The organism is Paracoccus versutus (assembly GCF_029909795.1).
Lineage (GTDB): Bacteria > Pseudomonadota > Alphaproteobacteria > Rhodobacterales > Rhodobacteraceae > Paracoccus > Paracoccus versutus.
Window position 1 is genome coordinate 2007270 of record NZ_CP038197.1, and the last position, 107404, is coordinate 2114673.

Sequence of the window (107404 nt, forward strand, 5' to 3'; positions counted from 1 at the left end):
GGCTGCGGGTGCTCCTGCCGCTGACGGCGCTGGCGATCCTGTCGGTGTTGTTCCTGCTGGGCCGCAAGCCCGACCCCGAGGCGAGCATCCCCTATGCCGACGTAGACCCGCGCGAGCTGGCCGAGCGGCAGGCGGTGACGAGCCCGACCTATGCCGGCGTGACCCGCGACGGCGCGCAGCTGAGCATCTCGGCCGCCGAGGCGCTGCCCGGCGATCGCACCAGCGGCGCCCAGGCGCAGGCGGTGCGCATGACCCTGCGCGCCAGCGACGGGCGGGCGGCGGATGTCAGCGCCGGCGCCGCCTCGATGGCGGACCAGCAGGTCCGGCTGGGCGAGGGGGTGCGCATGACCACCGCCGACGGCTGGGTGCTGACCGCGCCCGAACTGCTGGCCTCGACCACCGAGGGCACGCTGCTCTCGGAGGACGAGGTCAATGTGCTTGCCCCTTTCGGCCGGCTGACGGCGGGGCGGATGGAGTTTCGGCCCTCGGGCGAGGGCAGCGGCGATCACGTTCTTGATTTGAGCGGCGGAGTCCGCTTGATATACCGGCCATGACCCGGCGCCGCCGGCCGCATAGGGGGCCTGCGGGCGCCAGAAAGGAAATCCGATGATCCGGCCCGGACCGCTTTTGCCCGTGATCCTGTCGCTGATGCTGGCGGCGGGCCCGGCGCTGGGACAGGCCGCCGGCTTCGGCCGGGCGCAGGACACCAAGGAGCCGGTCGAGGTCACGGCCGATTCGCTGACCGTGGACCAGAAGACCGGCCAGGCGACCTTTTCCGGCAATGTGCTGATCGGCCAGGGCGCCATGCGGCTGTCGGCGGACAGCGTGACCGTGACCTATGCCCAGGGCGACCAGCGCCGCATCAGCGCGCTGCACGCGCAGGGCAACGTCACCCTGGCCAGCGGCGAGGACGCGGCCGAGGCCCAGGCGGCGGATTACGATGTCGAGACCGGGACCATCGTGCTGACCGGCGACGTGCTGCTGAGCCAGGGCGGCAACCTGCTGGCGGGCGACAAGGTGACGGTGAACCTGGAAAGCGGCACCGCCGACGCCTCGGGCCGGGTGCGCAGCGTCCTGCAGCCGGAGAACTGACGCCATGGCCGAAAAGCAGGGGCTGCGCGTCCGCGGCCTGCGCAAATCCTATCGCAACCGCCCGGTGATCCGCGACGTGGCGCTGGACCTGGACCGGGGCGAGGTGGTGGCGCTTCTGGGGCCGAACGGCTCGGGCAAGACCACCTGCTTCTATTGCGTGGCCGGGCTGGTCGCGCCTGATTCGGGCCAGGTGCTGATCGACGGGCAGGACGCGACGCGGCTGCCGATGTATCGCCGCGCCCAGATGGGCATCGGCTACCTGCCGCAGGAGATGTCGATCTTTCGCGGCCTCACGGTCGAGCAGAACATCATGGCCGTCCTGGAACTGGTCGAGCCGCATGTCCATCAGCGCCGCGAGCGGCTGGAGGAACTGCTGGGCGATTTCTCGATCGGCCATCTGCGCGGCGCCTCGGCCATGGCGCTGTCGGGGGGCGAGCGGCGCCGGGTCGAGATCGCCCGCTGCCTGGCGGCCGATCCGGCCTATCTGCTTCTGGACGAACCATTCGCCGGCGTCGATCCCATCGCCGTGGGCGAGATCCGCGCCTTGGTCCACGACCTGAAAAGCCGCGGCATCGGCGTGCTGATCACCGATCACAACGTCCGCGAAACGCTGGAGATCGTGGACCGCGCCTATATCCTGCACGACGGCCATGTGCTGAAATCCGGCACCACGGCCGAGATCGTCGCCGATCCGCAGGTCCGCCGCGTCTACCTGGGCGAAACCTTCCGCATGAACTGAACGCGAGGACGTGACGATCCCTTGCGCGCAGCCGTTGACACGGCGGCATGGCTGTCACCAAATGAGGATATGGCCAGGCAGGACGCCGGGCCAAAGAAACCCGGACGGTGCCGCCGCGAGGGCTGCGACGACCAGGCCGGGCAACCGAAAGGACGGACCACCATGCGCTATCAGATCAGCGGAAAACAGATCGATGTGGGCGATGCGCTTTCGACTCATGTCAAGACCGAACTCGGTGCCACCGTTGAGAAATATTCGCAACGCCCGACGGATGCGACGGTCATCTTTTCCCGCAACGCGCATGAATTCATCTGCGATGCCGTGGTGCATCTCTCGACCGGGCTGACCGCCCAGGCCAAGGGTGGGGCCACCGACATCTATGCGGCCTTCGAACAGTGCCGCGAACGGATGGACAAGCAATTGCGCCGCTACAAGCGCCGGCTCAAGGATCATTACAAGGACCGGACCCAGCCGGTTGAATTCGAACAGGCGGGGATGTATGTGCTGGCCGCTGGTGAAGATGACGAATGGGAAACGCAGGCCGACGGCGTGCAACCCATGATCATCGCCGAGATGGAGACCCGCGTGCCCACCCTGTCGGTCGGCGAGGCGGTGATGCAGATGGAACTGGCCGGCAGCCCGCTGCTGGTCTTCCGCAACGAGAAACATGGGGGCGTGAACGTGGTTCACCGCCGCGACGACGGCAACGTGGGCTGGATCGACCCCCGCAATCTGGGCTAGACTGACGCAAGAAGGGCAGTCTTGTTGAACCAACGTCCCGGCCGCGCAGCCCGCGGCCGGGCCTTGACAATTTTTTGGGCGACATGCAGATCAGCGACATACTCTCCCCCGCCGCCGTGCGGACGATGAGCCAGACCACCAGCAAGAAACGGTTGTTCCAGGAAATCGCCGAACAGGCGCGGGCGGTCTATGGCGTGGATGCCGCGCAGACGCTGGACGCGCTGCAAGAGCGCGAAAGCCTGGGCCCCACCGGGGTCGGCCATGGCGTCGCGCTGCCCCATGCGCGGCTGCATGGGCTCGACCACGTGGTCGGCCTGTTCCTGCGGCTGGAAAAGCCGCTGGATTTCGACGCGGTGGACCGCCAGCCGGTTGACCTGATCTTTGCGCTGCTCGCGCCCAAGAACTCGGGCGTCGATCACCTCAAGGCGCTGGCGCTGGTCTCGCGCACGCTGCGCGACCAGGACCTGCGCGCCAAGCTGCGCGCGAACGAGGATCCGGTGGCGCTGCACGCCATGCTGGCCGCCGCGCCGGGCATCAAGGCGGCCTGAGGTCGCAGGGCCGCCCGCAAGGGGTGAAATGCGCCCGCATCCGCGCTATACTCCCGCGCGGGAGGAAGACCGAAATGACCAGACATATCGCAGACCGCAGTCACGAAAACAGTTCCGGCCGCACCCAATACTATACGCGGCAGGAACGCGAATCCGGCCTTCATCCGGCCATCGCCGCCCTGCGCATGCGGCCCCGCGTCCGCAGCAGCGAAGAGGCGAATCGCCGCGCCGCCGAATTTGCCCGGATCGAGCGCGGCCATCGGGTCTGATCCCTGGCCCAGCAATGCGAACCGGCCGGGCGCTGCCGCCCGGCCGGTTTTCATTTCGGCCTTCGCCTGGGACGGCGGTCAGGCGCGGACCAGATTTTCGTATTCCTCGGCGATCTTGCGGGTGGTGTCGCCGACCTGGAAATGCCAGTCGCCGATCTGCCCGACCGGGGTCACTTCGGCCGCGGTGCCGGTCAGGAAGCATTCCTGGAAGCTGTCCAGCTCCTCGGGCTTGATGCGGCGCTCATGCACGGCGGTGCCGTTGTCCTTGAGCATCTGGATGACGGTCTGCCGGGTGATGCCGTTCAGGAAGCGGTCGGCTAGGGGCGTATGCACCTCGCCGTCCTTGACGAAGAAGATGTTGGCGCCGGTGGCCTCGGCGACATAGCCCTCCCAGTCCATGAACAGCGCGTCCGAGCAGCCCTTTTCCTCGGCCGCGTGCTTGGACATGGTGCAGATCATGTAAAGCCCGGCGGCCTTGGCGGCGGTGGGGATGGTCTCGGGGCTGGGCCGCTTCCACTTGGCGATGTCGAGCTTCGCGCCCTGCCATTTCGCGTCGCCGTAATAGCTGCCCCATTCCCAGGCGGCGACGGCCATGCGCACCGGGTTGCGGCGCGCCGAAACCCCCATGTCCTCGCCCGAGCCGCGCCACATCACCGCGCGGACATAGGCGTCCTTGAAGCCGTTCGCCTCCAGCACGGCGGTTTTCGCCGCGTCGATCTCTTCTGCGCTATAGGGCGATTGCATGTCCAGCAGCCGCGCCGATTCGATCAGCCGCAGCGAATGCTCGTGGCCCTTGAAGATCTTGCCGCTGTAGCACCGCTCGCCCTCGAACACCGAGCTGGCATAGTGCAGCGCATGGGTCAGGATGTGGACGTTCGCCTCGCGCCACTCCACCAGCTTGCCATCCATCCAGATCTTGCCGTCACGATCGTCATATGCGCCCGCCATTTTTCCCTCCGGCCGGTTCGGTTTGCGGAATGTTGCGCCGTCAGAGCATGTCTGGCAAAGAAAGTTGCGCAACTTGAGGTCTGGGCTATCCATTCATGGTTGGAAAGTCAACAAGTCTGACGTAATAAGGGCCATGCAGTGAAGGGAAGGCCATGCAGAACAAGGTGAATGTCGCGCCGGCAGGCGGGGAAAGCCTGCTGTTTCTGACGGATGATCAGCTTCGCCGCGGGATCGAGGCGATGTTCTTCGCCTATCGCGCCTTTACCGCCGATCCCGACCTGATCCTGGCCGAGCTGGATTACGGCCGCGCCCATCACCGGGCAATTCACTTCATCAACCGCGAGCCGGGCCTGACGGTGACGGCGCTTCTGGACGTGCTGGGCGTGACCAAGCAATCGCTGAACCGGGTGCTGCGCACGCTGATCGAGGAAGGGCTGGTCGAAAGCCGCATCGGCCGCCGCGACCGGCGCGAACGGCAGCTCTACCTGACCGACAAGGGCGCGGCGCTGGAGCGGCGGCTGTCCGAGGCGCAGCGCGCCCGGATGCGCGCCGCCTATCGCGCCGCCGGGCCGCAGGCGGTGGCGGGCTTCCGGCAGGTGCTGGAGGCGATGATGGACCGCGACACGCTGCGCCAGTATCGCGCGCTGAAAGAACTGCCCGAGACGCCATGACCGCCCCCTCCCTCGCCCCCGATCCCCAGCCTGCGGCCCATATCCTGGTCGTGGACGACGACGAACGCATCCGCAGCCTGCTGCGCCGCTTCCTGATGCGCAACGATTTCCTGGTGACGACGGCGCGCGACGCCGCCCATGCCCGGCGCCTGCTCGACGGGCTGGATTTCGACCTGATCGTGCTCGACGTGATGATGCCGGGCGAGGACGGGTTCTCGCTGACCCGCGACCTGCGCAAGCGCATGACCACGCCGATCCTGCTGCTGACCGCCAAGGGCGAGACGGGGGACCGCATCGAGGGTTTCGAAAGCGGTGCCGACGACTACCTGCCCAAGCCCTTCGAGCCGCGCGAACTGCTTCTGCGCATCGCCGCCATCCTGCGCCGCATCCCGGCGGCCGAGGCGAAGGGGCCGAAGTTCCTGTCGCTGGGCCATCTGCGCTACGATGCCGACAAGGGCGAGCTGTGGCAGGGCGATGCGCCGCTGCGCCTGACGGGAACCGAGCAGGCGCTGCTCAGGCGCCTTGCCGACACGCCGCGCCAGCCGGTCAGCCGCAGCGCGCTGATCGAGGATCTGGGCCGCAGCCCGGCCGAGGAGGCGGGCGAGAACTCCGAGCGCGCCATCGATGTGCAGATCACCCGCCTGCGCCGCAAGATCGAGCCGGACCCCAAGGAGCCGCGCTATCTGCAAACCGTGCGCGGCACCGGCTACATGCTGGTGCCCGACTAGGCCACGCCGCGCCCGCCTGCACGGCTGCAATGGGTATTTGGACAACAGAGAAGATCGCGGCGCGGGCCCAGGACTTCTTCGTTGTCCAAATACCCATGCCGAGCGTGCAAGAGGCGCGGCGCATGAGAAAGGGGCCCGAAGGCCCCCAAATCACGCCAGCGCGCCGTGGCAGTGCTTGAACTTCTTGCCCGAGCCGCAGGGACAAGGATCGTTGCGCGAGGGGTTGCCCCAGGTGGTGGGGTCGGTCTCGTCGAAGCCGGCGACCCGGCCCGAGACCTCGCCGCCCTCGGCCTCCTCGTGCTCGGGATGCATCTGCGCCTCGACCGCCGCCTGGCTCTGCTGGTATTCGCGCAGCATCTGCTCGCGCTCGGCATCGGTCAGCGGGCGGATGCGGGCCAGTTGCTGGGTCACGTCGAAGCGCAGCCCGTCCAGCATGGTCTCGAACAGCTGGAACCCTTCGGTCTTGTATTCCGACAGCGGGTCGCGCTGCGCATAGCCGCGGAAGCCCACGACCGAGCGCAGGTGTTCCAGCGTCACCAGATGCTCGCGCCATTTGCTGTCGATCTGTTGCAGCAGCACCTGCTTTTCGATCTGGCGCATGTTTTCCGGGCCGAACTGCTCGGCCTTCTGCGCCATATAGGCGTCGGTGGCCTGCTGGATGCGTTCGCGGATCGCCTCCTGGTCCACGCCGTCCTCGGTGGCCCAGTCGGCGATGGGCAGGTCCATGTTCAGCCTGTCGATCACCGCGTCGTGCAGGCCCTGGACGTCCCATTGCTCGGCATAGGCACGGGGCGGCAGGTGGCGCTCGACCAGGTCGTCGATCACCTGGGCGCGCATGTCGGCGGCGACCTCCTCGACCTCCTCGGTATGCATGATCTCCAGCCGCTGGCTGAAGATCGCCTTGCGCTGGTCGTTCATCACGTCGTCGAATTTCAGCAATTGCTTGCGGATGTCGAAGTTGCGGCCCTCGACCTTGGCCTGTGCGCGTTCCAAGGACTTGTTGACCCAGGGGTGGACGATGGCCTCGCCCTCTTTCATGCCGAGCGTGGACAGCACCTTGTCCAGCCGCTCGGACCCGAAGATGCGCATCAGGTCGTCTTCCAGCGACAGGAAGAACAGCGAGCGGCCGGGGTCGCCCTGCCGGCCCGAGCGGCCGCGCAGCTGGTTGTCGATGCGGCGGCTTTCGTGGCGTTCGGTCGCCAGCACGAAGAGGCCGCCGGCGTCCAGCACCGCCTGTTTCTCGGCGGCATGTTCGGCCTCGATGCGGGCGCGGACCTCGTCGGGGTTCGCCTCGGGATCGGCGGCCAGCGCCTCCATCACCTTCATCTCGACATTGCCGCCCAGCTGGATGTCGGTGCCGCGGCCGGCCATGTTGGTGGCGATGGTCACGGCGCCCAGCTTGCCGGCATCGGCGACGATCTTGGCCTCCTGCTCGTGCTGGCGGGCGTTCAGCACGTTGTGCTGGATGCCCTCCTTGGCCAGCATCTGCGACAGCATCTCGGATTTCTCGATCGAGGTGGTGCCGACCAGGATCGGCTGGCCCTTTTCATGGGCTTCCTGGATCGCGGCGATCACGGCGGCGTATTTCTCGGCCGCGGTGCGATAGACGCGGTCGTGTTCGTCGATGCGCTGCACCGGACGGTTGGTCGGCACCTCGACCACGCCCAGCTTGTAGATCTCGGCGAATTCCTCGGCCTCGGTGGCGGCGGTGCCGGTCATGCCCGAGAGCTTGTCGTAGAGCCGGAAATAGTTCTGGAACGTGACCGAGGCCAGCGTGACGTTTTCCGGCTGGATGGCGACGCCTTCCTTGGCCTCGATGGCCTGGTGCAGCCCGTCCGACAGCCGGCGGCCCTTCATCATCCGGCCGGTGAATTCGTCGATCAGCACCACCTCGTCGTCGCGCACGATATAATGCTGGTCGCGCTGGAACAGCTTGTGCGCGCGCATCGCCTGGTTGACGTGATGCACGATGGTGGTCGATTCCGGGTCGTAGAGCGTCTGCCTCTCGGGCAGGATGCCCGCCGCCTGCAGCCGCTTTTCCAGGAACTCGTTGCCTTCCTCGGTAAAGGTGGCGTTGCGGGTCTTTTCGTCCAGCTTGTAATGCTCGGGCGCCAGTTCCGGCATGAAGCGGTCCAGCGTCTTGTAAAGTTCGCTGCGGTCCTGGCTGGGCCCCGAGATGATCAGCGGCGTGCGCGCCTCGTCGATCAGGATCGAGTCGACCTCGTCCACGATGGCGAAGAAATGCCCGCGCTGGGTCATCTGCTCGATCGAGCCCTTCATGTTGTCGCGCAGGTAGTCGAAGCCCAGCTCGTTGTTGGTGGCATAGGTCACGTCGGCCCGGTAGGCTTCGCGCTTTTCGGCATCGTCCTGGAACGGGTAGACCACGCCGGTGGTCATGCCGAGCTGCGCAAAGACCTTGCCCATCCAATGCGCGTCGCGTTTCGCCAGGTAGTCGTTGACGGTGACGACATGCACGCCCTTGCCGGCCAGCGCGTTCAGATAGGCCGGGAAGGTCGCGACCAGGGTCTTGCCCTCGCCGGTCTTCATCTCGGCGATATTGCCCTGGTGCAGGAAGACGCCGCCCATCAGCTGGGTGTCGAAGGCGCGCAGGCCCAGGGCGCGGCGCGCCGCCTCGCGGCAATTGGCAAAGGCCTCGGGCAGAAGCTTGTCCAGATCCTCGCCCGATTGGGCGCGGCCCTGCAATTCGCGGGTCTTGTCGATCAGCTCCGCGTCCGAGAGGGGGCGAAACTTCTCCTCCAGCGCGTTGATCTGGGCCACCAGCGGGCGGACCGATTTCACCTTGCGGTCGTTGGGCGTGCCAAAGACCAGTTTCGCCAAGTTTCCGATGCCGAGCATATGAACCTTCAAAATCGCGTATCTGGGGGTGCGCGGGACGTTCCGCCCACTTGCCGGCACCATTCGCCTTGCCCTATCACTTGGGCCGGAAAAACGGCGACGGGCGCGCATTTTCGGTTGCGCCGGATGTATGCCCCGGCCGGCCCACTGTCAACGCTTGCGCCCGTTCACCTATGCGTGGACGCGCCGTCCCATGAAGGGGAAACCTATGCTGAAACCGCTTCTTGCCGTCTCCGTGCTGCTTTCGGGGACCGTCTCGGCCCTGCCCGTGCTGGCGCAGGATGCCGATACGGTCGTCGCCACCGTCAATGGCGAGGCGATCACGCTGGGCCAGATGGTCGCCATGCGGCAGGGGCTGGACGCGCAGGCGACCCAGGGCCTGCCGGATACGGCGCTGTGGGACCTGATGCTGGACCAGATGATCCGCCAGACCGCCGTGGCCCAGGCGGCCGAGCCGCTGAGCAAGCGCGACACCGTGGCGCTGGAGATCGAGAAGCGCGCCTATCTGGCCGGCTCGGTGCTGGAAAAGGTGGCTTCGGCCGAGCCGGACGAGGCCGAGCTGAAAGCCGCCTATGACCAGGCCTTCGGCGGCCAGGGCGAGCCGGCCATCGAATACAATGCCGCCCATATCCTGGTGAAGACCAAGGAGGAGGCCGAGGCCATCGCCAAGCAACTGGCCGAAGGCGCCGATTTCGGCGCTTTGGCCGCGGAGAAATCGACCGACAATTCCGGCCCGAACAAGGGCGACCTGGGTTGGTTCCAGCCCGAGCAGATGGTCGAGCCCTTTGCCGAGGCGGTGAAGGCGCTGGAAAAGGGCCAGGTTTCCCAGCCGGTCGAGACCCAGTTCGGCTGGCATGTCATCAAGCTGAACGACACCCGCGAGGTGACGCCCCCCGCCTTCGAAGAGGTCAAGGAACAGCTGGCCGTGCAGGTGCGCCGCGACAAGGTGCAGGCCGAGATCGAAAAGCGCGTGGCCGAGGCCAAGGTCGAAAAGACCGAGGGGCTTGCCCCCGACCTGCTGAACAAGACCGACATCCTGGGAGAGTGAGCCGATGGCCAAGACCGACGACAAGAAGTCCAGGCTTTCCGATGCCGAAAAGCTGAAGACGCTGAAGAAGAAGCTGAAAAAGCTGAAGGCGGCGCTGAAGGAAACCGCCGCCGGCCTCGAGGCGCGGGCGGAGGCGGTGGTCGAGGCCGCGGTAAAGCCGAAAAATCCGGTCTCGCCGCTGGCGCCGGCGCGCTTTCCCGACCTGCCGGTGATCGAAGGGGCCGAGTTCGCCTCGGGCGCCGCGGGGGTGAAATACCAGGGCCGCACCGATGTGATGCTGGTCAGGCTGGCGCCGGGCACCGCCATCGCCGGGGCCTTCACCAAATCCTCGACCCGCGCGGCCAGCGTGCTGGACTGCCAGGCCAAGCTGGCGCTGAAACAGGACACCGGCGCCGGCGCGGCGATCATCGTGAACTCGGGCAATGCCAATGCCTTCACCGGCAGGAACGGGCAAGAGGCGGTGGATGCCGTCACCGGCGGCGTCGCCAAGGCGCTGGGCGTGCCGCGCGAGCGGGTGTTCTCGTCCTCGACCGGGGTGATCGGCGAGCCGCTGCCGGCCGAGCGCATCACCGCGGTGATCGGCGATCTGGCCGCCAACCTGGATGCGGCCGGCGCGGCCGGCGCGGCGCGGGCGATCATGACCACCGACACCTTCCCCAAAGGCGCGGCGGCCAGTTTCGAGGGCGATGGCGGCACCATCAACATCGTCGGCATCGCCAAGGGCTCGGGCATGATCGCGCCCGACATGGCGACGATGCTGGTCTATGTCTTTACCGATGCGCAGATCGCGCCCGCCCTGCTGCAGCGCATGCTGTCGGCGCGGCTGGACCAGACCTTCAACGCCATCACCGTGGACAGCGACACCTCGACCTCGGATGCGCTGATCCTGGCGGCGACCGGCAAGTCCAAAGCGGCGCCGATCACCGACCTGCGCTCGGGCCCGGCGCGGGCCTTCGGTAGGGCGCTGGAGCAGGTGATGCTGGACCTGGCGCAGCAGGTGGTCAAGGACGGCGAGGGGGCGACGAAATTCGTCGAGGTGCAGGTGACGGGCGCCGCCAGCGATGCCGATGCGCATCGCGTGGCCATGGCCATCGCCAATTCGCCGCTGGTCAAGACCGCCATCGCCGGCGAGGATGCGAACTGGGGACGCGTGGTCATGGCCGTCGGCAAGTCCGGGGCCGAGGCCGACCGCGACCGGCTGACCATCCGCTTCGGCGACTTGGTGCTGGCCGAGAACGGCTGGCGTGCGCCCGGCTATGACGAGGCCGCTGCCAGCGCCTACATGAAGCGCGACCACCTGGTCATCGGTGTCGACCTGGGGCTGGGCAAGGGCCGGCGCACGGCCTGGACCTGCGACCTGACGCATCGCTACATCGACATCAACGCCGATTACCGCTCATGAAGACGGTGCTTGTCGCGGCCGTCGCGCTGATCGACGCGGACGGCCGCGTGCTGCTGGCACAGCGCCCCGAGGGCAAGTCCCTCGCGGGCCTGTGGGAGTTTCCGGGCGGCAAGGTCGAGCAGGGCGAGACCCCCGAGGCCGCGTTGATCCGCGAGCTGCACGAGGAGCTGGGGATCGAGACCTGGCGCTCGTGCCTGGCGCCGCTGACCTTTGCCAGCCATGCCTATGAGGACTTCCACCTGCTGATGCCGCTGTTCGCCTGCCGGCGCTGGCAGGGCGTGCCGGTGCCGCAGGAGGGGCAGAAGCTGGCTTGGGCGCGTGCCGCCGAATTGAGCAAATACCCCATGCCGCCGGCGGACTTGCCGCTGATTCCCATCCTGCGCGACTGGATATGAGACATATCGGTCACGCCGGTCCCGGCTTTATCGTCCATCTGCCTGACTCTGCGACATTCCCAGTTAACATTTGACGATTTTGCGACAATCCTAAAATCCTGTAGAGGAGGAGATCGGACATGATTCGCACGATCACGATCGGCAGTTGCATTTCGGTCCAGGGGATCTTTGAAAGGCAGCAGGCGAACGGGAATATCGTGGTCCGAGTAGGCAGCAAGACCTATGAGGGCAAGCCCGTCCTAGCCTGAAGCAAAAGCCAACGTGCCCAGATCGTTGAACGGGGCCCTTCGCGGGGCCCCGTTCTTCTTTTCGCTTGCCCTGTTGCCGGCCTCCGGCGGGGGTATTTGGACAACGGAGAAAGCCGGGGCGCGCCAGGCGGCGGCGCCGCCATGCCGGCAGGGACGGGCTGGCGTTCCTGCCGGGATCCGGGCATGAAAAAGGGCGGACCCGCAGGCCCGCCCCTTTTGTTCCTATCCGCGGGGATCACAGCTGGCGCTGCACTTCCTCGCGCTCGAAGATCTCGATGACGTCGCCCTTGCGGATGTCGTCGTAGTTTTCGAAGGCCATGCCGCATTCCTGGCCGGACTGCACTTCCTTGACCTCGTCCTTGAAGCGCTTGAGCGTCTTCAGCGTGCCTTCATGGATCACCACGTTGTCGCGCAGCAGGCGCACGCCGGCGGAACGCCGCGCCACGCCCTCGGTCACCAGGCAGCCGGCGACATTGCCGACGCCCGAGACGCGGAAGACTTCCTTGATCTCGGCATAGCCGATGAAGTTCTCGCGCACCTCGGCCGAGAGCAGGCCCGAGGCCGCCGCCTTGATGTCGTCCACCAGGTCGTAGATGATCGAGTAATAGCGGATCTCGACCCCCTTCTGGTTGGCGGCGTTCCGCGCCGGGGCATTGGCCCGGACGTTGAAGCCGATGACCGGCGCCTGGCTGGCCTCGGCCAGGCCGACATCCGATTCGGTGATCGCGCCGACGCCGTAATGCAGCACGCGGACGCGCACCTCGTCGTTGCCGATCTTTTCCAGCGCCTGGACGATGGCCTCGGCCGAGCCCTGCACGTCGGCCTTGATGACCACCGGCAGTTCGGCGACGTTCTCGTCCGCCTTGGCCTTGGCCAGCATCTGGTCCAGCGTGATCGCGGCACCGGCGGCGGCGCGCTTGTCCTTGGCGGCCTGGATGCGGTAATCCGCGATCTCGCGCGCCTGGGCCTCGGTCTCGACCACGTTCAGCACGTCGCCGGCCTCGGGGGTGCCGTTCAGGCCCAGCACCTCGACCGGGACCGAGGGGCCGGCGGTGTCGATGCGGTCGCCCTTGTCGTTGATCAGCGCGCGGACCTTGCCCCACTGTTCGCCGACGACGAAGATGTCGCCGCGCTTCAGCGTGCCGTTCTGCACCAGCACGGTCGCGACCGGGCCGCGGCCCACGTCCAGCTTGGCCTCGATCACCGCGCCCTGGGCCGGGCGCTCGGGATTGGCCTTCAGCTCCAGGATCTCGGCCTGCAGCGCGATGGCCTCCAGCAGCTCATCGAGCCCCTTGCCGGTCTTGGCCGAGACTTCGACGTCCTGCACCTCGCCCGACATGGCCTCGACGACCACCTCGTGCTGCAGCAGGTCGGTGCGCACCTTCTGCGGGTTCGCATCCGGCTTGTCGACCTTGTTGATCGCCACGATCATCGGCACGCCCGCGGCCTTGGCGTGGTTGATCGCCTCGACCGTCTGCGGCATCACCGCGTCATCGGCGGCGACCACCAGCACGACGATGTCCGTCACCTGCGCGCCGCGGGCCCGCATCGAGGTGAAGGCCGCGTGGCCGGGCGTGTCGAGGAAGGTCAGCAGCGCCCCGTTCGACGCCTTCACCTGATAGGCGCCGATATGCTGGGTGATGCCGCCCGCCTCGCCCGAGACGACATTGGCATGGCGGATCGCGTCCAGGAGCGAGGTCTTGCCGTGGTCCACGTGGCCCATGATGGTGATGATCGGCGCGCGCGGCTTCAGATCCTCGGGCTTGTCCTCGACCTGGTCGATGACCTGTTCCACGTCGGCATCCGAGACCCGGACGGCGCGGTGGCCGAATTCGTCGATCACCAGCTCGGCGGTATCGGCATCGACCGCCTGGTTGGCGGTGACCATCATGCCCATGCGCATCAGCGACTTGATGACGTCCGGCGTGCGCTCGGCCATGCGGTTCGCCAGCTCGGACACCAGGATGGTTTCCGGCAGCTGCACGTCGCGCACCTGCTTTTCGGCGCGCTGGTTGCCGCCCATGGCCTTTTGCCGGGCCTTTTCCTGCTTGCGCTTCATCGCGGCCAGGCTGCGCTGGCGCCCGCCCTCGCCGTCCAGGGCCTGCGACAGCGACAGCTTGCCGGTGCGGCGGCTGTCGTCGCGGCCCTTGTTGCGGCTGTCGCGGTCGTCGGCCGGGCTGCGGGTATCGCGGTCGCGGTCGGTCTTGCGCGGGCCGGCGGCGCTGACGCCCTTGGTCTCGGCGCGCACGGCGGCGGCCTCGGCGGCGGCGCGGTCGGCGGGGGTCGCCGGGCGCGCTTCCGTCTTGGGCTTGGCGATCTCGGCCTTCTTCTTCTCGCGCAGCTCGGCTTCGCGGGCGCGGCGCGCGTCCTCTTCGGCCTTCAGCCGCAAGGCTTCCTCGCGCTCGCGTTCCTCGCGCTCCTTGGCTTCCAGCTCAAGGCGGCGGCGTTCGCGTTCTTCCTCGCGGGCCTTTTCCTCGGCGACGCGCTGCGCGGCTTCCTCGACCTCGCGGGCCTTGGCGGCCTTCAGCGCGGCCAGGCGCCGCTCCATCTCGGCATCCGAGATGCCGGCGGGACGTTTCGACGGGTCGCCCGACACGGCCGAGGGCGAGCCCGAGCGCCCGCCGCCGGCCGCCGCGCCGGTCTTGCCGGGCACGACCACGCGCTTGCGCTTGGTCTCGACGACCACGTTATGGGTCCGGCCGTGGCTGAAGCTTTGCTTCACATGGCCCGAACGGCCGCCACCAAGACCCAGGGGTTTCTTTCCGTCAGTATCGCTCATCCGATCTTCATTCCTTCCCGGCGGGCGCACCGCCGTCATGCCCGCGCAGACCCGTCAGTCTGCTCGCGTCCCTGATCAACTGGTCGGTCAGGCCCCCCGGCGCAAGCGCGCTGTGTATGACATGATCGCGCCCAAAGGACAAACCCAATTCTGATGCGGTCAGGCAGCCGAACCACCGGCCCCCCGGAGGGGTCCAGAGCTTGCCCTTGCCGCGTTCCGACCCGTCGCTGGCCTGCAAGAGCACCCTGGCCTTGCCGGCCGCCAGCCAGTCCTTGACCTTTTCGAAGCCGGCCACCGCCAGCCCCGCCTTGCGCGCAAGCGACAGCGTGTCCGTCACCCGCCGCGCCAGCCCGGATTCGATGATCGCCAGCAGCTCGGGCGGGGCGGTCACCCGCGCCTTGGCGCCTCGCGAAAACAAGCCCTTGGCGGCTGCCTTGTCCAAAGCCTGCCGGTCGGCCACGACCCAGAAGCCGCGTCCGGGCAGTTTCTCGGCCAGATCCGGCACAACCTCGCCATCGGGGCCCGCGACAAAGCGGATCAGCCCAGCCTTGGGCTGGACTTCGCCCGTGACGATGCAGCGCCGTTCGGGCGTCTCGCGGTCCTTGATACGGCCCCCGCGTGTCATCCGGTTTCCGGGGCGTTACACCCCGGCCTCCTGTTCGTCGCCCTCGGCCTCGGTTTCCTCGGCCGATTCGAACTCGGTCGGATCGACCCAGCCCAGCATCACGCGGGCGGTCATCACCATGGTCTGCGCCTCTTCCAGGCTGATGCCGAAGGGCTCCAGGATGCCGTCGTCCTTGACGCGCTGGCCGTTCTGCGTGGTCCAGCCGCCGGCCAGTTCCCAGTCGGCGCAGGTGGCGAAATCCTCCAGCGTCTTGACGCCGTCCTTGGCCAGGGCCTCGACCATCTGCGGGGTCAGCCCCTCGAACTCGATCAGGCTGTCCTCGACGCCAAGGGCGCGGGCGTTTTCCAGCGCGGCCTTGTTCGCGGCCTCCAGATGCTCGCGGGCGCGGGTCTGCAATTCCTCGGCGGTGCCTTCGTCCACGCCCTCGATCGACAGCAGCTCGTCCAGGTCGACATAGGCCACCTCTTCGAGGTTGGTGAAGCCCTCGGCGACCAGAAGCTGGGCAAAGAACTCGTCCAGGTCCAGCGTGTCCATGAACAGCTTGGTGCGGGCGTTGAACTCGGCCTGCCGGCGCTTGGATTCCTCTTCCTCGGTCAGGATGTCGATGTCGAGGCCCGTCAGCTGGCTTGCCAGCCGCACGTTCTGGCCGCGACGGCCGATGGCGAGGCTCAGCTGCTCGTCCGGGACCACCACCTCGATGCGGGTCGCGTCCTCGTCGAAGACGACCTTCGCCACCTCGGCCGGTTGCAGCGCGTTGACCAGGAAGGTCGCCTGGTCCTCGGACCACGGGATGATGTCGATCTTCTCGCCCTGCAGCTCGCCCACCACGGCCTGCACGCGACTGCCGCGCATGCCGACGCAGGCGCCGACCGGGTCGATCGAGTTGTCGTAAGAGATCACCGCGATCTTGGCGCGCGAGCCGGGATCGCGGGCCACGGCCTTGATCTCGATCACGCCGTCATAGATTTCCGGCACTTCCATCTTGAACAGCTCGGCCATGAACTGCGGATCGGTGCGCGACAGGAAGATCTGCGGGCCGCGGGCCTCGCGGCGCACGTCCTTGACATAGGCGCGGATGCGGTCGTTCGGGCGATAGCTTTCGCGGCCGATCTTTTCGTTGCGGCGCAGGATGGCCTCGCCCCGGCCGACATCCACGATGATGTTGCCGTATTCCTCGCGCTTGACGACGCCGTTGATGATGGTGCCGGCCCGGTCCTTGAACTCTTCGTATTGGCGGTCGCGCTCGGCCTCGCGGACCTTTTGCAGGATGACCTGCTTGGCCGATTGCGCGGCGATGCGGCCCAGGTCGACCGGCGGCACCTGCTCTTCGAACACGTCGCCGGGCTGCGGCTTGCCCGAGAAATCGGTCAGCCGCTGGCCGTCGCGCAGCCAATGGGCGCGGCCGTCCTTCGACGGTTCGAAATAGGCGCGGGCCTGGTCGGCGGTGAACTGGGCCTGATAGTTCTCGACCGCGTCATCCTCGACCACGGTGCGGGCGCGGGTGAAGGTGGCATTGCCGGTCTTGCGGTCGATATGGACGCGGATGTCCATTTCCGAGCCGTAGCGCGACTTCGCCGCGCGGGCCAGGCTGTCCTCCATCGCCTCGATCACCAGATCGGGGTCGATCATCTTTTCCCGTGCAACGGCCTCGGCGGTTTGCAGCAGTTCAAGCTGGTTGGCAGAGGTGATGGCCATTCCTCACTCCTTCGCGGCGGCGTTGTCTTCGCCGGCTTCCGTTTCGATCTCGTCAAAGGCGGTCTCGTCCAGATTGTCGATCTGCACGCCCGCGTCCTTTTTCTGCCGCAGCATCTCGGCGATCAGCTCGTCGGTCAGAACCAGCTTCGCATCGGAAAGCCAGTCGAAGTTCAGCCCGATGGTCTGGACCTCGCCGCCTTCCTCGATGTTCAGCAGCACCTCGTCGCCGCCTTCGCCCTTTTCGACCCCCGTCAGCACGCCCTTGAAGCGCTTGCGGCCGTCGATGGGCTGGTTCGTCTCCAGCCGCGCCTCGTAGCCCTCGAAGGTCTCGAAATCCTTCAGCCGGGTCAGGGGCCGGTCGATGCCGGGGCTCGAGACCTCCAGGTGATAGGCGTCCTCCAGCGGATCCTCGACATCCAGAACCGCGCTGACGGCGGTGGATATGTCGGCGCAGTCGTCGACGTTGATGCCGCCCTCGGGCCGGTCGGCCATGATCTGAAGCGTGGCGGTCTTGCCGCCTTGCAGGCGGATGCGCACAAGTTCGAAACCCAGATCCTCGATGACCGGGGCGATGATCTCGGCCAGACGCCGGTCGATGGCGGTCTTGGCGATGAGGTCGCTCATGCTGATCCCCCAAATACAAAAAACGGGCCTTGGCGGCCCGTGCGTCTTACCGGTGGGCAGGTTGTGGACGCCTGCGCCGCTGTTGAGCCGCATATAGGGCCCCGCGCCAGGGATTGCAAGGAAAACCGGCGCGGCACCTGCCGCCTGCCTCGCAGGGGCCGCAAGCCGGCCGCCGCGTGCCCTTTCGCAAAGAGGTCAGGCCCGCCTTGCCACATCCCGGAAACCGTCCATGACCCGCACCAGCTCGGCGGCGATTCGCGGCTCGCTCAGCGCATGGCCCGAGGCGGGGACCAGCCGCAGGTCCGCCCTGTTCCAGCCCTGGGCCAGTTCCCAGGCGGTCGCCGGCGGGCAGACCATGTCGTAGCGGCCCTGCACGATCACGGCGGGGATATGCTCGATGCGGTGGCGATCGCGCAAAAGCTGGCCCTCGGCCAGGAAGCAGTCATGGGCGAAATAGTGATTCTCCAGCCGGGCGAAGGTGCGGGCATAGTCGGGCGGCGCATGGCCCGGCCCGTTGATCTCCAGGCCCGCCAGGGCGTTTTCCCACACCAGCCAGGGCAGGGCGAAGCGCGTCTCCTGCCCGCGGTCGCCGCTGAACAGGCGCCGGTGATAGGCGGCGATCATGTCGCCGCGCTCGGCCTCGGGGATCGGGGCCTGGAACTCGGTCCAGCGGTCGGGGAAAAAGCGCGCGACGCCGCCGCCATAGAACCAGTCCAGTTCGGCCCGCCGGCCCAGGAAGACGCCGCGCAGCACCAGCGCCTCGACCGGCTCGGGATGGGCCTGGGCATAGGCCAGCGCCAGGGTCGCGCCCCAGCTGCCGCCGAACAGGATCGCCCGCTCGATCCCCAGGCTGCGGCGGATCACCTCGATGTCGGCGATCAGGTGCTGCGTGGTGTTGGCAAGGACCGCGGCATGGGGCTGAGAGCGGCCGCAGCCGCGCTGGTCGAACAGCACGGCCCGGTAATGGGCGGGGTCGAAGAAGCGCCGCATGTAGGGGCTGCAGCCGCCGCCCGGCCCGCCATGCAGCACGATCACCGGCACGCCCTCGGGATTGCCGCTCTGCTCGACATGCAGCCGGTGGCCGTCGCCGACCTCGATCACCCGGCGGTCGAAGGGCTCGACCATCGGATGCAGCCTGCCATGCGACGCCGTGCCGCCGATTTGCCCTGCCAATCTGTCCATGGCACCACTATATAACGCGTCGCGCGCGCCCGCCACATGAAGGACGGCCAGATGACCGAAAGACCAGCCCCCAGCAGCCCGGCCCCCAGCAGCATCGACCCGGCCGAGGTCGCCAAGTTCCAGGCCATGGCGCGGGAATGGTGGGATCCCAACGGCAAGTTCAAGCCGCTGCACATGCTGAACCCGACGCGGCTGGACTATGTCACCGCGCAGATCGCCGGGCAGTTCGGCCGCGACCTTGCCGCGGCCGCGCCCTTCCAGGGGCTGAGCCTGCTCGACATCGGCTGCGGCGGCGGGCTGATGGCCGAGCCGATGGCCCGGCTGGGCGCGGCCGTCACCGGCGCCGACGCGGCCGAGGGCAATATCGCCATCGCCGGCCTGCATGCCGAGGAACAGGGCCTCGCCATCGACTACCGCGCCACCACGGCCGAGGCGCTGGCGGCCGAGGGCCTCCGCTTCGACGTGGTCATGGCGCTGGAGATCGTCGAGCATGTCGCCGACCCCGCGCAGTTCATCGCCACCTGCCGCGAGCTGGTGGCGCCGGGCGGCGTGCTGATCCAGTCCACGCTGAACCGCACCGCCCGCAGCTTCGGCGCCGCCATCGTCGGGGCGGAATGGATCATGCGCTGGCTGCCCAAGGGCACGCATGACTGGCGCCGCTTCATCACCCCCGACGAGCTGGCGCGGATGACCGAGGCGGCGGGGCTGCGGGTGGTGGACCGCTGCGGCATGGTCTTCAACCCGCTGGGCTGGAGCTGGTCGCTGTCGCATCGCGACCTGTCGGTGAACTATGCGATGACCGCCCTGCGCGACGCCTGACTTCTTCGTTCCGCAAATACCCGACGGCAGCGGCGCGGCGGGGCGAGCCCGCGCCGGCCTTCACCGTTCCGAAAATACTCATGCGACCGGGCGACCGGCGGGGTCAGCGCCCGCCGCGCGTTTCGTGACGCAACGTTTCTTCCAGCTGCTTGCGCAGCATGCGCAGGACCGGCAGCGCCGCGCGCACCCGGTCGGCGCCGACATCGCGCACCACGTCGGCGATTCGCGGCATGAAGGCGGCCAGCGCCGCGTCCCGCGCCGCCCGGCCGGCCGGGCTGATGGCGATGAACTTGCGCCGCGCGTCGTCCCAGTCCGGGCGGATATGGATATGCCCCGCCCATTCCAGCCGCGACAGCGTGTTGGTCATGGCGCCGCGGGTGACGTGGAACGCCTCGGCCAGTTCGGCCGGCGTGCGCTCGACATTCAGGTGCGCCAGCAGGTTCAGCACCGAGAAATGCGAGATCTGCATGCCCTTGGGCAGCGCCTTGCCGATCAGGTCGCGCGCCAGCTGGTCGGCGATGAACACCTCGGAAAACAGGCTGGCAGCCAGGGCGTCGGCCGAGGCTTCGGCATGTCCGTGCGGGCTGTCTTGCGTCTTGTGGATCATGGGCCCGCGAAGTTCCGGTCATGCGTCAGGGATGGGATGCGGGACCGTGCCCCGAGAACCGCCGCCGGGTCAAGCGTCACGAAGGTCACGCCGGGCTCGGTGCCGCCGTCGGCCAGCACCTCTCCCCAGGGCCCGACGGCCAGGGAATGCCCGTGGCTGCGGCGCGGCCTGCGGTCCGGCTCGGCATGGCTGGCATGGGTGCCGCATTGCGCGGGCGCCAGCACGAAGCAGCCGGTCTCGATGGCGCGGGCGCGCAGAAGCACCTCCCAATGCGCGGCGCCGGTGGTGTCGTTGAAGGCGGCGGGCACGGTCAGCACCTCGGCCCCCGCCTGGGCCAGCGCGCGGTAAAGCGCGGGAAAGCGCAGGTCGTAGCAGACGGTCATGCCGACGGGCAGGGGCCCCTGGGCCAGCACCGCCCGCCCGCCCGGCCGGAAGGCCGCCGATTCGCGATAGGATTCGCTTTCGGACACGGTCACGTCGAACATGTGCAGCTTGTCATAGCGCGCCCGGATGCTGCCGTCCGGCGCGATCAGGAAGCTGCGATTGGCAAAGCGGCTCTCGCCCGGATCGCCGGTCTTCAGCGACAGCGAACCGATCAGCAGCCAGATGCCCAGCTCGCGCGCATCCTCGCGCAGCGCGGCCAGGGTCTGGTCCTCGGCCTCGGTGCGCAGGACATGCTCCTGCCGCTCGCGGCTGGCGCCCAGCAGGTTGGTCGCCTCGGGCGTCAGCACCCAGCCGGCCCCGCCCTGCGCCGCCTCGCGCACCAGCGCCCGCGTGACCGGCAGGTTGCGCTCGGGATCGTCCGAGACGCTCAGCTGCACCAGCCCCGCGATCAGCGCCTCGCTCATGCCGTCAGGCCCAGCAGGGCGTCCAGCTTGCCTTGGCGGTCCAGCGCATGCAGGTCGTCGCAGCCGCCGACATGGCGGCCGTCGATGAAGATCTGCGGCACGGTCCGGCGGCCGCCGGCGCGCTGGGTCATTGCCGCGCGCAGCTGCGGATCGCGGCTGACATCGGTGTCGTGATAGGCGATGCCCTTCTTGCGCAGCAGCGATTTCGCGGCGATGCAATAGGGGCAGGTGGGGGTGGTATACAGTTCGACCTTGGGCATATGCGCGTCCCGGATTGATGTTCACCCCCATATCTAGGCATCCTTGACCGCCCGCGCCAGAACCACGACCGAGATCGGCCCCGCGCCCGCCGCCGCCAGCGCCTGAGCCGAGGCCGCCAGCGTCGCCCCCGAGGCCATCACGTCGTCGACCAGCAGCACCGCGCGGCCCCGCAGCCGCGGGACCATGTGCGCGGGCACGCCGATCGCCCCGTCCACATTCGCGAAACGGTCGCCGACGCTGCCATGGTCCTGCATCGGCGTATGCCGCAGCCGCCGCAGGGCGCCGGGCAGATGCGCCAGCCCATGCGCGCGGGCGACATGCTGCGACAGCATCTCGGCCTGGTTGTATTTGCGCTTCAGCAGCCGGCGCAGATGCACCGGCACCGGCACCACCACCGCGCCCGGCCGCAGCAGCGGCAGCGCCGCCCGCGCCACCCAGCCGCCAAGTGCGGGCGCCAGGTCCAGCCGGTCGCCATGCTTCAGCATCAGCGCCAGCCTGCGCCCGCTGCCGCGATAGACCAGCGCCGCACGGCCCTGCTGCCAGGGCCGCTGCAGCCCCAGGCAATCGTCGCAGACCAGCAGCCCCGCCGCCGCATCCCCGGCGTCGCCAGCCCCGTCGCCCGGCAGCGGCGTGCCGCAGCGCGCGCAGCAGGTGCCGGTGATGAAATCGGCCTCGCGCCAGCAGGCGGGGCACAGCCCGCCCTCGTCGGCGACGGGCGCGCCGCAGCACAGGCATTGCGGCGGATAGACCAGCCGCAATGCGCCTTTCATCAAGCCGCGAAGCCCCCTATGTTCAGCCCCCATGATGCCCGATCCCACCTCTTCCGTTCCCGGCCTGACCGACCGCCGCGCGCTGGACCGCAACCGCGCCCGCGCCCTGCGCCTGGGGCCGGTCGATTTCCTGCATCGAATCGTCGCCGACGAGATCGAGGATAGGCTGGCAGAGGTTAACAGACGGTTTAGCGCCGTCGCCGTCGTCACCGGCCGGCCGCAGCTCTGGCGCGACGCCATGCCCGGCGCCACGGTCGTCGCCGATACGCCCGCGCTGGCGCTGGAGCCCGGCGCGCATGACCTGGTGATCCATGCCATGGCGCTGCACTGGGCCGAGGATCCTGTGGGCCAGATCGCCCAGGCGGCGCGCGCGCTGCGCCCCGACGGGCTGTTCATCGCCGCCTGTCCCGGCGGGCGCACCCTGCACGAGCTGCGCGACGCGCTGACCCGCGCCGAGGCCGAGGTGACGGGCGGCCTGTCGCCCCGCGTCCTGCCCATGGGCGAGATCCGCGACCTGGGCGGGCTGCTGCCGCGCGCGGGCCTGGCGCTGCCGGTCGCCGACCAGATCACCCAGATCGCCAGCTATCGCAGCCTGTTCCACCTGGGCCGCGACCTGCGCGCCATGGGCGAGGGCAACGCGCTGGCCCAGCGGCTGCGGCGCCCGACGCGACGAGATGTCCTGTTGCGCGCCGCCGCGCTTTATGCCGAAAACCATCCCGACCCGCAGGACGGGACGCGCATCCGGGCCACCTTCGATCTGGTTTTCCTGACCGGATGGGCGCCCGATGCCAGTCAGCAGAAACCGCTTCGGCCCGGCTCGGCCCGGATGCCGCTTGCCGAAGCTCTTGCCAGCACGAGAAAGTCCGAATGACCTTTACCGAGTATGCCCCAGCCGATCATCCGAACATCCCAGCCCGCAAGATCGGCGTGCTGGTCGCCAACCTGGGCACGCCCGATTCGCCCGACTACTGGCCGATGCGGCGCTACCTGAACGAGTTCCTGTCGGACAAGCGGGTGATCGACTATCCCGCCTGGAAGTGGCAGCCGCTGCTGCAAACCGTCATCCTGTCCAAGCGGCCCTTTACCTCGGGCGCGAACTACCGGCTGATCTGGAACAACGAGGCGGACGAAAGCCCGCTGATGACCATCACCAAGCAGCAGGTGGCGGCGCTGCGCGAACGGGCAGCGGCGCTGTGGGGCGACCGGGTCATGGTCGATTTCTGCATGCGCTACGGCAATCCCTCGACCGCGGACGTGGTGGACCGCATGGTCAAGGCGGGCTGCGACCGCATCCTGTTCTTCCCGCTTTATCCGCAATATGCCGGGGCGACCACGGCGACGGCGAACGACCAGTTCTTCCGCGCGCTGATGACGCAGAAATGGCAGCCGGCCTCGCGCACCGTGCCGCCCTATTTCGACCGGCCCGACTATATCGAGGCGCTGGCCGCCTCGGTCGAGCGCGCCCTGGGCGGCCGCCAGCCCCGCAAGCTGGTCGCCAGCTACCACGGCATGCCCAAGCGCTATCTGATGGAGGGCGACCCCTATCATTGCCAATGCCAGAAGACCTCGCGCCTGCTCCGGGAACGGCTGGACTGGGACGAGGGCGTGATCGACACCACCTTCCAGTCGGTCTTCGGGACCGAGGAATGGCTGCGCCCCTATACGGTCGAGCATGTGGCCGAACTGGCGCAGCAGGGCATCACCGAGATCGCGGTGATCTCGCCCGCCTTCTCGGCCGATTGCATCGAGACGCTGGAAGAGATCCAGGGCGAGATCCGCGAGGCGTTCGAACATGCCGGCGGCAAGGAGTTCACCTATATCCCCTGCCTGAACGCCGAGCCTGCGCATATCGACGTGCTGGCGGCGGTCATCGGCGAGAACCTGGCGGGCTGGGTCTGACGGCCCGAGCGGCCGCCATGCCCGTCATGCGGGACGCAGCCGCTGCTGGCGCCGATCACGGGGCGGGCCGCCACGGCCCGTCATTCTACGGGGGTTGCTCCAACGGCGCCCGCTTCCTAGATTGGTGGCGCGAGCAGCGACAATCCCCGCTGCCTATGGAGACTGGATGTCAGAGCTTGTGTGACAAGGCTCTCTGAATCTTCGGAGAGCCGCGTGAATTCAAAGCCGCCGGGCGCATGTGCGCTCGGGGTGTCTTTCACGTCCGTCATGCGAGACTTCCATGAACATTTCACGAAATGAACAACGTGCGCTGCACGTCCTGGCCCTGGGTGGCCGCATCCTGCACGAGCGCGGCGACAGTGCCAGGATCACCTCCGTGACATGCGTCACGCGCGAGGGGATGATCCTTGCCGGCTTCGATCTGGCCGTCTTCAGCCGGTTGCGGCGGAAACGGCTGATCGAATCGCGGTCAGGCAGCCCGTATCGGATATCGAAGCGTGGCCGCTTGTCGGTGCGCGCGCAACTCGACAATCAGGGGGCCTGACATGCTGATCCGCGATGAAACGGCCGGCGACATCCCGGCGATCGGCCGGCTTGTCACCGAAGCCATGCTGATGCTGGCGCAATCCACCGGAACCGAGGCCGGCATCGTCGAGGCGCTGCGGGCGCAGGGCGCGCTTGCCCTTTCGCTTGTGGCCGAGGACGAGGGTGCGGTGGTCGGCTACCTGGCCGCCTCGGCGGCACGGATCGGCACGCAGGACGGCTGGGGCCTGATCGGCCCGCTTGCCGTCTTGCCCTCAAGGCACGGCCAGGGGATCGGCACGGCCCTGATGGCAGAGGCCCTCCGCCGATTGCGAGCGACCGGCCGCGGCGCGGCGCTGGTGGGCGACCCGGCCTATTATGGCCGGTTCGGTTTCCGTGCCTTCCCCGGCCTGCGCGTAGCGGGCTGCCCGCCCGAGGTGGTCCTGGCCCTGCCTTTCGACGGCACCGCGCCTTGCGGAGAGCTGATCCATCATCCGGCATTCGGCCTCGGCCCGCAGGAGTGACCAGGGGGACAGGCTGCATCCTCCGATGGTGCAGCCCGACCCTTTTCCGATCCAAAGGGTCGAAACGAAAAAGGGGCCTCGCGGCCCCTTGCTGTCACCTCTGTCCCGGCCGGGTCAGATCGACGGCATCCCGCCTCGCGGTGAGCCGATCCACCATCCGCCATTCGACCTGGGTGCGCAGGAGTGACCGGGGGACGGGTTGCTTCCTGCGGCGGTGCAGCCAGACCCTTCGCCGATCCAGGCGGTCGAAACGAAAAGGGGGCCTCGCGACCCCTTTGCGGTCGCTCTTGTCGTGGCCGGGTCAGATCGACTGCATCTCGCCTCGCGGAGAGCCGATCCATCATCCGGCATTTGGCTTGGACCCGCAGGAGTGACCAGGGGGTCGGGCTGCATCCTCCGATGGTGCAGCCCGACCCTTTTCCGATCCAAAGGGTCGAAACGAAAAAGGGGCCTCGCGGCCCCCTTGCTGTCGTTCCTGTTCGGCCGGGTCAGATCAGCAGAACCTGGGTGCCGATCTTGGTCAGGTCGTAGAGCTGCTTGATATGCTCGTTGTAAAGGCCGATGCAGCCGTTCGAGGACTTGCGGCCGATCTTGCGCGTGTCATGCGTGCCGTGGATGCGGTAATACTGCCAGCTCAGCCACAGCGCATGGGTGCCCAGCGGGTTGTCCGGCCCCGGCGGCACGAAATCCGGCCATTCGGGGTTGCGCTTCTTCATCTCGGGGGTGGGCGCCCAGCTGGGGCCCTCGACCTTCTTGATGATCTCGGTGCGGCCGGTGCGGGTCAGGTCGGCGCTGACCGGGACAGAGGTCGGGAACAGCTTGTAGACCGACTGGTCCTCGGACCAGTAATGCAGCGCGCGCGAGGTCAGGTCGACCAGGATCGCGCCATTGGTCAGGCTGCTGAAATAGGGCTGCCAGTCCTGCATGCGGAAGCTGGAGATGTTGCGGCGCGAATCCTGCGCGGCGTCGTATTGCACCATGCCCGCATCCGGGGTGGCGCCGCCCGCCGTGCCCTGCAGGGGCTGGCCGGTATAGGGGTCGAAGGATTGCGCAATGGCCGGGGCCGCCAGCCCTGCCGCGCCCATCGCCACCGAGGCGGTCAGAAATTTCCGGCGCGAGACCGGTTTCTTCGGCGTGATCATGTGTCGCTCCTGATATGTGACGGACCGCTTCCTGCGGCCTTCTCTGCCCGAATGTGCGAAAGAGGTCTTGCTGGAACGGGGATTTACGCCCGCCGCAGGCGCCTTGCAATTCAAACAAGCGTCATTGTCGCAACACAGTCGCAGCCTGTTGCGCTCACGCAATCTTGGGTTTGAAGCGGCGGTTGCGCTTTTGTATGGCTGGCGCAAACATCCTTGGGGACAGGACATCATGCTGAAACTTTCCACCCTGGCGCTTGTGTCGGTGCTGGCGCTCGCGGCCTGCCAGCAGCCTCAGCCGCAACTAGGCCCCGACGGGCAGCCGCTGCCGACGGCCTATCGCATCACCCCGCGCGAAGAGGCGCAGATCCCCGGCCGCGTCCTGGGCCAGATCAACGCGCTGCGCGCCAATGTCGCGGCCCCCGCCATGATGCAGAGCCCCGCGCTGGATGCGGCCGCCAAGGTCCATGCCCGCGACATGGCGGCGCAGAACCGGGCCTGGCATTTCGGCTCGGACGGCTCTTCGCCGCTCGAGCGGGTGCGGCGCCAGGGCTACATGGGCCATCTGGTCGGCGAGAACATCTCCGAGACCTACGAGAACGAGATCACCACCCTGAACGCCTGGATGCAGACCCGCGACACCCGCGACGTGATCATGGACCCGCGCGCCACGGAATTCGGCATCGGCTGGTATCAGGAGCCTTCGGGCAAGATCTGGTGGGTGCTGATCACCGGCGGCGCGGCCGGCGCGCCGGTGGCCATGGCCGGCGGCTTTGCCCCCGGCGCCGGCATCTGACCGCGCGGCGCGGCCCTCTGCGGGCCGCGTCATGTCCGCCCGGCCTGCAAGCGGCGCCCGGTCAGGGCCATTGCCGCCCCGCGCCCCGTCGGTGGCGCATGCCGGTTCACGAAGAGAGCCGGAGCAAGGATGCGGCATTCGGTGCCGGGTTCCGCCTTCCCGCCCGGCCTGCAAGCGGCGCCCGGTCAGGGCCATTGCCGCCCCGCGCCCCGTCGGTGGCGCATGCCGGTTCACGAAGAGAGCCGGAGCAAGGATGCGGCATTCGGTGCCGGGTTCCGCCTTCCCGTCCGGCCTGCAAGCGGCGCCCGGTCAGGGCCATTGCCGCCCCGCGCCCCGTCGGTGGCGCATGCCGGTTCGCGAAGAGGGCCGGAGCATGATGCGGCATTCGGTGCCGGGTTCCAGCTTCCCGCCCGGCCTGCAAGCGGCGCCCGGTCAGGGCCATTGCCGCCCCGCGCCCCGTCGGTGGCGCATGCCGGTTCGCGAAGAGGGCCGGAGCATGATGCGGCATTCGGTGCCGGGTTCCAGCTTCCCGTCCGGCCTGCAAGCGGCGCCCGGTCAGGGCCATTGCCGCCCCGCGCCCCGTCGGCGGCGTATGCTGGTTCGCGAAGAGGGCCGGAGCATGATGCGGCATTCGGTGCCGGGTTCCGCCTTCCCGCCCGGCCTGCAAGCGGCGCCCGGTCAGGGCCATTGCCGCCCCGCGCCCCGTCGGTGGCGCATGCCGGTTCGCGAAGAGGGCCGGAGCATGATGCGGCATCCGGTGCCAGCTGCCGCCATGTCCGCCCGGCCTGCAAGCGGCGCCCGGTCAGGGCCATTGCCGCCCCGCGCCCCGTCGGTGGCGCATGCCGGTTCGCGAAGAGGGCCGGAGCATGATGCGGCATCCGGTGCCAGCTGCCGTCATGTCCGCCCGGCCTGCAAGCGGCGCCCGGTCAGGGCCATTGCCGCCCCGCGCCCCGTCGGTGGCGCATGCCGGTTCGCGAAGAGGGCCGGAGCATGATGCGGCATCCGGTGCCAGCTGCCGTCATGTCCGCCCGGCCTGCAAGCGGCGCCCGGTCAGGGCCATTGCCGCGCCGCGCCCCGTCGGTGGCGCATGCCGGTTCACGAAGAGAGCCGGAGCAAGGATGCGGCATCCAGTGCCAGATGCCGTCATGTCCGGCCGGCCGAGGCTGGCCGGAAAATGCCGTCGTGGGACCGATCCTGCAGGGCGCAGCACGTTGGCCGCTTCGGTCCGCCGGACCCCGCGCCCCGGATCGTTATTTGAAGGTAATCTCGTATTCGCCTGCCTCGAAGGCCAGCATTTCGACGTATTTCATCTCGTCGGTGTCCTCGAAGACATAGACATAGACGGTGTCGTTCAGAAGCGTGGCGCGGCAGAAGACCTCCTTGGCCGTCACGCGGGCGGGACAGGTCTCGAGGTCGATGTGGTTCACCGAAGGCTCGAATGCTTCATAGCCGAAATCCTGGGCCTGGGCACCGGCGCCGGCGCCGGCGAAGGTGGCGGCCAGAAGGGCGGGGGCAAGTAGCGATCTCATGGATGATCTCCGCGAATAGGTGAAGAAGCGACTGATAATACCCAAGTGATTCAGTCAATTTTTACCTACAGGCAGGCATCGCCCTTGTGCAACTCGTTATTTTGCCGCGAAGCCTCGGTTCACCCGACCCGCCCGCCCGGCCGGATCGCCCTGCCGGTGCAGGCGGCGCGAAGACCACGGGCGTTGTTCATGGCCGATGCGTCAGCCGCGCCGGCCGGGGCTTGCCGCCTTCCCGGCCTTCGGACATGGCAAGGCCCCGCGCTGATGCGCGGGGCCTGTCTCGTCCTCGGGCGGCGTCAGGGATAGATGAAGATCGGCACGCCCGGCCGCAGCATGGTGAAGATCTCCTCGATCTCCTGGTCGGTGACGGCGATGCAGCCGGCGGTCCAGTCCGGCCGGTTCAGCGCCCGCCCTTCGGGGCCGAGGCCGTGGATGAAGATGTCGCCGCCCGGCCGCTGGCCGCGCGCCGCCGCATTGGCCACGTCCTGCGCCGAAGGATAGGAGATGCCGACCGACAGGTGGTAACGGCTGCGCGGGTTGAAGCGGTCGATGAAATACAGGCCCTCGGGCGTGCGGCCGTCGCCTTCGAATTGCTTGTGGCCAAACGGCTGGTTGCCCAGGTCGATCTTGTAGCTTTTGACGACCTCCTTGCCGCTGACCAGATACATCTTGCGATCGGCCTTCTTGACCACGATCTGCGTGATCGGCGGCCCCTGATAGGTCTTGCTGGGTTGCAGGCTGTCGCCCCCGCCGCAGCTTGCCAAAACGGCTACTGCGACAACCGCGAAAAATGCGCGTATTGCCCGAATCATCACTACCCTCTGTGTGCGCTATGCGCTTCGTTTTGTTATGAAATACCACAGAGATTAAAATTTCGCTAGCGTCGGCGAAACTCCGCCACGGTCTCGACATGCGGCGACCAGCGGAATTGGTCGACCACGAACAGCCGGCACAACCCATAGCCTCCCTCGGCGAGAATCCGCGCATCCCTTGCGAAAGTGACGGGGTCGCAGCTGACCCAGGCGAGCCGCGGCACCTGCGCGCGGGCGATCTCGCGCGCCTGCGCCTCGGCCCCGGCGCGGGGCGGATCGATCACGATTGCGTCATAGGCCAGCTCGTCGGGCATCAGCGGGCGGCGCGCCAGGTCGCGAATCTCGGTCGTGATTCGGCGCAGGCCCGGTGCCTGCCGGGCGGCGGCATCCAGTGCCTGCAACGGCGCGGCCAACCCCTCGACGGCATGGACCTCGGCCGTCTCGGACAGGGGCAGCGAGAAGGTGCCGCAGCCCGCGAACAGGTCCAGCACCCGCCCGGCGTTCCCCACCATGCCGCGCACGGCGGCCAGCAGCGCGGCCTCGCCCTCGGCGGTGGCTTGCAGGAATGCGCCCGGCGGCGGCACCACCCGCGCCCGGCCCATGGCCAGCGCCGGCGGGCGGCGGGTGATCGCCTGCCCGTCCCAGCCCAGCCGCGCCAGGTCGCCCTGGTCGGCCAGCGTCGCGAGGGCCTGGAACAGCGCCGGCTCCATCGGCTTGCCGCCGGAGACGGCCAGGTCCAGCCCCGCCGGAGTCTCGGTCACGGTCAGCGACAGCTCGGCCGAACGCGAGGCGCCGGCCGTCACCAGCTGCCGCAGCATCGGCAGCGCGGACTGGATCGCCGGCCGCAGCACATGGCAATCGGCGATGTCCACGATCACGTCCGAGGCGCGGGCGTGAAAGCCCACGAGCGCGCCCTTCTTCGTGCGCCGCCCCGACAGCACCGCCCGCCGGCGCGAGCGCGGCGGCGAGACATGCACCCCCGCGACCGGCGCCGAAAGCCCCTGCGCCCGCAACGCCTCGGCCACCACGCCGACCTTCCATGCCTTCACGAAATCGTCCGAGCCATGCATCAGCGAACAGCCGCCGCAGGCGCGGTAATGCTGGCAGGGCGGGCGCACCCGCTCGGCCGAAGGCGTCACGATGCGCGGGGCGGCGATGCGGCCGGCCTCGGCCTCGCCCTCGATCTGTTCGCCGGGCAGCACCAGTGCGGCCAGCGCGCGCCGATCGCCGCTGATGGCGACGCCGTCGCCCTTGCGGCCCAGCCGCTCGACGGTCCAGAGTGTCACTCGGCGGCCTCCGCCGCATCGTCCTCGGTGCCCAGGAAGCCGCCCGACTGGCGGTTCCAGTAGCGCGCATAGGTGCCGTCCAGCGCCAGCAGCTCGGCATGAGCGCCCTGTTCGACGATGCGCCCGGCCTCCAGCACGACGATGCGGTCCAGCTCGGCGATGGTCGAGAGCCGGTGGGCGATGGCCAGCACCGTCTTGCCCCGCATGGCGCGGTGCAGCGCGTCCTGGACCTGCGCCTCGACCTCGCTGTCGAGCGCCGAGGTCGCCTCGTCCAGGACCAGGATCGGCGCGTCCTTCAGCAGCGCGCGGGCCAATGCGATGCGCTGGCGCTGGCCGCCAGACAGCTTGACGCCGCGTTCGCCCAGATGCGCGTCATAGCCGGTGCGGCCCATGTGGTCGCGCAGCTTCAGGATGAACTCATGCGCCTCGGCGGCCGTGGCGGCGGCGACGATTTCCTCCTCGGTCGCATCGGGGCGGCCATACAGGATGTTCTCGCGCGCCGAGCGGTTGAACATCGCGGTTTCCTGCGTGACCATGGCGATGTTGCGGCGCAGGCTTTCCTGCGTCACCGCGCGCACGTCGTGGCCGTCCACCCGCACCGCGCCGCTTTCCACGTCGTAGAGCCGCAAAAGCAGCGAGACCATGGTCGATTTCCCCGCCCCCGAGGCGCCGACGATGCCCAGCTTTTCGCCGGGCGCGACATGCAGGTCCAGGTCGCTGATGCCGCCTTCACCGCGGCCATAGGCGAAATCCACATGGTCGAAGTCGATCCGCCCCGCGACCCGGCCCAGGGCGATGGCGTCGGGCGCATCGGTCAGGGCATGGGGCGGGGCCAGGGTCTTCATGCCGTCCTCGACCTCGCCGATGCTGCCCCAGACCCCCATCAGCGCCATGCTGACCCAGCCGGTCATCTGCGCCAGCCGCATGGCGATGGCGCCGGCGGCGGCGATGTCGCCCGCCGTGGCCATGCCCTGCCGCCACAACAGGATGGTGCCGCCGACCAGGATCACCGGCAGCGCGCCGGCGATGGTCATCAGCGACAGGCGAAACCAGGTGCTGACCCGGCCGAAGTCCAGCGCGCGTTCGCGGAAACCGGCCATGGCGCCAAGCGCGGCGCGGTCCTCGTGCTCGGCATGGGCGAAAAGCTTGACGGTCTTGATGTTGGTGATCGTGTCCACGACCTGCCCCGTGACCATGGCCCGCGCCGAGGCCCGGCTGGCCGAGCGCGTGCGGATGCGCGGCAGGAAGAAGCGGATCAGCAGCACGTATGAGCCCAGCCAGACCATCAGCGCCAGCGCGCCCCAGCCGTCGACCGAGACCAGGAAGGCGGCAGAGCCGATCACCGAGGCCAGGGCAAAGGCCACCACGTTGACGAATTCGGTCGCCACGTCGGTCACGGCGCGGGCGGTCTGCATCTGCTTTTGCGCGATGCGGCCGGCAAAGTCGTTGTCAAAGAAGGTCACTGCATGGCCCATGGTCCAGCGATGCAGCCGCGACAGCACCAGCGGCAGGATGTTCGGCCCGATGATGACGCTGGAGCTGGCGGTGGAAAGCCCGAAGATCGCCGGGCGGATCAGCAGGAAGAAGGCGGCAAAGCCCAGGATCAGCCCGCCCTGGTCCGCCCAGATCCGATCCGCGGGGGTCGAGACCACCGCATCCACCACCCAGCCCAGCAGCACGGCCGAGACCACGTCGGCGATGCCCCCCAGCGCCGAGGCCACCGCCGCCAGCGTCAGCCCCGGCCAGGCGCCCGACAGGCACCAGCGGAAGAATGCCAGCAGGCTGCGCGGCGGCGGACCCTCGGCCGGGCGGAAGGCGTCGATCATGCGGGCGAAGAAATCATGCATCAGGCGCGGGCCTCTTGTTGCAGGGCGATCCGCAGCAGCGCCTCGGGCGGCAGGGTGAAATCGCTTTCGACAAAGGCGTCCTCGGCCCGGCGCAGCGCCTCGCCCAGGGCGGGGCCGGACAGTTCGGGCATCAGGTCGCGGGCGGTCAGCGGGAATTTCGCCGCGGCGCCGCGCGCCAGTTCGTGGCACCAGCCAAAGGCCGGCCGGTCGCCGCGGGCGGCACGGATCAGCACCGATTGCGCGGCGTTCGCGCGGCCCAGGCGATAGGCGGCGGCCGGCGCGGGCATGGCCAGCGCCTGCGCGATCCGGTCCTGGGTGCGGGCCTCGTCCCGCGACAGGCGCAGCGCCTCGGCCGGGTTCGGCGCGCCCAAGAGCGCCAGCCGGCGCGGCCAGCAGGGCAGGGCGCCGGTGCCATATTCCCGCTCGACCTCGACCAGGTCGGGCAGGTCGCTGGCATCCGCACCGGGCAGGACCAGCGGCAGCACGCCCGCCTCGGCCATCAGCGCCATGGCGGGGGAAGGGTCGGGGGCGTCGAGCAGCTTGCGCATCTCGTGGCCGATGCGTTCCTTCGAGATGCCGGCAAGCCCCTGGCGCAATTCGCGGCAGGCGGCCAGCGCGTGCAGGTCGGCCTCGCGCCCATACCAGGCCAGCAGGCGAAAGAAGCGCAGGATGCGCAGATAGTCCTCGGCGATGCGCGCGCGCGGGTCGCCGACGAAGCGCAGCCGACGCGCGGCCAGGTCGGGCAGGCCGCCCACCGGGTCCAGCACCTCGCCCGAGGCGGTGGCGTAAAGCGCGTTCATGGTGAAGTCGCGGCGCTGCGCGTCATCCTCGATGCGGTCGGAATAGGCCACGACGGCGCGGCGGCCATCCGTTTCCACGTCGCGGCGGAAACTGGTGACTTCGAAGCCGCGGCCATCGGCGATGATGGTGACGGTGCCATGCTCGATGCCGGTGGGCACACTGCGCAGGCCCGCCGCCTCGGCCAGCCGCACGGTCTCTTCGGGCCGGGCCGAGGTCGAGATGTCCACATCCGCCACCGGCTCGCCCAGAAGCGCGTTTCGGACCGCGCCGCCGACGATCAGCGCCTGCGCGCCCTGGGCCGCCAGCGCGGCCAGTACCTGCCCCAGGGCCGGGTCGTCGAGGAAGGGCGCGGTCAGCCGGGTCATCGGGCAATCCTTGTCGCAAGGGAATGCAGAACGCGGGCGGTGGCGCCCCAGATATAATAGGGGCCCCAGGGGGCGACGTAATAGTCGCGCCGCACCCCGCGCCAGATCCGGCCCTCGACATGGTAGTTCGCCGGGTCGGATACATGGGCGAAGGGGACGGTGAACACCTCCTCGACCTCGCCCATCTCGGGGACGGGGGTGAAGGGACCGTGGACCAGCGCCAGCACCGGGGTCATGGCAAAGCCGGTGATGGTGCGATGCGCCGGCATGGTGCCCAGCACCTCGACGCGGGCCGGGTCGAGGCCCACCTCCTCATGCGCCTCGCGCAGCGCGGCGGCGATCTCGTCGGCATCGCCGGGATCGACCTTGCCGCCGGGCAGGGCGATCTGGCCGGGATGGTGGCGCAGACTGCTGGCGCGCTTGGTCAGGATCAGCCGCCCGTCCACCGCGTCGAAGGCGGCCAGCACGCCGGCCGGGCGCAGCGCCACCTCGCCCGGCGGGGCGCCGCCGAAGTCGAAATCCGACGAGGGCCCCGTCGTTCCCGACAGGGCCCGCGTCAATGTCTCGCGGATCGTTCCCATCAAAGCGCGGCCCGGCTTTCCCCCGCCCCGCCCTTGGGCAGGGGGTTGCCCTCGGCGTCGATCACCGCCTCGAAGCCCAGGCTTTTCGGGTCGAATTCGTAATGCGCGCCGCAGAACTGGCAATCGGCGGTGACGATGCCGTCGTCATTGGTCATGTGGCCGATGTCCTTGGCCGAATAGATCGACAGCGTGCTGCGCACCCGCTCGGCATTGCAGGAGCAGCCGAAGACCAGCGGCTGCGCGGCGAAGGCGGTCGGCTCTTCCTCGTGGAACAGGCGGAAGACCAGGTTGGGCAGCGGCAGGGCCGGGTCGACCAGCTCCATCGCCTCGACCGTGGCCATCAGCGTGGTGGCGCGGTTCCAGTCCTCGGATTGCGCGCCTTGCAGGATGTCGGCGGATTGCAGGTCGCCCTCGGGCCCGGCATGGCTGCCGGCCGGCAGGGTCTGCAGCATGATGCCGCCGGCGCGCCAATGGTCCTGGTGCTGGCCGGGCAGGCGTGCGCGGCCCACCGTCAGCTCGAACCGGGTCGGCAGCTGCTCGGACTGTTCGAAATAGGTCTGGGCGCAGCTGGCAAGCGAGCCGCCGGCCAGCGGGGTCAGGCCCTGGTAGGGGGTCGTGCCCTCGCCCTGGTCGATCAGCACCGCGAAATAGCCCTGGCCCAGCTGGTCGAAGCCGGGCAGGCCGTCTTGCAGGCGCTCGGCGTCGAAGCTGGCCCAGGCGCGCATGCGGGCGGGGGCGCCCTCGGTCTCGGGGGCGTAGTAGTCGGTCGCGATGGTGCGGATGGCGCCGTTGCCGCGCACCTGCAGCGAGAGCTTCCAGCGCAGCTTGATGGTCTGGCCGATCAGCGCGGCCAGGGTGGTGAGTTCCGCCACCATGGCGCTGACCGGGACCGGGTAGTCGTGGCGCGACAGGATGTGTTCGAGCAGGGGCCCGAGGCGCGCGACGCGGCCGCGCATGTCCGAGCGCTCCAGCTGGAAGGGCAGCATGCTGTCGTCCCAGGAAATTTCCTTCGTTTCGGTCATCACAAGTCCTTCGGAATAGGGATGCGCGGGGGCCGGCTGCGGCCTGGCGCCTTGGCCCCAATATAGGCCATGCGGCGGAAAGCCCAAGGGGGAAGCCGGGGGCTTCGCGCCCCCGGACCCCCGCGGGGTATTTGGAAAACGGAGAAATGCGACCTTCAGGCCTGTTGACGGCCGGCCGGCCGGGACGATAACCGGGACCAGGGGCATTGCAGGGAGCCAGACATGACGTTCGACCGCCGCATCAAGATCGCGCCTTCCATCCTTTCCGCGGATTTCGCCAATTTCGGCCAGGAATGCCGCGCCGTCGAGGACCAGGGCGCCGACTGGGTCCATGTCGATGTGATGGACGGGCATTTCGTGCCGAACCTGACCTTCGGCCCCGCCATGTGCAAGGCGATCCGGCCGCATATCCGCGGCGTGATGGACGTGCACCTGATGATCGCCCCGGTCGATCCCTATATCGAGGCCTTCGCCGAGGCGGGCAGCGACATCATCACCGCCCATGTCGAGGCCGGGGCGCATGTCCACCGCACGCTTCAGGCCATTCGCGGCACCGGCGCCAGGGCCGGGCTGGCGCTGAACCCCGGCACCCCGGCGCAAGCCGCGCGGCCGCTGCTGGACGATGTCGACCTGATCTGCGTGATGACGGTGAACCCCGGCTTCGGCGGGCAGAAGTTCATCCACAGCCAGGTCGAGAAGGTGCGCGAATTGCGCGCCATGATCGGCGACCGCCCGGTGCATATCGAGATCGACGGCGGCGTCGATCCCGTGACCGCGCCGCTGGTCGCGGCGGCTGGGGCGGATGTGCTGGTCGCCGGCTCGGCCGTGTTCCGCGGCGGTTCGGTGTCGAACAGCGCGCCCTATGGCGAGAACATCCGTGCCATCCGCGAGGCTGCCGAGGCCGCCCTGCGTTGATCTGGCGCGGCGCCACGGCGCTGGCCGGCGGGGCGCTGGGCCTGGCCGCGCCGCTGGCCGGGGCGGATTGGCGCGAGCGGCTGGCGCTGTCCGGCCCTGAGGCCGCGCCGGGCGGGATCTGGCTGCATGCGGCCAGCGTGGGCGAGCTGAACTCGGTTCAGGTGCTGGCCGAGGCGCTGGCGCGGGACTTTCCCCTGGTGGTGACGACCAACAGCCTGACCGGGCGCGCGCTGGCGCGGCGGCTGGGTTATCCTTGCGCGCTGGCGCCGCTGGACGTGCCGCAGGCCGTCGGGCGCTTTCTGGACCGGCTGCGGCCCGCGGTGCTGGTCACGGTCGAGAACGAGCTTTGGCCCAACCGTTCGGCCATGGCGGCAGCGCGGGGCGTGGCGCAGGTGGTGGTGGGCGCGCGCATCTCGGCTCGCTCGGCGGCGCGCTGGGGCCGGCTGCCGGGGCTGATCGGGCCGATGCTGGCCCGCATCGACGCGCTGTCGGCGCAGGATGCGGACAGCGAGGCGCGGCTTCTGGCGCTGGGGCTGCGGGCGGGCGCGCTGACGCCGCGGCTGAACCTGAAGCTGCTGGCCCCCGCCCAGGTCGAGCCGGGCGAGGACGGGCCGGAGCGCGCGCGCACCGTGCTGGCGGCCTCGACCCATGAGGGCGAGGATGCGCCGATGCTGGACGCCTGGGCCGCGGCGCGCGCGGCGGTGCCGGACCTGCGGCTGATCCTGGCGCCGCGCCATCCCCGGCGCGGCGATGCGGTGGCGGCGCTGATCGCGGCGCGTGGCCTGGATTTCGTCCGCCGCAGCCAGGGCGGCGGGCTTGGCGCGCCGGTGCTGCTGGCCGATACGCTGGGCGAGATGGCGGCATGGTATCGCGCCGCCGGCATCTGCATCACCGGCGGCTCCTTTGCCGATCACGGCGGCCATACGCCATGGGAGCCGGCGGCCTGGCGCTGTGCCATCCTGCACGGGCCGCATGTCGCCAACCATGCCGGCGACTATGCCGACCTGGCGGCGGCGGGCGCGGCGCGGGGCTGCACGGCCGAGGCGCTGCCGCAGCTGCTGGCCGCCCTGGCGCAGGACGGCGCGGGCCAGCGCCGCATGGGCGAGGCGGCGCGGGCGCTGCTTTTGGCGCGGGCCGGCGATCCCGCCACGCTGGTCGCGCGGATCAAGGCGCTGGCGCGGCGCGGCCTTGCATAAGCCCTTGCCCGGCCCGATATTCAAGGGGAAAGGAGTCGCGATGATCCGCTATGCCCTGCGCTGTGAAAAAGGCCATGATTTCGATGGCTGGTTCCGGTCCTCGGACGGGTTCGACGCCCTGCGCGCTGCGGGGCAGGTCACTTGCACGCATTGCGGCTCGGCCCAGGTGGACAAGGCGCTGATGGCGCCGCGCGTGGCGCATGGCCGCGACGATGCCCCCGACCTGCACAACCCCCGCAACGACCATGAGGCGGCGCTGGAAAAGCTGCGCCGCCATGTCGAGGAAACCTCGGATTACGTCGGCATGTCCTTTGCCGCCGAGGCCCGCGCCATGCACGAGGGCCTGGCGCCCGAACGCGCGATCCATGGCGAGGCGAAGCTGGAAGAGGCCCGCAAGCTGCTGGAGGACGGCATTCCCGTCGCGCCCTTGCCCTTTCGCTCGCGGCAGCGGGCGAACTAGGGGTCAGCCCGGCGCGTGTTCGCCGTCGATCAGCACCATGATCCGCCCGCGCGAGCAGCGCTCGACCCGCGCCTCGACGCCATAGACCTGGGCCAGCAGCTGCGGGGTCAGCACCTGTTCCGGTGCGCCTTCGGCATGGGTATGGCCGCCGTGGATCAGCACGATGCGGTCGGCCCATTGCGCCGCCAGCGCCAGGTCGTGCAGCACGGCGACGACGATGCGCCCCTCGCCCGCCAGGCGCCGCAGTTCGGAAAGCAGCCGCACCTGCCGCGCCAGGTCCAGCGCGCTGGTCGGCTCGTCCAGAAGCAGCAGGCGCGGGTCGCGCACGATGGCCTGCGCCAGGCTGACCATCTGCCGCTGCCCGCCCGACAGCGCCGACAGCGGCTCGAGCGCCAGCGCGCCGATGCCCAGCTTGTCCAGCACCGCCATGGCGGCCGCATCGGCCTGGCGCGCGCCCAGGGTCTCGCCCGCCCGCAGCGCCGCGATCACGCTTTCCAGCGCCACCAGCGACGAGCTTGACGGCAGGCTTTGCGGCATGAAGCCGATCAGCCGGGCGCGGTCGCGCATCGGCACATGGGCCAGGTCCTGCCCGTCCAGCAGCACCTGCCCGCCATGGGGCTGCAACTGGGCGATGGCGCGCAGAAGCGTGGATTTTCCGGCCGCGTTCGGCCCGGCCAGCACCGTGACCTCGCCCGGCCGCAGCAGGGGCAGGTCCAGCCCCGCAAGCACGCTGCGCGCGCCGTAGCGCACCGAGATGCCCTGAGCCAGCAGCCCTTGCATCAGCGCCGCCTGCCGCGCAGGATCAGCGCGAAAAAGATCGGCAGCCCGATCAGCGAGGTGACGAGGCCGACCGGCAGCAGCACCCCCGGCACCAGCGTCTTGCTGAGCGTCGAGGCCAGCGACATGACCAGCGCCCCGGTCAGGATGCTGGCGGGCAGGAAGACGCGGTGGTTCTCTCCGACCAGCATGCGGGCGATATGCGGCCCGGCCAGGCCGACGAAGCCGATGACGCCGACCATGGACACGGCCGAGGCGGCAAGCAGGCTGACCCGCAGCAGCGTCCAGCGCCTGAGGCCGGCCACATCGACGCCGAAGCTTTTCGCCTGGTCCTCGCCCAGCCGCAGCGCGGTCAGCTTCCACGCCGCGCGAAAGGAAAACGGCACCGCCACCGCCAGCACCACGCCGATCAGCACCACGCCCGGCCATTGTGCCGAAGCCAGGCTGCCCATGGTCCAGAACACCAGCTGTTGCAGCGCATCGGCCGAGGCGACGAATTGCAGCAAGGACAGCAGCGCGGCGGCGGTGAAGTTCAGCGCCACGCCGAACAGGATCAGCACCTCGGGGCCGCCGCCGCGGATGCGGCCCAACAGTTGCAACAGCCCCAGCGCGCCAAGCGCGAACAGGAAGGCGTTGCCCGAGACGCTCCAGACCGCCGGCAGGCCGGGCAGGGTCAGGCCCAGCACGATCGCCACCGCGGCGCCAAGCGCGGCCGAGGAGGACACGCCCAGCGTGAAGGGCTCGGCCAGGGGGTTTTCCAGCACGGTCTGCATCTCGGCCCCGGCCAGCGCCAGCGCCGCGCCGACCAGCAGCGCCATGCAGGCCACGGGCAGGCGCACGTCCCAGACGATGACCTGGGTGCCCCGCGCCACCTCGCCGCCGGTCAGCGCCCGCAGCGTATCGGCCAGGGGCAGGCCGGCCGGGCCCGTGACCAGGTCCAGCAGCAGCGCCGCCAGTGCGGCAAGGCCCAGCACCGCCACCAGAAGGGCGTTGCGCCGGCCTTGCCGGTGATAGCGCTGCAGCGTCGCGTCGCTCATTGTTCCGGCGTCACCCACCATGTTCCCGGCACGATGACGGGCGAGAAGCGGGCGTTGATCTCGGCCAGGGTCTTGGCGGGATCGACGTCCTGGAACAGGTCGGGATGAAAGGTCTTGGCCAGGTATTCGATCAGCGCGATATGCACGGGCGAATCGTTGAACAGGTGCCAGACGCCGGCCGTGCGCCCCTGCTCTACCGCGCGCAACGAGGCAAAGCCCGGCGCCGCGATCAGCCGCTGAAAGCTGGCCTGCGCGGTCTCGGCATCCACGCCCGAGCCCAGAACCAGCCCGCCCCGCGCCGCCATATGCGTACCGCCGGTGGCGATATAGACGTCCGGGTCGGCGCCGATCAGATATTCCAGGCTGACGTTGCCCAGCACGCCCTTGACGGTATCATGGCCGATGTTCTGCCCGCCGGCCGTGGTGATGAAGTCGTGAAACACCCCGCTGCCCACGGTCGAGCAGCAGTTCTGCGGCGCCGCATGGACGTGGAAGAACACGCGCGGCCGGGCGATCTCGGTGTCGGCCAGCCGGTCGCGGATGCGGGCCAGCCGGCTGTCGTAGAATGCGGCGAATTCCTCGGCGCGTTCCTCGGCGCCGGTCAGCTTGCCCAGGATGCGCAGACTGGGGATCGAGTTTTCCTGCGGATGCGAGAAGAAATCGACATAGGCGACCGGAATGCCCGCCGCCTCGATCTGCTGGCGGGCGACCTCCATGCCGGGGTCGTTCCGGTCGATCAGCGTCAGCACCACCAGGTCGGGATGCAGCGCGATGATCGCCTCGGCCGAGATGTCGCGATTGCCCGAGCCGACCGGGCGGATCTGGTCGATGTCGGGGAATTTCTCGCGGTAGGCCTGCATGGTCGGCTCGTCCAGCGCCTTGTCCAGCCGCCAGCCGGAAACCAGCGCCACCGGATCGTCGTGGATCAGCCCCAGCACCGACAGGTGCCGCCCCTCGCCCAGCACGATATGGCTGGCGGGCTCGGGCAGATGCACCTCGCGCCCCAGGATGTCGGTGGCCACCACATCCGCCGCGGCAGGGCCAAGCCAGGCGATCAGGGCGAATGCGGCAAGCAGCGGGCGGGTCAGGGTCATGGCGGGTCCGTTGGCTCATGCGCCGGGGCGCGCATGCGGGCGCCCCGGCAGGGTCAGCGCCCCTCTTACTCCGTGGCGGGGGTGATGCGCCAGATGCGGTCGCCCGTCTCGTCGTTTTCGCCGCGCGACTTGTTGACCGCCCAGACATTGCCCTTGCCGTCGGCGCGCAGCTGGTTGGGCAGGCTGCCGGCGTCCAGGTTCGCCACGATCTCGCCTTCGGGGCTGACCACGGTGACGGTGCCGGCGCCGCGGTTGGCGACATAGGCCAGGCGGCCCACCGGCTCGAAGGCGACGTTCAGCGGGCCGGCGCCCACGGCGACGTCATGCAGGACTTCGCCGGTCTCGGCCTTGACGATCAGCAGGTTGTCGGTGGCCTGCGAGGCGACGAAGATCAGCCCCTCCTGCGGGTCGTAGGCCACGCCCGAGGCCGCCTTGGCGCCCGGCAGCGCGATCACCTTGACCTCGCCCGAGGCCAGGTCGACCACCGCCGCCTCGGGCGTGGACAGGCTGACCGTGACCAGCTTGCCGCCCGCCTCGTCGATGTCCAGCGCCATGGTCGAGAATTCCTCGCCCCGGATCTGCGACTTGATGGTGATCGGCTCCAAGGGCTCCAGGGTCTTGGTGTCGAAGACCTTGATCTCGGGCGTGCCGGTGGCGCTGGCATAGGCGCGGCCGTTGGCCTCGTCCACCACCACGTCGCGGGCATGGGGGACGGCGCCCGGCTCGAACTGCTTGACCAGCGACAGGTCGGACTGCTTGTAGACCGCGGCCGTGTCCTGGCGGGTATTCGTCACCCAGACATTGCCGTTCGCCTCGTCCACATCGACGCCATAGACCGCGAACAGGCCGCCGTCGCTGCCGTCGGGACGGGCGGGCGCGGCGCCGGGGGTGGCCTCGGCCTCGATCTTCAGCGTCTCGGGGTTGATCTTGACCAGCTTGGCCTCCTTGACCGGCGGGCGGCCGACGGCGCTGGTCACGAAGGCGGCATTCGCGGCCTCGCTGAACTTCACCTGGTAGAGCCCGCGCACCACCGGCTCGCTGGCAACGGCGAATTTCTCGGCCCCCGCGACCGGCACCTCGGGCGAGATCTTCAGCTCGACCACTTCGGCCGAGGCCGGGTTCTCGGTGATGACGACGATGGGCTGCAGGCCGGTCTCGGCCTCGGCGTCGATGTCGAGCGCAAAGCTGAACCCGCCCTCGGCATCGACGGTGATCGGCTCGGCGTTCAGCGCCTTGGTGCCGCGCATCAGCGTGACGGTCTGGCCGGGGATCAGGTTCTGGCCCTCGATCACCGCCTTGCCGCCCTTGAACACCGGGGCGCGATCGACGCCGCCGGCGCTGACGCGGCCGGCGAAATCGACCAGCGGCTTGGTAAAGACGGTTTCGGCCAGAACGGGGCCCGCGATCACCGAAAGCGCAAGCGCCGAGGCCCCCAGCAGGGCGCGAAGGGCGGGGCGCGATGGATATGCCATGAGAAACTCCTTGAAAACAGAACAGGACTCGCTTTGGCTGACCCCGATCAGGGCTGGCTTCGGTCAGCGGGCAACCTATATTCCTGACCGTCCTTGTCAACTAACGTCGGCAAGGATGCAGGGCTTTGTGAACAGGGGGAATTGTCGCATCATGTCGCAGCTTGGACAGGTCGGGCCGGATCACGCCAGGAAGCAGGCCGAACTGCGCATCTTTCAGACCGGGTCGCCGACGCATGCGCTGTCGCAAAAGGTGGTGGCGGTCGGCCCCGGCTACCGGCTGTTTCTGGCGGTGCCCAGGGCGCCGGCGCCGGCCGGGGGCTGGCCGGTGCTTTACATGCTGGACGGCAACGCCGCCTTCGATTTCCTGGCGCCCGAGCATCTGGCGCTGGCCCCCGGACTGATGATCGTCGGCATCGGCTATGACACCGACCGCCAATTCGCGCGCGAGCTGCGGACGCTGGACTTCACCGCGCCCGACGGGCCGGGCGACGGCCTGCGCCCCGACCATGTCCACGAAGGCCGCACGGCCGGCGGCGCGGCGATCTTTCACGACCGGCTGACCGGCCCGCTGCGTGCGGCGGCCGAGGCTGGCCTGCCCGTCGATCCCGCCCGCCGCACGCTTTGGGGCCACAGTTTCGGCGGGCTCTTCACGCTTTACGCGCTGCTGGCGCGGCCGCAGGGCTTTGCCCGCCATGCCGCGATCAGCCCCTCGATCTGGTGGGACGAGGCGCTGATTCGTCGCGTGGCCCGGGAAGCCGCGCCCGCATCCCTGCCGCTGCTGGTGGCGCTGGGGGATCGCGAGAAGCGCTCGGGCAGCGCCGGCCCGCCGCCGGACGGGCCGGCGCCTGCCACGATGCAATTCGTCGCCGACCTGGCCCGCCATCCCGGCCACCGGGCGCAGCTGCATGTCCTGCCGGGGCTGATCCATATCCAGACGCTGGCGGGGTCGTTCCCGCTGGTCCTGCCTTTTGCCTGCGCGGATTAACCGGATCTCAATCCTCTTGTGCTGCTGTGGCGGCAGGCAAGAACGGAGATCGGGATGGTTTTCGCCAGATATGCGCTTGTTCTGCTGGGCCTGGTGCTGTGCGGGCTGGGCGTCGCGCAGGTGCAGCCGGGGGTGCCGGGTCTTTTCCCGCCCCCGTCCGCGCCCCCGGCCATGGCAGTGCCGGGACCGGATGCGGCTGACATCCTGCTGGGCCTGGGCGGGCTGATCGGTGGGCTGGTCTGCGGCCTCATCGCGCTGGCCCTGGCCGGTCCGCAGCCGCCGCCGGACCGCGCGCCGCCCAAGGGCGCGACCGGGACGGCGCCGGCCGGTCAGCCCCCGCCCAGCCTTTTGACCAGACCGGGCGCGATCAGGGCCGTGGCCTCGGCCGAGGTCATCTCGGCATGCAGGAAGGGCAGGTCGATCACCTCCAGCCCCTCGGCATAGGGCTCCCACATCCGGGGCGTCAGCGCCCGGTCCTTGTGGTCGCGGGCGGCGCGGAAATGCGTGATCGTGCCGGCAAGGCGGCGATGATGATGGCCGCGGATCAGCCGGTTGGTGCCCGTCACCGTGCGCACCACCCCGTCCAGCACCTGCGCGGGCAGCGCCCCCAGCGCGCTGTCGCCCCGGCGCAGGAAGGTCACCACCGCCTCGCGCGTGTCCAGCTCGCGATGCGCCTCGGGGTCGTAGCCGGCGATGGCCAGCAGCGCGCGCAGGGCGGCGACGGGGTCCGGCTCGGGCTCGTCGCGCCAGGCGTCGCAGGGATAGCTGTCCAGCATGGCGACCAGGCCGGGCTCGCGGCCCATTGCGGACAGGATCACGGCGATTTCCTGCGCCAGGATGCCGCCGACCGACCAGCCGGCCAGATGGACCTTGCCCCGCGGCGCCAGCGCGGCGATGCGCTGCGCATAATCCTGCGCCAGTTCGGCCAGGCTTTCCGGCATCGCCACCGCCGGGTCCAGGCCCGGATGTTGCAGCCCCCAGACCCGCCGCGCCGGCGCGATGCGCCGCGCCAGCCCGCGATAGCCCCAGGCAAGGCCGCCGGCCGGATGGATCAGGAACAGCGGCGCGGCCTGCGCATCGCCCTCGGCCAGCAGGATCAGCGGGCCCAACCCGTCGTCATGCGGCGCCTGCGCGTCCAGCGCGGCGGCCAGCACCGCCAGGACCGGATGCTCGAAGATCGTGCCCAGGCCGGGGTCGCGGCCGGTTTCGGCCTCCAGCGCCTGTGCCAGCCGCACCGCGGAAAGCGAATCGCCCCCGAGCGCAAAGAAATCCGCCTCGGCCGGGGCGGGTTCGGGCAGGTGCAGGATCTCGGCGAAAAGCCGGGCCAGCAACTGTTCGGTCGCGGTTTCCGCCGCGCGGCCCGAGACGGCGAATTCCGGCGCGGGCAGCGCCTTGCGGTCGAGCTTGCCATTCGACGTGACCGGCAGCGCCTTGAGCGCCACCTCGGCCGAGGGGATCATGTAGGCGGGCAGCCCGGCCGCCAGCCGCTCGGCCAAAAGGCCCGGCCGCCAATCCGCCGTCGGCACCAGATAGGCGACGAGGCGCTTTTCGCCGGCATGATCCTCGCGCGCGATGACCACGCATTCGCGGGCCAGGCCAGATGCCATGATCGCCGCCTCGATCTCGCCCAGTTCGACCCGCAGCCCGCGGATCTTGACCTGGTGGTCCGAGCGGCCGAGATAGACCACCGCCCCGTCCGGCCGCAGCCGGGCCAGGTCGCCGGTGGCGTAAAGCCGCCCCTGGGGCGCGTCGATGAACCGCTCCGCGGTCAGGTCGGGCCGGCCCAGATAGCCGCGCGCCAGCTGCACGCCGCCCAGGTAAAGATGCCCGGCCAGGCCCGGCGGCACCGGGCGCATGCGCTCGTCCAGCACCTCCAGCGCCGTGTTCCAGACCGGCCAGCCGATCGGGATCGGGTTCGCGCGATCCTCGGGTCCGGCGGGCCAGTAGCTCACGTCCACCGCCGCCTCGGTCGGGCCATAGAGGTTGTGCAGCTCGGCCGTGATCCGGGCGTGGAAGCGGTCGCGCTGGTCCGCCGTCAGCTCCTCGCCCGAGCAGAACACCCGGCGCATCGCCAGCCCCTGGGAGGCAGGCGAGGCCAGGAAGGCGGACAGCATCGACGGCACGAAATGACAGGTGGTGATGGCGCGTTCGCGGATCAGGCGGGCGATGGCGGCGGGGTCGCGATGCGCGCCGGGCGGCGCCATGACCAGTTCCGCCCCGGCCATCATCGGCAGGAAGAATTCCCAGACCGAGACGTCGAAGGTCGCCGGGGTCTTTTGCAGGATACGGTCCTGGGCCGTGATGCCGTAATGCGCCTGCATCCACAGCAGGCGGTTGACGATGGCGCGATGCTCGACGGCGACGCCCTTGGGCTCGCCGGTCGAGCCCGAGGTGAAGATGACATAGGCCAGGTCGCCCGGCTGCGGCCCCCCCGTGGGGCGACCCTCGGCCGGCCAGTCGTCCGGCAGCAGCAGGTCGGTGCCGGCCGGGAACAGCCCGGCAAGGTCGGCCGTGGCCAGCACCGCCACCGGCCGGGCCTGCGCCAGGATGCGGGCGATGCGCTCGGCCGGGTGGGCGGGGTCCAGGGGCAGATAGGCCGCGCCGGCGCGCAGGATCGCCAGCAGCGCCACGGGCAGTTCCAGCGACCGTTCCAGCGCCACCGCGACGATGCGGTCGGGGCCGGCGCCAAGGCCTTGCAGCCGCGCGGCCAGGGCGGCGCTGCGGCGGTCCAAGTCGGCAAAGCTCAGGCTCTCGGCGCCAAAGCTGACGGCCGGGGCCTCGGGCGTGGCGGCAAGCTGCGCCTCGATCAGCGCGGTCAGGGTGGTGTCGGGCAGGGGATGGCGCGTCGCCTGGGCGCGCGCCTTCGCCGCGGCGATCTCGGCCGGGCTGGCGGTCGGCACCTCGGCCAGGGTTTCGGCCGCAAGCGCGGCCTCCAGGAAGGCCACCAGCCGGTCGCCATGGCCGCGCACCTCATCGGGCGCATAAAGCGCGGGGTTCGCGTCCACCTCGAAGATCATGCCCGAGGCCGGATCGCCGCGGAAGGTCAGCGTCAGGTCGTCGACCGCGCCCGCCCCCAGGATATGCAGCCGGGTTTGCAGCCCCGGAAATTCCGGTGCCTTGTCAAAGGGCTGCACGTTTACCAGCGGGCCATAGAGCCGCCTGGTGCCGCCGACCAGTCCCAGCTCGCGGCGCAGAAGCTCGCTGCGGTAAAGGCCGCGGCGGCGGCCCTGCGCCATGCGTTTCGACTGCGCGGCCAGCCATTCGGGCAGGGGCGCGTCCTCGTCCAGCCGCAGCCGGTGCGGCAGCACGTTCATCGCCATGCAGGGCAGCTGCGCGATCTTGCGGCCCATCCGCGCCATGAAGGGCAGGCCGATCACCGCCTCGCCCCCGGTCCAGCGCGCCAGGTAGGCGCCGGTCAGCGCATTCAGCACATCGGGCCAGCCCAGCCGGTGCCGGGCGGCATAGCCCGCCAGCCGGTCCAGCAGCGCCTGCGGCAGCAGGCGGGAATCGCGCAGGAAGTCGGCCCCGCTGACCGCGCGGCCCGGTGCCAGCCCCGCGACCTCGGGCAGGCCGGCCAGTTCCGCGTGCCACCAGTCGCGGTCGGCCAGCCGGCGGGGCGAGGCGCGCCAGGCCGCGTCCTCTTCGGTCGCCAGCGACAGCGGGCCAAAGGGCTCGGGCGCCGGCGCCCCGGCCGCCAGCGCGGCGTAATGCGCGGCGATGCGGTTCGTCACCAGCACCATGCCATAGCCGTCGATGGCCAGGTGGTGGATGCGTTCGTAAAGCAGATGCCGCTCGGGACCCAGGACGAACAGCGTCAGCGCCCCGGCCGGCGCGCGGCCCAGGTCCAGCGGTCGCCGGCTGTCGGCGCGCATCTGCGCCAGGGCCTGCGCCTCGGCGTCGGGCTGGGCCGAGAGATCGGCAAAGCCCAGCATCGGCGGCAGGCCGACCCATTGCCGCGGCCCCTGGGGCCCGGCGGCGAAGCGCAGCGCCAGGGCCGGGGTCTCGGCGATGGTGCGCTGCACGGCCTGGGCCAGCGCGTCGCGGTCCAGCGGGCCGGTCAGTTCCAGATATTGCCCGGTGTTCAGGATCGGGTTGCCGGGGTCCAGCGCCTGGACATACCACAGCCCCTCCTGCGCCTCGGTCAAGGGGCAGCCGGTCTCGGTCGGGATGTCCTGATGCGTATCCATGTCAGGCGCGCCGCGGCCGGAACGGGGAAATTCGCAAGAAAAAGGAAGAGCTGACAACCATGTTACCCCAGGCACCGGATTGCGGGCCTTGCCCGTCTGCGGTCATGGCCATAATGTCACTAAGGAATTTAGTCAACTTTGCACCCGGAACCATGCCCCCCAGATCCTTGCCCTTGCGCGATACCGAGCAGCTCTATGGCCAGGTGACGCGCCTGCTGCATTGGAGCATTGCCGCGCTGATGCTGTGGCAGTTCCTCGGCATGGGGCTGCGGGCGGCTTTGGGCCGCACGCCGCTGGTGTCCTTTTTCGTCGGCTCGCATCAGCCGGTGGGCACGGTGCTGTTCCTGCTGATCGTCCTGCGGGTGGTCTGGGCCGTGGCGAACCGCGGCCGCCGGCCGGATCACGGCCCCGGCCTTTGGGGGCTGGCGGCGCGGCTGGGCCATCTGGCGCTGTATCTGGTCATGGTCCTGGTGCCGGTCGCGGCCCTGCTGCGCGCCTATGGCGGCGAGCGGGCCTTTGCCCCCTTCGGCTTCCAGATCTTCCCGGCCCAGCAGCCGCCGGTCGGCTGGATGGTCGGCCTGGGCGAGGCGCTGCATGGCGAGATGGCCTGGCTGCTTCTGGCGCTGATCGCGGGCCATGTCGTCATGGTCGGCGTGCACGAGGGCATGTGGCGCGACGGCACGCTGGCGCGCATGGCCGGGCGCCGGCGGGCGGGCCTCTAGGCCACAATCGCGCGGGGCGCGGCGTAGGACCGCCCTTTTTCGTTGCTTGCGCGCCGGGGCGGTGTCACCATTCCTTCATGATGAATGCGCCCTTCGGTTTCCCGTCCGAGCATGATCGCGTGGCCTTCGACCGGGCCGAACTGGGCGTCATCCTGTCCCTTTACGGCCGGATGGTCGCGGCGGGCGAATGGCGCGACTATGCCATGTCCTTCCTGCGCGACATGGCGGTCTTTTCGATCTTTCGCCGCGCGGCCGAGCATCCGCTCTATCGCATCGAAAAGCGTCCCCGGCTGCGCCAGGCGCAGGGACAATATGCGGTGATCGGCATGGACGGGCGCATCCTCAAGCGCGGGCACGACCTGCCCACCGTGCTGCGCGTGCTGGAACGAAAGCTGATCCGCCCGGTGGACTGACCGGCGCGGCCGCTGGGCGGGCAGTCAAGCTTGCGCGCCCTCCGGCGGGGGGCTGGCGCGGTTGCGCAGGTAGCTTTGCGGCGGGACGCCGAAATGGCTGCGAAAGGCCGCGACGAAGGCGCTGGCGCTGCGATAGCCCAGCGAATGGGCGATGGTGGTGCTGCTTTCGCCGCGCTCCAGCCGGCCTACGGCAGCCAGCAGCCGCACCCGGCTGCGCCAGTCGCGAAAGGACAGGCCCGTCTCGGCCCGGAACAGCCGTTCCAGGGTGCGGGGGCTGGCCCCGGCCTCGGCCGCCAGCAGCGGCAGCGGCCGCGGGTCCGAGGGATGGCGCCCCAGATGCGCCGTCAGCCGCCGCAGCCGCGGATCCTGCCCGCCCGGCAGGTCGAGAGGCGCGGGCGCCGCCGCCGCGATCTCGTCCAGCGCCACCGCGCCCAGCCGGGCCAGGCGACCGGCGTCCCGTTCGGCCGCCATGCGCAGGATCACCTCGCGCAGCAGGGCCGAGATCGGCAGCACCTCGCAGCCCCTCCCCTTGGGCCGCACCGGGCAGGAGGGATCGACGTAAAGGTTGCGCGTCCGCGCCCCGGTGCCGGGACGCGAGACCACGCGCATCTCATGCCGGGTGCCGCCGGGGATCCAGATGCCGAAGCCGGGCGGCACCAGCCAGACCCCGTCCTCGGCGCCAAGCCGCAACAGCCCCTCGGCCGCCCACAAAAGCTGGCCGCGCGGATGGGCATGGGGGGCGACATGCGCGCCCGCCGCAAGGTCGCGCCCATGCGCCAGCACCGGGCGCGCGGGATCCAGGATAAAGGCGGTGCCGCTGGGGTCGAAGCGCAGGATTGGCGGATCATCGACATCTTTTGTCATGATGGCGAACTTACGCAGGGGGCCGGCTTCTGTCTAGGCTGCGCCGTTCCCCTGTTCAGGCGCCGCCATGAAGCTTTCCACCCGTCCCCTTGTCTTTCTTGCCAGCCTGGTCCTGGCCGTCCTGCTGGCCGTCGGGCCGGTGCCGCAGCCGCTGGGCCGCAATGCCGCCGTGGTGCTGGTCACGCTGGCCTTGTGGAGCACCGGGCTGGTGCCGCCCTTCCTGACCTCGCTGATCTTCTTTGCCGCGGTGCTGATCCCCGGCCTTGCACCACCCGAGCTGGTCTTTGCCGGCTTCGGCTCGGCCGCGGTCTGGCTGATCGTGTCGGGATTCGTGATCGGGGCGGCGATCACCGGCTCGGGGCTGGGCGGGCGGATCGCCGGGGTGCTGGCGCCGCTCGCGGGCGGCAGCTACCTGCGGCTGGTGGCGGTGATGACGCTGGCGGCGATGGCGCTGGGTTTCGTCATGCCCTCGTCGGTCGGGCGGGCGGTGGTGCTGGTGCCGGTCGGCATGGCGCTGGCGGAACGGCTGGGGCTGCACAAGGGCTCGAACGGGCGCATCGGCCTGGCGGTGGCGCTGACCCTGGCCTGCAACATGCCCAGCTTTGCCATCCTGCCCTCGAACATTCCCAACATGATCCTGGCCGGCGCGGCCGAGGGGCAGCACGGCGTCACCTTCGGCTACATGTCCTATCTGCTGCTGCATTACCCGGTGCTGGGGATCGCGAAATCGGCGCTGACCGTGGCGCTGATCGTCGCGCTGTTCCCGGACCGGATCGAGGCCGGCAGCGCCGAGGCCACCCCGCGGGCCCCGCTTTCGCCGCAGGAGCGGAGGGTGGCGCTGATCCTGGCCGCCACGCTGGCCCTGTGGATGACGGACCGGCTGCACGGCGTCGGCCCGGCCTGGATCGGGATCGCCACGGCGGCGCTGCTCTTGATGCCGGGGCTGGGCGCGGTGCCGCCCAAGCAGTTCAACGCCTCGGTCGATTTCGGCATGGTGCTGTTCGTCGCCGGGGCGCTGGCCTTGGGGGCGGTGGTCAATGCCTCGGGGCTGGGCAGCGTGCTGGGCGGGGTCTTGCAGGACTGGCTGCCGCTGCACCAGGGCGCGAGCTTCGTCAACTTCCTGTCGCTGACCTCGATGTCGGGGCTGATGGGGCTGGTCACGACCAATCCCGGCGTGCCCACCGTGCTGACGCCCATGGCACCGGACTTGGCCGCCGCGACGGGGCTGTCGCTCAAGGCGGTGCTGATGACCCAGGTGGTCGGCTTTGCCACGGTGATCTTTCCCTATCAGGTCGGGCCGCTGGTGCTGGCCATGCAGCTTTCGAGCGAGAAGCTGGGCCATGTGCTGCGCATCACCGTGCCGCTGGCGGTGCTGACCTTCCTGGTGCTGATGCCGCTGGACTGGCTGTGGTGGCGCCTGCTGGGCTGGCTGTGATCCGGGCGGATGGGTTCAGCCGGCCCGCCTGCGCCGGGCAGCGGCCCGCCACGGCCGCCCGTCGATCGCCGCCAGCTCCAGGCCGATCAGCGCCATGCCGGCGAAATGGCGCGCTTGCAGGGCTTCGCCCAGAAACAGCGTGCCCAGCAGGATGGCGCTGACCGGGATCAGGAACGTCACCAGCAGCAGGTTGGTCGCCCCCGCCGTGGCGAGGATGCGGAAATACAGCACATAGGCCAGGGCCGTCGAAATCCCCGCCACCCCGACCAGCGCCAGGGCGGCCGCCGGGCTGGGCGCCGCCAGCGTCCATGGCCGGTCGACGGCCGCCGCCAGCGGCAGCAGGACCAGGCTGGACGCGATCACCTGCCCGGCGGCGGCGGTCATCGGGGCAATGCCCATCGCGCGGAACCTGCGCCCATGGATGCCGGCCAGGGCATAGGACAGCGCCCCGGCCAGGCAGGCAAGCTGCGCCGCGACCTGCGTGCCGAAGGCGTGCAGTGCATCGGCGCCGATCAGCGCCGCCACGCCGGCAAAGCCGACCAGCACCCCGGCAAGCTTGCCGCCGCTCATGCGTTCGTCGCGGGTCAGGACATGGGCGAGGATCACGGTGAAAAGCGGCGTCGCGGCGTTCAGGATCGAGGCCACGCCCGAGGCGACGTGCTGCTGTCCCCAGACGATCAGCGAAAACGGGATGGCGTTGTTCAGCAGCCCCATGCCCAGGAAGGCCGTCCAGGCTGCGCGGCCGCGCGGCATCCGCTCGCCCCGCAGGCGCAGGACGGCCAGCAGGATCAGCGCGGCCAGCGCCACCCGTGCGGCGACCACGGTCAGCACCGGCAATTCCCGCACTGCGACGGCGTTGAAAAAGAACGACCCGCCCCAGACCGCGGCCAGGGCCAGCAGCAGTCCCCATTCCACGGGCGTCATCGGGCGATTGGCGGCGGGCGGTGCGGGCATGGGTTTCCTTCCTTCCGGCCCCTTCGGCCGGTTTCGGAAAGTCATGGCGCCGTCACCGCCCGGCCGCGATCCGTTTCTTGCGGCCGAAACCCCGCGGGATCAGCCTTCCTCGCCCGGCTTGATCTTTTGCGCCGTGCCCTGGGCAAAGCTGTCCAGCCGGCCGCGCGCCGCGTCCTGGGTGTTGACGATGCCGGCGACCATGGCCTCGGCATAGGCGGCGTCCAGCCCCGACATGTTCTGCATGTGCGAGATGGCCGAGCAGGCGGCGAAATTCGACAAGGGCGTGTTCTGCGCCACCCGGCGGGCGAGGTCGTAGGCCATGGCCTCGCTGTCTGTCACGCGGTATTGCGCCAGCCCGACCTGCACCGCCTCGTCCCCGGAATAGAGCCGGCCGGTCAGCATCATGTCCACCATGCGCGCCTGCCCGATCAGCCGCGGCACGCGGATGGTGGCGCCGCCGCCGGTGAACAACCCGCGCTGGCCCTCGGGCAGGCCGAAATAGGTGGTCTCGTCCATCACCCGGATATGGACCGAGGAGGCCAGCTCCAGCCCGCCGCCGACCACCGCGCCCCTGAGCGCGGCGATGACCGGCACGCCGCCATATTCGATCTTGTTGAAGGCCTCGTGCCAGCGCAGGCAGATGCGCATGAACTCGGCGGGGCTGCGGTCTTCGCGCCCATGTTCGACCAGGTCCAGCCCGGCGCAGAAATGCGGCCCCTCGGCGCGCAGCACCACTGCGCGGGCGCCCGAGGCGGGCAGGGCGGAAAACACCGCGACCAGTTCCTCGATGGTCTCGGCGTTCAGCGCGTTGCGCTTGGCGGCCCGGTTCAGGGTGACGGTGGCGATGCCGTCCCCGTCCATGGCGCAAAGCAGGTTGTTCAGCCGCAGATCCTGCATGGTCTAGCCTTTCGTGATCCAGTGAATGACGACGGGAACCGTGGCGATGCTGGCCGCGGTCGAGATCAGGATGGCGGCCGAGACGCGCTGGACCGCGGTGCCGAAATATTGCGCAAGGATATAGACGTTGCCTGCCACCGGCAGCGCCGCGGCGGCGATCATCACCCCCGCCGCGTAGGGCTCGACCCCGAAGACCGCCAGCGCGGCGATGCCCACCGCCAGGGGATGCAGCACCAGCTTGGCGAAGCTGAGCCAGGCCGCCGGGCCCATGCGCTCGGCCGCACCGCGGCCGGCCAGGCTGGCGCCGATGGCGAAAAGCGCCCCCGGCGTGGCCGAGGCGCCCAAGAGCGCCAGGAACTCGTCCAGCGGCCCCGGCATCGGCAGGTGCAGCCCGGCCCAGGCCAGCCCCGCCAGCATCGAGACGATCATCGGGTTCGAGACGATGCCGCGCAGCAAGGGCCACAGCGTCGAAACCCGCACCCGCCCCTGCCTTGCCGCGGTGACGATCAGGGTGATCAGCGTCGAGAACACCACCATGTCGATGGTCAGCACCATCAGCACCGGGCCGATGGCGCGCTCGCCCAGCAGCACGACCAGCATCGGCACGCCCAGAAAGCCGGTGTTGCCGGTCATCGCCGTATGCGCCTCCATCGCCGCGGCGACGAGCGGCTGGCGCCGCCAGCGCGCCACGGCAAACCCCAGCGCCCAAAGCGCGGCCGAGCCGCAAAGATAGGCCAGCACGAAGGCCGGGTCGAAGAGGCTTGCCACGTCCAGCGTCGCGGCAAAGCGGAACAGCATGGCCGACAGCGCGAAGTAGAAGACGAATTTCGTCAGCCAGCCGGTGGCCTCGGCCGGGAAGAAGCGGGTGCGCCCGGCCAGCCAGCCCGTGCCGATGACCAGAAAGAACGGCAGGGTCTTCAGGAAGATCGCCAGCATCAGTCCGCGGCGATGGCGCAGGCGGGGCCGCGCTCGACGATATATTCGGTCTCGCCGGGGGCGAGTTCACGCCGGGCGATCAGCCGGTGGCCGGATTCGGCGCAGAAATGCGGCACGTCGATCACCGCGGCGGGATCGGTGGCCAGCAGCGTGACCCGCGTGCCCCTGGGCAGCGCCATCAGCCGCTTGCGCAGCCGCAGCACCGGCAGCGGGCACAGAAGGCCGCGCGCGTCGATCTGCACGGTCATGCGGCGGAATCCGCCAGCCGGGCGCGGCACCAGTCGTCGATCTGGTCCGGCCGCAACTCTTCGGCCAGGTCGCCGGCGAAGTCGCGAAAGCCCGGCAGCTGTTCGTCGGGCACATGCACCAGCACCGGGATGCCCGCGGCCAAGGCGCGGGCGATGGTGTCGCGAAAGCCGCGGCCGAAGCATTCCTGCTTGCCGAACTTGTTGACGATCATCAGCTCGGCCCCGCGGTCCAGCACCGATTCGGTGCGGGCGACGGCCTGGGCCAGCGCCCCGCTATCCAGCCGGCAGGCCTGCGAGCCCATGCCCAGCGACTGGGTGATGCGCACCAGCGGGCCGTCGTCGCCCAGGATGCGCAGGTCCATGTCGCAATCGCAGCCGGGGCTGATTTCGGTATTGATCTGCACCGCGCCGGCCAGCCGCATCCCGGCCGCGGCCAGCCGTTCGGCCGTGGCGGTCAGCAGCCGGTCGCCGGCGCCCGGCGTCTGGTCCTGGATGGTGACGAAACCCAGCATGGCGGTCCCTCTTTCAGCGGCCAGAATAGCTCTTGGCGGCGCGGGTGCAATATTGGGTATTTGGGCAACGGAGAAGGGCCTTAGTTCCCCTCGGCCAAGGGGCCGTAGAGGATCAGCGCCGGATGCGGGCTGGGGCCTTCGGTTGCCAGTTGCTCGGCAAGGGCCGCCACGGTCGTGCGGACCAGGCGCTGGTGCGGATGGCCCACCGCCTCGGCCAGCAGGGCCGGGGTGTCCGCGGGCAGGCCGTTTTCGACCAGCAGCGCCGCCATCTTCGGGAAGGTGCGCTGGCCCATGAAGACGACGGTGGTGGCGCGCGGATCGGCCAGGGCGGCCCAGTTCTGGTTCTCGGGCAGGCCGCCGGTCACGTCGGCGCCGGTGACGAATTGCAGCCGGCGCGCGGTCTGGCGGCGGGTCAGCGGCAGGCCGGCCACGGCGGCCGCGGCCATGGCCGAGGGCACGCCCGGCACGATCTGGAACGGGATGCCGTGGCTGCGCAGCGCCGCCAGCTCCTCTTCCAGCCGGCCGAAGATGCCCGAATCGCCGGATTTCAGCCGCACCACATGCTTGCCCGCCTGCGCATGTTCGACCAGCAGGGCGTTGACATGTTCCTGCTTGGCCGAGGGGCGGCCGGCGCGCTTGCCGACCGGGATGCGCTCGGCCTGCGGGCCGGCCTGCTCCAGCACCGGCCCCGAGGCGAGGTCGTCGTAAAGCACCACGTCCGCCTGGGCCAGCAGCCGCGCGGCGCGCAGGGTCAGGAGTTCGGGGTCGCCCGGACCCGAGGAGACGAAGCTGACAAGGCCGATCTGTTCACGCATGTTTTCGCGATGCGGCAAAATCCGCGCCAAGGCAAGGGGCTGCTTGCCGCCCGGCCCGCCATTTGCCATAGAAGGCGCGACCGCGACCTTGGGGACCAAGCCATGTTCCGTGCCCGCCACCTTCTGGGGATCGAGCCGCTCGCCCCCCCCGAGATCACCACGCTTCTCGACCTTGCCGAGACCTATGTCGACCTGAACCGCCGCACGGTGAAGCATTCCGATGCGCTGGCGGGGATGACGCAGATCAACATGTTCTTCGAGGCCTCGACCCGCACGCAATCCAGCTTCGAGCTGGCCGGCAAGCGGCTGGGCGCCGACGTGATGAACATGGCGGTGGCCTTGTCCAGCGTGAAGAAGGGCGAGACGCTGATCGACACCGCGCTGACGCTGAACGCCATGCATCCCGACCTGCTGGTGGTGCGCCATCCGCAATCGGGCGCGGTGGACCTGCTGGCGCAGAAGGTGAATTGCGCGGTGCTGAACGCCGGCGACGGGCGGCACGAGCATCCGACCCAGGCGCTGCTGGACGCGCTGACCATCCGCCGCGCCAAGGGCCGGCTGCACCGGCTGACCGTGGCGATCTGCGGCGACATCGCCCATAGCCGGGTGGCGCGCTCGAACCTGATCCTGCTGGGCAAGATGGAGAACCGGCTGCGGCTGGTCGGCCCGGAGACGCTGATGCCCTCGGGCGCGCGGGACTGGGGCTGCGAGGTCCACGAGGACATGCGCGAGGGGCTGAAGGGCGCCGATGTGGTGATGATGCTGCGCCTGCAAAAAGAGCGGATGGACGGCGGCTTCATCCCTTCGGAACGGGAATATTACCACCGCTGGGGCCTGGATGCCGAAAAGCTGGCCTTGGCGGCGCCCGATGCCATCGTCATGCATCCCGGCCCGATGAACCGCGGGGTCGAGATCGACGGCACCATCGCCGACGACATCAACCGCTCGGTGATCCAGGACCAGGTCGAGATGGGCGTCGCGGTGCGCATGGCGGCGATGGACCTTCTGGCGCGCAACCTGCGCGCCGAGCGCGGCGCCAAGGCGGCGGAGATGATGGCATGATCCTGCACTTCCACAATGCCCGCCTGGTCGACCCCGAGGCGCAATCGGTCGGCGAGGGCTCGCTGACCGTTCGCGACGGCCGGATCGAGGCTCTGGGCGCCGATGCCCCGCAGGGCGCCGAGCTGATCGACTGCGGCGGCAGGTGCCTTGCCCCCGGCTTGATCGACTGGGGCGTCAAGATCGGCGAGCCGGGCGAGCGGCACAAGGAAAGCTTCCGCAGCGCCGGCCGGGCGGCGGCGGCGGGCGGCGTGACCACGGTGATCGCCCGCCCCGACACGCTGCCGCCGATCGACGCGCCGGAATCGCTGGAATTCGCCACCCGCCGCGCCGCCGACGCGCCAGTGAACATCCGCCACATGGCGGCGCTGACCCGCGCCCGCGAGGGGCGCGAGATGGTCGAGATGGGCTTTCTGCAGGACGCGGGCGCCGTCGCCTTCACCGACGGGGTGCGGGTGGTCGCGGACACGCGGCTCCTGTCGCGCTGCATGACCTATGCCCGCGGCCTCGGCGCGCTGATCGTTGGCCATCCGCAGGATCCGGGCCTGTCGAAGGGCGCCGCGGCGACCGGCGGCAAGTTCGCTTCGCTCTACGGCCTGCCCGCGGTCTCGCCCATGGCCGAGGTGATGGGGCTGGACCGCGACCTGGCGCTGGTGGCGATGACCGGCGCCCGCTATCACGCCGACCAGATCACCGTCGCGGCCAGCCTGCCGGCGCTGCGGCGCGCGCGCGAAGGCGGGCTGGACGTCAGTGCCGGCATCTCGATCCACCACCTGACGCTCAACGAATACGACGTGGGCGGCTATCGCACCTTCTTCCGCTTCACCCCGCCCCTGCGTGCCGAGGACGACCGGCTGGCCATGGTCGAGGCGGTGGCCGAGGGGCTGATCGACGTCGTCGCCAGCTTCCACACGCCGCAGGACGAGGAAAGCAAGCGCCTGCCCTTTGCCGAGGCGGCGCCAGGCGCGGTGGGGCTGCAGACGCTGCTGCCGGCGGCGATGCGGCTCTACCACCAGGGCGGGCTGAGCCTGCCGCAGCTGTGGCGGGCGATGTCGCTCAATCCGGCGCGGCGGCTGGGCCTGCCGGGCGGGCGGCTCGCGGCGGGCGCGCCGGCCGACCTGGTGCTGTTCGACCCGGACGCGCCCTTCGTTCTGGACCGCTTCACGCTGCTGTCCAAGTCGAAGAATACCCCCTTCGACGGGGCGCGGATGGAGGGCAGGGTGCTGGGCACCTGGGTCGCCGGCCGCCGCGTCTTCGGAGAGGACGCATGAGCCTGATCCTCTGGGCCGTCATCGGCTACCTGCTGGGCTCGGTGCCCTTCGGCATCGTCATCACCCGCGCGCTGGGGCTGGGCGACCTGCGCCGGATCGGCTCGGGCAATATCGGCGCGACCAACGTGCTGCGCACCGGCAACAAGCCGGCGGCGCTGGCCACGCTGCTCCTGGACAGCGGCAAGGGCGCGATCGCCGTGCTGCTGGCGCGCTGGCTGGCCGGCCCCGACGCGGCGCTGGTCGCGGGTGCTGCGGCCTTCCTGGGCCATCTGTTCCCGGTCTGGCTGGGCTTTCGCGGCGGCAAGGGCGTCGCCACCTTCCTCGGCACGCTGCTGGCGCTGGACTGGCGGCTGGGCCTCGCGGCCTGCGGCATCTGGCTGCTGACGGCGCTGGCCGGCCGGATCTCGTCGCTCTCGGCGCTGGTCGCGGCGGCGCTGACGCCCTTCGTTGCCCTGGGGCTGGACGGGACGCGCATGGCGGCGGTGACGGCTTTCATGGCGGTGCTGATCTTCATCCGCCACCATGCCAACATCGCCCGCATCCTTGCCGGAACCGAGCCCAGGATCGGCCGGAAGCCCTGAATTTCTTCCGTGTGGAAATATCCTGGGGGAACGTCTCATGCGCCCCATCAAGGGGCGCCTGAGGCGTGGGGGCAAAGCCCCCGATCTCAGCGCGTCGGCACCGGCTCCTCGCCGGAATAGTCGTAGAAGCCGCGCCCGGTCTTGCGGCCCAGCCAGCCCGCCTCGACATATTTCACCAGAAGCGGGCAGGGCCGGTATTTCGTATCCGCCAGCCCCTCGTGCAGCACGTTCATGATCGCAAGGCAGGTGTCCAGCCCGATGAAATCCGCCAGTTCCAGCGGCCCCATCGGATGATTGGCCCCCAGCTTCATCGACTGGTCGATGGATTTGACCGAGCCCACGCCCTCGTAGAGCGTATAGACCGCCTCGTTGATCATCGGCATCAGGATGCGGTTGACGATAAAGGCCGGGAAATCCTCGGCACTGGCCGAGGTCTTGCCGATCTTCTCGACCACCTCGACCAGGGCCTTGTAGGTCTCTTCGTTGGTGGCGATGCCGCGGATCAACTCGACCAGCTGCATGACCGGCACGGGGTTCATGAAGTGGAAGCCCATGAAGCGCTCGGGGCGGTCGGTGCGGCTGGCCAGCCGCGTGATCGAGATCGACGAGGTGTTCGAGGTCAGGATGGTCTCGGGCTTCAGATGCGGCAGCAGGTCCTCGAAGATCGCCTGCTTGACGGTCTCGCGTTCGGTTGCGGCCTCGATGATCAGGTCGGTCTTGCCCAGATCGGCCAGGGTCATGGTGGTGGCGATGCGCCGCATCGCCGCGGCCTTGTCCTCGGCCGAGACCTTGCCGCGGCTGACCTGGCGTTCCAGATTGTGGTCGATCTGGGCCAGGGCCTTGTCCAGAGCCTCGCGCGAGATGTCGGTCATCAGCACGTCATAGCCCGCCAGCGCAAAGACATGCGCGATGCCGTTGCCCATCTGCCCGGCGCCGATCACGCCCACCGATTGAATCGCCATGAACCTCATCCTTTCGTCGGTCAGGCCGGACGATAGGCGCAAGCGGGCCGGACGTTCAATGCAAAAACCGCCGGGCCGCGCGGCTGCGCGGCTTTCCAGCCTTGCCGCGGGGATGGACGCCGCGACTCGCACCTGATCCCAAGGATGGCGGCGGGTTGAGCGAGAATTTCATGTTACCCCTTCTGCCTGCCTGGCGGCTTGAACAGGAAAAAGGCAGCGCCTGGCCGGATGCCTGGGCCCGGCGGGGCCTTCGCAAGGATGCTCATACGCCCGGCACGGGTTGCCCGGATGAAACCGAGGGTGTTCTTTCGGGCGCTCATCCCTTGCCGGCGTCGCCAGGGGCTGCGTCGCCGCTTTGGTGGCCTGCGGGCATCTTTTGGTCTTGGCAAGGCGAGCGATCAGCCGGGATATTGCTGGAGCGCTGGATCTCGGTCCATCACCGTAAACAGCGTTCCCGTGGTCGCCGAGCAGCGCATGGAAGAACGAGCGGGCCGTCGCCATTGTCGCTCTGCTTCCAGAGCAATGGGAGTACTTCGGATGCAGCGCATTCTTCGCGGGGTGGGGCGGGGGGCTCTGCCCCCCGCGCCCCTGCGGCCCCTCGATGGGGCCGCTGGGGCGCTCCCCCCGGAGTATTTGCGGAACAGAGAAGTTCAGAGCTTGCCGGTCAGTTCCGGCACCAGGCCGAACAGGTCGCCCACCAACCCGTAGTCGGCGACCTGGAAGATCGGCGCCTCCTCGTCCTTGTTGATCGCAACGATCACCTTCGAATCCTTCATCCCCGCAAGGTGCTGGATCGCCCCCGAGATGCCCACCGCCACGTAGAGCTCAGGGGCGACGACCTTGCCGGTCTGGCCCACCTGCCAGTCGTTCGGCGCATAGCCCGAGTCCACCGCCGCGCGCGAGGCGCCCACCGCGGCGCCGAGCTTGTCGGCAAGCGCCTCGATGATCGCGAAGCTCTCCTTCGAGCCCAGGCCGCGGCCGCCCGAGACCACCCGCTTGGCCGAGGTCAGCTCGGGGCGGTCGCTCTCGGCAACCTCGTCGGCAACCCAGGCCGACAGGCCGGGATCGGCGGCGGCGGCGGTCTCCGCCACGCTGGCCGAACCGCCGATCCCCGCCGCCTCGAAGCTCGCGGTGCGGATGGTGAAGACCTTCCTGGCGTCCTTCGACTTCACGGTCTGGATGGCGTTGCCGGCGTAGATCGGCCGCTCGAACGTATCCGCGTCGATCACCGCCGAGACGTCCGACAGCACCATCACGTCCAGAAGCGCCGCGACGCGCGGCATCACGTTCTTGGCGTCCGTCGTCGCAGGCGCCGCGATGTGGTCGTAATCGCCCGCGAGCGACACGATCAGCGCCGCGGTCGGCTCGGCCAGCCGGTGGCCGTAGAGCGCGTCTTCCGCGACCAGTACCTTGGCGACGCCGGCGATCTTCGCCGCCTCCTCGGCGGCCGCTTTCGCCGAGGCGCCGGCGCAGAGCACCGTGACATCACCCAGGCCCTTGACCGCGCCCACCGCCTTCGCCGTCGCGTCGCGGTTCAGCACCCCGTTCGTCACTTCCCCAAGCAGCAGAACAGCCATCAGATCACCCCCGCTTCCTTCAGCTTGCCGACCAGCTCGTCCACCGAGCCGACCTTGATGCCGGCCTTGCGGCCCTCGGGCTCGCGCACCGAGACCACCTCCAGCCGCGGCGAGACGTCGACGCCGTAATCGGCTGCGGTCTTTTCCTCGAGCGGCTTCTTCTTCGCCTTCATGATGTTCGGAAGGCTGGCGTAGCGCGGCTCGTTCAGCCGCAGGTCGGCGGTGACCACCGCCGGCAGCGCGACCGCGATGGTCTGCAGCCCGCCGTCGACCTCGCGGGTGACTTTCGCTTTGCCCCCGTCGATCTCGAGCTTCGAGGCGAAGGTCGCCTGCGCCCAGCCCAGCAGCGCCGCCAGCATCTGCCCGGTCGCGTTCATGTCGTTGTCGATCGCCTGCTTGCCGGCGATGACCAGCTCGGTGCCTTCCGCCTTGGCCACCGCGGCGAGGATCTTCGCCACCGCCAAGGGCTCGATGTCCTGCTGCACGTCGTCCGTAGCGGTGACGAGAATGGCCCGGTCGGCGCCCATCGCCAAGGCCGTGCGCAGCGTCTCGGCCGCCTGCTTGACGCCGATCGAGACGGCGATGACCTCGGAGGCCACGCCCTTTTCCTTCAGCCGGATCGCCTCCTCGACCGCGATCTCGTCGAACGGGTTCATCGACATCTTCACATTCGCAAGATCGACGCCAGACCCGTCCGCCTTCACACGGGCCTTCACGTTGTAGTCGATCACGCGCTTCACTGGCACGAGGATCTTCATCAGCCTCTCCCCTTTGGTTGCGTCACCTTTTCGGAGGGTTTGTTAGCGGGCCATCGGCGGCAATGACAGGGAAAAAACGACCCTAACGCGTCGTAACATTTCCATTCCGTCATGTTGTCGCTAACGGCTGGCTCCTGGCACCCACAGGATATCCTGCGCGCCGTTTTCATTGGCGACGCGCCCCGCCACGAACAGCCAGTCCGACAGGCGGTTGAGATATTTCACGGCGGCCGGATTCGCATCCTCGGCCGCCGCCAGCGCCACGGCGGCGCGCTCGGCCCGCCGCGCCACGGTGCGCGACAGGTGCAGATGCGCCGCGAGCGCCGAGCCGCCCGGCAGGATGAAGCTGCGCAGGGCCGAAAGCCCGGCGTTCATCGCGTCGATCTCGGCCTCGAGCCGCGCGACCTGGGCGTCGATGATGCGCAGCACCGGATAGGCCGCCTCGGCATCCTCGTCCATGCGCGGGCGCGAGAGGTCCGCGCCGAGGTCGAAAAGGTCGTTCTGGATCACCGCGATGCGCGCCGCGATCTCGCCCGCGGCATGCAGTCGCACCAGGCCCAGCGTGGCATTGAGCTCGTCCACCGTGCCATAGGCCTCGACCCGCAGGGAATGCTTGGGCACGCGCTCGCCGTTCGACAGCGCCGTCTCGCCCTTGTCGCCGGTGCGGGTGTAGATCTTGTTCAGCACGACCATCAGCTGCTCCTGACCCAGAGATAAAGCAGGAAGACCGCGATGGCGATGGCCTGGGCGATGATGCGCCAGCGCATCATGCGGTTGCCGTGCTTGCGGTTGAATTCGCCGCCCTTGGCGAAGCCGCCGATGCCGGTGGCCAGGATCACCACCACGGCAAGGCAGCAGATCGCGAGCAGGTAGAAAAGCGGTTTGTCATGCATGGGCGGGCCCTTTCGGCGCGAAGCCTAGCTGCGGCGCGCGAACCAGTCCAGAGCGCGCGTGGAAAGAAGCCGCCGCCCGATGCCCGAGACATGGGTCGGCGTGGTGACGTAATAGCGCGGCCGCGGGCGCGGGCTTTCCAGCGCCTGGGCGATGCGGGCGCTGACGGCCGCGGGCGGCAGCTCGAAGCGGTCCTTCCTGGCCGCCGGCTCGTAGAGGCGCTTCAAGAGCGTGCGCCGGTATTGCTCGGCCCGCGGGCTGGACCGCCAGTCGATCCAGCGCTCGAAATGCGGGATCGAGTTCTGGCGGATCTTCGTGCCGATGGGGCCGGGCTCGATCAGGATGAAGCGCACCCCGGTATCGGCCATCTCGACGCGCAGCACGTCGGTCAGCCCCTCGAGCGCGAATTTCGTCGCCACATAGGCGCCGCGCCAGGGGATGCCGACCAGGCCCAGGACCGAGCTGATGTTGACCACCCGCCCGCCATGCGCGCGGAAATGCGGGATCAGCCGGCGGGTCAGGTCATGGGTGCCGAAGAGATTGGCCTCGAAGATCGCCCGCAACGCGCCGCGCGGCAGATCCTCGGCGGCGCCGGGGATCGCGAAGGCGGCGTTGTTGACCAGCGCGTCGATCCGCCCCAGCGCCAGCGCCGATTCGGCGCAGCGGGCGACGCTGTCCTCGCAGCCCAGTTCCAGGGGCAGGGTGTCGAAACCCTCGGCGCGGCGGGCCTCGATGTCCTCGGGCTTGCGGCAGGTGGCGATGACGCGCCAGCCGCGCCCGCGCATGTGCCGCGCCGCGTCCAGCCCGATGCCCGAGGAACAGCCGGTGATCAGAACGGTCTTCATGCGCGCCTCCTTGCCGGATGGGGTTCTGCGCCATGGCCGGGCCTTGCGCAAGCCGCGCATTTCCGGCTGGACCGGGGCGGCGCGCGGCCCTATTCAATCGGCCATGTCCGACGATCCGAATGTTCCCGATCCGACCCCGCCCGATCCCAGCGCGGATCAGACCAGCTCCGAGCCGCTGTCGCGCGCCATCGGCGAGCGTTACCTGACCTATGCGCTGTCCACCATCATGAACCGGGCGCTGCCGGATGCGCGCGACGGGCTGAAGCCGGTGCATCGCCGCATCCTTTATGCCATGCGCGAATTGCGGCTTAGCCCGACCGGCGCCTTCCGCAAGTCGGCCAAGATCAGCGGCGACGTGATGGGCAACTATCACCCGCATGGCGATGCCGCGATCTACGACGCCATGGCGCGTCTGGCCCAGCCCTTTGCCATGCGCTATCCGCTGGTCGACGGGCAGGGCAACTTCGGCAATATCGACGGCGACAACCCCGCCGCCAGCCGCTATACCGAGGCCCGGCTGACCGCGGCCGCCGAGGCGCTGATGGAGGGGCTGGCCGAGAACGCGGTCGATTTCCGCCCGAACTACGACGGCACGCTGGAAGAGCCCATCGTGCTGCCCGCCGCCTTCCCGAACCTTTTGTGCAACGGCGCCTCGGGCATCGCGGTCGGCATGGCGACCAACGTGCCGCCGCACAACCTGCACGAGGTGATCGACGCCTGCCTGCATCTGATCAAGGCGCCGGATGCGCGCGACGACACCCTGGTCTCGATCGTGCCGGGACCGGATTTCCCGACCGGCGGCGTGCTGGTCGAATCGCGCGAGACCATCGCCGAGGCCTACCGGACCGGCCGCGGCAGCCTGCGGCTGCGGGCGCGCTGGTCGGTCGAGGATCTGGGCCGCGGCCAGTGGCAGGTCGTCGTCACCGAGATCCCCTACCAGGTGCAGAAATCCAAGCTGATCGAGCGGCTGGCCGAGGTGATCCAGCTGAAGAAGGTGCCGATCTTGGCCGATGTGCGCGACGAATCGGCCGAGGACATCCGCATCGTGCTGGAACCCCGCACCCGCGCCGTGGACCCCGAGCAGCTGATGGCGGCGCTGTTCCGCGTCAGCGACCTGGAAGTGCGCTTCGGGCTGAACATGAACGTGCTGATCGACGGGCGCGTGCCCAAGGTCTGCTCGCTGAAAGAGGTGCTGCGCGCCTTCCTCGACCACCGGCGCGAGGTGCTGGTGCGGCGCTCGAACCACCGGCTGGACAAGATCGCGGCCCGGCTCGAGGTGCTGGAGGGCTACATGATCGCCTTCCTGAACCTCGACCGGGTGATCGAGATCATCCGGCACGAGGACGACCCCAAGGCGGTGATGATCGCCGAGTTCAAGCTGTCCGACGTGCAGGTCGAGGCGATCCTGAACATGCGCCTGCGCGCGCTGCGCCGGCTTGAGGAAATCGAGCTGCGCGCCGAACACGAGAACCTGACCCGCGAGCGCGAGGGCCTGGCCGCCATGCTGGCCGACGAGGGCGCGCAATGGGCGAAGATTGCCGAGGAGCTGCGCGAGACGCGGGCCAAGTTCGGCAAGTCCGCCCCCGGCGGCCAGCGCCGCACCGAGATCGGCGAAGCGGGCGAGGTGGCCGAGATCGACCTGGACGCCATGATCGAGCGCGAGCCGATCACCGTGATCCTGTCGAAGATGGGCTGGATCCGCGCCATGAAGGGCCACCAGCCGCTGGACGCCGAGGTCAAGTTCAAGGATGGCGACGGCCCCTTCATGGCGATCCATGCCGAGACCACCGACAAGCTGATGGTCTTTGCCGCCAACGGCCGCTTCTATACCCTGCTGGCGAACAACCTGCCCGGCGGGCGCGGCATGGGCGAGCCCCTGCGGCTGATGATCGACCTGCCCAACGATGCCGCGGTGATCGACCTCTTTCCCTGGCGCGAGGGCGAGCGCTACCTGGTCGCCTCGAAGGCCGGGGACGGGTTCGTCGTGGCGGCCAGCGACATGCTGGCGCAGACCCGCGCCGGCAAGCAGGTGCTGAACGGCGAGGCGTTGCTCTGCCGCCGCGTGACCGGCGACCATGTCGCGGTGGTGGGGCAGAACCGCAAGCTGCTGGTGTTTCCCCTGTCCGAACTGCCGGAAATGGCCCGCGGCAAGGGCGTGCGCTTGCAGAAATACAAGGACGGCGGACTGTCGGACGCGATCTGCATCACCCTGGCCGAAGGGCTGCGCTGGCAGGAAACCGGCGGCCGGACGCGCAGCGAACCGGACCTGTCCGAATGGCTCGGCAAGCGGGCGGGCGCAGGCTATATGGCGCCGCGCGGCTTTCCGCGCGACAACAGGTTCAACTGAAAAAGGGCGGGTCTGGTCCCGCCCTTTACGCTAGCTGTTCACGCTCGGCGCGGGGGCCGGGCTTTCGGTCGGCGTGGTCGCCGCCGTTTGGTCGCTGGAGACCTTCTTGTGGCCGGGGCAATCCGCAAGCGCGGGAATGGCGGCCATCGAGAAAGCCAGCGCGAGGGCGACGGTCTTGCTGATCATCATCGGCTCCTTCGTGCGGTTCAGGCATGCCGGACAGGCCTGAGCGCAGGCCTCGACACGCTTTCAGCCTGACATGCGGGGGCGATTCGATCAATTCCGCTGCCTCAGTCTTCACGAACCTGTTTGCGGCCGGTAATCATCGGCCGCACCAGATCCTCGCGCTTCCAGTAGCGATAGAACAGGATCACCGCGACATGCAGCAGCACCAGGACCAGGATCAGGTTGGCGCCCAGGTTGTGCCAGCCTACCGCCTTGGACCGCGTGGCCCCGCTGACGTAAGAGGCCAAGGGCCCCACGTTGATATAGTCGTCGGGGTCCGAGATCAGCCCGCTGCTGACCTGCGCCGCCAGCACCGCCAGCATGGCGATCACCGACAGCGCGCCCATCGGGTTGTGCCCCGGCCAATAGCTGGGCTCGCGCAGCATCAGGCCGCGCATATAGCCGGCGACGGCCCCCGGCCCGCGGACGAAATGCGAGAACCGCGCCGGGGCCGGGCCGACGAAGCCCCAGACCAGGCGAAAGACCAGCAGGCCCGCCACGACATAGCCGCACCAGAAATGCAGCGTCATCCTGGCCGGGCCGAACTGGCCCAGGCCCCAGGCCGCGATGACGAAAAAGGCCAGCAGCCAGTGGAATGCGCGCAGCAGCGGATCCCACAGCCGGACCTCGCGCACCGGGCCTTTCATCAGCTCTTTTCGCGATAATTGTCGTGGCAGGCCTTGCAGGCGCCGCCCAGCTTCTGCACCACCGCGCCGACATCCCCCGCGCCGCCCCGGACGGCATCCGAGGCGCCGGTCGCCGCCTCGCCCAGCCCGGCGAACTTGGTGCGGAAATCCTCGGGGTTGGACCAGATGTCGGGCTTGGCCGCGCTGTCCTGGGCCTCGGACGAGCTGCTGCCTTCGATGAACAGGCTCGGCAGGTCGTATTGCACCAGCGCCTCGATATTGGCGGCGGCGCGGCTGGCCGCGGTCTCGTCATAGGCCAGGTCGCCCTTGGCCATGCCCGAAAGCGTGCCCATGTTGATGGCCAGCATCTGGTAAAAGCCGTGGCGGGCCTCGATGGCCTGCTTGACCGGGTCGTCCTGGGCCAGGCTGGCCAGCGGAACCGCAGCAAGGGCGGCGGCAGTGAGAATCAGGCGCATGTCGTCGTTCCTTTCATGTGGCATAGGGCTGCAATCGGGTTCGCGCCGCCTCAGAGTTGCACAGCCCGTCCCGCCTGCCAACGCATCCGGCGATGCCGTTTTCGTGAAAACCCCCTGGTCCGGCGGGGTTTTCCGTTCGCGGAACCGTGGTTTTTTCACCGCCCGACGGTGCCGATGGTCAGGATTTGGGCAAAACCGCTCTCATTGCGGTTGCGCGGAGCTGCGGCGCTTGCGCCCTGCCGCGCGCCGGGTGCAGGCTGAAATGGACGGGGCATTATCCCGTTACCCCGCGCCGCACGGGGTGCTTCATGAGCGACCGCCGTCCATGCCGCGTCTCCTCCCTCCGCGCGGGCATGGGCGGCGGCTTTTTCAGCCCGCCGGGATGCGCAGCTTCAGGCAATGCCGCAGCCGCCCGCAGGGCCGGGCGTCCATGATCCAGCCATCCGGCGCCGCCAGATAGGCGCGGATCGTCGCCGCGACATCGCCGGCATCCGCGGGGCGCAGGTCGTGGAACAGATAGGCGCCGCGCCCCGGCGCCTGCAGCGCCATCAGCACCGGCCGGGCATCGCGGGCCCGCAGCGCGGCGCGGCGCAGGGCGATGTCGGGGCCAAGCGTGCGCAATGCCTCGGCCAGCGCATCGGCATCAGAGCCCGGCGGCAGGGTCAGCGTGACCGGCATCGGTCCAGCAGATAGACGTCCATGATCCAGCCATGCTCGGCCCGCGCGCGGGCGCGGGTTTCCAGGATGCGGCCCGCCACCTCGGGCAGCGGCCCGGAGATCAGGATCTGCTCGCGCATGCCCAGGAATGCGCCCCACCAGATATGCAGCCCCTGGGCATCCAGGCTTTGGAACGAGCATTCCCCGTCCAGCATGACGACCAGCCGGTCCACCGTCTCGGGCCAGCCATGGTCGCGGATCTGGCGGCCGGTGGTGATCAGCACCGGCGCCGCCACCGCGTTCAGCGGAATGGCATGGGCGGCGCAAAGCGCCTGGATCGCGGTGATGCCGGGGATCACCCGCAGGTTCAAGGGCAGGCGCCGCGCCACCCGTTCCGCGATGCGCAGCGTGCTATCGTAAAGCGAGGGGTCGCCCCAGACCAGCAGCGCCGGGCGGATGGCGCCATGGGCGCGGATCACCTGTTCCCAGCGCGCGGCGATGGCGTCGTGCCAGGCCTCGACGCCCTGGCGGTAGCCGTCCGAGACGTCGCGCGCGGGCATGTCGAAGACGGCCAGCGGCGGCGGGCTGACCAGCACCTGCCGGCAAAGCGCCTGGCGCAGCTCGGCCAGGTCGGCCTTGTCCTCGCCCTTCGAGGGGATCAGGATCAGGTCGGCATCGGCCATGGCGGCCACGCCCTCGCGCGTCAGGTGGCCGGGGCTGCCGGTGCCGATGCCGATCAGCGCAAGCTCGATCATGGCGCCTCTCCGATCAGGTGGAAGAAGGTGCCGGTGGCATGGCCGCGGCGCGAGCCGGTCTCGGGCACCGCATCGCCATTGGCGTCAGTGACGCGGGCCAGGGCTGCGTCGGGCTGGGCCAGGATGGTGGCATAGTGGAACTCGTGCCCGGCCAGCGGCTGGCGATAGAGCCCGGCCAAGGGCTCGGCCCGGCGATAGCCCAGGTGCATCCGGCGCCGCTCGTAGCTGGTCTCAAGCCCCAGCAGCCCGGCCATTTCGTGCCGGGTGCCCTGGGCATCGACCAGCCCGGCGCCCATGGCCATGTAGCCGCCGCATTCGCCATGCACCGGCCGCGTTTCGGCAAAGCGGCGCAGCCCCTGGCGAAAGCGGCCGGCCGCGGCCAACCGGCCCGCGTGCAACTCGGGATAGCCGCCGGGCAGCCAGCAGGCCCCGGCGCTGTCGTCCGGCGCCTGGTCGGCCAGCGGCGAAAACGGCAGGATCGTCGCCCCCGCCGCCCGCCAGCCGGCAATGAGATGCGGATAGACAAAGGAAAACGCATCGTCCTGTGCCAGCGCGATGCGTTCGGCCGGCGGCGACAGCGGGCGAAAGGGCTCGGCCGCGATCCCGCCCGTGGCGGCGGCGATGATGGCGTCGAGGTCCAGGTGCCGCGCCGCCGCCTCGCCCGCGGCCGCCAGCAGGGCCTCCAGCGCGGCATGTTCCTGTGCCTGCACCAGGCCCAGGTGCCGCTCGGGCAGCTCGATCCCGGCCTCGCGCGGCAGCACGCCCAGCACCGGGATGGCCAGCGCCTCCAGCGCGTGCCGCATCAAGGCTTCGTGGCGGGGCGAGGCGACGCGGTTCAGCACCACCCCCGCCAGGGCCACGTCGCGGCGCATCTCGCGGAACCCCAGCGCCACGGCGCCGGCGGATTGCGCCTGCCCCTTGCAATCCATGACCAGCACCACCGGCCAGCCGGTCAGCGCGGCGATGTCGGCGCTGGCGCCGTTGCCGCAGCCGCCCGCATGCGCCACGCCGTCGAACAGCCCCATCGAGCCCTCGGCCAGCGCGATATCCGCCCCCCCAGCCGTGCCGATCAGATGCGCGATCTGCGCCCGGCCCATGGCCCAGCTGTCGAGGTTATAGGATTCGCGCCCCGCCGCTGCGCGGTGAAAGGCGGGGTCGATATAGTCCGGCCCGCTCTTGAAGGGCTGCACCACCAGCCCGCGCGCCCGCAAGGCCGCGATCAACCCCAGCGTGACCGTGGTCTTGCCGGACCCCGAGGCGGGGGCGCTGACGACAAGGCCCTTCATTCGGGGAACCTCGGCGCGGTGCCCACGGGGCGGAAGCGGCGGTCGTAATCGCCGGCATAGAGCCGGCTTTCGTCGAAGCCCTCGGCCGCCAGCGCCGGGCCGACCAGGATCAGCGCCGTGCGCTCGCCCGCGCCGATGGCGGGGTCCAGCGTGCCCAGCGTGGCGCGGATGATGCGCTGGTCGGGCCAGCTGGCGCGGAACACCACCGCGACCGGGCAACCCTCGCCGTAATGCGGCACCAGTTCCGCCTGCACGCGGTCCAGCACATGCACCGACAGGTGGATGGCCAGCATGGCGCCGGTGGCGGCGAAATTGGCCAGGGTCTCGCCCGCGGGCATCGATGAGGCGCGGCCCGAGGTCCGGGTCAGCACCACCGATTGCGCGAGGCCGGGCAGGGTCAGTTCCGTCCCCAGCGCCGCAGCGGCGGCGGCGAACGAGGGCACGCCGGGCGTCACGTCATAGGGGATGCCAAGGTCGCGCAGCCGGCGCAATTGCTCGCCCATGGCCGACCAGACCGACAGGTCGCCCGAATGCAGCCGCGCCACGTCATGGCCCGCCCGATGCGCGGCGGCGATCTCGGCGATGATCTGGTCCAGGTCCATGGGCGCGGTGTTCACGATCCGCGCGCCGGGCGGGCAATGGCTCAGCAGCGCCTCGGGCACCAGCGAGCCGGCATAGAGGCAGACCGGGCAGGCGGCGATCAGGTCGCGGCCGCGCAGGGTGATGAGGTCGGCCGCACCGGGGCCGGCGCCGATGAAATGGACGGTCATGCGGGGTCTCCTTCTGCGACGGCGGCGGTGGCCATGCCGTCTTGCGATGTCACGCGCGGCGCGACGATGCGCGCGCCGGGGCCAAGCGCGGCCAGCGCCGCCGCCTCGGCCAGCGAGCCGGTGCCAAGCCGCGCCAGGATGCGCGGCGATTGCGTGGGGGTGGCGATGCCGGCGACCTCGACCGCCAGCAGCGGCAGGCCGGTCCGGGCGGCCAGCGCCCGCATCACCGGCGCCTGCGCCTTGGCCGGGCTGGTCGCCAGCGCATCCGCCGCGCCGGCGCGGGCCAAGGCGTCTTGCAGCGAGGCAAGGCTTGCCGCCTGCCGAAAGCCGATGCCCGCGACCCTCATGGCCAGCTCCATTGCGTGACGCTGCGCGCCGGGGTCCAGCCGCGCATCCGGCCCAGCGGCGCGGCTTCCTCCAGCGCGATGCGGGTCAGGCTGCCGCCGCGCGCGGCGTGAAGGGCGATCAGCAGCGCCTCGGTCTCCAGCGTCACCGCGTTCACCACCAGCCGGGCCGGGGGCAGGGCGTCGATCAGCGTGGCCGAAGCGCCGCCGCCGACGAAGATCGCGTCGGGCGGCGGCAGGCCGGCCAGCGCCTCGGGCGCGCTGCCGTGCAGGGCACGCATCCGGCCGACCAGCCCGAAGCCCTCGATATTCGCGGCGATATTGGCGATGCGGTCGGCGCGGGGCTCGACGGTCACGGCGCGGCCGCCGTTCAGGCACCACTCGACGCTGACCGAGCCCGAGCCGCCGCCGATGTCCCACAGCATCTCGCCCCCCCGCGGGCCAAGCGCCGCCAGCGTCATCGCCCGGACGCTGCGGCGGGTGATCTGGCCGTCATGGGCGAAACTGTCATCGGGCAGGCCGAAGCCGCGCGGCAGGCCGGCGCCCGGCGGCAGGTCCGTCCCGTCCAGCGCCACCGCCACCGGGGCGGCGCAGTCCAGCGCGAAGCCCTGGGCGCGCGCCTGCCGGATGCGTTCGCGCGGGCCGCCAAGCGCCTCCATCACCACCATGCGCGTCGCGCCCAGCCCCTGTGCCACCAGCCACTCCGCCAGGACGGCCGGGGCAGAGCCGTCGCGCAGCAGGCAGATCGCCCGCGCGCCGCGCGCCATCACCGGGCGTAGCCGGGCCAGGGGTGCGGCGTGCAGGCCAAGGCAGGCGACCTCTTCCAGCCGCCATCCCAGCCTTGCCGCGGCCAGCGAAAACGTGCCGGGCGCGGGAAAGGCCCGCCATTCGCCGGGGTCCAGAACGGCGGCGATGCTGCCGCCGGCGCCGTGCCAGAACGGATCGCCCGAGACCAGCGCCGCCACGCCTTGCCCGCGCAGGGCCAGCAGCGGGGCCAGGTCGAAGGGCACCGGCCATTCCCGGCCCCGCGGCCCCGCGATCCCCGCCAGGTCCAGGTGCCGCGGCGCGCCGAAGACGATTTCCGCCCGATCCAGCGCATCGCGGCTTGCAGGCGGCAGGCCGGCAAGGCCATCTTCCTGAATACCGATGATGGAAAGCCAGGGTTCAGGCATGACGCGCATCCTTTTGCTGGGCGGCACCACCGAGGCGGGGGCCATGGCCCGCGCGCTGGCCGAGGCCGGCCTGGATGCGGTCTATTCCTATGCCGGCCGCACCGCCAACCCGGTGGCGCAGCCCCTGCCCACGCGCATCGGCGGCTTCGGCGGGCCCGAGGGGCTGGCCGACTATCTGCGGGCCGAGCGCATCAGCCATGTCATCGACGCCACCCATCCCTTTGCCGAGGGCATGAGCCGCAATGCCGTCGCCGCCTGCTGCGCGACCGGCACGGCGCTGATCGCGCTGGAGCGGCCGCCCTGGGTGGCCGAGCCGGGCGACCGCTGGACCCGCGTCGCCGATTACGAGGCCGCCGCCCGCGCGCTGCCGGGCGACGGCTCGGCGGTGTTCCTGGCCATCGGGCGGCAGAACCTGCAGCCCTTCGTCGGGCTGAACCATGTCTGGATGCTGCGTTTCGCCGAGGTGGCGGCGCATCCCTTGCGCGACGCCACGCTGATCGTCTCGCGCGGGCCGTTCACCGTCGCGGGCGACATCGCGCTGATGCGGCGCCACGCCATCGCCCATGTCGTCGCCAAGAATGCCGGGGGCCAGGCCGCCCAGGCCAAGCTGGCTGCCGCCCGCGCGCTGGGCCTGCCGGTGGTGATGATCGACCGTCCCGTGCTGCCGCTGCGCCGCGTCGTCGCCACGCCGGCCGAGGTGATGGCCTGGCTTCATGGCACGGATCGCGGCGTATAGACCCAGGGGCCGACCCGGCGGGTGGCGCTGTTGCCCAGGATGACGACGGTGCGCATGTCGGCCATCTCGGGGCGGGCCTCGGCCAGGGTGACGGTGCGGATTGCCTCGTCCGGGGTCGAGACGGCGCGGGCGAAGCAGATCAGCCGGTCCGGCCCGCAAGCCTCGCGCAGGATCTCCAGCACGCGGGCGAACCCCTCGGGCCGGGCCTTGGAGCGTGGGTTGTAGAAGGCCATGGCGAAATCCGCCTCGGCCGCCAGGCGCAGGCGCTTTTCGATCAGCGCCCAGGGCTTGAGGTTGTCCGACAGGTTGATGGCGCAGAAGTCATGGCCCAGCGGCGCGCCGATCCGGGCGCTTGCCGCCAGCATGGCGGTGATGCCGGGCAGGATGCGGATCTCGGGGGCGTCCTTGCGCCCCTCCAGCGCCTCGAACAGCGCCGAGGCCATGGCAAAGACCCCCGGATCGCCCGAGGAGACCACCGCGACCCGCTTGCCCTCCGCCGCCAGGTCCAGCGCGAAGCGGGCGCGCTCCAGCTCGACCCGGTTGTCCGAAGGGTGCAGCGCCAGACCCGCGCGCGGGGCGACGCGGGCGACATAGGGGATATAGCCCACGATGTCGGTGGCCTGGGCCAGCGCCGCCCGGACCTCGGGCGTGACGAGATCGTCCGCGCCCGGCCCCAGGCCCGCCACCGCGACCCAGCCGCTCATTCCGCAGCATCCGCCAGAGGGCGGCGGCCGTTGCCATGCACCAGCACGGTGGCGAAATAGGGGCAGGCGTCCAGGTCGGCCTGCGCCAGCGGCGTCACGCGCTGGTTGGGCATGGTGCCGCGCTCGACCAGCCAGGCATCGGCCATGCGGCCGGCCGCGGCCAGCGCGCGGGCGATCTTGGGCAGGTTGCGGCCGGTCTTCATCACCACCACCGCATCGGCGGCGCGCATGTGGCGGGCCAGTTCCGCCTCGGGCAGGGTGCCCATCAGCACCGTCATCGCATCGTCGCCCCAGGTCATCGGCTGGCCGATGGCGTTCCAGCAGCCGGTCATGCCGGGGATGCCGGGGATGATCTCGACCGTGACGATGCCTTGCAGCCGGGCGTGCAGATGCATGAACGAGCCGTAGAACAGCGGGTCGCCCTCGCACAGCACCACCACGTCGCTGTCGGCGGCCAGGGCGGCCAGCCGCACGGTCCAGTCGTCGTAGAAACCCGAAAGCAGCCGGTTGTATTCCGGGCTGTCGAAGGGGATCTCGGTCGTGACCGGATATTCCATCGCATGTTCGACCACGTCCGGGGCCAGCATCTGTGCGACGATGCGGCGGGCCTGGCCGGCACGGCCCTTCTTGCGGAAATAGGCGATCTGCCGCGCGCCGCGGATGGCGCGGTCGGCGCGGACCGAGATCAGGTCGGGATCGCCGGGGCCGAGGCCGGCGCAGATGATCTTTCCGGTTCGGGGGCCCATGGCTATTCCTTTCGGCTGGCGAGCGCGTTGACGGCGGCGACGGTGATGGCCGAGCCGCCCAGCCGCCCGCGCACGATCAGCGCCGGCGCCGGCAGGTCGTCCATCAGCGCGGCCTTGGATTCCGTCGCGCCGACGAAGCCCACCGGGCAGCCGATGATCGCGGCCGGGCGCGGGCAGGCCGGATCGCGGAGCATGTTGAGCAGGTGGAACAGCGCCGTCGGCGCATTGCCGATGGCGACCACGGCGCCATCCAGGTCGTCGCGCCACAGCTCCAGCGCCGCGGCGCTGCGGGTGTTGCCCATCCGGGCGGCGAGGTCCGGCACGCGCGGGTCTTGCAGCGTGCAGATGACCCGGTTTTCGGCGGGCAGGCGGGCGCGGGTGATGCCCTCGCTGACCATGCGCGCGTCGCAGAGGATCGGCGCGCCGCCTTCCAGCGCCTGGCGCGCCGCCGCGGCCATGCCGGGCGAGAATGCCACGTCGCGCTCCAGCCCCACCAGCCCGGCGGCATGGATCATGCGCACGACGACGGGCTCCTCTTCGGCGGTGAAGCGGGCGAGGTCGGCCTCGGCCCGGATGGTGGCGAAGGACTGCGCGTAGATCCGGGCGCCGTCGGTTTCGTATTGGTGCAGCATCGGGGTTCCCTGGGATTTTCGCGGCTATCTCATGCAAGCGGGCATTGGGCAAGGTCAGAGCGGGATGCGATGCGGCGCAAGCCCGCCCTGCGCGGCGGGATCGCGGGTGCCGCCGTCCCGGATCAGGTCGAAGCGGTCGGGCGCGGTGGCGACCAGCGTGACCGAGGCCGCGCCCCGATGCGCGCAGCCCTTGGCGCAGCCGCTGACATGCAGGCTTTGGCCGGGGGCAAGGCGCGGGGCGAGGCTGCGGGCCAGGGCGCGGACATCGGCCAAAGCCTGCGGGCAGCCGGGCGCGCCGGTGCAGGCATGGATGCGCAGGAGCGGGTCGTGGGGGTCGAGGATCGCGCCCTTGATCCGCGGGCGGGCCGCGCCTTCGATCAGCAGCGCGCGCCAGGGGGTCAGGCGCAAGGGGCCGATCGCGGCGGCGGCGGCCAGCTGCGCCGGCGTGATCTGGCCGAAGGCGAAGCCCAGCAGCCAGCCGTTCGGTGCCGGGCCGGGGTCGGGCGGATGGGCGCCGGCGGTTCCGGTGGCGCTGTCGCATGGGTATTTGGGCAACAGAGAAGACGGCAGCGGGGTCGCGCCATGGGGCGGGGCGGGGGCGCGGCGCAGGTGGTCGCGCATCCGCCCGCGGCCGTCCTGCACGCCGCCTTGCATGAACCAATGCGCCAGGGCGATGGCGCGGGTGGCGGCCTGGGCGGTGTTATCGGCCTTGAGCGCCCAGTCGGCGCCGTCCGGCAGGATCAGCCAGCCTGGGCCCTGCGGGCGCAGCCTGATGTCCGCGGGCGTGTCGGCCAGCACCGGCGGGTCGGCATCGACGGCAAAGCCGAACTTGCCGGGCACCTGCGGCGCATCGGGCGCGGTCATCGCCTGGGCGATGGCCTCGGCCAGTTGCCAGGCTGGGCCGCCCATCGGGGCGAAGGGCGACAGGATCACGTTGCGCCGTGCCTCGGATTCCGGGTCGTCATCGATCAGGCCGATGCCGGCCAGGGCGGCGACGGTCGCGGCATGGCCGGAAGGGTCCAGCCCGCGCAGTTGCAGGTTGGCGCGGCTGGTCAGGTCCATCAGCCCGTTGCCGTGCCGCGCCGAGAGTGCCGCGATCAGCCGTGCCTGGTCCGGTTCCAGCCGGCCGTTCCGCGCCCGGATGCGCAGCACCAGCCCGTCGCCCGATTGCATCGGCCGCAGCGCACCGGGGCACCAGCCCTTGACGGCGAAGCTCATGGCGCCAGCTCCGCCAGGACCGAGTTGCGGCGGCTGACCCAGAGGCCCGATTCGAGCAGCCGCGCGAAAAGCGCGCGCATGGCGGCGAGCGCGGCGGGGTTTTCGCGTTCCATGAAGGCCAGGACCTCGGGCCGGCCCAGCGTGGCGTCGTGATAGAGGTCGAAGAGATGGCCGGGCACCACGCCGGCCAGGTTGGCGAAGGCGGCCATGTGGTCCAGCGTCGCCGCGATCTCGGCCGCGCCGCGAAAGCCGTGCCGCATCATGCCGTCGGCCCAGGCCGGATTGGCGGCGCGGGCGCGGGTGACGCGGGCGATTTCCTCGGCCAGGGTCCGGGCCCGCGGCTGGTCCGGGCGGGTGGCGTCGAGGTGGTAGAGCGCCGGCCGCGCGGCGCCGATCCGCGCCATGGCGGCGGCGAAGCCCGCCTCATGCGCGGCATGGTCGCCGGCCAGCAGCAGGTCGGATTCCGGCAGGTCCTGCGCATGGACGAAGGCATCGGCCTGGGCCAAGCGGTCGCGGATCGCCTGCGGCTGGTGGGTGATCCGGCCATCGGCGGCGATGGCATGGGAGGAGGCGGCCAGCCACGCCTCGCCCGCCGCCTGCCGCGCCTGGTCGGTGAAGCTCTCGGCCAGGTCGGCGATGCCGAGGCCGTAAAGGCCGGGCCTGGGGCCGAAGACGCGGGGGGCGCGGTTGCGATAAGGGTTGTCGGCTGGGGTTTCGTCGCGGGCCGCCAGCGCCTCGGCCCCGGTCTCGAAAAGCTGGGCGAGGCCGGGGAAGATGTCGCGAAACAGGCCCGAGACCCGCAGCGTCACGTCGATCCGCGGCCGGCCAAGCTCGGCCAGGGGCAGGATCTCGATGCCCGCGACCCGGCCCGAGGCGCCGTCCCAGCGCGGGCTGAGGCCGGCGAGATGCAGCGCCATGGCAAATTCCTCGCCCGCCGTGCGCATGGTGGCGCTGCCCCAGAGGTCCACGACCAGGCCGCGGGGCCAGTCGCCCTGGTCCTGCAGGTGGCGGCGCAGCAGTTCCTCGGCCAGTTTCACCCCCTGGGCATGGGCATTGCGCGAGGGCACGGCGCGGGGATCGACGGTGAAAAGGTTGCGCCCGGTCGGCAGCACGTCCTGCCGCCCCCGCGCCGGCGAGCCCGAGGGGCCGGGGGCGACCCGCTGGCCGGCCAGCGCGCGCGCCAGCCCTTCGGCTTCGCCCGGAGCGGTGCCATAGACATGCAGCCCGTCGCCGAAGCGGCTGTCCTTGAGATCGCAGAGGAAGCGGTCGATCAGCGGGATCGCCTCGGCCGCCGCGGCGTCGGGGGGCAGGCCCAGGTCGGTTTCCACCCCGGCGGCGCGGGCCTCGTCGCGGATGGCCAGGATCAGCCGGTCGCGGCGGCGCGGGTCCAGCCCGTCGGCGGTGGAATATTCGTCGAGCAGCCGTTCCAGATGCGCGAGGTTCTCGGGCACCGCGGAATCCGCCAGCGGCGGCGGCAGGTGGCCCAGCGTCACGGCGGAAAGCCGGCGCTTGGCCTGCGCGGCCTCGCCCGGATCGTTGACGATGAAGGGATAGATCACCGGCATGTCGGCCAGCAGCGCCTCGGGCCAGCATTCGCCCGACAGGGCAACCGACTTGCCGGGCAGCCATTCCAGCGTGCCATGCGCGCCCATGTGGATCAGCACGTCCGCCTGCGCGCGCAGCCACAGGTAGAAGGCGACATATTCATGGCGCGGGGTGCGCGTCAGGTCGTGGTAGTCGTCGGCGCGGGTCTTTGCCTCGCCGCGTTCGGGTTGCAGGGCGATCAGGTCGGCGCCGTGGCGGAGGGCGGCGAAACGGAAGCCGTCGGGGGGCTCGCCCCATGCGGCGGCGAGGTCGTCGCGCAGGCGTTGCGGCAGGCGGGCCAGCGCTTGCTGGTAGTCCGAGAGCGGCCAGTGGATGCGCTCGGCGGTCAGCCGCCGGCCCAGGTCGTCATGGGGAAGCCCAAGGATCGCGCTGCAGGAGGCCAGCGCGTCCAGTCCGACCGCATGGGCCAGCTGATGCGCCTTGCCGGGATAGGTGGACAGCACCACCGCGCGGCGTGTCGCCTGCCGCAGCCGGTGCCAGGCGGTGATCCGCGCCACCGCCGCGTCGATGCGGTCCGGGTCGGGGGCATGGATCACGCGGGCGAATTGCAGGTCGGGGTCGCGCTCTTGCGGTTCCTTGAAGCTGATCGCGCCCAGGAATATGCGGCCGTCCACCTCGGGCAGCACGACATGCATCGCCAGGTCGGCGGCGGAAAGCCCGCGGTCCTCGGCCGCCCAGAGGGCGCGGGGCGCGGTGGACAGCGCCACCTGGAAGACCGGGCAATCCGTGCCGTCGAAGGGCGTGGCGCCGGCATCGTCGCGGGCGGAAAAGGCGGTCAGGTTCACCACCGCGACAAGGCCGGGCAGGTGCGGCGCCAGCCAGTCGGCAAAGCCCGGCGCCTTCAGCGAGGGCGCAAAGACCCCGGTCGCGGCAAAGCCGGCCGTGCGCAGGGCGCGGATCATCGCATCCACCGGCGCCAGGTCGGCCGCGGTCAGGTAGCTGCGATAGAAGCTGACCAGCACGCCGGGTGCGGGGTCGGGCCGGGGGCGGTCGATGACGCCGCGGTCGGGATCGTAGAAGCCGAAGTCAGGGATCGCGGCCTGCCCCTGGACCGGGGCGGCGGGCAGGCCGGCGGCCCCGGCCAGTTCCGCCAGCGCCATCTGCGCCGCGACCGCGCCGCCCTGGTCGCAAAGCGCCGCCAGCCGATGCAGCAGCGGCAGCGGCAGGGTGGAAAACCGCTCCAGCGTTGGGTCGGGACGCCCGTCCGCCGGCAGGAAGGCCAGGGCGATCCCGCGGCGGCGGGCCAGATCCTGAAGGCTGGCGACGCCGTAATGCCAATAGGGCTCGCCGCCGATCAGCCGGACCAGCACGGCGCGGGCGCCGGAAAGCGTTGCCTCGCAATACTGATCGACCGAGACCGGGTGCCGCAGCGCCGAGAGGTTGCACAGCCGCAGCGAAGGCAGCCGCCCGGCAGCGCGATGCCAGCCCGCCGCGAAAGCGCCGAGGTCGCTGTCGGAATAGGACAGCACGACCAGGTCGGCGGGGCCTTGGCCGGGGTCGGTCGGAACCTCGGTCTCTTCCAGCCCACGGCTTTCGCGGAAGACGACATGCATCGTCAGGCAGCCAGGACCGCCCGGATCGCGGCCTCGTCGATGTCGTCATGCTCGGCGATCACCACCAGGCGCGAGGCGCGGGGGGCGTCGCCCCAGGGCCGGTCGTATTGGTGCCGCACCCGCTCGCCCACCGCCTGCACCAGCAGGCGCATGGGCTTGCCGGCGACGGCGACATGGCCCTTGACCCGCAGGATGTTCTGTTCGCGGGCCAGCCGCTCGATGCGGGCGGCAAGCTCGCCGGGGTCGGCGATCTCGGCCAGCTCGATCACCACCGAGTCGAAATCGTCGTGTTCGTGGTCGTCGGCGCCGTCGTGGTGGCTGGGGCGGGCGGCGAGGTCGTCCTCGGCCGCGGCACCCAGGCCCAGGATCACGCGCGGGTCGATCACCCCGTCGGTCAGCGGCAGGATCGGCAGCTTGCGCGGCGCCTCGGCCTCGATCACGGCGCGGGCGGCGGCCAGCCCCTGCTCGCCGGCCAGGTCGGCCTTGGACAGCAGCACGATGTCGGCGCAGGCGATCTGGTCCTCGAACACCTCGGAGAGGGGCGTCTCGTGGTCGAGGCTGTCGTCGGCGGCGCGCTGCGCCTCGACCGCGGCCTCGTCGGGGGCGAAGCGGCCGGCCGCCACCGCCTCGGCATCGGCGAGCGCGATCACCCCGTCCACGGTGATGCGCGAGCGGATCGCCGGCCAGTCGAAGGCTTTCAGCAAGGGCTTGGGCAGGGCTAGGCCCGAGGTCTCGATCAGGATGTGGTCGGGCTTGACCGGCATCGCCATCAGCCGTTCCAGCGTCGGAATGAAGTCGTCGGCGACGGTGCAGCAGATGCAGCCGTTCGACAGCTCCATGATGTTCTCGGCCGGGCAATTCTCGTCGGCGCAGGACTTCAGGATCTCGCCGTCGACGCCCATGGTGCCGAATTCGTTGACCAGCACCGCCAGCCGCTTGCCCTGCGGCTGCGACATCAGGTGGCGGATCAGCGTGGTCTTGCCGGCGCCCAGAAAGCCGGTGATGACGGTGACGGGGGTCTTGGTCAGGTCGCTCATCTTCTATCCAATCGGGGGAATGCGCGCGAGGCTGCGCTTGCGGAAAATCGTGACGCGCTCGCGCCAGGGCACGATGCCGTCGGGGGCCTGGGCATAGGCGGCGGCGCCCAGCAGGATCTCGGTCGCGTCCTCGGCCGACATGCGGCCGTAGACATAGGTCCAGCGGCCCGGCGCCGACAGCGCGATGGCGGCGCCGTTGGCGCAGGCGGACAGGCATTCGACGGGGACGATGCGCACGCCGTCGGGGGCGCCTTCGGCCGCCAGCGCGTCATGCAGCCGCGCGCCGGGCACGGGCTCGCCCTCGGGGACGGGCTGGCCGGCGCGGCAGGTGATGCAGACATGCAGCGTGACGGTCATGCGCCCTTCATCCCTCAAGGCGGCACGAGGCAGGGGACCAGCGCCCAAGCCCCAGCGGGAACACCCCGTCCGCCGGTCAATCCTTCGCGCGCTGGCAGGTCTCCCGGCTTGCGGATTCGGGCCTGGGCCCACGGCCGCCCCGCCTTCCCGGCGTCTCGCCAGTGGCCTCGGGGCGACCTTTCCGGTCACGGTCGCGGGGGCGGCTGCTTCCAGGCGGTTGCCTGTCGCATTCCCTCTTCGCCTGTCGTAGGACAGGAACCAGCGCCTCTCGTCTGTGCGCGCCCGGTCCCGACTTGTCAAGCGAAGGAGTGCCCGATGCAGACCGACGACAATACCCGCCACGCCGAGAAGATGGCCCGGATCAAGGCCGCCCGCGACCGGATGATGGCCGAGAAGCAGGGCGAGAAGGGCCTGGTCATCGTCCATACCGGCAAGGGCAAGGGCAAGTCGTCCTCGGGCTTCGGCATGATCCTGCGCTGCATCGCCCATGGCATGCCCTGCGCGGTGGTGCAGTTCATCAAGGGCGCCTGGGACACCGGCGAGCGGCGGTTGCTGACCACGCATTTCGGCGACCTGTGCCAGTTCCACGCCATGGGCGAGGGCTTCACCTGGGAAACCCAGGACCGCGAGCGCGACATCGCCGCCGCCCGCGCCGGCTGGGAAAAGGCCAAGGAACTGATCCGCGATCCGCAGATCCGCATGGTCCTGCTGGACGAGATCAACATCGCGCTGCGCTATGACTACCTGGACCTGGACGAGGTGCTGGATTTCCTGCGCAGCGAAAAACCGCCGATGACGCATGTGGTCCTGACCGGGCGCAACGCCAAGCCGGAACTGATCGAGCTTGCCGATCTTGTGTCCGAGATGGAGCAGGTCAAGCATCCCTTCCGCGATGGCATCAAGGCGCAACCGGGGGTGGAGTTCTAGCCTGTTTCCTGTCATCTGCCGCTTGTGCAGGATCAGTGAATTCGAAAGGATGTTCGGACATGTTTGCGAGACAAGGCCTTGTGGCGCTGCTGGCGATCTGCCCCGTCTCGGCGGCCTGGGCCGTGCCTGCCACCGAAGAGGGGGCCGCGCGGCTGCGCGGCGTTTTCCAGACCTATTTCGGCGGCGCCGAGGGCGTGGTCGCCGTCACCCCCCAGGGCGAAAGCTATGAGCTGCGGATCGACCCGGCGCCGCTTCTGGCGCAGGTTCCGGCCGAGCAGGCCCAGGTCAGCGTCTCGGCCCTGACCTATCGGCTGACCGACAATGGCGACGGCAGCTGGGGCGTCAGCGAGGACCAGGTGCTGAGCTGGTCGGTGGTGGTGCCGCGCCTGTTCGAGCAGAAGGGCACGACCAGGGTCGAATCCACCGGCATCTGGGACGAGGGGCTGATGAGTTTCCGCGAACAGACGGCGGTGATGACGGATTACGTCATCGAGTCGGTGCAATATGCGCCCCCGCCGCCGCCCGGCGCCGAAGCCGCGCCCGAACAGCCCCCGGCCGAGCCCGAGATCATCTCGCGCGATCACCAGCGCACGGCGCGGATGGAGATGTCGCTGACCGGCGGGCCCGGCAAGGCCGGCGGCGTCGACCAGGCCATGAACTTCACCGCCGAGGGGCTGGAGCTGTCGCAGGAGATCCTGATGGCTCCGGGCGGCCAGCCGATGACCTTCCAGATCACCGCGCCCGGCTACGAGGGCAGCGGCCAGATCACCGGCGCGCGCACCGAAGGCATGCTGTCCCTGCTCGCCTGGTTCGTCGCCCATCCGTCCGAGGAGCGGATCGAGGGCTCGCAGGACGGGCTGCGCGACAAGCTGGCCGCCGCCATGCCGCTGTGGGACGACCTGTCGATGGACGCGGTCCTGCATGATCTGAAGATCGGCTCTCCGCTGGGCGAATTCGGCCTTGCCTCGACCAAGGTGACGGTCGGCCTGTCCGGCGCCACAGCCGACGGCCGGCTGCACGAACGGGTGGCGCTGTCGGGCGTGACCGTGCCCGAGGGCGTGCTGCCGCCCTGGGTCGAGCCGATCCTGCCGCAAGAGGTGACGCTGGATTTCACCGCCTCGGGCTTCGACCTGGCGGCGCCGGCGAAGATGCTGATCGAGGGCTTCGACCTGACCGCCGAGGAACCCTTCGCGCGGCTGGTGCCCGAACAGCTGCAGGTGGCGCTGCTGCCCGGCGGCACGGCCGACCTGAAGCTTGCGCCGTCGCAGATCAAGGGCGACGGCTACCAGATCGACTATCGCGCGGACATCGCGGCCGGTCCGGGCGCGGCGCCCACCGGCGCGGCGCTGATCTCGGCCACGGGGCTCGACAAGGTCGAGGCGGCGCTGGCCGCGGCCCCGCCCGAAGAGGCCGCCCAGCCGCTGATGATGCTGCGCATGGCCCGCGCCATGGCCAAGCCCGGCGCGAGCGGCGAGAATGTCTGGGACATCCAGATGCCCGAGGGCGGCGGCCCCTTTACCGTCAACGGCCAGCCCATGGGCCCGGCCACCTCGCAGCCCTGAACCAAGCGGCCCCGCCCGATGCGGCGGGGCCTTTCAGCGCCGCTGCCAGCCGGGGGCGGTGTTTTCCTGCCAGCCGGTGCGGTGCAGCAGCGGCGTGTCGTCGGTGAACTCGGGCCAGCCGAGGCAGAGCAGCGCCGAGAACTCCCAGCTTTCGGGCACCGCCAGCAGCGGGCCGATCCGCGCGGGGTCGAGGATCGAGACCATGCCCAGGCCCAGGTTGCGCACCCGTGCCGCGAGCCACAGCGCATGGATCGCCATCGCCGTCGATTGCCGCAGGGTCTGCGGCATGGTGGCGCGGCCAAGGCCGTGGCCCTCGGACGGGTCGATCTCGGTAAAGACGGCCAGCCAGACCGGCGCGCGGTCCAGCCCGGCGAGCTTCAGCGCATCGTATTCCTGCCGCTGCCGGCCCTGGTAGCGGGCGGCGGCCCGGGCATTGCAGCGCAGGAAATCGGCGCGGATCGCGGCGCGCAGATCGGGGCTTTCGACCCGGATCACCCGCCAGGGCCGGGCATTGCCGACCGAGGGCGCCAGTTCCATCGCCGCGCGCAATTCCTCCAGCAGCGGCTCGGGGATCGGGTCGTCGCGGAAATGCCGCACGTCGCGGCGCCAGCGCAGGATGCGGTCCAGCGCGGCCTGGTCCTCGGGGCCGAACCGCATCATCAGGGCGTGGCGCAAATGGCGCTGTCGGGCAGGCCCTCGGCCCCGGCGCGGATGCCGACCGGGCGGTCGGGCACGGTCAGTTCCACGGCGAGCGGCCGGCCCGCCACGGTCAGCGGGCGGTGGTCGTTCGAGTTCAGCTCGACCCGCAGCCGGTCGCCGGCGGCGAGCATGTCGAGGTGATGGGCCGGGCCGTAGAGCCGGGCGATCTTGGCGCCGTTCAGGTAAAGATGCGCATGGCCCTCGCCGCGGCGATCGGCCAGCCCGGCATGTTCGGGGGCGAAGCAGAAGCCCTCGGCCTCGACGAACAGGTTCCAGCCGGCGGTGCTGTCGGGCTCCAGCCGGGCCGAGGCGGTGGCGCTGCCCGCGGGCAGGTCGATGGGCGCGCCGTGGTCATGCGCCGCGGCCTGGGTGCCGTGGCCATGCGCGCCGTGGTCGTGGCCGTCCAGCGTGATGCCGTTGGCGGCGGCGATGACGAAGCCCATGCCGCCGCCGAAGATCAGGCCGATCAGCAGCATCGGGATCGAACGATCCATGTCTTTTCCCCGCTTTCATGAAAGGGCCGGGCGCGACAGGCACGCCCGGCCGAAACGGTTGCGGCCCGGATCAGGCGGCTTGCGGCACCGGCGCGCGCTGGCTTTCGCGCTGCCAGAACCAGCCGGCCAGCAGGCCGAGCAGCGCCCAGGCCATGGCGCCGGCACCCAGGGCGCGCCCGGCGAATTCCGCCGAAAGCTCGGGCGGGACCGGGCCGGCATAGCTGTCGGGCTGCGGCGCGCCGATCACATGCGGCGCCAGGATCAGCACGATGGCCACGCCCCAGGCCGCCCAGCCCTTGCCAAAGGCGACCAGCCACAGCGCCAGCCCGGTGGCGGCGGCGGTGCCCAGCCACCAGATCGCGCGCAGCTGCACATCGGCGGCGGCGACGCCCGGCACTTCCGGCGCCAGGCCGAAGGCGGGGGCAAGCTGCATGGTCAGGTAGCCGGCCAGGCCCCAAAGCAGCCCCTGCCGCGCCGTGACCGCGTTGCCCTGCGCCTCGGACAGCGCCATCAGCGCCACCAGCATCAGCCCGTAGCCGGCATAGACCATCATGGTGAACAGGACCGAAAGCATGTTGCGGGTCCATTCGAAGGGCCCCAAGTCCTGGTGTGCGCTGACGGCCTCGGCACCGAAATGGGCCAGTTGGCCGGATTCATACAGTTCGGCATGCAGCAGCACGGGCTGCACGAACCAAAGCTGCAACAGGGCGGCAATCAGCCCCGTTGCAGCGCCAGCGATCAACCCGCTGGTCAGAATGCGCGAGAACATGTCAGTGGCAGGGGAAGCCGGTCGCGTGACGCACGTCATGGGCGGCGTCATGCAGGGTCTCGGCCTGCACCAGCCCGGACATGAAGATCAGCCCGAAGCCGATCGCGAAGGCGGCGATGGCGGGAAACAGGACCGAGGCACGGCTGGCGCCGGCGGCGGTCATGGGTTTTGCGGTCATCTGCGACCCTTTCCTTTGGTCGTCCAACCCGACGACATTGCGGTTCCATGCATCGGCAGGTCTCCTGGCTTGCGGGTCACGGCAGACGCCCGCCTTCCCGGCCGGATGGCCAGTGGCGCGATGGACGTCCGCTCTCCGCCTACAGTCGCGGGGGCGGCTGCGGATTTGGCCCCCGAGACGCCGAGGACCGCACCGCATTCCCTTTTGGCCCCGGAAAGGGGCACCGATACACGCGCATGTTACCTGCGATGCCGCGGCGGCGGCAAGCGGAATCGGGCGGCCGCTGCGGGCGGGGTCGAAGGCCGGGCGACGGGCCGGCGGGCGGCGCCGTCGCATGGGTATTTGGACAACGGAGAAGATGCCGGGGAATCGCGCGGGGGGCGGGCGGAAGGGGCTTGTCCGAATCAGGGTGCCGGCGGCCAGTCCAGGTCGACCCAGACCAGCCGGTGCGCGGAAGCGGCCAGCGCGGCCTTGGCCAGCGGTCCCTCGGCCGGCCAGAACACGCCCGAGTCCAGCACCTTGAGCGGCCTTGCCGGCAGGACGTAATCGACGCGCAGGTTGCCCGGCGGCTTGTCGTCCGGCCAGTCGCCGGTATCCAGCGCCGGATCGCCCCGGTGGCCGTCGTTCACCCCGCCCTTGGCCGCCGCGCCGCCCGCGCTGCGGGGCAGGGGGTCGGTGACATGGGCCATGATCCGGGCCAGCGCCTCGGGCCGGCCTTCGCTGTCCAGGGGGTCGAGGTTCAGGTTCCCGGCCAGAACGAAGGGGCCGTCGGGCAGGTGATGCAGCCAGAACGCCAGCTCGTCATGGTTGCGTCGCCCGTTCAGATCCTCGGGCCCGTCGAAGACCGGCGGCGTCGCGGACATGGCCAAGAGGTGCAGCGGCCGGCCCGCGACCGTGACCACCGCATCCCAATGCGCGGTCGAGGACAGGCGGCGGATGGCCGCCACCTCCTCGGGCAGCGGCGGCATCAGGTTGTCGGGCAGGTCGCGCCACAGGAAATCCGCGTAATCCTTGACCGGACCGATGGGATGGCGCGACAGGATCGCCATGCCCCCCTGTCCCGAGAAGGTGCCGAAGCCCTGCGCATCGTCGGCCGTGCCCAGCCGCCCGTCGGCGTTCAGGTCGAGCCCGGTCGCCATGCCGGAATTCGGCCGGGCGGCGAAGCGGTGCGGATAGTCCAGCCCGGCCTGCGCCAGCCTGGCGGCAAAGGCGTCCAGCGCGCTGTTCTCGTAATCCCAGTCGAAATGCGTCAGCAGCAGGATGTCGGGCCGGGTTTCCGCCAACACCTGCACCACGGCGTCGATCTGCGCATCCTTGCGGCCGAGGTCGCGCAACAAAAGCCCCGGCCCGTCGCGCGACAGGTCGGGGCTGAAGGTCGCGATCCGCAGCGGATCGGCCTGGGCGGCCAGGCCAAGGGCGGCCAGCAGGGCCGCCCCGGCCAGTGAGCTTACACCCAAGGCCGGCTCTGGGCCATCTGCGCCTCGTAGGCGTCGATGGCGGGGGCCTTTTCCATGGTCAGGCCGATGTCGTCCAGCCCGTTCAGCAGGCAGTGGCGGCGGAACGGGTCCAGCTCGAAGGGGAAGCTCTGCCCGTCCGAGGTGGTCACGGTCATGTTTTCCAGATCCACGGTCATGCGGGCGTTGGCGCCCTTCTTGGCGTCCTCCATCAGCACGTCCACCACCTCTGGCGGCATGACGATGGGCAGGATGCCGTTCTTGAAGCAGTTGTTGTAGAAGATGTCGGCGAAGCTGGTCGAGATCACGCAGCGGATGCCGAAATCCAGCAGCGCCCAGGGCGCGTGTTCGCGCGAGCTGCCGCAGCCGAAGTTGTCGCCGGCGACGATGATCTGGCTGTCGCGCCAGGCCGGCTGGTTCAGCACGAAATCCGGGATCTCGTTGCCCTGGGCGTCATAGCGCATCTCGTCGAACAGGTTCTTGCCCAGACCCGAGCGGTGGATCGTCTTCAGGAACTGTTTCGGGATGATCATGTCGGTGTCGATGTTGACCAGCGGCATGGGTGCCGCGATTCCGGTCAGGGTGGTGAACTTGTCCATGTCGTGATCCTCGCAGAATTGACTTGGGCCGCAGCGGCCCGTTAACCGAGACCCGTCCGGCGCCTTGCGCCATGGAAAGGGCTTCGCTGATGTTTTTCGGGTTTTCCAGCCTTGCGGCCCTGCGCGCCTGCATTGCGCGCGACTGGAGGCCGCAGATCGGAGACCCCGAGATCACCGGCTGGCTGACGGTGCTCTCTTACTTCCTGTGCTTCGTGCTGGCCGTCATGGTGCTGCGCCGCCGTCCGGCCGGCGCGGCGCGAGGGCTGTGGCTGACGATCGCCGGGCTGATGGCCTTCCTGGGGGTGAACAAGCAGCTGGACCTGCAGACCGCGCTGACCGCCACCGGACGCTGCATGGCGCGGGCGCAGGGCTGGTACGACGACCGCCATATGGTGCAGCTGGCCTTCATCGCCGGGCTGGTGCTGGGCGTGGCACTCGCGCTGGCCTGGACGACGAATGCCCTGCGCGGGCACATGCGCCGCAACGGCCCGGCCCTGCTGGGGCTGGCCGTGCTGTGCGGCTTCGTGCTGGTGCGCGCGGTGGGCTTTCATCATGTGGACAGGCTCATCAGCGCCGATTTCGCGAACATCAAATACAACTTCTGGTTCGAGAACGCCGGGCTCTGGCTGATTGCGATCAACGCCTTGATGCTGCTGCGGCGGGGCCGGTAAGGCCCCGCGCCGCTCGCCATCAGACGGTTTCCGCCAGCAGTTCGCGCACGTCGGTCAGGTGGCCCCTGATCCCGGCTGCGGCCGCCATCACCGGCGACATCAGGTGGGTGCGGCCGCCACGGCCCATGCGGCCCTCGAAGTTGCGGTTCGAGGTCGCGGCGCAGCGCTCGCCCGGCGCCAGCTGGTCGGGGTTCATGCCCAGGCACATCGAGCAGCCGGCCAGGCGCCATTCGAAGCCGGCGTCGATGAAGATCTTGTCCAGCCCCTCTTCCTCGGCCTGCATGCGCACCAGGCCCGAGCCCGGCACCACCATGCCGCGCACGCCCGGCGCCAGCCTGTGGCCTTTCAGGATGCCGGCGGCGGCGCGCAGATCCTCGATCCGGCCGTTGGTGCAGGAGCCGATGAAGACCGCGTCGATGCTGATCTCGTTCAGCGGCGTGCCCGGCTTCAGGCCCATGTAGTCCAGGCTGCGGCGCGCGGCCTCGACCTTGCCGCCCTCGAAATCCTCGGGCGCGGGCACCTTGCCGGTGATCGGCAGCACGTCCTCGGGCGAGGTGCCCCAGGTCACGACCGGGGCGATGTCCTCGCCGCGGATGGTGACGACCTTGTCCCAATGCGCGCCCTCGTCCGAGAACAGCGTCTTCCACCAGGCGACGGCGGCCTCCCATGCGGCGCCCTTCGGGGCGTGCGGGCGGCCCTTGACATATTCGAAGGTCTTTTCGTCCGGCGCGATCAGCCCGGCGCGGGCGCCGCCCTCGATCGCCATGTTGCAGACGGTCATGCGGCCTTCCATCGACAGGTCGCGGATCGCCTCGCCGCAATATTCGATGACATAGCCGGTGCCGCCGGCGGTGCCGGTGGCGCCGATCACCGACAGGGTGATGTCCTTGGCGGTCACGCCGGGACGCAGCTTGCCGGTGATCTCCACCTTCATGTTCTTGGATTTCTTCTGGATCAGCGTCTGGGTGGCCAGCACATGCTCGACCTCCGAGGTGCCGATGCCATGCGCCAGCGCGCCGAAGGCGCCATGCGTCGCGGTGTGGCTGTCGCCGCAGACCACGGTCATGCCGGGCAGGGTCCAGCCCTGCTCGGGGCCGACGATATGCACGATGCCCTGGCGGATGTCGTTCATCGGGTAATAGTTCAGCCCGAATTCGCGCGCGTTCTTGTCCAGCTCGGCGACCTGGATGCGGCCCTCGGGGTTCTCGATCCCGTCCACGCGGTCGGGCGTCGTGGGCACGTTGTGGTCCGGCACGGCGATGGTCTGGTCGGGGCGGCGCACCTTGCGCCCGGCCATGCGCAGCCCTTCGAAGGCCTGGGGCGAGGTCACCTCATGCACCAGGTGCCGGTCGATATAGAGGATGCAGGTGCCGTCCTCGGAACGCTCGACCACATGGGCGTCGAAGATCTTGTCGTAGAGGGTGCGGGGCGCGCCCGCGTTCGTGTTGCCGGTCATGGCTGTCTCTTTTCTGGAAGACTAGCTGGGAAAGGGCGGAGGGGGTGCCGCAGCCTGCGGCAGGGCGCGCGCAAGCGCCCGCTCCCGTCAAAGTCGGGCGGTGACGGACAGGCTTTCGCCGTAGAACCGGCCGGGCAGGCGGGCGCGGTCGTGAATGTCGAAATAGACGAATCCTCGCATAGGGGCATTAATAGGGCGATTTCACGTCATATTCAATATCGCCACACGGCCCTGTTAATTCCAAGTTGGGAAATGGTCCCTATCTTGGCGCCGAAAGACACGGGAAAGGGGACCGATCATGCTGATTCGCATCATCCTGCGGGCGATCCCGCTGATCTGCGTGGCCGTTTTCGCGCTGGCGGTGCATTGGGCGGACACGCCGCTGAAGCAGGCGCGGGCGGCGGCGGGTGCCGAAAGCCTGCATCTGGCCTGGGGCGCGGGGCAGGTCAGATGCGCCGATCCCTGGGGAAATCTGCCGGTTTCGGCCTGCCCGCCGGCGGATGCGTCCAGAAATCCGCTGCGCCTGCATTGAGCGGGCGCGATTCCGTGCTACATTGGTAAGGCCCCGGCGCCGGGGGAGATCGGCGTGATGACCGGAGGATGAACCCTGTCCAATACCGTCTCGCCGGCCGCTGCGCCGGCTGCGACCACCGCGGAATCCGGGCTGACGAGCGATCAGCTACTGGACCGCATTCTTGCCTCTCTTGACGACGACAAGGCCGAGGATGTCGTGACCATCGACCTGCGTGGCCGCTCGGCCATGGCCGATCACATGGTGATCGCCTCGGGCCGGAACGCGCGGCAGGTGGCCTCGATCGCCGAAAAGCTGGTCGAGCGCCTGAAGGAACAGACCGGCCGCTCGGCCCGGATCGAGGGCAAGGAGACCGGCGATTGGGTGCTGATCGACACCGACGACGTGATCGTCCATGTCTTCCGCCCCGAGGTCCGCGAGTTCTATCAGCTGGAAAAGATGTGGATGCCCGCCGACGCCCTGCGTTCGGCCACGCTTGAGCGGCTGCGCGCCGAACACGCCGCCATCGAGGCCGGCAAGCACCAGATCTGATCCATGCGCATGGTCATTGCCGCGGTCGGGCGGCTGCGGCAGGGCCCCGAGGCGAAGCTGATCGCCGATTACCTGGACCGTCACGCCAAGGCGGGCCGCGGTCTGGGCCTGCCCCCCGTCACCCTGGCCGAGGTCGACGACCGTCGCGGCGGCGGCATGGCGGCCGAGGCGGCGCTGCTGGCCAGGGCCATCCCCGACGGTGCCGCCCTGGTGGTGCTGGACGAGCGTGGCCAGATGCTGAGTTCCCCCGAATTTGCCGCCCGCATCGCCGGCTGGCGCGACCAGGCGCGCGACATTGCCTTCGTGATCGGCGGCGCCGATGGCATCGACCCCAGCCTGCGCGACCGGGCCGATCTGGCGATCAGCTTCGGCCGCATGGTCTGGCCGCATATGCTGGTCCGCGTCATGCTGGCCGAGCAGATCTATCGCGCCACCACCATCCTGGCCGGCAGTCCCTATCACCGCGAATGACAAGCCGTTCAGATTGCTAGGATTTTAAGAAAACACCCGGCAAAGAGCGGGTGAAATCCGCCGGGAAACGGCTATGATGGGCATATCCAGATCAGTATCTTCGGGTGTGTCATGATTCCAACCGTTCACCAGATCCAAAGCCGGGCCGGTCCCGCCGCCACGCAGGCGGCGCGAGAGGTCGAAATCGTCGGTCCCACCCTTGCCCGCGCCCAGCCCGAGGTGCCCGCGGTCGAGGAATCCGGCGGCGTGGGGCAGGACATGCAGCTTGGCCACCAGGGCATCGACCATTCGCGGCAGGCCGCATCGGCCCAGGCTGTGCAGGGCGGCGGCTCGGCCGCATCCGCGGCCGAGGATGCCGACGGGCCGCAGGATCGCGCGGTGTTTCGGGCCAAGGTGATCCGCTTCCTGACCGCGATCTATGGCGACGATGAATCCTTTCAGCGCGCGCTGAAGCTGGGCACCATCGTGATTCGCGCCGTCGAGGATCAGCCGGAACCCGAGATGCGGCCGGAGCTGTCGCATGCGACTTATCGCCACGGCGCGGCCCAGGCGCAGCAGGCGCGGGCGGCGACGGAACGCCGGGGCGGCGGCCCGCCGCCGAATGTCGCGGCGGGCGATTTCGTGGCCTGGTGGCCGAAATAGCCCTGGCGGAAAGGCCGGGTTAGCCTGCTCGAATCCTGGCCGAGGGGCGGCCGGCGCGCTTTCCGACCGGGATGCGCTCGGCCTGCGGGCCGGCCTGCTCCAGCACCGGCCTTCCCGAGGCGAGGTCGTCGTAAAGCACCACGTCCGCCTGGGCCAGCAGCCGCGCGGCGCGCAGGGTCAGGAGTTCGATGTCGCCCGGACCCGAGGAGACGAAGCTGACAAGGTCGATCTGTTCACGCTGCCCCGGCTGTCCGACATGCTGGCGTCGTGATGCCTGCCCCGGTGCGATGCGATCCGCGGCGACGCTCCGGCGACCTGGGTCCGTAGCGCGTGGCGGCGCCGGGGCGGGAAAGGCTGCCGAACGAAAAAAGCGCCTGAGCGGGAAGGCCCGAACGAAAAGCGGTTGAGCGGGAAAGGTGCCCTACGAAAGATCCGCAGTCATTGTTGTGGCCCTCGGACGAAAGGCCCCCGAAGGATATAAAGGCCCCGAAGGATGGTGCCCTGCACCGGTAAGGGCGCCTGAAAGGAAAGGGCCCGTGACCGGAAAGGTTCGTGACCGAAATGGGCCGAGGCTGTGTGGAAATTCAGTCGAGCATGGCCGGGCATGGAACAATGTTCGCCTGCTGGCATTGCGGAGAGACTTTGTTCTAAGGCGGGCCGCCGTGAATGTATTTCTAAGGAAACTGTTCTTCGTAAATTTTCGGAGTTGGAGTTTTCACACAGCCTCGGCCGCGACCCCCAAAGGCCTGTGACCGAAGTAAAGGCCGCCGGGTCGGAAAGGTGGCCTGAACGGAAAGCGGCCTGAAAGGGCATCCGACCGAAGAAGGGGCCGGCGGAAGAAGGGGCCGACGGAACGAAGCAGCTAGCGGAACGAAGCAGCCAGCGGAACGCGACCGCGCATGATCGGCTGCATGACCGGCCATTCAGCGCCCAAAGCTGCGCGAAGCCGGGTGCCCAGGATCTGGGCCCGGCCGGCGCCTGCCCCGTTTCAGGGGCAGGGCACGACCCAGTTGTCGATGATCTCGACCGCCTCGTCGGCGCTTTCGACGAAGCTGATCAGCTCCAGGTCCTCGGGGCTGATGGTGCCGGCCTCGGCCAGCGCCTGCCAGTTGATGACCTTGTGCCAGAATTCCGGCCCGAACAGGATGAAGGGCACCCGCCTCATCCGGCCGGTCTGGATCAGGGTCAGCGCCTCGAACATCTCGTCCATGGTGCCGAAGCCGCCCGGAAACACCGTGACCGCCTTGGCCCGCATCAGGAAATGCATCTTGCGAATGGCGAAATAGTGGAAGTTGAAGCACAGGTCCGGGGTCACATAGGCATTCGGCGTCTGTTCGTGCGGCAGCACGATGGACAGCCCGATCGAGGCGCCGCCGGCCTCGTGCGCGCCCAGGTTGCCCGCCTCCATCACCCCCGGCCCGCCGCCGGTGCAGATCACGTTCTCGGCACCATAGCTTTTCAGGCTGCGCTCGGTCATCAGCCGGGCAAAGCGCCGCGCCTCGTCATAGTAATGCGACAGCGCCGCCAGGACCGGCGTGCGCGCGCCCTCGCGCCGCTCGGGCGAGGGGATGCGGGCGCCGCCGAACATCACCACGGTCGAGCGGATGCCGCGCGCATCCATGATCATCTGCGGCTTCAGCAACTCAAGCTGCAGCCGCACCGGGCGCAGCTCTTCGCGCAGCAGGAATTCGGTGTCGGTGAAGGCCAGCCGATAGGCCGGCGCGCGGGTCTGGGCCGTGTCGGGCGTGGTCTGCGCCACCGCCACGTCCTGATGGCTGTCGCGGAACGGGTGGCTGCGCTCGTCAAGTTCTGTCATCCAATCCTCTGGCCGAAACCGCCGCATTGCGCGGCCGCACCCCTCGGCTTATAGCCCTTGGGCAAGAGTTTCCACCGTTGAGAGGCCAGACCATGTCGAATGACGCCCTTGAAGCCGCCATCGAATCCGCCTGGGAGATCCGCGACCAGATCACCCCCGCCACCAGGGGCGAGGTCCGCGATGCCGTCGAGGCCACGCTGGAGGCGCTGGACAAGGGCGAGCTGCGCGTCGCCGAAAAGCGCGGCAGCGACTGGCACGTCAACCAATGGGCGAAAAAGGCCGTGCTGCTGGGCTTTCGCCTGAAGGACATGGAGGTCCAGACGGGCGGGCCGCAGGGCGGCACCTGGTGGGACAAGGTGGACAGCAAGTTCGCCCATTGGGGCGAGGCGCAATGGAAGGTCGCCGGTTTCCGTGCGGTGCCGAACTGCGTCGTGCGCCGCTCGGCCTATATCGCCAAGGGCGTGGTGCTGATGCCCAGCTTCGTCAACCTGGGCGCCTATGTCGACGAGGGCACGATGGTCGATACCTGGGCCACGGTCGGTTCCTGCGCGCAGATCGGCAAGAACGTGCACCTGTCGGGCGGCGTCGGCATCGGCGGCGTGCTGGAACCGATGCAGGCCGGCCCCACCATCATCGAGGACAATTGCTTCATCGGCGCGCGGTCCGAGGTGGTCGAGGGCTGCATCGTGCGCGAGGGCTCGGTCCTCGGCATGGGCGTCTTCATCGGCAAGTCCACCAAGATCGTCGACCGCGAGACCGGCGAGGTGATGTATGGCGAGGTTCCGGCGGGTTCGGTGGTCGTCGCCGGCTCGATGCCGTCGAAGAACGGCGTGAACCTCTATTGCGCGGTGATCGTCAAGCGGGTCGATGCGCAGACCCGCTCCAAGACCTCGATCAACGAGCTTCTGCGCGACTGAACCGTTGCGCCCCTGCACCGGGCTCGCCCTTGCGTGAGCCCGGCGTGAAACCCAAGCGCCGCCGCTGCGTTCAACCCGCACGAATGTCCTGAAAGCGGAGTTTCACATGCAGGGTTTGGGTTGGCTGGCCGCGATCATCGTCGGCGGTCTTGCGGGCTGGATCGCCAGCAGCATCATGAAGGCGGATACGGGGATCATCCTCAACGTCATCCTGGGCATTGTCGGCGCCATCGTCGGCAATGCGCTTCTGGGTCTGGTCGGGCTGAACGCCCAGGCCGGCAGCTGGCTGGCGCAGGGGGTCGCCGGGCTGATCGGGGCGGTGATCCTGATCTGGCTCTACCGCGCGGTGGCCGGATAGCGGAACCGGGCGGGGTCTTCCCGCCCCTTCCCGTCAGGCGGTGAAATCCGCCGCCTTCGCGCCGGTGAGGCGGAGCAGGTCGGCCGGCGCGATGGCAAAGACATGGCGCGGCGTGCCCGCCGCCGCCCAGACCAGGTCGAAATCCAGCAGGCGCGGGTCCAGCCAGGCCTCGATCTGCCGCAGATGCCCGACCGGGGCCACGCCGCCGATGGCAAAGCCGGTCTCGGCCCGGATCAGTTCGGCATCGGCCTTGCCCAGCCTTTGCCCGGCCACCTCGGTCGCCTTGGCCGGATCGACGCGATTGCCGCCCGCGGTCAGGAACAGCACGACATGGCCGCTCTCCTCGCCGCGGAAGATGATCGACTTGGCGATCTGGTCCAGCGCGCAGCCGACCGCCGCCGCCGCGCCTGCGGCGGTGCGGGCGCTGTCGTCGGTCTCGTGGATCCGGGCGGCAAGGCCCGCAGCCTCCAGCGCCGATCGCACCCGTCGCAAGCTCTTGCTCATTGTCACCTCCGTCCGTTTCGGGCGATATGACGGCAAATCGCGACGAAGGAAAAGCCATGCAACAGGTCTATACGCTTCTGGTCCAGGTCGGCCGCGCCACCGACGACGGCCTGCCCCAGGGCGCCACCGGCGCGGCGCTGGTCTGCTATGCCGCCGGCACGACCGAGGACGAGGCGGTGCGCGAGACCGTCGCCATCCTGAAGCAGGCCGGCCTTGCGCCGCTGGAAGTCACCGGCCACGGCAGCATCGATGAGCGCCTGGCCGAGGGCCACGAAATCCGCGACGAAGAGCGCGCCCTGATGGACCGCGCGCTGGCCGAGAACGCGGTGATCGTGGCGCAGATGGAGCCGCTCTGGGACGAGCAGGGCTGATCCGCCCCTATCCAGCCGCGCCCGGCTGGGCTAGACTGGCTGCGAGCAGAGCAGGCAGAACAAGAACACGGAACGGACAGGCAGAATGACCAGACGCATCTCGCGCATCGCGACCATGGCCATCCTGATCGGCACGCTGGCCGGCTGCGGCGTGTCGCTGAACCAGGGACCGGGCGCCGCCGGCGGCCATTTCGGCGGGCTGCCCACGGCCGGGGGGCAGGGCTCCGAGGCCGGTTTCCAGAACTGGGTGCAAAGCTTCCGCCCGCGCGCGCTGGCCTCGGGCGTCTCGCCCGCGACCTTCGACCGGGCCATGGCCGGGGCGCATTACCAGCCCAGCATCGTCGCGCTGGACCGCAAGCAGAGCGAATTCACCAAGCCGATCTGGGAATACCTCGACGGCGCCATCGGCACGCGCGGCGCGACCGGCCGCGCCAAGGCCGCGCAATATGCAAGCACGCTTTCGGCCATCGAGGCGCGCTATGGCGTCCCGCGCGAGATCGTGCTGGCCGTCTGGGGCATGGAATCCAATTTCGGCGCCAACCGCGGCAATACGCAGATCGTCCCGGCGCTGGCGACGCTGGCCTATGACGGAAGGCGCGGCGAATTCTTCGCCGGCGAGCTGGTGGCGGCCTTGCTCATCATCCAGTCGGGCGACGTGGACAGCGCCCATATGGTCGGCAGCTGGGCCGGCGCCATGGGGCATACGCAGTTCATGCCCTCGTCCTTCCTCGGCCATGCCGTGGACTTCAACGGCGACGGCCGCCGCGACATCTGGTCGGACGACCCGACCGACGCGCTGGCCTCGACCGCCAGCTACCTGCGCCAGAACGGCTGGCGCCCCGGCCAGCCCTGGGGGACCGAGGTGATCCTGCCGCCGGGCTTCGACTTCAACCAAGCCGGCAAATCGGTGCAGCATTCGGGCAGCCAATGGGCGGCGATGGGCGTGCGCACGATCAGCGGGGCGCCGGTGCCCTCGGGTTCGATCCTGGCGCCGGCCGGGTCGCGGGGCCCGGCCTTCCTGATCACCGAGAACTTCCGCGCCATCCTGAAATACAACGCCTCGGACAGCTACGCCCTCGGCGTGGCCTATCTGGGCGAGGCGATCGCCGGCCGCCGCGGCATCCAGGGCAGCTGGCCGCGCGGCGACCGCACGCTGTCGAACAGCGAAAAGGCCGAGATCCAGCGCCTGCTGATGGCCCGCGGCTTCGACACCGGCGGCGTGGACGGCAAGCTCGGCAGCCAGTCGGCCGAGGCGATCAGGGCCTTCCAGCGCTCGCGCGGCGTGACGCCCGACGGCTATGCCGACACCCGCCTGCTGGCCATGCTGCGCAGCTAAGGCAAAAGGGCGGCCCCGAAAGCCGCCCTTGCGCATTTCTCCGTTGCCCAAATACCCATGCCGCCCGCGCCACCCGGCGCGGCGCGGGCCGTTCAGGCCAGGATCTCGCGGAAATCGCCCAGAACCTGGGCATAGACATCGCGCTTGAAGGGCACGATGCCGTCGATCAGATCGGCCGCCCGCATCCATTGCCAGCGCTCGAACTCGGGATGCGCGGTGGCGATCCGCACCGCCTCATCCTCGCCCAGGAAGCGCATGGCGAACCATTTCTGCTTCTGCCCGCCATAGCGGCCCTTCCAGACCTTGCCCAGCAGCTCGGGCGGCAGGTCATAAGTCACCCAGCCGGGCGTTTCCATCAGCACGTCGACCAGGTCGGTGGTGACGCCGGTCTCCTCGACCAGCTCGCGCAGCGCCGCCTGGCGCGGGGTCTCGCCCTGATCGATGCCGCCCTGCGGCATCTGCCAGGCCGGGCCGGGGTTGTCGATGCGCTGCCCGGCAAAGACCAGCCCCGCCGGGTTGATCAGCACCACCCCCGCGCAGGGGCGATAGGGCAGGCCCGAGGGGCCCAGCAGGTCCGCGCTCATTCCGCCTGCGCCCCCTGGGCCGCATCCTCGCCGGTGACGGCGGGCTTCGCGGCATCGGGCACGGCCTGGGCGTGATAGTCCACCGCCGCCAGGCCCTTGAGGATGTCCACCGCATAGGCCAACTGGTAATCCTCCTCGCGCAGCTTGGCGGTGGCCTCGACCTGCTTGGCCTCTTCCTCGATCTGCTTGCGCTCTTCGTCGCTGATCGAATCGTTGTTCAGCGCGCCGCGCAGGTCGGCTTCCGAGTTCAGGAATTTCGAATCGGTCCGCGGCTGGCCGGCCTCTTCCTCGTCCTGGGGCTTGGGCGCGGGCTGTTCGACGATGATGTCGGGCTGGATGCCCAGCGACTGGATCGACCGGCCCGAGGGCGTGTAGTAGCGCGCCGTGGTCAGCCGGATGGCGCTGTCCGAGGTCACCGGCATCACCGTCTGCACCGAGCCCTTGCCGAAGCTCTTGGTGCCCACGACGATGGCGCGGCGATGGTCCTGCAGCGCGCCGGTGACGATCTCCGAGGCCGAGGCGGAGCCGCCGTTGATCAGCGTCACCATGGGCTTGCCCTGCGCCAGGTCGCCGGGCTTGGCGTTCCAGCGCTCGCTTTCCTCGGGCTTGCGGCCGCGGGTCGAGACGATCTCGCCCTTGTCGAGGAAGGCGTCCGAGACCTCGATGGCCTGGTTCAGCAGCCCGCCCGGATTGTTGCGCAGGTCCAGCACGAAGCCCGTCACCTTGTCGATGCCGCCGGCCTCCTTGATCGCCTTGTCCATCTCGGTCTTCAGGGTCGAGAAGGTCTCGTCGTTGAAGGTGGTGACGCGCAGCACCACGGCATGGCCCTCGATGCGGGTCTTGACCACGGTCAGCTTGATCGTGTCGCGGGTGATGGTCAGGTCGAAGGGCTCCTTCTCGCCCTCGCGCAGGATGGTGATCTTGATCTCGGACCCGACGGGGCCGCGCATCTTCTCGACCGCCTCGTCCAGGTTCATGCCCATCAGCGATTCGCCGTTCACATGGGTGATGTAGTCGCCGGCCTTGACCCCGGCCTCGGCCGCGGGCGTGTCGTCGATGGGCGAGATCACCTTGACCAGCCCGTCCTCCTGCCCGACCTCGATCCCCAGCCCGCCGAAGCTGCCGCGGGTCTGGGTCTGCATGTCGTCGTAATCCTTGGCCGACAGGAACGAGCTGTGCGGGTCGAGCGAGGTCAGCATGCCGTTGATCGCCGCCTCGATCAGCTTCTTGTCGTCCACCTGCTCGACGTAATCGGCGCGCACCCGTTCGAACACGTTGCCGAACAGGTCCAGCTGCTCATAGACCGAGGCGTTCCTGCCCGATTCCTGCGCGACCAGCGGGCCGGCGAATTGGGTGGCGACGGTGATGCCCGCAAGCGTGCCGATCGCCCCTGCCAGAAGATAATGTTTCATTCAGCTCCGTCCTGCCCGGTTGCGTTGCGGCTTGTCCCGTCCGCGGCCTCTCCGACAATGGGATTCATCACGAACCACTCTGCCGGGTCCAGTGTTTCCTTGCCCTTGCGAAGTTCAACATACAGTGTCTCGCTCTGTCCAGCACCGCCCCCGGCCGCGGCATCGGCGACGAATTCGGCGCCGAACTCCTGCGCGGGCGGCTCTTGCCCGCCCATCAGCCCCACCGGCTCTCCTGCCGTCAGGACGTCGCCCGTCTCGCCGAAGACCTGCGCCAGACCGGCGAATATCATCAGATACCCCCGCGCGGGCTCAACGATCATCACATTGCCGTAATCAAGCAGCGGACCGCGATAGCGGATTGTCGCAGGCCAGGGCAACGTGACCAGCGCGGCGGGCGCGGTGGCGATGACCATGCCCGGCCGGCGCACCCCCGCGGCATCGGGCTCGTCATAGCGGCGCAGCACCCGGCCCAGGGCCGGCAGCGGCAGGCTGCCCTGCGCGCCTTCGAAATCGGCCATGGGCGCGCCCACGTCCTGCTCCATCCCGGCGATGCCCGAGGCGAAGGCGTCCAGCGTATCGGCCGATTCCACCAGCGCGGTCAGTTCCCTGGGATCCTCGCCGAAGCGCACCGGCAGGCTGGAGCGGTCCGTCACCGCCGAGGCCAGAAGCCGGCGCGCCTCCTGCACCTGCCCAAGCCCCTGCGCCAGCGTGTTCGCGGCGTTCAGCTGGATGGCGCGCACGGCGCGGATCTCCTCCAGCTTCTGCTGCATGTCGCGGGCCTCGGCCTCCAGCCCCGGCGCGACCGAGGACAGGATCATCCCCGCGCGGGCCGAGGATTCCGGCCCCGAGGGATGCAGCAGCAGCACGGTCTCGGGCGATTTCTGCATCGAGGTCATCACCCCCAGCACCCGGCCCAGCCGCTCGCGGCGGGCGTCGAACTCGGCCCGGATCTCCTGCTCGCGGATGCCGGCACGACGCAAACCCTCGCGCAGCGCGGCCATGCCCTGCTCATAGGCGCGGATCATCCGGGTCAGCGAGGCGACCTGGTCGTCCTCGGTCAGCGCCTCGTCCAGCTGGCCCACGGCGGCGCGCAGCATGTCGGCCGCCTCGGCCGCCTCCTGCGCGGCCAGGTCCAGGGGCGAATCGTCCTGCGCGGGCGTCGCCGGCTGGGCCGGGGCCATCGAGCCGATGGCAAGGGCCACCAGCACCGGCAAGAACAGCCTGGCTCTCATGCCCGCCCGATCAGCGAGGTGCCGGTCATCTCGGGCGGCAGGTCCAGGCCCATCAGGTCCAGCACCGTCGGCGCCACGTCGGCCAGCCGGCCGTTCCGCAGGCTCGCGCCCTCGGGCCCGCCGAAGACGATCACCGGAACCGGGTTGGTGGTGTGGGCGGTATGCGGGCCGCCGGTCTCGGGGTCGATGGTGGTTTCGCAATTGCCGTGGTCGGCGATGACCACCGCGGCGCCGCCGGCCTTTTCCAGCGCCGCCAGCATCATGCCCAGCCCCTTGTCCACCGCCTCGCAGGCGCGGATGGCGGCGGGCAGGCTGCCGGTATGCCCCACCATGTCCGGGTTGGCATAGTTCACCACGATCAGGTCGTAGCCCGCCTCAATGGCCTCGACCAGTTTTGTGCTGACCTCGGGCGCGGCCATCTCGGGCGCCAGGTCATAGGTCGCGACCTTGGGGCTGGCCGGCATGAAACGGTCCTCGCCCGGCTCGGGGGTTTCCTTGCCGCCGTTCAGGAAGAAGGTGACATGGGGATATTTCTCGGTCTCGGCCAGGCGGAACTGACGCAGGCCCTTGGCCGCGACCCAGGCGCCCAGGGTGTTGACCACCTGCCGCTTGGGATAGGCGGCCTGCATGTATTCGTCATGGCTGGCCGAGTAATCGACCATGCCCAGAAGCGCCGCCCATTGCGGCCGCCTGCCGGTGTCGAAGGCGGCGAAATCCGGCTGGCCGATGGCGGCCAGGATCTCGCGCGCGCGGTCGGTGCGGAAATTGAGGCAGAAGAAGCCGTCGCCATCCCGCGCGCCGGCATAGCCCTCGATCACCGTGGGCTGGATGAACTCGTCCGTCTCGTCGCGGGCATAGGCATCGGCCACGGCCTGGGCCGCATCCGGCGCGGGCAGCCCCTCGCCGCGCACCATGGCGCCGTAGGCGCGTGCGACGCGCTCCCAGCGGTTGTCGCGGTCCATGGCGTAATAGCGGCCGATGACGGTGCCGATGCGGGCGGCCTCGGGCAGGGCGCGCTGAAGCTCGGTAACGAAGCCCGCGGCCGAGGTAGGCGCCACGTCGCGGCCGTCGGTGACGGCATGGACCACCACCGGCACGCCCTTGTCGGCCACGGCGCGGGCGGCGGCGATGACGTGCTGGAGATGGCCATGCACGCCGCCGTCCGAGACGACGCCCATCAGATGCGCCGTGCCGCCGCTGGCCTTGAGCTTGCGGATGAATTCACCCAGCGCGGCATTCTCGTAGAAGCTGCCGTCCTCGATCGCCAGGTCGATCTGGCCCAGGTCCATGGCGACGACGCGGCCGGCGCCGATATTGGTATGCCCGACCTCGGAATTGCCCATCTGCCCCTTGGGCAGGCCGACGTCCGGGCCGAAGGTCACCAGCGTCCCATGCGGGCAGTCGCGCATCAGCCGGTCGAAATTCGGCGTCCTGGCCTGGTCGGGTGCGCTTTGTTCGGGGCGCGAGGAAATGCCCCAGCCATCGAGGATGCAAAGGACGACGGGTTTCGGACAGCTCATGCGTCACCTCTTTCGCGGGTCGCGATGCTTCTACGACTGCGGGGCGCGCGGGGCAAGGTCGCCGCGGATCTTGCCGGATTCGTGAAGCGCCCCGCCTTTCGGTGCTGTTGCATGGGTATTTAATGCAACGAAGAAGCCCGCAGCCGGCCCAAGACTTCTTCGTTGTTCAAATACCCATGCGGCCGGGCCGCAGGCGCAAGACATGGCGTCTTAGGCGCGGGCCTCGGCCGCGATCTGGGCGGCGGATTTGCGGCCGCGCTCGGTCGCGGATTTCAGCTGGCCGCAGGCGGCCATGATGTCCTCGCCGCGCGGGGTGCGGATGGGCGAGGCATAGCCGGCCTTGTGGACGATGTCGGCGAAGGCCTCGATCCGCTCCCAGCTGGAGCGGCGATAGGGCGAGCCGGGCCATTCGTTGAACGGGATCAGGTTCACCTTGGCCGGGATGCCGCGGATCAGCCGGACCAGCCGGCGCGCATCCTCGTCGCTGTCGTTCACCCCGTCCAGCATCACATATTCGAAGGTGATGCGTTCCGAGTTCGACAGCCGCGGATAGTCGCGCAGCGCGTTGAGCAGCGTCTCGATGTTCCACTTCTTGTTCACCGGCACCAGCCTGTCGCGGGTCTCGTCGGTGGTGGCGTGGAAGCTGACGGCCAGAAGGCAGCCGATCTCTTCGGCGGTCTTGGCGATTTCGGGGACGATGCCGCTGGTCGACAGCGTGATGCGGCGGCGCGACAGGCTGATGCCCTCGCCATCCATCACCACCTTCATCGCGTCGCGGACATTGTCGAAGTTGTACAGCGGCTCGCCCATGCCCATCAGCACCACGTTCGAGACCAGCCGCGTCTCGTCCTTGGGCGCGCCGGGCTTCGGCCATTCGCCCAGGTCGTCGCGGGCGACCAGCACTTGGCCCACGATCTCGCCCGCGGTCAGGTTGCGCACCAGCTTCTGCGTGCCGGTGTGGCAGAAGGAACAGGTCAGCGTGCAGCCCACCTGGCTGGAGATGCAAAGCGTGCCGCGGTTTTCCTCGGGGATGTAGACGGTCTCGACCTCGTGCCCGCCATTGATGCGCAGCAGGTATTTGCGGGTGCCGTCGGCGCTGATCTGGCGGGTGACGATCTCGGGCAGCGCGATCTCGAATCTCTCGGCCAGCAGGGCGCGGTAGTCCTTGGCCAGGTTGGTCATCTGCGCGAAGTCGCGCACGCCCCAGTGATAGATCCATTGCCAGATCTGGCCCACGCGCATCTTGGCCTGCCGTTCCGGGGTGCCGGCCTCGATCAGCGCCTCGTGCAACTGCGCGCGGGTCAGGCCGACGAGGTTCCGGCGCGCCGTCTCGGGCAGCTTGCGCGGGATGGTCAGCAGATCCTGGGTGATCGGGGCGGCGGGCGTGACTGGCGACGGGGCGTTCATGGTTGGCGGGTCCGGGCGGCGAAAGGGGCAATGGGCCTATATAGGGCAAGGCGGCCCAAAAGAAAACAGGGGCTCGCGCCCCTGTCCGCCGCGGTTCCCGCAGCTGTAGTTTATTTGCAGGCAGCCTGGGCCTTGTTCGTCGCGGCGGTGATGCCCGACAGGCTGAAGGTGTCCTTGGTCACGGTGCCCCGCGCCGAGCGCCCGGTCACCACCGCGGTCGAGCCCGCACGCAGCGCCGAGACCAGCTTGGCGTCGTCGGCCGGCGAGCCGGTCCATGCGCTTTCGCCCTCGGTGAACAGCTTGAAGACATTGCCGCCGATATTCACCTCGACCGCCGAATCGGGCGCGAAGGGATAGCCGCCCGAGAACGAGACCTCGCCCGACTGGCCGGGGCGATAGGCGACGTAAAGCCGGATGTCGCCGCGCGTCACTTCCTTGGGCTTGCCGCTGGAATCCAGGTTCTGGGTGGATTTCGGGGCCGACACTGCCCAGCATTCCTTGGGGCTGGTCGCCGAGAAGACGGTCCAGTCGCCCTCGGTCCCGATCACATTCGTCGAGTCCTGGGCCAGGACCGGCGAAGACGCGGCGATCGCAATTGCGGCGGCTGCCGCTGCGGCGCGCGGCGCGAATTTCAACATGCTCTGGCCTCCTGCCATGGTCCGGTTCGATCCGGCTTGTTGCCGATGATGGTGGTGTTTTCAACCATCTGGCGGCAAGATAATGCGAAAAGGAAGGCGTGAAAAACCCCCGTTTGCGGAAAATCGCGCGATTGTCAGAGGAAAAACAGCCATGACCGCAGCCAGACTCATCGAATTGTGGCGGGGCGGGATGCGCGAAAGCACCCATCTGGGCCATGTGGTGATCGCGGATGCGAACGGCATCGTCGAGGCCTGGGGCAATCCGGGGGCGGTGATCTATCCGCGCTCGTCCTGCAAGATGATCCAGGCGCTGCCGCTGGTCGAAAGCGGCGCGGCCGACCAGGCGGGGCTGGGTAGCGAGCATCTGGCGCTGGCCTGCGCCAGCCACAGCGGCGGGCGCCTCCATACCGAGCGGGTCGCGGCCTGGCTGTCGGGCCTGGGGCTTGATGACAGCGACCTGCGCTGCGGCGCGCATCTGCCGGCCGACCCGGCCGAGCGCAAGCGGCTGGTCTGCTCGGACGAGAGCCCCTGCCAGGTCCACAACAACTGCTCTGGCAAGCATGCCGGCTTCCTGACGCTCAAGCGGCACATGAACGCGGGGCCGGAATATGTCGAGATCGACCACCCCGTGCAGCGCGCCGTGCGCCGCGCCTTCGAGGAGGTGACGGGCGAGGTCGCCACCGGCTGGGGCATCGACGGTTGCTCGGCGCCGAATTTCGCCTGCACGGTCGAGGGGCTGGCCCATGCCATGGCCGGATTTGCGCAACCGGCGGCCGGCAAGCGCGGCCAGGCACAGCGGCGCCTGGTCGAGGCGATGCTGGCCCATCCCGAACTGGTCGCCGGCGAGGGGCGGGCCTGCACCGAGTTGATGCGCGCCATGGACGGCCGTGCCGCGGTCAAGACCGGGGCCGAGGCGGTCTTCGTCGGCATCGTCCCCGAACGCGGGCTGGGGGTCGCGCTGAAGATCGCGGATGGCGGCACCCGCGGCGCCGAGGCCGCGATCACCGCGCTGATGGTGCATCTGGGCCTGTTGGAGGAAGCCCACCCGGTGGTGCAGAAATACCTGACTGCGCCCTTGCGCAACTGGCGCGGGTTGGCGACGGGCGAATTGCGCCGGGCGGAAGGGTTCCCGAGCTGATCCGGCCGCGGCTCCGGCGCGCAGCCTTCCCGAGCAGATCGGGGGCTTTGCCCCCGCGCGTTCCGCGCTCCCCCAGGATATTTCGACACGGAAGAAGCCAGGCGCCGGGCATTGCCTTTTTCCGAGGCCTTTTTCCGGGTTTCTTCCGTGGGCAAATATCCTGCGGGGGAAGCCCGTCGGGCTTGCCCGGCGGGCGTGGGGGCGCAAAGCCCCCATCCTTCAAAGAAGCTGCCAGACCAGCCGCAGCGCCAGCAGGGTCGAGGTCGCGACCAGCAGCGGCTTGATGACCCGCGCGCCGATCCGCATCGCCAGCCTTGCGCCCAGCAGGGCGCCGGCGATCTGCGCCACCGCCATGACGGCGCCGACCAGCCAGAGCGGCTTTCCTACCGCCGCAAAGGCGACCAGCCCGCCCAGGTTCGAGGCGAAGTTCAGCAGTTTCGTATGCGCCGTCGCCTTGAGGATGCCGTAGCCCGCCAGCATGACGAAGCCCAGCATGAAGAACGATCCCGTGCCTGGCCCGACCAGCCCGTCATAGAAGGCGACGAGGGGCACGACCGAGGCGGTGAAGGTGGCTGGGGTGATGCGGCGCATGCGGTCGGTATCGTCCAGTCCCGGCCTGAGGGCGAAGAAGGCGGCGATGCCGATCAGCACCACCGGCAGGCCGTAGCGCAGCGCCTGCGCCGGGATCCAGCTTACCAGCAGCGCGCCGCAGAGCCCCGCCGCGAAGGCGACCGCTGCCGCCCCGCTTTGCCCGCGCAGGTCCACGAGCCCGCTGCGGGCATAGGAGATCGCCGCCGTCGCCGCGCCGAAGACGCCCTGCACCTTGTTCGTCGCCAGCGCCTGCGCCGGGGGCAGGCCGGCCAGCATCAGGGCGGGGACGGTGATCAGCCCGCCTCCGCCGGCGATGGCATCGACGAAGCCGGCGGCGAAGGCGGCGCCGGCCAGCAGCAGCACGAGATCGAGGGAAAGTTCGAACATGCCGCCCCTTTGGGATGCCGCACGGGAAATGTAAAGCCGGCTCGGGCGGCGCGGCGGGATGCGCATTGGGGCATGCAGAAGCCGTTTGTGCCGGCGGCTTGAGTATTCGGGAAACGGTGAAGCCGCTCAGGCGCGGGGATGGGCGGCGCGATAGACCGCCAGCAAATGCGCGTCGTCCACGCCGGTATAGACCTGGGTCGTGGACAGGCTGGCATGGCCCAGCAGTTCCTGGATCGTGCGCAGGTCGCCGCCCGCCGCCAGCAGATGCGTGGCGAAGGAATGGCGCAGCGCATGCGGCGTCGCCGTCGGCGGCAGGCCCAGCACCTGGCGCGTCTGGCGCATCGCGGCCGCGACCAGCGTCGGGTTGAGCCGGCCGCCGCGGGCGCCGCGGAAGAGCGGTTCCTTGGCTTGCAGCGAATAGGGGCAGAGCCGCAGGTACTCGGCGATGGCCTCGCGCGCGATGGGCAGGACCGGCACCTGTCTTTCGCGCCCGCCCTTGCCGCGGATGGTCAGCGCCTCGCGCAGGGGCCAGTCGGCGCCGTTCAGTCCCAGCGCCTCGGAGATGCGCAGCCCGCAGCCCCAGAGCAGCGTCAGCACCGCCGCGTCGCGGGCGGCGATCCAGGCCTCGGGATGGGCGCCGGCGGTGATCTTCAGCACGTCCTGCGCCTGTTGGGGCGCCAGCGGGCGGGGCAGCGAGCGGGTGTATTTCGGGCTGCGCGAGGCCAGCGCCCTGGAGGCGTCGAAGCCGTGCCGGTCGGCCATCCAGCGGATGAAGCTGCGCGTGGCCGAGAGCCTTCGCGCCAGCGAGCGGGCCGAAAGGCCGCGGCCGCGCTCGGCGGCGGCGAAGGCGCGCATGTCGGTCTGCGTCAGCCCGGCCAGCGTTGCCGGCAGGGCGGGCGTGCCGTGATAGCCGCCGAGGAACGAGAGGAAGGCCAGCAGGTCCGCCTGATAGGCGCGGATCGTGTGGTCCGAACGGTCGCGCGTCGCGCGCTCGCTGTCGAGCCAGCGCGCGAGGTTGTCGGCCATGGCCGGGGCCAGCGCCAAAGGCTCGGCCCCGCCGGTCATTTCCTGAGCCAGGAGATCAGCGCCAGCCGGAACGCCTGGCCGAAGAAGCGCAGCAGATCCGTGCCCTGGGCCGGGTTGAAGCGCCCGACATCGGCCGAGCCCATCAGCAGCAGCGCCGGGAAGCGGCCGGGGCCGAGGTCGATGGGCAGAAGCGCCTCGGACCGGATCGGCGCGCGGGCGTCGCCATGGAAGGGCAGGGTCTCGCGCACGACGCCGCGCAGCACGATGTCGTCGCCGCGCGGCATCCGCCGCCCGCCCGAGATCAGCCGCGCCACCGTGCCAGGGGGGACGATCACCAGCGGGCTGCCGTCCTCTGGCTCGGGCACCTCGCCGCCCGATTCCATCACCAGCCGCAGGGTTTCCACCCGCAGGATCGGCGCGACGGCGATGTCGAGGTTTTCCAGGAACTCCTCGAAATCCGTCGGCTCCAGCAGCGACAGCACGGCGCGGTGGATGGTGTTCATCCCCGACTGGTTGTCATAGGCGGCCGAGATCACCGATTCATGCGCCGCCTCGAGCCGGTCGAGCCGCGCCTCGAGCGCCTGCATGGCGCGGCCGCGGATGTCGATGACGTTCTCGCCCACCTCGGCCTCGCGCGCGCCGATCAGCGCGCGCATCAGGTCGCGGTCGGAGAGGATCAGCTCGGGCTGCGCCAGCAGCCGGGCGCGGATGTCCTCGGTCAGTTCGGCCGCAGTCTGCTCGGTCATCAGACGATCTTCTGCCCGGTCTTGGCCCAGTCGGCGTTGAACTGTTCCAGGCCCCGGTCGGTCAGCACGTGATTCGCCATCGCCTTGATGACGGCGGGCGGCGCGGTGATCACGTCGGCGCCGATGCGGGCGGCGTCGGTGATGTGGTTCACCGAGCGGATCGAGGCGGCCAGGATTTCGGTCTGGAAGTCGTAATTGTCATAGATCTCGCGGATCTGGGCGATCAGCTCCATGCCGTCGAAGTTGATGTCGTCGAGCCGGCCGATGAAGGGGCTGATGAAGGTGGCGCCGGCCTTGGCGGCCAGGATC

General features: G+C 69.8%; 115 protein-coding genes, 1 pseudogene and 2 riboswitches (2 of these 118 only partly in view). Of the genes and pseudogenes, 43 read left to right on the plus strand and 73 right to left on the minus strand.

All coding sequences use genetic code 11. The features are described 5' to 3' along the window. The 6 genes from E3U25_RS21180 to E3U25_RS21205 form a co-directional block, all read left to right on the plus strand. Positions 1 to 554 carry the 3' portion of a hypothetical protein gene (locus tag E3U25_RS21180; protein ID WP_036758211.1) on the plus strand. It extends 28 nt beyond the left edge of the window, so 554 of the gene's 582 nt are visible here — the last part of the coding sequence; the start codon falls outside the window, past its left edge; its stop codon occupies positions 552 to 554. Positions 555 to 606: 52 nt separating this feature from the next. After that, on the plus strand, positions 607 to 1092 hold the full coding sequence (gene lptA / locus E3U25_RS21185; RefSeq protein WP_116223123.1) for a lipopolysaccharide transport periplasmic protein LptA: 486 nt from the start codon (positions 607 to 609) through the stop codon (positions 1090 to 1092). Between the two features lie 4 nt (positions 1093 to 1096). Next, positions 1097 to 1831, plus strand: a complete 735-nt coding sequence (gene lptB, locus E3U25_RS21190; RefSeq protein WP_036758209.1) for an LPS export ABC transporter ATP-binding protein — start codon at positions 1097 to 1099, stop codon at positions 1829 to 1831. A 162-nt stretch (positions 1832 to 1993) separates the two neighbouring features. After that, entirely contained in the window at positions 1994 to 2572 is a 579-nt protein-coding gene (hpf, locus tag E3U25_RS21195; RefSeq protein WP_036758230.1) for a ribosome hibernation-promoting factor, HPF/YfiA family, read from the plus strand. An 83-nt stretch (positions 2573 to 2655) separates the two neighbouring features. Continuing rightward, on the plus strand, positions 2656 to 3120 hold the full coding sequence (locus E3U25_RS21200) for a PTS sugar transporter subunit IIA (RefSeq protein ID WP_011748883.1): 465 nt from the start codon (positions 2656 to 2658) through the stop codon (positions 3118 to 3120). A gap of 74 nt (positions 3121 to 3194) precedes the next feature. After that, a complete protein-coding gene (locus tag E3U25_RS21205) occupies positions 3195 to 3389 on the plus strand; it encodes a hypothetical protein (protein ID WP_036758208.1) in 195 nt (64 codons plus the stop codon). Positions 3390 to 3467: 78 nt separating this feature from the next. On the opposite strand, the gene E3U25_RS21210 is transcribed toward E3U25_RS21205, so the two are convergent. Next, a complete protein-coding gene (locus E3U25_RS21210; RefSeq protein WP_036758207.1) occupies positions 3468 to 4337 on the minus strand; it encodes a branched-chain amino acid aminotransferase in 870 nt (289 codons plus the stop codon). A 152-nt stretch (positions 4338 to 4489) separates the two neighbouring features. On the opposite strand from E3U25_RS21210, the gene E3U25_RS21215 reads away from it, so the two are divergent. Both E3U25_RS21215 and E3U25_RS21220 read left to right on the plus strand, forming a co-directional pair. Then, the gene (locus tag E3U25_RS21215; protein ID WP_036758206.1) at positions 4490 to 5008 is read left to right on the plus strand and encodes a MarR family winged helix-turn-helix transcriptional regulator; all 519 of its coding nucleotides are present in this window, start codon (positions 4490 to 4492) and stop codon (positions 5006 to 5008) included. Continuing rightward, positions 5005 to 5736, plus strand: coding sequence for a response regulator (locus tag E3U25_RS21220; RefSeq protein ID WP_052096130.1), 732 nt, complete (start codon positions 5005 to 5007; stop codon positions 5734 to 5736). Before E3U25_RS21215 ends, E3U25_RS21220 begins: the two co-directional genes overlap by 4 nt. A gap of 150 nt (positions 5737 to 5886) precedes the next feature. Here E3U25_RS21220 and secA read toward each other — a convergent pair whose 3' ends face one another. Then, positions 5887 to 8592, minus strand: a complete 2706-nt coding sequence (gene secA, locus E3U25_RS21225) for a preprotein translocase subunit SecA (protein WP_116223122.1) — start codon at positions 8590 to 8592, stop codon at positions 5887 to 5889. A gap of 208 nt (positions 8593 to 8800) precedes the next feature. Between secA and E3U25_RS21230 the strand changes: the two genes are divergently transcribed. The 4 genes from E3U25_RS21230 to E3U25_RS21245 all read left to right on the plus strand — a co-directional run bounded on the left by E3U25_RS21230 (position 8801) and on the right by E3U25_RS21245 (position 11685). Beyond that, positions 8801 to 9640 (plus strand): peptidylprolyl isomerase, encoded by an 840-nt coding sequence (locus tag E3U25_RS21230; RefSeq protein WP_116223121.1) that lies wholly within the window; start codon positions 8801 to 8803, stop codon positions 9638 to 9640. Positions 9641 to 9644: 4 nt separating this feature from the next. Beyond that, a complete protein-coding gene (gene argJ, locus E3U25_RS21235; RefSeq protein WP_116223120.1) occupies positions 9645 to 11042 on the plus strand; it encodes a bifunctional glutamate N-acetyltransferase/amino-acid acetyltransferase ArgJ in 1398 nt (465 codons plus the stop codon). Continuing rightward, the gene (locus tag E3U25_RS21240; protein WP_116223119.1) at positions 11039 to 11437 is read left to right on the plus strand and encodes a (deoxy)nucleoside triphosphate pyrophosphohydrolase; all 399 of its coding nucleotides are present in this window, start codon (positions 11039 to 11041) and stop codon (positions 11435 to 11437) included. The genes argJ and E3U25_RS21240 overlap by 4 nt, the downstream gene beginning before the upstream one ends. 119 nt (positions 11438 to 11556) lie before the next feature. Then, positions 11557 to 11685 carry a hypothetical protein gene (locus E3U25_RS21245; RefSeq protein ID WP_036758202.1) on the plus strand — a complete coding sequence of 43 codons (129 nt, stop codon included), beginning with the start codon at positions 11557 to 11559 and terminating at the stop codon, positions 11683 to 11685. Between the two features lie 235 nt (positions 11686 to 11920). Here the strand turns inward: E3U25_RS21245 and infB are convergent, their stop codons facing one another. The 5 genes from infB to pip form a co-directional block, all read right to left on the minus strand. Next, positions 11921 to 14464, minus strand: a complete 2544-nt coding sequence (gene infB, locus E3U25_RS21250; RefSeq protein WP_072463859.1) for a translation initiation factor IF-2 — start codon at positions 14462 to 14464, stop codon at positions 11921 to 11923. A 7-nt stretch (positions 14465 to 14471) separates the two neighbouring features. Then, positions 14472 to 15089, minus strand: coding sequence for an RNA-binding protein (locus E3U25_RS21255; protein ID WP_036758200.1), 618 nt, complete (start codon positions 15087 to 15089; stop codon positions 14472 to 14474). 15 nt (positions 15090 to 15104) lie between these two features. Beyond that, complete coding sequence (nusA, locus tag E3U25_RS21260) at positions 15105 to 16784, minus strand: transcription termination factor NusA (protein ID WP_036758199.1); 1680 nt, start codon at positions 16782 to 16784, stop codon at positions 15105 to 15107. A gap of 3 nt (positions 16785 to 16787) precedes the next feature. Continuing rightward, positions 16788 to 17408, minus strand: a complete 621-nt coding sequence (gene rimP / locus E3U25_RS21265) for a ribosome maturation factor RimP (protein ID WP_116223118.1) — start codon at positions 17406 to 17408, stop codon at positions 16788 to 16790. 195 nt (positions 17409 to 17603) lie between these two features. Beyond that, entirely contained in the window at positions 17604 to 18590 is a 987-nt protein-coding gene (pip, locus tag E3U25_RS21270; RefSeq protein ID WP_116223117.1) for a prolyl aminopeptidase, read from the minus strand. Between the two features lie 51 nt (positions 18591 to 18641). On the opposite strand from pip, the gene ubiG reads away from it, so the two are divergent. Continuing rightward, entirely contained in the window at positions 18642 to 19409 is a 768-nt protein-coding gene (gene ubiG / locus E3U25_RS21275) for a bifunctional 2-polyprenyl-6-hydroxyphenol methylase/3-demethylubiquinol 3-O-methyltransferase UbiG (protein ID WP_116223292.1), read from the plus strand. Between the two features lie 103 nt (positions 19410 to 19512). Here ubiG and E3U25_RS21280 read toward each other — a convergent pair whose 3' ends face one another. From E3U25_RS21280 to E3U25_RS21295, 4 genes are read right to left on the minus strand one after another with little or no spacing between them, the layout of a single operon-like run. Continuing rightward, positions 19513 to 20016, minus strand: a complete 504-nt coding sequence (locus E3U25_RS21280) for a MarR family winged helix-turn-helix transcriptional regulator (protein WP_052096129.1) — start codon at positions 20014 to 20016, stop codon at positions 19513 to 19515. Next, positions 20013 to 20864, minus strand: a complete 852-nt coding sequence (locus tag E3U25_RS21285; RefSeq protein WP_181180880.1) for a carbon-nitrogen hydrolase family protein — start codon at positions 20862 to 20864, stop codon at positions 20013 to 20015. The genes E3U25_RS21280 and E3U25_RS21285 overlap by 4 nt, the downstream gene beginning before the upstream one ends. Next, entirely contained in the window at positions 20861 to 21124 is a 264-nt protein-coding gene (gene grxC / locus E3U25_RS21290; RefSeq protein WP_036758195.1) for a glutaredoxin 3, read from the minus strand. Before grxC ends, E3U25_RS21285 begins: the two co-directional genes overlap by 4 nt. A 33-nt stretch (positions 21125 to 21157) precedes the next feature. Further along, positions 21158 to 21895, minus strand: a complete 738-nt coding sequence (locus E3U25_RS21295) for a double zinc ribbon domain-containing protein (RefSeq protein WP_114535920.1) — start codon at positions 21893 to 21895, stop codon at positions 21158 to 21160. 31 nt (positions 21896 to 21926) lie between these two features. On the opposite strand from E3U25_RS21295, the gene E3U25_RS21300 reads away from it, so the two are divergent. From E3U25_RS21300 to E3U25_RS21315, 4 genes are all read left to right on the plus strand, one after another. Continuing rightward, positions 21927 to 22766: a methyltransferase domain-containing protein gene (locus tag E3U25_RS21300; protein ID WP_036758192.1), complete on the plus strand. Its 840-nt coding sequence runs from the start codon at positions 21927 to 21929 to the stop codon at positions 22764 to 22766. Next, positions 22763 to 23794: a ferrochelatase gene (gene hemH / locus E3U25_RS21305; RefSeq protein ID WP_116223116.1), complete on the plus strand. Its 1032-nt coding sequence runs from the start codon at positions 22763 to 22765 to the stop codon at positions 23792 to 23794. Before E3U25_RS21300 ends, hemH begins: the two co-directional genes overlap by 4 nt. Positions 23795 to 24074: 280 nt before the next feature. Further along, positions 24075 to 24338: a YjhX family toxin gene (locus E3U25_RS21310; RefSeq protein WP_036758189.1), complete on the plus strand. Its 264-nt coding sequence runs from the start codon at positions 24075 to 24077 to the stop codon at positions 24336 to 24338. A 1-nt stretch (position 24339) separates the two neighbouring features. Further along, positions 24340 to 24840 carry a GNAT family N-acetyltransferase gene (locus E3U25_RS21315; RefSeq protein ID WP_116223115.1) on the plus strand — a complete coding sequence of 167 codons (501 nt, stop codon included), beginning with the start codon at positions 24340 to 24342 and terminating at the stop codon, positions 24838 to 24840. A 488-nt stretch (positions 24841 to 25328) separates the two neighbouring features. On the opposite strand, the gene E3U25_RS21320 is transcribed toward E3U25_RS21315, so the two are convergent. Further along, the gene (locus E3U25_RS21320; protein WP_036758186.1) at positions 25329 to 25982 is read right to left on the minus strand and encodes a L,D-transpeptidase; all 654 of its coding nucleotides are present in this window, start codon (positions 25980 to 25982) and stop codon (positions 25329 to 25331) included. Between the two features lie 229 nt (positions 25983 to 26211). On the opposite strand from E3U25_RS21320, the gene dalA reads away from it, so the two are divergent. Then, positions 26212 to 26775 carry a divisome-associated lipoprotein DalA gene (gene dalA, locus E3U25_RS21325; protein ID WP_036758184.1) on the plus strand — a complete coding sequence of 188 codons (564 nt, stop codon included), beginning with the start codon at positions 26212 to 26214 and terminating at the stop codon, positions 26773 to 26775. A 1250-nt stretch (positions 26776 to 28025) separates the two neighbouring features. Here the strand turns inward: dalA and E3U25_RS21330 are convergent. From E3U25_RS21330 to hslO, 7 genes are all read right to left on the minus strand, one after another. Then, the gene (locus tag E3U25_RS21330) at positions 28026 to 28304 is read right to left on the minus strand and encodes a hypothetical protein (RefSeq protein WP_116223114.1); all 279 of its coding nucleotides are present in this window, start codon (positions 28302 to 28304) and stop codon (positions 28026 to 28028) included. Positions 28305 to 28600: 296 nt separating this feature from the next. Further along, positions 28601 to 29116, minus strand: coding sequence for a L,D-transpeptidase family protein (locus tag E3U25_RS21335; protein WP_036758180.1), 516 nt, complete (start codon positions 29114 to 29116; stop codon positions 28601 to 28603). A gap of 65 nt (positions 29117 to 29181) precedes the next feature. Continuing rightward, positions 29182 to 30402: a class I SAM-dependent RNA methyltransferase gene (locus E3U25_RS21340; RefSeq protein ID WP_116223113.1), complete on the minus strand. Its 1221-nt coding sequence runs from the start codon at positions 30400 to 30402 to the stop codon at positions 29182 to 29184. Further along, positions 30399 to 32249, minus strand: a complete 1851-nt coding sequence (locus E3U25_RS21345; protein WP_036758176.1) for an ABC transporter ATP-binding protein — start codon at positions 32247 to 32249, stop codon at positions 30399 to 30401. The genes E3U25_RS21340 and E3U25_RS21345 overlap by 4 nt, the downstream gene beginning before the upstream one ends. Then, positions 32249 to 33415, minus strand: a complete 1167-nt coding sequence (locus E3U25_RS21350; RefSeq protein WP_116223112.1) for a CCA tRNA nucleotidyltransferase — start codon at positions 33413 to 33415, stop codon at positions 32249 to 32251. Before E3U25_RS21350 ends, E3U25_RS21345 begins: the two co-directional genes overlap by 1 nt. Further along, the gene (locus E3U25_RS21355; protein WP_116223111.1) at positions 33412 to 33996 is read right to left on the minus strand and encodes an NUDIX hydrolase; all 585 of its coding nucleotides are present in this window, start codon (positions 33994 to 33996) and stop codon (positions 33412 to 33414) included. Before E3U25_RS21355 ends, E3U25_RS21350 begins: the two co-directional genes overlap by 4 nt. Beyond that, the gene (hslO, locus tag E3U25_RS21360; protein WP_036758171.1) at positions 33996 to 35018 is read right to left on the minus strand and encodes an Hsp33 family molecular chaperone HslO; all 1023 of its coding nucleotides are present in this window, start codon (positions 35016 to 35018) and stop codon (positions 33996 to 33998) included. Before hslO ends, E3U25_RS21355 begins: the two co-directional genes overlap by 1 nt. A 222-nt stretch (positions 35019 to 35240) precedes the next feature. On the opposite strand from hslO, the gene rpe reads away from it, so the two are divergent. From rpe to E3U25_RS21375, 3 genes are read left to right on the plus strand one after another with little or no spacing between them, the layout of a single operon-like run. After that, the gene (gene rpe, locus E3U25_RS21365) at positions 35241 to 35933 is read left to right on the plus strand and encodes a ribulose-phosphate 3-epimerase (protein ID WP_116223110.1); all 693 of its coding nucleotides are present in this window, start codon (positions 35241 to 35243) and stop codon (positions 35931 to 35933) included. Next, on the plus strand, positions 35930 to 37129 hold the full coding sequence (locus E3U25_RS21370) for a 3-deoxy-D-manno-octulosonic acid transferase (protein WP_072461141.1): 1200 nt from the start codon (positions 35930 to 35932) through the stop codon (positions 37127 to 37129). Before rpe ends, E3U25_RS21370 begins: the two co-directional genes overlap by 4 nt. Positions 37130 to 37169: 40 nt before the next feature. Further along, a complete protein-coding gene (locus tag E3U25_RS21375) occupies positions 37170 to 37589 on the plus strand; it encodes a DUF1178 family protein (protein ID WP_036758165.1) in 420 nt (139 codons plus the stop codon). 3 nt (positions 37590 to 37592) lie between these two features. On the opposite strand, the gene E3U25_RS21380 is transcribed toward E3U25_RS21375, so the two are convergent. The 4 genes from E3U25_RS21380 to E3U25_RS21395 form a co-directional block, all read right to left on the minus strand. Beyond that, positions 37593 to 38369, minus strand: coding sequence for an ABC transporter ATP-binding protein (locus tag E3U25_RS21380; protein ID WP_036758163.1), 777 nt, complete (start codon positions 38367 to 38369; stop codon positions 37593 to 37595). Continuing rightward, positions 38369 to 39403 carry a FecCD family ABC transporter permease gene (locus E3U25_RS21385; protein ID WP_036758161.1) on the minus strand — a complete coding sequence of 345 codons (1035 nt, stop codon included), beginning with the start codon at positions 39401 to 39403 and terminating at the stop codon, positions 38369 to 38371. Before E3U25_RS21385 ends, E3U25_RS21380 begins: the two co-directional genes overlap by 1 nt. Then, positions 39400 to 40497, minus strand: coding sequence for an ABC transporter substrate-binding protein (locus E3U25_RS21390; protein ID WP_116223109.1), 1098 nt, complete (start codon positions 40495 to 40497; stop codon positions 39400 to 39402). The genes E3U25_RS21385 and E3U25_RS21390 overlap by 4 nt, the downstream gene beginning before the upstream one ends. 65 nt (positions 40498 to 40562) lie before the next feature. After that, complete coding sequence (locus tag E3U25_RS21395) at positions 40563 to 41969, minus strand: Vgb family protein (RefSeq protein WP_116223108.1); 1407 nt, start codon at positions 41967 to 41969, stop codon at positions 40563 to 40565. Positions 41970 to 42120: 151 nt separating this feature from the next. On the opposite strand from E3U25_RS21395, the gene E3U25_RS21400 reads away from it, so the two are divergent. Next, a complete protein-coding gene (locus E3U25_RS21400; RefSeq protein WP_116223290.1) occupies positions 42121 to 42954 on the plus strand; it encodes an alpha/beta hydrolase in 834 nt (277 codons plus the stop codon). Positions 42955 to 43008: 54 nt separating this feature from the next. Continuing rightward, on the plus strand, positions 43009 to 43398 hold the full coding sequence (locus E3U25_RS21405; RefSeq protein WP_140848071.1) for a hypothetical protein: 390 nt from the start codon (positions 43009 to 43011) through the stop codon (positions 43396 to 43398). Here E3U25_RS21405 and E3U25_RS21410 read toward each other — a convergent pair. Further along, positions 43284 to 47141: a non-ribosomal peptide synthetase gene (locus E3U25_RS21410; RefSeq protein WP_116223107.1), complete on the minus strand. Its 3858-nt coding sequence runs from the start codon at positions 47139 to 47141 to the stop codon at positions 43284 to 43286. The two genes, E3U25_RS21405 and E3U25_RS21410, sit on opposite strands and share 115 nt — an antisense overlap. A 173-nt stretch (positions 47142 to 47314) precedes the next feature. On the opposite strand from E3U25_RS21410, the gene E3U25_RS21415 reads away from it, so the two are divergent. Beyond that, a complete protein-coding gene (locus tag E3U25_RS21415; protein WP_240540283.1) occupies positions 47315 to 47863 on the plus strand; it encodes a cytochrome b in 549 nt (182 codons plus the stop codon). An 80-nt stretch (positions 47864 to 47943) separates the two neighbouring features. Continuing rightward, positions 47944 to 48276, plus strand: coding sequence for a DUF2794 domain-containing protein (locus E3U25_RS21420; protein ID WP_036760319.1), 333 nt, complete (start codon positions 47944 to 47946; stop codon positions 48274 to 48276). 24 nt (positions 48277 to 48300) lie between these two features. Here E3U25_RS21420 and E3U25_RS21425 read toward each other — a convergent pair whose 3' ends face one another. Further along, positions 48301 to 49140 (minus strand): AraC family transcriptional regulator, encoded by an 840-nt coding sequence (locus E3U25_RS21425; protein WP_116223106.1) that lies wholly within the window; start codon positions 49138 to 49140, stop codon positions 48301 to 48303. Between the two features lie 67 nt (positions 49141 to 49207). Between E3U25_RS21425 and E3U25_RS21430 the strand changes: the two genes are divergently transcribed. Further along, complete coding sequence (locus E3U25_RS21430) at positions 49208 to 50575, plus strand: SLC13 family permease (protein ID WP_116223105.1); 1368 nt, start codon at positions 49208 to 49210, stop codon at positions 50573 to 50575. 15 nt (positions 50576 to 50590) lie between these two features. On the opposite strand, the gene E3U25_RS21435 is transcribed toward E3U25_RS21430, so the two are convergent. The 6 genes from E3U25_RS21435 to cobA form a co-directional block, all read right to left on the minus strand. Next, positions 50591 to 51529, minus strand: a complete 939-nt coding sequence (locus tag E3U25_RS21435) for a DMT family transporter (protein WP_116223104.1) — start codon at positions 51527 to 51529, stop codon at positions 50591 to 50593. Positions 51530 to 51628: 99 nt separating this feature from the next. Beyond that, complete coding sequence (locus E3U25_RS21440; RefSeq protein WP_116223103.1) at positions 51629 to 52426, minus strand: crotonase/enoyl-CoA hydratase family protein; 798 nt, start codon at positions 52424 to 52426, stop codon at positions 51629 to 51631. Positions 52427 to 52429: 3 nt separating this feature from the next. After that, positions 52430 to 53362, minus strand: a complete 933-nt coding sequence (locus E3U25_RS21445) for an AEC family transporter (protein WP_116223102.1) — start codon at positions 53360 to 53362, stop codon at positions 52430 to 52432. Next, a complete protein-coding gene (locus E3U25_RS21450) occupies positions 53362 to 53610 on the minus strand; it encodes a sulfurtransferase TusA family protein (protein ID WP_072461131.1) in 249 nt (82 codons plus the stop codon). The genes E3U25_RS21445 and E3U25_RS21450 overlap by 1 nt, the downstream gene beginning before the upstream one ends. Then, on the minus strand, positions 53607 to 54122 hold the full coding sequence (locus tag E3U25_RS21455) for a DUF2478 domain-containing protein (RefSeq protein WP_036760312.1): 516 nt from the start codon (positions 54120 to 54122) through the stop codon (positions 53607 to 53609). The genes E3U25_RS21450 and E3U25_RS21455 overlap by 4 nt, the downstream gene beginning before the upstream one ends. A gap of 80 nt (positions 54123 to 54202) precedes the next feature. Beyond that, positions 54203 to 54937, minus strand: coding sequence for a uroporphyrinogen-III C-methyltransferase (gene cobA, locus E3U25_RS21460; RefSeq protein ID WP_072461159.1), 735 nt, complete (start codon positions 54935 to 54937; stop codon positions 54203 to 54205). Between the two features lie 102 nt (positions 54938 to 55039). Here cobA and E3U25_RS21465 point away from each other — a divergent pair, with 102 nt between their 5' ends. The 3 genes from E3U25_RS21465 to plsY are packed head-to-tail and all read left to right on the plus strand — an operon-like array spanning position 55040 to position 57848. Next, a complete protein-coding gene (locus tag E3U25_RS21465; protein WP_116223289.1) occupies positions 55040 to 55999 on the plus strand; it encodes an aspartate carbamoyltransferase catalytic subunit in 960 nt (319 codons plus the stop codon). Next, positions 55996 to 57267, plus strand: a complete 1272-nt coding sequence (gene pyrC / locus E3U25_RS21470) for a dihydroorotase (RefSeq protein WP_036760314.1) — start codon at positions 55996 to 55998, stop codon at positions 57265 to 57267. The genes E3U25_RS21465 and pyrC overlap by 4 nt, the downstream gene beginning before the upstream one ends. Next, positions 57264 to 57848 (plus strand): glycerol-3-phosphate 1-O-acyltransferase PlsY, encoded by a 585-nt coding sequence (gene plsY, locus E3U25_RS21475; protein WP_036760315.1) that lies wholly within the window; start codon positions 57264 to 57266, stop codon positions 57846 to 57848. The genes pyrC and plsY overlap by 4 nt, the downstream gene beginning before the upstream one ends. Positions 57849 to 57934: 86 nt before the next feature. Here the strand turns inward: plsY and E3U25_RS21480 are convergent, their stop codons facing one another. The 6 genes from E3U25_RS21480 to E3U25_RS21505 all read right to left on the minus strand — a co-directional run bounded on the left by E3U25_RS21480 (position 57935) and on the right by E3U25_RS21505 (position 62881). After that, on the minus strand, positions 57935 to 58810 hold the full coding sequence (locus E3U25_RS21480) for a 3-hydroxybutyryl-CoA dehydrogenase (RefSeq protein WP_036760325.1): 876 nt from the start codon (positions 58808 to 58810) through the stop codon (positions 57935 to 57937). 650 nt (positions 58811 to 59460) lie between these two features. Beyond that, complete coding sequence (locus E3U25_RS21485) at positions 59461 to 60387, minus strand: electron transfer flavoprotein subunit alpha/FixB family protein (protein WP_116223101.1); 927 nt, start codon at positions 60385 to 60387, stop codon at positions 59461 to 59463. After that, positions 60387 to 61145 carry an electron transfer flavoprotein subunit beta/FixA family protein gene (locus tag E3U25_RS21490; protein WP_116223100.1) on the minus strand — a complete coding sequence of 253 codons (759 nt, stop codon included), beginning with the start codon at positions 61143 to 61145 and terminating at the stop codon, positions 60387 to 60389. Before E3U25_RS21490 ends, E3U25_RS21485 begins: the two co-directional genes overlap by 1 nt. 120 nt (positions 61146 to 61265) lie before the next feature. Then, positions 61266 to 61838, minus strand: coding sequence for a cob(I)yrinic acid a,c-diamide adenosyltransferase (locus E3U25_RS21495; protein ID WP_116223099.1), 573 nt, complete (start codon positions 61836 to 61838; stop codon positions 61266 to 61268). Then, positions 61838 to 62038, minus strand: coding sequence for a twin transmembrane helix small protein (locus E3U25_RS21500; RefSeq protein WP_036752134.1), 201 nt, complete (start codon positions 62036 to 62038; stop codon positions 61838 to 61840). The genes E3U25_RS21495 and E3U25_RS21500 overlap by 1 nt, the downstream gene beginning before the upstream one ends. Positions 62039 to 62062: 24 nt before the next feature. Next, positions 62063 to 62881 (minus strand): SDR family NAD(P)-dependent oxidoreductase, encoded by an 819-nt coding sequence (locus E3U25_RS21505; protein ID WP_114534993.1) that lies wholly within the window; start codon positions 62879 to 62881, stop codon positions 62063 to 62065. Positions 62882 to 62984: 103 nt separating this feature from the next. Between E3U25_RS21505 and parC the strand changes: the two genes are divergently transcribed. Continuing rightward, a complete protein-coding gene (gene parC / locus E3U25_RS21510) occupies positions 62985 to 65228 on the plus strand; it encodes a DNA topoisomerase IV subunit A (RefSeq protein ID WP_116223288.1) in 2244 nt (747 codons plus the stop codon). 30 nt (positions 65229 to 65258) lie between these two features. Here parC and E3U25_RS21515 read toward each other — a convergent pair whose 3' ends face one another. The 9 genes from E3U25_RS21515 to cbiE all read right to left on the minus strand — a co-directional run bounded on the left by E3U25_RS21515 (position 65259) and on the right by cbiE (position 71539). Next, positions 65259 to 65414, minus strand: a complete 156-nt coding sequence (locus E3U25_RS21515; RefSeq protein WP_155984334.1) for a hypothetical protein — start codon at positions 65412 to 65414, stop codon at positions 65259 to 65261. A gap of 104 nt (positions 65415 to 65518) precedes the next feature. Then, a complete protein-coding gene (locus E3U25_RS21520) occupies positions 65519 to 66100 on the minus strand; it encodes a cytochrome b/b6 domain-containing protein (protein ID WP_072461126.1) in 582 nt (193 codons plus the stop codon). After that, on the minus strand, positions 66100 to 66555 hold the full coding sequence (locus E3U25_RS21525) for a c-type cytochrome (protein WP_072461125.1): 456 nt from the start codon (positions 66553 to 66555) through the stop codon (positions 66100 to 66102). Before E3U25_RS21525 ends, E3U25_RS21520 begins: the two co-directional genes overlap by 1 nt. Positions 66556 to 66924: 369 nt before the next feature. Continuing rightward, complete coding sequence (locus tag E3U25_RS21530) at positions 66925 to 67233, minus strand: DUF1636 family protein (protein ID WP_116223098.1); 309 nt, start codon at positions 67231 to 67233, stop codon at positions 66925 to 66927. Beyond that, the gene (cobF, locus tag E3U25_RS21535) at positions 67218 to 67967 is read right to left on the minus strand and encodes a precorrin-6A synthase (deacetylating) (RefSeq protein WP_072461123.1); all 750 of its coding nucleotides are present in this window, start codon (positions 67965 to 67967) and stop codon (positions 67218 to 67220) included. Before cobF ends, E3U25_RS21530 begins: the two co-directional genes overlap by 16 nt. Next, the gene (locus E3U25_RS21540) at positions 67964 to 69253 is read right to left on the minus strand and encodes a cobyrinic acid a,c-diamide synthase CobB (RefSeq protein ID WP_116223097.1); all 1290 of its coding nucleotides are present in this window, start codon (positions 69251 to 69253) and stop codon (positions 67964 to 67966) included. Before E3U25_RS21540 ends, cobF begins: the two co-directional genes overlap by 4 nt. Next, entirely contained in the window at positions 69250 to 70023 is a 774-nt protein-coding gene (gene cobM, locus E3U25_RS21545; protein WP_116223096.1) for a precorrin-4 C(11)-methyltransferase, read from the minus strand. Before cobM ends, E3U25_RS21540 begins: the two co-directional genes overlap by 4 nt. Continuing rightward, positions 70020 to 70370, minus strand: a complete 351-nt coding sequence (locus E3U25_RS21550; protein ID WP_036752152.1) for a cobalamin biosynthesis protein — start codon at positions 70368 to 70370, stop codon at positions 70020 to 70022. Before E3U25_RS21550 ends, cobM begins: the two co-directional genes overlap by 4 nt. Beyond that, positions 70367 to 71539: a precorrin-6y C5,15-methyltransferase (decarboxylating) subunit CbiE gene (gene cbiE / locus E3U25_RS21555; protein ID WP_116223095.1), complete on the minus strand. Its 1173-nt coding sequence runs from the start codon at positions 71537 to 71539 to the stop codon at positions 70367 to 70369. The genes E3U25_RS21550 and cbiE overlap by 4 nt, the downstream gene beginning before the upstream one ends. Between cbiE and E3U25_RS21560 the strand changes: the two genes are divergently transcribed. Beyond that, positions 71538 to 72275, plus strand: a complete 738-nt coding sequence (locus E3U25_RS21560; protein WP_036752106.1) for a cobalt-precorrin-6A reductase — start codon at positions 71538 to 71540, stop codon at positions 72273 to 72275. The two genes, cbiE and E3U25_RS21560, sit on opposite strands and share 2 nt — an antisense overlap. On the opposite strand, the gene cobJ is transcribed toward E3U25_RS21560, so the two are convergent. From cobJ to E3U25_RS21595, 7 genes are read right to left on the minus strand one after another with little or no spacing between them, the layout of a single operon-like run. Continuing rightward, the gene (cobJ, locus tag E3U25_RS21565; RefSeq protein ID WP_116223094.1) at positions 72251 to 72979 is read right to left on the minus strand and encodes a precorrin-3B C(17)-methyltransferase; all 729 of its coding nucleotides are present in this window, start codon (positions 72977 to 72979) and stop codon (positions 72251 to 72253) included. The two genes, E3U25_RS21560 and cobJ, sit on opposite strands and share 25 nt — an antisense overlap. Beyond that, complete coding sequence (locus tag E3U25_RS21570; protein ID WP_116223093.1) at positions 72976 to 73725, minus strand: precorrin-2 C(20)-methyltransferase; 750 nt, start codon at positions 73723 to 73725, stop codon at positions 72976 to 72978. The genes cobJ and E3U25_RS21570 overlap by 4 nt, the downstream gene beginning before the upstream one ends. Before the next feature lie 2 nt (positions 73726 to 73727). After that, positions 73728 to 74357, minus strand: a complete 630-nt coding sequence (locus tag E3U25_RS21575) for a precorrin-8X methylmutase (protein ID WP_116223092.1) — start codon at positions 74355 to 74357, stop codon at positions 73728 to 73730. A gap of 54 nt (positions 74358 to 74411) precedes the next feature. Continuing rightward, positions 74412 to 75575, minus strand: coding sequence for a precorrin-3B synthase (locus E3U25_RS21580; RefSeq protein ID WP_116223091.1), 1164 nt, complete (start codon positions 75573 to 75575; stop codon positions 74412 to 74414). After that, a complete protein-coding gene (gene cobN / locus E3U25_RS21585; protein WP_116223090.1) occupies positions 75572 to 78733 on the minus strand; it encodes a cobaltochelatase subunit CobN in 3162 nt (1053 codons plus the stop codon). Before cobN ends, E3U25_RS21580 begins: the two co-directional genes overlap by 4 nt. A gap of 2 nt (positions 78734 to 78735) precedes the next feature. Beyond that, positions 78736 to 79770: a cobalamin biosynthesis protein CobW gene (gene cobW / locus E3U25_RS21590; protein ID WP_036752088.1), complete on the minus strand. Its 1035-nt coding sequence runs from the start codon at positions 79768 to 79770 to the stop codon at positions 78736 to 78738. A gap of 3 nt (positions 79771 to 79773) precedes the next feature. Then, positions 79774 to 80127 carry a DUF1636 family protein gene (locus E3U25_RS21595; RefSeq protein ID WP_036752083.1) on the minus strand — a complete coding sequence of 118 codons (354 nt, stop codon included), beginning with the start codon at positions 80125 to 80127 and terminating at the stop codon, positions 79774 to 79776. Between the two features lie 76 nt (positions 80128 to 80203). Further along, a riboswitch (cobalamin riboswitch) is annotated at positions 80204 to 80405 on the minus strand. A gap of 37 nt (positions 80406 to 80442) precedes the next feature. Between E3U25_RS21595 and cobO the strand changes: the two genes are divergently transcribed. Together cobO and E3U25_RS21605 are read left to right on the plus strand one after the other, a co-directional pair. Continuing rightward, positions 80443 to 81054 (plus strand): cob(I)yrinic acid a,c-diamide adenosyltransferase, encoded by a 612-nt coding sequence (gene cobO, locus E3U25_RS21600; RefSeq protein WP_114535003.1) that lies wholly within the window; start codon positions 80443 to 80445, stop codon positions 81052 to 81054. 59 nt (positions 81055 to 81113) lie between these two features. Then, positions 81114 to 82616, plus strand: a complete 1503-nt coding sequence (locus E3U25_RS21605) for a hypothetical protein (protein WP_116223089.1) — start codon at positions 81114 to 81116, stop codon at positions 82614 to 82616. A gap of 33 nt (positions 82617 to 82649) precedes the next feature. Here E3U25_RS21605 and bluB read toward each other — a convergent pair whose 3' ends face one another. The 6 genes from bluB to leuD all read right to left on the minus strand — a co-directional run bounded on the left by bluB (position 82650) and on the right by leuD (position 86809). Then, positions 82650 to 83273, minus strand: a complete 624-nt coding sequence (gene bluB / locus E3U25_RS21610) for a 5,6-dimethylbenzimidazole synthase (RefSeq protein WP_114535161.1) — start codon at positions 83271 to 83273, stop codon at positions 82650 to 82652. Between the two features lie 2 nt (positions 83274 to 83275). After that, entirely contained in the window at positions 83276 to 83809 is a 534-nt protein-coding gene (locus E3U25_RS21615) for a hypothetical protein (RefSeq protein WP_116223088.1), read from the minus strand. Between the two features lie 70 nt (positions 83810 to 83879). Continuing rightward, the gene (locus tag E3U25_RS21620) at positions 83880 to 84578 is read right to left on the minus strand and encodes a CbtA family protein (protein ID WP_036752064.1); all 699 of its coding nucleotides are present in this window, start codon (positions 84576 to 84578) and stop codon (positions 83880 to 83882) included. Position 84579: 1 nt separating this feature from the next. Beyond that, positions 84580 to 84756 (minus strand): CbtB domain-containing protein, encoded by a 177-nt coding sequence (locus E3U25_RS21625; RefSeq protein ID WP_024843046.1) that lies wholly within the window; start codon positions 84754 to 84756, stop codon positions 84580 to 84582. 37 nt (positions 84757 to 84793) lie between these two features. Further along, a riboswitch (cobalamin riboswitch) is annotated at positions 84794 to 84999 on the minus strand. 161 nt (positions 85000 to 85160) lie between these two features. Continuing rightward, positions 85161 to 86213: an endonuclease/exonuclease/phosphatase family protein gene (locus tag E3U25_RS21630; RefSeq protein WP_116223087.1), complete on the minus strand. Its 1053-nt coding sequence runs from the start codon at positions 86211 to 86213 to the stop codon at positions 85161 to 85163. Next, a complete protein-coding gene (gene leuD, locus E3U25_RS21635) occupies positions 86204 to 86809 on the minus strand; it encodes a 3-isopropylmalate dehydratase small subunit (RefSeq protein ID WP_114535007.1) in 606 nt (201 codons plus the stop codon). Before leuD ends, E3U25_RS21630 begins: the two co-directional genes overlap by 10 nt. A gap of 89 nt (positions 86810 to 86898) precedes the next feature. On the opposite strand from leuD, the gene E3U25_RS21640 reads away from it, so the two are divergent. Then, positions 86899 to 87480, plus strand: a complete 582-nt coding sequence (locus E3U25_RS21640) for a hypothetical protein (protein WP_052095767.1) — start codon at positions 86899 to 86901, stop codon at positions 87478 to 87480. Between the two features lie 19 nt (positions 87481 to 87499). On the opposite strand, the gene leuC is transcribed toward E3U25_RS21640, so the two are convergent. Beyond that, positions 87500 to 88936 (minus strand): 3-isopropylmalate dehydratase large subunit, encoded by a 1437-nt coding sequence (gene leuC, locus E3U25_RS21645; protein ID WP_036752053.1) that lies wholly within the window; start codon positions 88934 to 88936, stop codon positions 87500 to 87502. Between the two features lie 298 nt (positions 88937 to 89234). Between leuC and E3U25_RS21650 the strand changes: the two genes are divergently transcribed. The 4 genes from E3U25_RS21650 (at position 89235) to E3U25_RS21665 (ending at position 91112) form a co-directional block, all read left to right on the plus strand. Then, positions 89235 to 89468, plus strand: a complete 234-nt coding sequence (locus tag E3U25_RS21650) for a hypothetical protein (protein WP_036752050.1) — start codon at positions 89235 to 89237, stop codon at positions 89466 to 89468. Positions 89469 to 89600: 132 nt separating this feature from the next. After that, complete coding sequence (gene rsfS / locus E3U25_RS21655; RefSeq protein WP_114535008.1) at positions 89601 to 89999, plus strand: ribosome silencing factor; 399 nt, start codon at positions 89601 to 89603, stop codon at positions 89997 to 89999. A gap of 3 nt (positions 90000 to 90002) precedes the next feature. Next, the gene (gene rlmH, locus E3U25_RS21660; protein WP_114535009.1) at positions 90003 to 90470 is read left to right on the plus strand and encodes a 23S rRNA (pseudouridine(1915)-N(3))-methyltransferase RlmH; all 468 of its coding nucleotides are present in this window, start codon (positions 90003 to 90005) and stop codon (positions 90468 to 90470) included. 111 nt (positions 90471 to 90581) lie between these two features. Beyond that, a complete protein-coding gene (locus E3U25_RS21665) occupies positions 90582 to 91112 on the plus strand; it encodes a hypothetical protein (RefSeq protein ID WP_116223086.1) in 531 nt (176 codons plus the stop codon). Between the two features lie 34 nt (positions 91113 to 91146). Here the strand turns inward: E3U25_RS21665 and E3U25_RS21670 are convergent. Together E3U25_RS21670 and E3U25_RS21675 are read right to left on the minus strand one after the other, a co-directional pair. Continuing rightward, a pseudogene (locus tag E3U25_RS21670) lies at positions 91147 to 91341 on the minus strand (SAM-dependent methyltransferase); the annotation flags it as partial. 759 nt (positions 91342 to 92100) lie between these two features. Beyond that, positions 92101 to 92928 carry an LOG family protein gene (locus E3U25_RS21675; protein WP_036752041.1) on the minus strand — a complete coding sequence of 276 codons (828 nt, stop codon included), beginning with the start codon at positions 92926 to 92928 and terminating at the stop codon, positions 92101 to 92103. Between the two features lie 92 nt (positions 92929 to 93020). Here E3U25_RS21675 and dapD point away from each other — a divergent pair, with 92 nt between their 5' ends. Together dapD and E3U25_RS21685 are read left to right on the plus strand one after the other, a co-directional pair. Then, positions 93021 to 93845 carry a 2,3,4,5-tetrahydropyridine-2,6-dicarboxylate N-succinyltransferase gene (gene dapD, locus E3U25_RS21680; protein WP_036752038.1) on the plus strand — a complete coding sequence of 275 codons (825 nt, stop codon included), beginning with the start codon at positions 93021 to 93023 and terminating at the stop codon, positions 93843 to 93845. 106 nt (positions 93846 to 93951) lie between these two features. Next, positions 93952 to 94203, plus strand: a complete 252-nt coding sequence (locus E3U25_RS21685) for a GlsB/YeaQ/YmgE family stress response membrane protein (protein ID WP_024843035.1) — start codon at positions 93952 to 93954, stop codon at positions 94201 to 94203. A 33-nt stretch (positions 94204 to 94236) separates the two neighbouring features. On the opposite strand, the gene E3U25_RS21690 is transcribed toward E3U25_RS21685, so the two are convergent. Continuing rightward, complete coding sequence (locus E3U25_RS21690; RefSeq protein WP_036752035.1) at positions 94237 to 94707, minus strand: YbaK/EbsC family protein; 471 nt, start codon at positions 94705 to 94707, stop codon at positions 94237 to 94239. Positions 94708 to 94763: 56 nt separating this feature from the next. Between E3U25_RS21690 and E3U25_RS21695 the strand changes: the two genes are divergently transcribed. Beyond that, a complete protein-coding gene (locus tag E3U25_RS21695; protein ID WP_116223287.1) occupies positions 94764 to 95078 on the plus strand; it encodes a hypothetical protein in 315 nt (104 codons plus the stop codon). Positions 95079 to 95163: 85 nt separating this feature from the next. Then, positions 95164 to 96414: a lytic murein transglycosylase gene (locus E3U25_RS21700; protein ID WP_116223085.1), complete on the plus strand. Its 1251-nt coding sequence runs from the start codon at positions 95164 to 95166 to the stop codon at positions 96412 to 96414. A 92-nt stretch (positions 96415 to 96506) separates the two neighbouring features. On the opposite strand, the gene E3U25_RS21705 is transcribed toward E3U25_RS21700, so the two are convergent. The 6 genes from E3U25_RS21705 to E3U25_RS21730 all read right to left on the minus strand — a co-directional run bounded on the left by E3U25_RS21705 (position 96507) and on the right by E3U25_RS21730 (position 103207). Beyond that, positions 96507 to 96998, minus strand: a complete 492-nt coding sequence (locus E3U25_RS21705) for an RNA pyrophosphohydrolase (RefSeq protein ID WP_116223084.1) — start codon at positions 96996 to 96998, stop codon at positions 96507 to 96509. After that, a complete protein-coding gene (locus tag E3U25_RS21710) occupies positions 96995 to 98410 on the minus strand; it encodes a S41 family peptidase (RefSeq protein ID WP_072461102.1) in 1416 nt (471 codons plus the stop codon). Before E3U25_RS21710 ends, E3U25_RS21705 begins: the two co-directional genes overlap by 4 nt. Further along, the gene (locus tag E3U25_RS21715; protein ID WP_036752022.1) at positions 98407 to 99642 is read right to left on the minus strand and encodes a murein hydrolase activator EnvC family protein; all 1236 of its coding nucleotides are present in this window, start codon (positions 99640 to 99642) and stop codon (positions 98407 to 98409) included. The genes E3U25_RS21710 and E3U25_RS21715 overlap by 4 nt, the downstream gene beginning before the upstream one ends. Continuing rightward, positions 99639 to 101162, minus strand: coding sequence for a 2,3-bisphosphoglycerate-independent phosphoglycerate mutase (gene gpmI / locus E3U25_RS21720; RefSeq protein WP_116223083.1), 1524 nt, complete (start codon positions 101160 to 101162; stop codon positions 99639 to 99641). The genes E3U25_RS21715 and gpmI overlap by 4 nt, the downstream gene beginning before the upstream one ends. A gap of 210 nt (positions 101163 to 101372) precedes the next feature. Beyond that, entirely contained in the window at positions 101373 to 102569 is a 1197-nt protein-coding gene (rlmN, locus tag E3U25_RS21725) for a dual-specificity RNA methyltransferase RlmN (RefSeq protein WP_072461099.1), read from the minus strand. A 110-nt stretch (positions 102570 to 102679) separates the two neighbouring features. Continuing rightward, positions 102680 to 103207 carry an invasion associated locus B family protein gene (locus tag E3U25_RS21730; RefSeq protein ID WP_036752013.1) on the minus strand — a complete coding sequence of 176 codons (528 nt, stop codon included), beginning with the start codon at positions 103205 to 103207 and terminating at the stop codon, positions 102680 to 102682. Positions 103208 to 103358: 151 nt separating this feature from the next. Here E3U25_RS21730 and E3U25_RS21735 point away from each other — a divergent pair, with 151 nt between their 5' ends. Beyond that, complete coding sequence (locus tag E3U25_RS21735) at positions 103359 to 104345, plus strand: asparaginase (protein ID WP_116223082.1); 987 nt, start codon at positions 103359 to 103361, stop codon at positions 104343 to 104345. A gap of 219 nt (positions 104346 to 104564) precedes the next feature. Here the strand turns inward: E3U25_RS21735 and E3U25_RS21740 are convergent, their stop codons facing one another. The 4 genes from E3U25_RS21740 to fsa form a co-directional block, all read right to left on the minus strand. After that, complete coding sequence (locus E3U25_RS21740; protein ID WP_116223081.1) at positions 104565 to 105323, minus strand: TSUP family transporter; 759 nt, start codon at positions 105321 to 105323, stop codon at positions 104565 to 104567. 126 nt (positions 105324 to 105449) lie between these two features. Further along, positions 105450 to 106388, minus strand: coding sequence for a tyrosine recombinase XerC (locus E3U25_RS21745; protein ID WP_116223080.1), 939 nt, complete (start codon positions 106386 to 106388; stop codon positions 105450 to 105452). Beyond that, the gene (locus E3U25_RS21750) at positions 106385 to 107095 is read right to left on the minus strand and encodes a DUF484 family protein (RefSeq protein ID WP_116223079.1); all 711 of its coding nucleotides are present in this window, start codon (positions 107093 to 107095) and stop codon (positions 106385 to 106387) included. The genes E3U25_RS21745 and E3U25_RS21750 overlap by 4 nt, the downstream gene beginning before the upstream one ends. Continuing rightward, on the minus strand, positions 107095 to 107404 hold the final stretch of the coding sequence (gene fsa, locus E3U25_RS21755; RefSeq protein WP_036751998.1) for a fructose-6-phosphate aldolase. 344 nt of this gene lie beyond the right edge of the window; the window shows 310 of its 654 coding nt (coding positions 345-654); the start codon falls outside the window, past its right edge; the stop codon is at positions 107095 to 107097. Before fsa ends, E3U25_RS21750 begins: the two co-directional genes overlap by 1 nt.

Coding starts and splice junctions, on each gene's coding strand:
- E3U25_RS21690 (WP_036752035.1), bottom strand. CDS start 94,707: ATGAGCAAGAGCTTGCGACGGGTGCGATCGGCGCTGGAGGCTGCGGGC.
- E3U25_RS21350 (WP_116223112.1), bottom strand. CDS start 33,415: ATGACCCGGCTGACCGCGCCCTTCCTCGACGACCCGGCCCTGGGGCAG.
- E3U25_RS21625 (WP_024843046.1), bottom strand. CDS start 84,756: ATGACCGCAAAACCCATGACCGCCGCCGGCGCCAGCCGTGCCTCGGTC.
- E3U25_RS21240 (WP_116223119.1), top strand. CDS start 11,039: ATGAAGACGGTGCTTGTCGCGGCCGTCGCGCTGATCGACGCGGACGGC.
- E3U25_RS21345 (WP_036758176.1), bottom strand. CDS start 32,249: ATGCATGATTTCTTCGCCCGCATGATCGACGCCTTCCGCCCGGCCGAG.
- E3U25_RS21520 (WP_072461126.1), bottom strand. CDS start 66,100: ATGAAAGGCCCGGTGCGCGAGGTCCGGCTGTGGGATCCGCTGCTGCGC.
- E3U25_RS21375 (WP_036758165.1), top strand. CDS start 37,170: ATGATCCGCTATGCCCTGCGCTGTGAAAAAGGCCATGATTTCGATGGC.
- bluB (WP_114535161.1), bottom strand. CDS start 83,273: ATGCGGTTCGGCCCCGAGGACCAGGCCGCGCTGGACCGCATCCTGCGC.
- E3U25_RS21735 (WP_116223082.1), top strand. CDS start 103,359: ATGACCGCAGCCAGACTCATCGAATTGTGGCGGGGCGGGATGCGCGAA.
- E3U25_RS21420 (WP_036760319.1), top strand. CDS start 47,944: ATGAATGCGCCCTTCGGTTTCCCGTCCGAGCATGATCGCGTGGCCTTC.
- E3U25_RS21390 (WP_116223109.1), bottom strand. CDS start 40,497: ATGACCCTGACCCGCCCGCTGCTTGCCGCATTCGCCCTGATCGCCTGG.
- grxC (WP_036758195.1), bottom strand. CDS start 21,124: ATGCCCAAGGTCGAACTGTATACCACCCCCACCTGCCCCTATTGCATC.
- hslO (WP_036758171.1), bottom strand. CDS start 35,018: ATGACCGAAACGAAGGAAATTTCCTGGGACGACAGCATGCTGCCCTTC.
- E3U25_RS21430 (WP_116223105.1), top strand. CDS start 49,208: ATGAAGCTTTCCACCCGTCCCCTTGTCTTTCTTGCCAGCCTGGTCCTG.
- hpf (WP_036758230.1), top strand. CDS start 1,994: ATGCGCTATCAGATCAGCGGAAAACAGATCGATGTGGGCGATGCGCTT.
- E3U25_RS21485 (WP_116223101.1), bottom strand. CDS start 60,387: ATGGCTGTTCTGCTGCTTGGGGAAGTGACGAACGGGGTGCTGAACCGC.
- E3U25_RS21685 (WP_024843035.1), top strand. CDS start 93,952: ATGCAGGGTTTGGGTTGGCTGGCCGCGATCATCGTCGGCGGTCTTGCG.
- hemH (WP_116223116.1), top strand. CDS start 22,763: ATGACCTTTACCGAGTATGCCCCAGCCGATCATCCGAACATCCCAGCC.
- E3U25_RS21355 (WP_116223111.1), bottom strand. CDS start 33,996: ATGGGAACGATCCGCGAGACATTGACGCGGGCCCTGTCGGGAACGACG.
- leuD (WP_114535007.1), bottom strand. CDS start 86,809: ATGGACAAGTTCACCACCCTGACCGGAATCGCGGCACCCATGCCGCTG.
- E3U25_RS21530 (WP_116223098.1), bottom strand. CDS start 67,233: ATGCCGGTCACGCTGACCCTGCCGCCGGGCTCTGATGCCGATGCGCTG.
- E3U25_RS21480 (WP_036760325.1), bottom strand. CDS start 58,810: ATGGCGATTCAATCGGTGGGCGTGATCGGCGCCGGGCAGATGGGCAAC.
- cobN (WP_116223090.1), bottom strand. CDS start 78,733: ATGCATGTCGTCTTCCGCGAAAGCCGTGGGCTGGAAGAGACCGAGGTT.
- E3U25_RS21705 (WP_116223084.1), bottom strand. CDS start 96,998: ATGAGCGCGGACCTGCTGGGCCCCTCGGGCCTGCCCTATCGCCCCTGC.
- parC (WP_116223288.1), top strand. CDS start 62,985: ATGTCCGACGATCCGAATGTTCCCGATCCGACCCCGCCCGATCCCAGC.
- cbiE (WP_116223095.1), bottom strand. CDS start 71,539: ATGCCTGAACCCTGGCTTTCCATCATCGGTATTCAGGAAGATGGCCTT.
- E3U25_RS21595 (WP_036752083.1), bottom strand. CDS start 80,127: ATGACCGTCACGCTGCATGTCTGCATCACCTGCCGCGCCGGCCAGCCC.
- cobJ (WP_116223094.1), bottom strand. CDS start 72,979: ATGAGCGGCTGGGTCGCGGTGGCGGGCCTGGGGCCGGGCGCGGACGAT.
- E3U25_RS21580 (WP_116223091.1), bottom strand. CDS start 75,575: ATGAGCTTCGCCGTCAAGGGCTGGTGCCCCGGTGCGCTGCGGCCGATG.
- leuC (WP_036752053.1), bottom strand. CDS start 88,936: ATGACCGGCAACACGAACGCGGGCGCGCCCCGCACCCTCTACGACAAG.
- E3U25_RS21745 (WP_116223080.1), bottom strand. CDS start 106,388: ATGACCGGCGGGGCCGAGCCTTTGGCGCTGGCCCCGGCCATGGCCGAC.
- pyrC (WP_036760314.1), top strand. CDS start 55,996: ATGATCCTGCACTTCCACAATGCCCGCCTGGTCGACCCCGAGGCGCAA.
- ubiG (WP_116223292.1), top strand. CDS start 18,642: ATGACCGAAAGACCAGCCCCCAGCAGCCCGGCCCCCAGCAGCATCGAC.
- E3U25_RS21615 (WP_116223088.1), bottom strand. CDS start 83,809: ATGGATCGTTCGATCCCGATGCTGCTGATCGGCCTGATCTTCGGCGGC.
- E3U25_RS21650 (WP_036752050.1), top strand. CDS start 89,235: ATGCTGATTCGCATCATCCTGCGGGCGATCCCGCTGATCTGCGTGGCC.
- E3U25_RS21285 (WP_181180880.1), bottom strand. CDS start 20,864: ATGAGCGAGGCGCTGATCGCGGGGCTGGTGCAGCTGAGCGTCTCGGAC.
- E3U25_RS21410 (WP_116223107.1), bottom strand. CDS start 47,141: ATGGATACGCATCAGGACATCCCGACCGAGACCGGCTGCCCCTTGACC.
- rpe (WP_116223110.1), top strand. CDS start 35,241: ATGACGTTCGACCGCCGCATCAAGATCGCGCCTTCCATCCTTTCCGCG.
- E3U25_RS21455 (WP_036760312.1), bottom strand. CDS start 54,122: ATGCTGGGTTTCGTCACCATCCAGGACCAGACGCCGGGCGCCGGCGAC.
- E3U25_RS21425 (WP_116223106.1), bottom strand. CDS start 49,140: ATGACAAAAGATGTCGATGATCCGCCAATCCTGCGCTTCGACCCCAGC.
- rlmN (WP_072461099.1), bottom strand. CDS start 102,569: ATGAACGCCCCGTCGCCAGTCACGCCCGCCGCCCCGATCACCCAGGAT.
- E3U25_RS21490 (WP_116223100.1), bottom strand. CDS start 61,145: ATGAAGATCCTCGTGCCAGTGAAGCGCGTGATCGACTACAACGTGAAG.
- E3U25_RS21640 (WP_052095767.1), top strand. CDS start 86,899: ATGTTTTTCGGGTTTTCCAGCCTTGCGGCCCTGCGCGCCTGCATTGCG.
- E3U25_RS21315 (WP_116223115.1), top strand. CDS start 24,340: ATGCTGATCCGCGATGAAACGGCCGGCGACATCCCGGCGATCGGCCGG.
- dapD (WP_036752038.1), top strand. CDS start 93,021: ATGTCGAATGACGCCCTTGAAGCCGCCATCGAATCCGCCTGGGAGATC.
- dalA (WP_036758184.1), top strand. CDS start 26,212: ATGCTGAAACTTTCCACCCTGGCGCTTGTGTCGGTGCTGGCGCTCGCG.
- E3U25_RS21675 (WP_036752041.1), bottom strand. CDS start 92,928: ATGACAGAACTTGACGAGCGCAGCCACCCGTTCCGCGACAGCCATCAG.
- E3U25_RS21230 (WP_116223121.1), top strand. CDS start 8,801: ATGCTGAAACCGCTTCTTGCCGTCTCCGTGCTGCTTTCGGGGACCGTC.
- nusA (WP_036758199.1), bottom strand. CDS start 16,784: ATGGCCATCACCTCTGCCAACCAGCTTGAACTGCTGCAAACCGCCGAG.
- E3U25_RS21540 (WP_116223097.1), bottom strand. CDS start 69,253: ATGAAGGGCCTTGTCGTCAGCGCCCCCGCCTCGGGGTCCGGCAAGACC.
- E3U25_RS21560 (WP_036752106.1), top strand. CDS start 71,538: ATGACGCGCATCCTTTTGCTGGGCGGCACCACCGAGGCGGGGGCCATG.
- E3U25_RS21740 (WP_116223081.1), bottom strand. CDS start 105,323: ATGTTCGAACTTTCCCTCGATCTCGTGCTGCTGCTGGCCGGCGCCGCC.
- E3U25_RS21245 (WP_036758202.1), top strand. CDS start 11,557: ATGATTCGCACGATCACGATCGGCAGTTGCATTTCGGTCCAGGGGATC.
- E3U25_RS21335 (WP_036758180.1), bottom strand. CDS start 29,116: ATGATTCGGGCAATACGCGCATTTTTCGCGGTTGTCGCAGTAGCCGTT.
- E3U25_RS21220 (WP_052096130.1), top strand. CDS start 5,005: ATGACCGCCCCCTCCCTCGCCCCCGATCCCCAGCCTGCGGCCCATATC.
- E3U25_RS21295 (WP_114535920.1), bottom strand. CDS start 21,895: ATGAAAGGCGCATTGCGGCTGGTCTATCCGCCGCAATGCCTGTGCTGC.
- E3U25_RS21395 (WP_116223108.1), bottom strand. CDS start 41,969: ATGGCATATCCATCGCGCCCCGCCCTTCGCGCCCTGCTGGGGGCCTCG.
- lptA (WP_116223123.1), top strand. CDS start 607: ATGATCCGGCCCGGACCGCTTTTGCCCGTGATCCTGTCGCTGATGCTG.
- plsY (WP_036760315.1), top strand. CDS start 57,264: ATGAGCCTGATCCTCTGGGCCGTCATCGGCTACCTGCTGGGCTCGGTG.
- infB (WP_072463859.1), bottom strand. CDS start 14,464: ATGAGCGATACTGACGGAAAGAAACCCCTGGGTCTTGGTGGCGGCCGT.
- argJ (WP_116223120.1), top strand. CDS start 9,645: ATGGCCAAGACCGACGACAAGAAGTCCAGGCTTTCCGATGCCGAAAAG.
- rimP (WP_116223118.1), bottom strand. CDS start 17,408: ATGAGCGACCTCATCGCCAAGACCGCCATCGACCGGCGTCTGGCCGAG.
- E3U25_RS21605 (WP_116223089.1), top strand. CDS start 81,114: ATGTTTGCGAGACAAGGCCTTGTGGCGCTGCTGGCGATCTGCCCCGTC.
- E3U25_RS21665 (WP_116223086.1), top strand. CDS start 90,582: ATGATTCCAACCGTTCACCAGATCCAAAGCCGGGCCGGTCCCGCCGCC.
- rlmH (WP_114535009.1), top strand. CDS start 90,003: ATGCGCATGGTCATTGCCGCGGTCGGGCGGCTGCGGCAGGGCCCCGAG.
- E3U25_RS21710 (WP_072461102.1), bottom strand. CDS start 98,410: ATGAAACATTATCTTCTGGCAGGGGCGATCGGCACGCTTGCGGGCATC.
- E3U25_RS21200 (WP_011748883.1), top strand. CDS start 2,656: ATGCAGATCAGCGACATACTCTCCCCCGCCGCCGTGCGGACGATGAGC.
- pip (WP_116223117.1), bottom strand. CDS start 18,590: ATGGACAGATTGGCAGGGCAAATCGGCGGCACGGCGTCGCATGGCAGG.
- E3U25_RS21505 (WP_114534993.1), bottom strand. CDS start 62,881: ATGAAGACCGTTCTGATCACCGGCTGTTCCTCGGGCATCGGGCTGGAC.
- E3U25_RS21575 (WP_116223092.1), bottom strand. CDS start 74,357: ATGCTGCACCAATACGAAACCGACGGCGCCCGGATCTACGCGCAGTCC.
- secA (WP_116223122.1), bottom strand. CDS start 8,592: ATGCTCGGCATCGGAAACTTGGCGAAACTGGTCTTTGGCACGCCCAAC.
- cobF (WP_072461123.1), bottom strand. CDS start 67,967: ATGATCGAGCTTGCGCTGATCGGCATCGGCACCGGCAGCCCCGGCCAC.
- E3U25_RS21215 (WP_036758206.1), top strand. CDS start 4,490: ATGCAGAACAAGGTGAATGTCGCGCCGGCAGGCGGGGAAAGCCTGCTG.
- E3U25_RS21280 (WP_052096129.1), bottom strand. CDS start 20,016: ATGATCCACAAGACGCAAGACAGCCCGCACGGACATGCCGAAGCCTCG.
- E3U25_RS21715 (WP_036752022.1), bottom strand. CDS start 99,642: ATGAGAGCCAGGCTGTTCTTGCCGGTGCTGGTGGCCCTTGCCATCGGC.
- E3U25_RS21385 (WP_036758161.1), bottom strand. CDS start 39,403: ATGAGCGACGCGACGCTGCAGCGCTATCACCGGCAAGGCCGGCGCAAC.
- E3U25_RS21320 (WP_036758186.1), bottom strand. CDS start 25,982: ATGATCACGCCGAAGAAACCGGTCTCGCGCCGGAAATTTCTGACCGCC.
- E3U25_RS21525 (WP_072461125.1), bottom strand. CDS start 66,555: ATGCGCCTGATTCTCACTGCCGCCGCCCTTGCTGCGGTTCCGCTGGCC.
- E3U25_RS21495 (WP_116223099.1), bottom strand. CDS start 61,838: ATGGTCGTGCTGAACAAGATCTACACCCGCACCGGCGACAAGGGCGAG.
- E3U25_RS21695 (WP_116223287.1), top strand. CDS start 94,764: ATGCAACAGGTCTATACGCTTCTGGTCCAGGTCGGCCGCGCCACCGAC.
- E3U25_RS21380 (WP_036758163.1), bottom strand. CDS start 38,369: ATGCAAGGGCTGCTGGCTCAGGGCATCTCGGTGCGCTACGGCGCGCGC.
- E3U25_RS21300 (WP_036758192.1), top strand. CDS start 21,927: ATGATGCCCGATCCCACCTCTTCCGTTCCCGGCCTGACCGACCGCCGC.
- E3U25_RS21500 (WP_036752134.1), bottom strand. CDS start 62,038: ATGCATGACAAACCGCTTTTCTACCTGCTCGCGATCTGCTGCCTTGCC.
- E3U25_RS21550 (WP_036752152.1), bottom strand. CDS start 70,370: ATGAGGGTCGCGGGCATCGGCTTTCGGCAGGCGGCAAGCCTTGCCTCG.
- gpmI (WP_116223083.1), bottom strand. CDS start 101,162: ATGAGCTGTCCGAAACCCGTCGTCCTTTGCATCCTCGATGGCTGGGGC.
- E3U25_RS21700 (WP_116223085.1), top strand. CDS start 95,164: ATGACCAGACGCATCTCGCGCATCGCGACCATGGCCATCCTGATCGGC.
- cobM (WP_116223096.1), bottom strand. CDS start 70,023: ATGACCGTCCATTTCATCGGCGCCGGCCCCGGTGCGGCCGACCTCATC.
- E3U25_RS21730 (WP_036752013.1), bottom strand. CDS start 103,207: ATGTTGAAATTCGCGCCGCGCGCCGCAGCGGCAGCCGCCGCAATTGCG.
- E3U25_RS21450 (WP_072461131.1), bottom strand. CDS start 53,610: ATGACCGTGCAGATCGACGCGCGCGGCCTTCTGTGCCCGCTGCCGGTG.
- E3U25_RS21750 (WP_116223079.1), bottom strand. CDS start 107,095: ATGACCGAGCAGACTGCGGCCGAACTGACCGAGGACATCCGCGCCCGG.
- E3U25_RS21330 (WP_116223114.1), bottom strand. CDS start 28,304: ATGAGATCGCTACTTGCCCCCGCCCTTCTGGCCGCCACCTTCGCCGGC.
- lptB (WP_036758209.1), top strand. CDS start 1,097: ATGGCCGAAAAGCAGGGGCTGCGCGTCCGCGGCCTGCGCAAATCCTAT.
- E3U25_RS21620 (WP_036752064.1), bottom strand. CDS start 84,578: ATGTTCTCGCGCATTCTGACCAGCGGGTTGATCGCTGGCGCTGCAACG.
- cobO (WP_114535003.1), top strand. CDS start 80,443: ATGCAGACCGACGACAATACCCGCCACGCCGAGAAGATGGCCCGGATC.
- E3U25_RS21435 (WP_116223104.1), bottom strand. CDS start 51,529: ATGCCCGCACCGCCCGCCGCCAATCGCCCGATGACGCCCGTGGAATGG.
- E3U25_RS21405 (WP_140848071.1), top strand. CDS start 43,009: ATGGTTTTCGCCAGATATGCGCTTGTTCTGCTGGGCCTGGTGCTGTGC.
- E3U25_RS21570 (WP_116223093.1), bottom strand. CDS start 73,725: ATGGGCCCCCGAACCGGAAAGATCATCTGCGCCGGCCTCGGCCCCGGC.
- E3U25_RS21445 (WP_116223102.1), bottom strand. CDS start 53,362: ATGCTGGCGATCTTCCTGAAGACCCTGCCGTTCTTTCTGGTCATCGGC.
- cobW (WP_036752088.1), bottom strand. CDS start 79,770: ATGAGCGACCTGACCAAGACCCCCGTCACCGTCATCACCGGCTTTCTG.
- E3U25_RS21515 (WP_155984334.1), bottom strand. CDS start 65,414: ATGATCAGCAAGACCGTCGCCCTCGCGCTGGCTTTCTCGATGGCCGCC.
- E3U25_RS21440 (WP_116223103.1), bottom strand. CDS start 52,426: ATGCAGGATCTGCGGCTGAACAACCTGCTTTGCGCCATGGACGGGGAC.
- E3U25_RS21205 (WP_036758208.1), top strand. CDS start 3,195: ATGACCAGACATATCGCAGACCGCAGTCACGAAAACAGTTCCGGCCGC.
- cobA (WP_072461159.1), bottom strand. CDS start 54,937: ATGCGTGAACAGATCGGCCTTGTCAGCTTCGTCTCCTCGGGTCCGGGC.
- E3U25_RS21465 (WP_116223289.1), top strand. CDS start 55,040: ATGTTCCGTGCCCGCCACCTTCTGGGGATCGAGCCGCTCGCCCCCCCC.
- E3U25_RS21400 (WP_116223290.1), top strand. CDS start 42,121: ATGTCGCAGCTTGGACAGGTCGGGCCGGATCACGCCAGGAAGCAGGCC.
- E3U25_RS21210 (WP_036758207.1), bottom strand. CDS start 4,337: ATGGCGGGCGCATATGACGATCGTGACGGCAAGATCTGGATGGATGGC.
- E3U25_RS21310 (WP_036758189.1), top strand. CDS start 24,075: ATGAACATTTCACGAAATGAACAACGTGCGCTGCACGTCCTGGCCCTG.
- E3U25_RS21255 (WP_036758200.1), bottom strand. CDS start 15,089: ATGACACGCGGGGGCCGTATCAAGGACCGCGAGACGCCCGAACGGCGC.